The organism is Streptomyces luteolus (assembly GCF_029968015.1).
In the GTDB taxonomy this organism is placed as follows: Bacteria; Actinomycetota; Actinomycetes; order Streptomycetales; family Streptomycetaceae; genus Streptomyces; species Streptomyces luteolus.
In genome coordinates this window covers 1-115,343 of the sequence record NZ_JASCIS010000017.1, presented here as the reverse complement: position 1 = coordinate 115,343, position 115,343 = coordinate 1, and the positions used below count along the sequence as shown (strand labels likewise).

Sequence of the window (115,343 nt, the reverse complement as noted above, 5' to 3'; positions counted from 1 at the left end):
CGTACATCAACCCCACCGCCACCACGAGCACCACCGACCTCCCGTCCGGTGGGAGCATCAGGGCGGCCACTCCCGCCGCGCCCACGAAGGCCACGTTGAACAGCACGTCGTAGACGGAGAAGATCCGGCCACGGTAGGCGTCGGCCACCGCGGACTGGACCGCCGTGTCCGTGGCGATCTTCGCGCCCTGTGTGACCAGGCCGAGGACGAACGCGGCGATCAGCATCGGGACCGGGGCGAAGGGCAGGCCGAGGGCCGGTTCCAGGACGGCGGCCGCGCCCGCGCACACCGCGATCCAGCCCCGCGGCCCGAACCGCTCGGCGGCCAGCGGCGTCAGGACGGCCGCGGCGAAGAAGCCCGCGCCCGAGAAGCCGACGGCCAGGCCGAGCAGCGCGAGCCCGGCGGCCTCGTCCGAGGACCAGGCGTACCGGCACAGCATCAGGACCATCACGAGCAGCGCGCCGTAGCAGAACCGCATCAGGGTCATCGCCCCCAGTGCCCTTGCCGCAGGACGCCGTTCGGGGGCGGCGAGGTGCCGTACGCCGTCGATCAGTCCCCTGGCCGTGGAGGCGAGGGCCGCTCCGAGGCGCGGTTGGACCTCGTCCGGGTCGGGGCCGAGGAGGGTGCGCGGGATGCGCAGCGCGGCGAGGGCCGAGCAGAGGTAGAGCGCGGCGCCGAGGAGCACGACCAGGGCGTCCGATCCGGAGCCCGCCAGGCGTACGACGAAGGCGAGGCCGCCGCCGACGGTCGCGGCGAGCGTTCCGGCCGTGGGGGAAAGGGAGTTGGCGATGACGAGCCGCTCGGCGTCGACCACGCGGGGCAGCGCGGCGGAGAGTCCCGCGAGGACGAAGCGGTTGACGGCCGTGACGCAGAGGGCCGAGGCGTAGAACAGCCAGTCGGGGACGCCGCCCAGGATCAGCAGGGCGGTGGCGCAGGCCAGGACCGCACGCAGCAGATTGCCGTAGAGGAAGACCCGCTGCCGTGGCCAGCGGTCCAGGAGGACGCCGGCGAACGGGCCGACGACGGAGTACGGCAGGAGCAGCACGGCCATGGCGGAGGCGATGGCGGCGGGCGAGGCCTGCTTCTCCGGTGAGAAGACGACGTACGTGGCGAGCGCCACCTGGTAGACCCCGTCGGCTGCCTGGGACAGCAGGCGGACGGCGAGCAGGCGCCGGAAGTCCCGGAAGCGCACTAGTACGCGCAGATCACGTACGACGGCCATGGCGCCAAGCCTCACACAACGCGCAGGCCCCCGGGGGGATTTCCTGGGGGCCTGCGATCAAGGAACCTGAGCATCCGGGGCGTGGGCGGCCGTGGATGCGTAAGGCAGGAGAGGTCAGCGCTCGACCTCGCCGTTGATGAACTTCTCGACGTTCTCGCGGGCCTCGTCGTCGTAGTACTGGACCGGCGGGGACTTCATGAAGTAGCTCGACGCCGACAAGATCGGGCCGCCGATGCCGCGGTCCTTGGCGATCTTCGCGGCGCGCAGGGCGTCGATGATGACGCCGGCCGAGTTCGGGGAGTCCCAGACCTCGAGCTTGTACTCCAGGTTCAGCGGGACGTCGCCGAAGGCGCGGCCTTCGAGGCGGACGTACGCCCACTTGCGGTCGTCGAGCCAGGCGACGTAGTCGGACGGGCCGATGTGGACGTTGTCCTCGCCGAGCTCGCGGTCGCGGATCTGCGAGGTGACCGCCTGCGTCTTGGAGATCTTCTTGGACTCCAGGCGCTCGCGCTCGAGCATGTTCTTGAAGTCCATGTTGCCGCCGACGTTCAGCTGCATCGTGCGGTCCAGGATGACGCCCCTGTCCTCGAAGAGCTTCGCCATGACGCGGTGCGTGATGGTGGCGCCGACCTGCGACTTGATGTCGTCACCGACGATCGGGACGCCGGCCTCGGTGAACTTGTCCGCCCACTCCTTGGTGCCGGCGATGAAGACCGGGAGGGCGTTGACGAAGGCGACCTTGGCGTCGATGGCGCACTGGGCGTAGAACTTCGCCGCGTCCTCGGAGCCGACCGGCAGGTAGCAGACGAGCACGTCGACCTGCTTGTCCTTGAGGACCTGGACGACGTCGACGGGCGCCTCGGCGGACTCCTCGATGGTCTGGCGGTAGTACTTGCCCAGGCCGTCGTGGGTGTGGCCGCGCTGGACCTGGACGCCGCTGTTCGGGACGTCGCAGATCTTGATGGTGTTGTTCTCGCTGGCGCCGATCGCGTCCGAGAGGTCAAGGCCGACCTTCTTCGCGTCCACGTCGAAGGCGGCGACGAACTCGACGTCCTTGACGTGGTAGTCGCCGAACTGGACGTGCATCAGGCCCGGGACCTTCGACGCCGGGTCGGCGTCCTTGTAGTACTCGACGCCCTGCACCAGCGAGGCGGCGCAGTTGCCCACGCCGACGATGGCTACGCGAACCGAACCCATTCCGGTTGCTCCCTGTTCGTTCTCGATGAGGTCCCGCGGATCGCGGGGCTGCCTCACTTTTCGGTGTCGGCGGACGGATCCGGCCGGGAGCTGTCCCGGTTCCGGGGCAGGCCGCCCGCTTTTCCTGAGGTGTCCTGCTGTTTTCCTGCGGTGTCCTGCTGGTTGCCTGCGGGGTCCCGCTGGTTGCCTGCCGAATCCCGCCGGTTTCCCGCGGTGTCCCGCCGGTTTCCTGAGGTGTCCTGCTGAGCCGAGCCGCCGGGGGTCGACCGCTGCTGGTCGCGTCCCGCCCGCTCGCTCTCGATGAGCTCGTTCAGCCAGCGCACTTCGCGCTCCACGGACTCCATGCCGTGGCGCTGCAGCTCGAGCGTGTAGTCGTCAAGGCGCTCACGGGTCCTGGCGAGGGAGGCGCGCATCTTCTCGAGCCGCTCCTCGAGCCGGCTCCTGCGCCCTTCGAGCACCCGCATGCGTACGTCCCGTGACGTCTGCCCGAAGAAGGCGAAGCGCGCGGCGAAGTGCTCGTCCTCGTACGCGTCCGGGCCCGTCTGGGAGAGGAGCTCCTCGAAGTGTTCCTTGCCCTCCGCCGTGAGCCTGTAGACGATCTTGGCGCGGCGGCCGGCCAGGGGCGCGGCGAGGGGGTCCTCCGGGTGGTTGCCCGGCTCTTCGATCAGCCAGCCGCTCGCGACCAGCGCCTTGAGGCAGGGGTAGAGCGACCCGTAGCTGAAGGCCCGGAACACCCCGAGTGAGGTGTTGAGCCGCTTGCGCAGCTCGTATCCGTGCATCGGGGACTCACGCAGCAGGCCCAGGACGGCGAACTCGAGGATGCCGGAGCGCCTGCTCATCGTTCGCCTCCTCTCGCGACTCTTCGTGCCGCACGCGCTGTGCCGCACTGGTTGTGCCTCGTTGTGCCTCGTTGTGCCGGGACTCTTTATGCCGAGCTGATGTATCGACTCGATACATCACGACGATAGAACGGCCCTCCGAAGGCAGCAAGTGGGGTCACGGTGAACGGCGTCACATCACCGATTCGTGGGAAGCAAGTTGCCTGATTTGGGGTGAACTTCAGGGCTAGGAGGGTTTTGGTGGTGCGTAGTGTGTGCGCCATGCAGAGCACCGGGAACCGCGAGGCGCCAAACGGCGTCGTCGTCCTGGGTGCAGTGCGGACGCGAGCCTTCCGGGGCGCGTCCGTACTAGGGGGGAACCGGAAATCACCTGCCGCTTCCAGGCGCGCGACCTCGCGCCTGCCCGAGGAGTAGTCGTTCGATGAGCGAGCACCGTCGCAAACCGCCGCAGTCGCAGGGCGGCGGACGTGCCGCGGTCAGGCGCGGCGTCACCGGATCCCCCGGTCGGCGCGCAGCACCGCGTAGTGCCACAGGGTCTCCTTCCGGTTCGTACGAGTCGCAAGACTCGTCGTCCGCCGGACAGGAGCAGCCGTACGAGGGCCGGGCCGCGGCCCGGCGTGCAGCGCAGCGTTCCGGCGGAGGCCGCCGACGCGCGGCCGAGGGCGCCGCAGCCGGCGCCGGAGCGGGGCGCGGAGCCGTCGGGGGCGGCGGCGGCCGTCGCGGTGGCGGCGGTTCCGGTGGGCCGGGTGGTCCCGGCGCCGGTGGCCCGGGCCGCGGCCGAGGCCGGGGTGCCGTGCCTCCGGGCAAGCGGCGGATCATCGACTACCCGCGGGCCGGCAAGCTCGGCTGGCGCAGGTTCGTGCCGTCCTGGAAGCAGGTCACGGGCACGTTCGTCGCGTTCTGCGCGGCGATGATGGTCGCCGGCGGCATCGCGTACGCCCTGGTGGAGATCCCGGACGTGAAGAAGGCGGAGGCGCAGACCAACGTCTTCTACTGGGACGACGACACACAGATGGCGGCGACCGGTGGTACCCAGAACCGGCAGATCGTTCCGATCTACAAAATTCCCGAGCACATGCGCTATGCGGTCATCTCCGCCGAGAACGCCACGTTCTACAAGGACAGCGGTATCGACCCCATGGGTATCGGCCGCGCCGTGTTCAACATGGCGACCGGCGGCGAGACCCAGGGTGGCTCGACGATCACCCAGCAGTTCGTGAAGAACACCTACCTGGACCAGAGCCAGACCCTCACGCGTAAGGCGCGCGAGCTCTTCATCTCCATAAAGGTCGGCGCGGAGATGGAGAAGGACGACGTCCTCGCCGGCTACTTGAACGCCGCGTACTACGGCCGCAACGCCTACGGCATCCAGTCGGCGGCGCAGGCCTACTTCGACAAGGACGCCGAGGAGCTGTCCCTGAGCGAGAGCGCCTTCCTCGCAGCCGTCCTCAAGGGCCCGAACCTCTACAACCCCGACGGCGGCGTCGGTGCCAACGCGTCTCGCGAGGCCAACACCAAGCGGGCGCACGCGCGTTGGAAGTGGATCCTCGACCGGATGGTCGAGACCGGCAACCTGGAGAAGTCGAAGCGGGACCAGATCACCAAGTTCCCCGAGCTGGCGAAGCAGAAGTCCTCGCTGTCCGGCCAGACCGGCTATCTCGTCGACACGGCCAAGGACTATGTGACCACCAAGCTCGACATCTCCCCGGAGGAGCTGGAGCAGGGCGGCTACAAGATCTACACGACCTTCAACAAGACGAGGGTCAAGCAGATGGAGAAGGCCGTCGAGAAGACCAAGAAGGCCTTCCTCGATCCCGACAAACGGTCCAGAGACAAGTTCGTGCAGTTCGGCGCGGCGTCCGTGGATCCGAAGAGCGGAGCCATCGTCGCGCTGTACGGCGGCGAGGGCATGGACAAGGGGCACTACACCAACAACGCCAACACCCGTGGTGTGCCGGTCGGTTCGACCTGGAAGCCGTATGTGCTCGCCTCCGCCATGGAGGAGGGCACGGTCGAGAGCGGCGGGACGCCCCTGTCACCGGAGAGCCTCTACAACGGTGACGACCGGCTGATCATCAACGACCAGAACGGCAACCCGATCAAGGACGCCGAGGGCAATCCGTTCCGGCAGAAGAACGAGAGCGACCGGATGTGGGGCAAGGTCACGCTCCGCAAGGCGATGGAGCAGTCCATCAACACCCCGTTCGTGCAGCTCGGCATCGACGTGGGTCTCTCCAAGACCCGGGACCTCGCCGCACGCACCGGCATCCTTGAGGAGAGCTTCGACAAGGGGAACCTGAAGAACGCCTCGTTCTCCCTGGGTACGTCCACGCCCAGTGCGATCCGGATGGCCGACTCGTACGGCTCGTTCGCGGCCGAGGGCGCGCACTACGAGCCGTACTCCGTGTCCAAGGTGACGCTGACCAAGAACGGCAAGGAAGAGATCCTCCCCGGCTTCGAGAAGCCCAAGCGGAAGACGGCGATGGACTCCGCGGTCGCCAACAACGTCACCGACGTCCTGCAGGACGTGATCAAGACCGGTACCGGCAAGAAGATCGCCGACATCGGCTTCCCCGTGGCTGGCAAGACCGGTACCACCGACAAGAACAAGTCGGCCTGGTTCGTCGGCTACACCCGGGAGCTCTCGACCTCGGTCACGCTCTTCCGTACGGATCCCAAGGAAGGCAAGCTGCTGTCCATGAACGGCACCGGTGGTGTGCCGTCCATTCACGGTGGTGACATTCCGGCGCAGATCTGGAAGGACTACATGAAGGCCGCCATGAAGGAATTCATGCCGCCTGAGCCCTTCCCGGAGGCCGAGAAGATCGGCGAGATCGTCGGCAAGCCGACCGCACCGCCCTCCCCGACGGAGACGCCGGACCCGGAGGACAGCGCGACGGCGACCCCGACGGAACCGGACCCCTCCGGCTCGCCCAGCGGTGAGCCGAGCCCCGGCGAGTCCTGCGACCCGTTCGACTGGAAGTGCAACCAGAACGGCGGCACGACCGACGGCGGTACGGACACCGGCGGCACTGACGGCGGCGCCACCGGCGGCGAAACCACCACTCCGGAGCCGCCCACAGGCGGCGCGGACGGCGGAGACAGCGGCGGAGGCGGATGGTTCGGCGGCCCGGCCGGCCGACCGGAGGAGTAGCCCCGCGGCCGCTGAAAGGCCGACCCGGCGCGTGTTTCACGTGAAACGAGGGCCGTCGCACCCCAGGGTGCGGCGGCCCTCCGTATGTCCCCAGGCCCGTACGGCAGGATGACCCCATGACGAGCAGCACGAGCCCGAACCCGAGCGCGCCGCACTCGCAGCCCCAGGGGGACGGTGCGTCCGCCCTCGAATCCACCGGGCCCGTCCCGGTGGTCGCGCCCACCAGACAGGACGAAGTCGCCCGGGCGGGCAGCGAGTTGATCGGTGGGCCGCTGGGGCGCAGGGTGCTGTTCGGGGCGGGGTGGTGGACCCCGGTGCGGGTCATCGCGCTCGTCGCCCTCGGGATGTTCGCGCTCGGCATGGTGCAGAAGCTGCCCTGCTACAACGGTGCGTGGTTCTACGGCTCCGGCTCGCAGTACACGCACGCCTGCTACTCCGACATCCCGCACCTCTTCGCCGGACGCGGCTTCGCCGAAGGGCTCGTGCCGTACTTCGACAAGCTCTCCGGGGACATGGAGTACCTGGAGTACCCGGTCCTCACCGGGGTGTTCATGGAGGTCGCCTCCTGGGTCGTGCCCGACGGCGGCACGATTCAGCACCGTGAGCAGATCTACTGGCTGGTGAACGCCGGGATGCTGATGGTGTGCGCCGTCGTCATCGCGGTCTGCGTCACGCGCACCCACCGCCGCCGCCCCTGGGACGGCCTCCTCGTCGCGCTCGCCCCGGCCTTCGCGCTCACCGCGACCATCAACTGGGATCTGCTCGCCATCGCGCTCACGGCGGCGGCCATGCTGATGTGGTCGCGGGGGCGGGCGGTGGCCTTCGGTGTACTCCTCGGGCTCGCGACCGCCGCCAAGCTCTATCCCGTACTGCTGCTCGGCCCGCTGCTCGTGCTGTGCCTGCGGGCCGGGAAGTGGCGGGAGTTCCTGGCCGCGGCCGCCGGGACGGCAGGCTCCTGGCTGGTCGTCAACCTGCCGGTGATGCTGCTCGCGCCCGAGGGGTGGAAGAAGTTCTATACGTTCAGCCAGGAGCGCGGCGTCGACTTCGGCTCGTTCTGGCTGATCCTGCAGCAGCGCAGCGACAACGCGCTCGACACCGACACCGTCAACACCCTCGCGACGCTTCTGATGGCCCTGGCCTGCCTCGGTATCGCCGGGCTCACCCTGACCGCCCCGCGCAGGCCCCGCTTCGCCCAGCTCGCCCTGCTCGTCGTCGCCGCGTTCATCCTGACGAACAAGGTCTACTCACCGCAGTACGTGCTCTGGCTGATCCCGCTCGCCGCGCTCGCCCGGCCGCGCTGGCGGGACTTCCTGATCTGGCAGGCCGGCGAGGTCGTCTACTTCCTGGGGATCTGGCTCTACCTCGCCTACACGACCAGCGGTGACCAGCACCAAGGCCTCCCGCAGGAGGGCTACCAACTCGCGATCCTGGCGCACCTGCTGGGCACGCTGTACCTCTGCGCCGTGGTCGTACGCGACATCCTCATGCCCGAGCGGGACGTGGTCCGCCGCGACGGCTCCGACGACCCCTCGGGCGGCGCCCTGGACCGGGCGCCCGACGCGCTCGTCATGGGCAGAGCGGCCCACCCGCCCCGGCATGCCGCGGCGGCGGTGAGCGGCGGTACGTACGTCGCCTGGGGCGCCCGGCAGAGCGCAGCTGAGGACAGTTCGCCCTGAGCGAACGGTGCCGCCAGTAGAACGCGAAGGGCCGGCCGCGGAATCCGCGGCCGGCCCTTCGCCGTACTCGAATGATCAGCGGTCGACTCGTTGAACCCGAACGATCAGCGGTCGACCAGGCGGTCGAACTGCGTGGTGGTGTGCCGGAGATGGGCCACCAGCTCCTCGCCGACCTTCGGCTCCGGCGCGTCCGACGGCACGAACAGGATCGACACCTGCATGTGCGGCGGCTCCGCGAACCACCGCTGCTTGCCCGCCCAGACGAAGGGCGCCAGGTTCCGGTTGACCGTGGCGAGGCCGGCGCGGGCCACCCCCTTGGCGCGCGGCATCACACCGTGCAGCGCCTTCGGCGCCTCCAGGCCCACGCCGTGCGACGTACCGCCCGCGACGACGACCAGGTAGCCGTCCGAGGCGGTCTTCTGCTGGCGGTAGCCGAAGCGCTCGCCCTTGGAGACCCGGGTCACGTCGAGGACGGAGCCGCGGTACTCGGTCGCGTCGTGGTCGCCCAGCCAGAGCCGCGTACCGATCCGCACGCGGAAGCGGGTCTGCGGGAACTGCTGCTGCAGCCGGGCCAGTTCCTGCGCCGAGAGGTGGCTCACGAACATGGTGTGCAGCGGAAGACGGGCCGCGCGCAGCCGGTCCATCCACGCGATGACCTCCTCGACGGCGTCCGAGCCGTCGGTGCGGTCGAGCGGCAGATGGATGCCGAAGCCCTCCAGGCGCACGTCCTCGATGGCCGCGTGCAGCTGCCCGAGCTCCTGCTCGCTGACGCCGTGCCGCTTCATCGAGCTCATGACCTCGATGACGACCCGGGCGCCCACCAGACCGTGCACGCCCTCCACGGACGAGACCGAGCGGATCACGCGGTCCGGCAGCGGAACGGGCTCCTCGCCCCGGCGGAACGGTGTGAGGACGAGCAGGTCACCGCTGAACCAGTCCTTGATGCGGGCCGCTTCGTAGGTCGTGCCCACGGCGAGCATGTCGGAGCCGAAGCGGGTCGCCTCGTCCGCGAGCCGTTCGTGCCCGAAGCCGTAGCCGTTGCCTTTGCAGACGGGCACGAGGCCCGGGAACTGTTCGAGCACCTGCTTGTGGTGTGCCCGCCAGCGCGTGGTGTCGACGTAGAGCGTGAGCGCCATGGCCGGTCCCGGAACCTTTCTTGTGTGCCGTATGTGTCTGCGGTCTTTGCGGTCTTGGAGTGCGGGGGTAATTGTGCTCGGTCAGCGCTTCGACATGTAGATCTCGAGCGCCTTGTGCAGCACCTTGTTGAGCGGGAAGTCCCACTCGCCGATGTACTCGACGGCCTCGCCGCCGGTGCCGACCTTGAACTGGATCAGGCCGAAGAGGTGGTCCGACTCGTCCAGGGTGTCGGAGATGCCCCGCAGGTCGTAGACGCTCGCGCCGAGCGCGTACGAGTCCCGCAGCATCCGCCACTGCATCGCGTTGGACGGCCGCACCTCACGCTTGTGGTTCACGGAGGCGCCGTACGAGTACCAGACGTGGCTGCCGACGGTCAGCATCGTCGCCGCGGCCAGCGGCTCGCCCTCGTGCTTGGCGATGTAGAGCCGCATGCGGTTGGGGTCCTCGGCGTTGAGGGCCTTCCACTGCCGCTGGAAGTAGCTGAGCGGACGCGGCCGGAACCGGTCGCGCTCGGCTGTGATCTCGTACAGCTCCTGCCAGACCGGAAGGTCGTCGTAGCCGCCCTGGACGACCTCGACGCCGGCCTTGTCGGCCTTCTTGATGTTGCGGCGCCAGAGCTGGTTGAAGCTCTTCTGCACCTCGTCGAGCGAGCGGTTGGCGAGCGGCACCTGGAACACATAGCGCGGCTGTACGTCACCGAAGCCGGCACCGCCGTCCTCGCCCTGCTGCCAGCCCAGCTTCCGCAGCCGGTCGGAGACTTCAAAGGCACGCGGCTCGATCACATCGGCCTCGATGTCCCGCAGACGCTTCACGTCCGGGTCCTGGATGCCCTTCTTGATGGACGGCGCCTCCCAGCGGCGGATCACGACCGGCGGGCCCATCTTCACCGAGAACGCGCCCTGCTGCTTCAGATGCGCCAGCATCGGGTTGAGCCAGTCCTCGAGGTTCGGCGCATGCCAGTTGATGACCGGGCCCTCGGGGAGGTACGCGAGGTAGCGCTTGATCTTGGGCAGCTGGCGGTAGAGCACCAGGCCGACGCCGACCAGCTCACCGGCCTTGTCGAACCAGCCCAGGCACTCGGAGCGCCATTCGTTCTTCACATCAGCCCACGCCGGGACCTGGCAGTGGCTAGCCGACGGCAGGCTCTGGATGTATGCCAGATGCTGCTCTCGGCTGATGGTCCTCAGGGTCAGGCTCATGCGGGGCGCTCCTCGGCTGGTGTGTCCCCATGGGGCAGGGGCTTCCGGCTCACCGGCCGAAGCCTACTGCGCCCGGGGAGCGCCCCGACTGGCCGTATGGCCGTATACGCGGGCTCGGGCTGCCCGGGGAGTTCCCGGGCAGCCCGAGCAAGTTCCGTCAGGAGCCGTCAGGAGCCGTCAGGAGCCGTCAGGAGCCGTCAGGCCGTCAGCGCGTCAGCCGAACACTCCCCCGAACAGCCCGCCGTGCGCCATGCCCAGGAAGAAGCCGATGGCCGCAGCTCCGAGCCCGATCACCATCAGGAAGCGCTCGCGTGTGGTCTCGCTGATGTACTGCCCGTACCCGCCCGTGATGATCCCCACGAGTCCCGCCCAGGAGCTGAGCAGATGCAGGTGGTGGAACATCGCCGTGACGAACGCGACGAGCCCGAGGACCAGCGTCACGGCGAGGAGCGTGTCCTGGACGGGGTGTGGCTTCCCATCCGTGGCGAGGAGGGAGCTTGCCGTGTTCCTACGTACTGCCTGTGCCATGAGGCACCTCCTGGCAAGAGGCGGCGCATCGTAGCGCCATGGACACCCGATGTGTACAGATTGCGGCCCCTGACCTCTTGATTTCAACCGGAAGGCGACGTGCGGGTACTCTGTACCGTCTGCACCGGTGTCTGCCCAGGCCACAGCACGCGCCCCGTTCGCGGGAGCCGATTGTCAGTGGTGGCCGATACCGTTGCGTACGCATCACGACCCTCCTGCCACGGAACGACCGTGGCCGCTGAGTCCAAAGGAGGTGGGTTCTACATGCGTCACTACGAGGTGATGGTCATCCTCGACCCCGATCTCGAGGAGCGCGCTGTCTCCCCGCTGATCGAGAACTTCCTCTCCGTCGTCCGTGAGGGCAACGGAAAGGTCGAGAAGGTCGACACCTGGGGCCGTCGTCGTCTCTCGTACGAGATCAAGAAGAAGCCCGAGGGCATCTACTCGGTCATCGACCTGCAGGCCGAGCCTGCGGTCGTCAAGGAGCTCGACCGCCAGATGAACCTGAACGAGTCGGTCCTCCGGACCAAGGTCCTCCGTCCCGAGACCCACTGAGCTCACTAGCTCAGCGGAAACCGGGATTCGAGTAGCAGCAAGCAGCCAGCAGCAAACCCGCCGAGAGGTTCCCCCATGGCAGGCGAGACCGTCATCACGGTCGTCGGCAATCTTGTCGACGACCCCGAGCTGCGCTTCACCCCCTCCGGTGCGGCGGTCGCGAAGTTCCGTGTCGCGTCCACTCCCCGCACCTTCGACCGGCAGACCAATGAGTGGAAGGACGGCGAAAGCCTGTTCCTGACCTGCTCGGTCTGGCGTCAGGCGGCGGAGAACGTCGCGGAGTCGCTCCAGCGCGGCATGCGCGTCGTCGTGCAGGGCCGTCTGAAGCAGCGGTCGTACGAGGACCGCGAGGGCATCAAGCGCACGGTCTACGAGCTGGACGTCGACGAGGTCGGCGCCAGCCTGCGCAACGCCACGGCCAAGGTCACCAAGACCAGCGGTCGCGGTGGCCAGGGTGGTTACGGCGGCGGTGGCCAGCAGGGCGGCGGCGGTGGCGGCGGCTGGGGCGGTGGCCCCGGTGGCGGTCAGCAGCAGGGTGGCGGCGGTGCTCCCGCCGACGACCCCTGGGCGACCGGTGCGCCGGCCGGCGGCGGTCAGCAGGGCGGCGGCGGTGGCGGCTGGGGCGGAAGCTCCGGCGGCTCCGGCGGCGGCTACTCGGACGAGCCCCCCTTCTAGGGATCGCCCCCTTCTAGGGATCGCTCCCTTCCAGGGATCGCTCCCTTCCAGGGATCGCTCTCTCACGGGGCGTGGCTCGCACTCCACACTTCTTGATCACACAGGAGAAACACCATGGCTAAGCCGCCTGTGCGCAAGCCGAAGAAAAAGGTCTGCGCTTTCTGCAAGGACAAGGTCACGTACGTGGACTACAAGGACACGAACATGCTGCGGAAGTTCATTTCCGACCGCGGCAAGATCCGTGCCCGCCGCGTGACCGGCAACTGCACCCAGCACCAGCGTGACGTCGCCACGGCCGTGAAGAACAGCCGTGAGATGGCGCTGCTGCCCTACACGTCCACCGCGCGATAAGGGAAGGGTGACCGAAACATGAAGATCATCCTCACCCACGAGGTCTCCGGCCTCGGTGCCGCGGGCGACGTCGTCGACGTCAAGGACGGTTACGCTCGCAACTACCTGATCCCGCGGAAGTTCGCTATCCGCTGGACCAAGGGTGGCGAGCAGGACGTGGCGCAGATCCGCCGCGCTCGCAAGATCCACGAGATCCAGACCATCGAGCAGGCCAACCAGATCAAGGGCCAGCTTGAGGCCGTCAAGGTTCGCCTTGCCGTCCGCTCCGGCGAGGCCGGTCGCCTCTTCGGTTCCGTCACCCCGGCTGACGTCGCTTCGGCGATCGAGGCCTCCGGCGGTCCGAAGATCGACAAGCGTCGCGTCGAGCTGGGCTCGCCGATCAAGACGCTGGGCGCCCACGAGACGTCCGTGCGCCTGCACCCCGAGGTGGCCGCCAAGGTCAACATCGAGGTCGTCGCCGCGTAAGCGTCGCGCTCGGCATTGCTGAGTCGAAGAGTTGGGCCCGCACCTTTCGGGGTGCGGGCCCAACTCTTTTGTTCGTACGAGGGGTTGGAGGCGGGGCGTTCGGCCGGGTGTGGCGCTGTTTCACGTGAAACGGCGGGAGTTCGGCCGCGTGTGTGGCGCTGTTTCACGTGAAACGTCAGCGTGTGGCGCCCGTGACGATCCAGCGCCCCGAGCGGGCCCGCAGCCACAGGGTGATCATCCGTACCGCCATCATCAGCGCCATCGCTCCCCAGAGCGCGGTCAGTCCACCACCGAAGGACGGTACGAGCAGGGCGACCGGCGTGAAGACGGCCAGCGTGGCGAGCATCGCCCAGGCCAGATACGGGCCGTCGCCCGCGCCCATCAGCACCCCGTCGAGCACGAAGACGACACCGGAGACCGGCTGGGACACGGCCACCACGAGCAGGGCGATGAACGCGGCGTCCTGGACTGTGGTGTCGCTGGTGAACAGCGGCAGGAAGACCGGCCGCGCGGCGACCACAAGGAGCCCCAGCACGACGCCGGAGGCGACGCCCCACTGCACCATGCGGCGGCAGGCGTCGCGGGCGCCGTCGGTGTCGCCCGCGCCGAGATAGCGGCCGATGATCGCCTGCCCGGCGATGGCGATCGCGTCCAGGGCGAAGGCGAGCAGGCTCCACAGGGTCAGGATGATCTGGTGGGCGGCGATATCGGCGTCCCCGAGGCGCGCGGCGACCGCGGTGGCAATGATCATGATCGCCCGCAGCGAGAGCGTACGGACGAGGAGCGGGGCCCCGGCCTGGGCGCAGGCGCGGATTCCGGCGGCGTCCGGGCGCAGCGAGGCGTGGTGGCGCCGGGCCCCGCGGACCACGACGACGAGGTAAGCGACCGCCATGCCGACCTGCGCGATGGCCGTGCCCCAGGCGGATCCTGCGATGCCGAGCCCGGCGCCGTAGACGAGGCCGACGTTCAGGAGTGCGTTGGCGACGAAGCCGGCGATGGCGACGTAGAGCGGGGTCCTGGTGTCCTGGAGGCCGCGGAGGACGCCGGTGGCGGCGAGGACGACGAGCATCGCCGGGATGCCGATGGCGGAGATCCGCAGATAGGTGATCGCATGCGGGGCGGCGGTCGCGGAGGCACCGAAGAGGTCGATGACGGCCGGGGCGGTCGGCACGATGACAGCGACGACCGCGACGCCGATGAGCAGGGCGAGCCAGATGCCGTCCATGCCCTGGCGGATCGCGGACTGCATGTCACCGGCGCCGACCCTGCGGGCGACGGCGGCCGTGGTCGCGTAGGCGAGGAAGACGAAGATGCTGACGCCCGTCATCAGGAGGGCGGAGGCGACGCCGAGGCCGGCCAGCTGGGCCGTGCCGAGGTGGCCGACGATGGCGGTGTCGGCCATGACGAAGAGGGGCTCGGCGACCAGCGCTCCGAAGGCCGGCACGGCGAGCGCGATGATCTCGCGATCGTGCCGTCTGCGGACGGCCTTGGGTGTGGCCTCGGGGGTGGAAGGAGCCTGGGTCATGGGCTCCAATGTAATCTTCCACAGGTAATGGACGCAATGTGATTCTGACCCTTACTGCAGGGCTGGCCCGGGTCGTCGTGCGACGTCGGTCGCCCTGATCTTGCCCCGGTTCCGCAACTTTTTCCTATGCACAGCCGGGGGACAACAAAAGCCCAGGTCAGAACCTGTTCTTCGGAAGGTCTGAGGGCTTGTTCACAGCGCTGTCCACCGGGTCGTGCACAGGATTCGGCGAGTTCTCCACAGCATAGGGTCCTTCATCCACAGAGCCTGTGGATAACCAGATTGGCTGACGTTGCCCGCGGGCCTACCGTGGTCCGGCGCCCGCCCCGTTTTCCGCTCCAGGAAACCCCCACATAACCAACGCGACAGAAGCGGAGTTGGGTCTCTGGTTTGTCAGTGCCGTGCCGTAGAAAGAGTGGGCACGGCGAGGTCCGCTCGGCGGACGGGAGGAGGTGGCCCGGTGACGGTGTCCGAGCCCTTGGAAGGCCCCTGGACCGACAGCGGTCCCGGTGACCGGCTGCCCGTCACCCGCCAGCGCAGGGACGGCGGCCGCGGCCGCGACGACCAGGACAGAGGCGGGGACGGCCCGTGGGACGGCGGCTCGGCCTTCGAGCGCGTGCCCCCGCAGGACCTGGACGCCGAGCAGTCGGTGCTCGGCGGCATGCTCCTCTCCAAGGACGCCATCGCCGACGTCGTGGAGGTCCTCAAGGGCCACGACTTCTACCGCCCGGCGCACGAGACGATCTACCAGTCGATCCTCGACCTGTACGCGAAGGGGGAGCCCGCCGACCCGATCACCGTGGCGGCCGAGCTCACCAAGCGCGGCGAGATCACCAAGGTCGGCGGCGCCTCCTATCTGCACACCCTGGTCCAGACGGTCCCGACGGCGGCCAACGCCGAGTACTACGCGGAGATCGTCCACGAGCGCGCCGTGCTGCGCCGCCTGGTCGAGGCCGGCACACGCATCACGCAGATGGGATACGCGGCGGACGGCGACGTCGACGAGATCGTCAACAGCGCCCAGGCCGAGATCTACGCGGTCACCGAGCAGCGCACCACCGAGGACTATCTGCCGCTCGGCGACATCATGGAGGGCGCGCTCGACGAGATCGAGGCGATCGGCTCCCGGTCCGGGGAGATGACCGGTGTGCCGACGGGCTTCACCGACCTCGACCAGCTCACCAACGGCCTGCACCCGGGCCAGATGGTCATCATCGCCGCCCGTCCCGCGATGGGTAAGTCCACGCTGGCGCTCGACTTCGCGCGGGCCTGCTCCATCAAGCACAACATGCCGAGTGTGATCTTCTCGCTCGAAATGGGGCGCAACGAGATCGCGATGCGTCTGCTCTCAGCCGAGGCGCGGGTGGCGCTGCACCATATGCGCTCCGGCACGATGACCGACGAGGACTGGACCCGCCTCGCCCGCCGGATGCCCGACGTCTCGGCGGCCCCGCTCTACATCGACGACTCCCCGAACCTGTCGATGATGGAGATCCGCGCCAAGTGCCGCCGCCTGAAGCAGCGCAGCGACCTGAAGCTCGTCGTCATCGACTACCTCCAGCTGATGCAGTCCGGCGGCTCCAAGCGCGCCGAGAGCCGCCAGCAGGAGGTCTCGGACATGTCGCGAAACCTCAAGCTCCTTGCCAAGGAGCTGGAGCTCCCGGTGATCGCGCTGTCGCAGCTGAACCGTGGCCCCGAGCAGCGCACGGACAAGAAGCCGATGGTCTCCGACCTGCGTGAGTCCGGCTCCATCGAGCAGGACGCGGACATGGTCATCCTGCTGCACCGCGAGGATGCGTACGAGAAGGAGTCGCCGCGCGCGGGCGAGGCGGACATCATCGTGGGCAAGCACCGTAACGGCCCGACGGCCACGATCACGGTCGCCTTCCAGGGCCACTACTCGCGCTTCGTGGACATGGCGCAGACCTGACGGATCGGTTTGTAGGTTCTCAGATTCCGTGTCCTTTTCTCACCGGGGATGTCCACCGCGTGTCCAAAAGGACATGGAGGTGAGAATCATGCCTCTTGATCGAGTGATTCCCCTCTTCGTGTACAGGACTGTCCCGGTCGTCATCAGCGTGCGTGACTAGGGCAGGACCCCAGCGTTCGGCGGCCAACGGGGCCGCTTCGGAGTACACGGGGTCGGTCCGATGAGTACAGCGGTGGCCATGCCAGTACGGCTGAGCGTCCGGCGCAGTGACGAATCCACGGCAGAGGACCTGGAGTGGCAGTCGGTGCCGCTCGGATTACTGCGTGAGGCCCGCCCATGGCGGACGTTTCGCTGGTACAAGGGGCAGCAGCATTACTCAGGTACGTACTGGTCGGCGACTGTGGGCGACCATGTGATCTACGAGTCCCGGCTGGAGTTGGGTCGGCTGCTGTTCGCCGACTTCGCCCCTGAGGTGCGGCACATTGTCGCCCAGCCGTTCCTGCTCAAGGCTGACATCGACGGCAAGGTCCGTAAACACATCCCGGACTACCTGCTGTTGACTGATGCCGGCCCGCTGGTCGTGGACGTCAAGCCTCGCCACCGGCTGGAGAAGCCGGAGGTCGCCTTCACGTTCTCCTGGACGCGAGAGGCGGTCACTTCGCGGGGGTGGCGCTATGAGGTGTGGAGCGAGCCGGACCCAGCCGTGCTGGAGAACATCCGATTTCTTGCTGGCTACCGGCGCGACTGGCTGTTCGCCCCCGACATGGTCGGCGCCTTGATGGCCGAGGATCTGGACGGGATGTTGCTGGGCAACGCCTTTCGGCTACTGCCTGACTGTCCTCGCCCGCTGGTGAAGTCGGCGGTGCTGCACCTGCTGTGGTCCGGGCACGTCACGACTGCGTTGGACCGGCCGCTGAGTGCGGGGCACGTGCTGCGGAGAGCTGCATGAGCGGTGCGGGGACGAAGCTGGGGGTCGGGACGCATTTCCGCCTGGACGGTGAGACGGTCGAGGTTGTGGATTTTGCCATCCTGGCCACGGGCATGGAGGTCATCCTCAAGGACGGCCGCGGCCGACTGGCCCGGATGTCGGTGCGTGAGCTGCTGACCTCGGATCGCGCCGAACTGATCCACGACAGAACGGGCCCGTCTTCCACCGATGACGAAGACCTCGCGGCCGTGGTGCTGAGTCGGCTGACCAAGCACGAGAAGAAGGAAGTTCTGGAACGTGCCGAGCATGTCCGGGAGATGATGACGGGATACCGCTCCGGCAGTGAGCATCTTGCGCGCCCGGATGAGCCGCGCCCTCAGTACGCCCCGGCCTTGCCTCTGAAGGCCCGGTATGAGGCCAAAGCCGCAGAACTGGGGGTGACCGACCGGACGGTGCGCAGGTGGGCACGCGCGTTCCGTGAGCTGGGCGAGGCGGGACTGGTGCCGAAGACTGCGCAGGCGGACGACGGACTTGGCGGTGCCGATCCACGTTGGGTCGAAGCGGCGGTGGAGGTGCTGAAGGAGTACGAGGAAGAGTCGCGGCCCTCGGTGAGGGTAGTGCTGGAGGAGGTCGAGGCCCGCGTCAAGACGAAGTTCAAGCTGGTCAAGGTGCCGGTGCCATCGCAGGCGACGGGCTATCGATGGATGAAGGAGCTGGAACGGCGCTATCCGACCTTCCGGCTCAGTACCCAGCGCAACCGGGATATCGCTGACCGCCCGAAGGGCGTCTACGGGAAGCTGCGGCCCACGCGTCCGGGCGAGTACGTGCTGATGGACACCACGCGGCTGGACGTGTTCGCGCTCGATCCGGTGACGCTGCGATGGATGCAGGCGGAGCTGACCGTCGCCATGGACTGGTACACCCGCTGCATCATCGGTCTGCGGGTGACTCCGGTGTCGACGAAGGCCATCGACGCGGCGGCCGTGCTCTACCAGGCATACCGTCCCCAGCCGGTGCCGGAGAGCTGGCCGAGGGAAGCGGCCTGGCCCGAGCACGGCATTCCGCGCGGGGTGCTGGTGGAAGCCGAGGTCGTGCATGGGCCCGCCACCGGGGTCTGGGGGCCGAAGGTGGCCCCAGAGACGTTGATCGTCGACCACGGTAAGATCTACCTCTCGGCGCATCTGACCAGCGTCTGCCGCCGGATGGGGATCTCGGTGCAGCCGGCGAGGCTGCGCACGGGCCGGGACAAGGGTCCGGTCGAGCGGTTCTTCCGGACCCTGCGGGAAGACCTGCTACAGAGGCTGCCTGGCTACAAGGGACCCAACATCCACTCGCGTGGCTTGAACCCGGAGAAGGACGCCTTCTTCTTCCACCACGAGCTTGAGGCGATCATCCGGGAGTGGGTCGCGGTGGACTATCACCGCACGCCACATGAGGGATTGCTCGACCCCCACTTGCCGAAGGTGGAGCTGTCTCCGGCGAGGATGTTCGAGCACGGTCTTGCGCGGGCGGGCTACATCGAGGTGCCCCGCGACCCGCACCTGGCTTACGAGTTCCTCGACGTCACGATGCGCACGGTCCAGCACTACGGCGTCGAAATCAACGGACGCCGCTACAACGGCGGCTGCCTCGACGGGCTCCGGGACATGGGCGGCTCCGACATCGACCTGGACAAGCGGCGGCTGGAGTTCTTCGCTGATCCCGACGACGCCACCCGGATCTACTTCCGGGACCACGACCGCGTCTGGCACACCCTTGAGTGGGAACACGCGCCCAGCCTGGACATGCCGCTGAGCGAGGAAGCGCTGCAGTTCGCCCGACGCCTGGCGGCGAAGGAGTACACCTATCCCGACGAGCGGCTCGCCATCACCCTGCTGCTGAAGCGGTGGAACCTCGGCCTGGGTACTTCCCTGGTCGAACGGCGGATGGCCCTGCGGCTCTCCCGCGAACAGGCCGCCTTGGATCTTCCGGCGCCGCGAGCCGGCGCCGTCAGTTCGCTGCCGTCGGTCGCCCGCGTGCTGTCCCTGCCCGCACAGGCCGAGCCTCCGGCAGCCGAAGCCGCCCAAGTGGTGGAAGAGGGCGATGACGACGGGGACAGCCTCGAAGAACTGGACGAGGAAATCGACTTCTACGCAACCGCCTTGAAGGACATCGATGACTGACCGGAAGCGTTCCGAGGATGACCTCCAAGCCAAACTCGATCACCTCACGCTGTCCCGCAAAGAAGGCTTCCGGCGCCTGGTGGACGCTCCGTCGCGGTCCCGCCCCGAGCACCTCACCCGCCGTCAGTTGTCTCTTCTGGGGGAGGAAGGCCGTGCTGACTACGACCGGCGCCGCCGCAAATGGCACGCGAACCTCGGGCCCCTGCGCACCCCGCAGATGGAAGCCCTGCACGAGGACCTGTGGGACATCATCGACAGCAACGAGCAGGACAGCGACAAGGTCAAAGGCAGCATCGCCATTGACGCCTTCCCCGGCCTGGGCAAGACCACGGCCGCCCTCGCCTTCGCTAAACGGCTCCACCGGCGTGTGATCGAGGAGGAGGGCGAGTACACCGATCAGGGACATGAGCGGTGGCCGGTCTGTCGAGTGGGCCTGACCAGCAACACCAGCATGCGCGACTTCAACCGGGCGATCCTGGAGTTCTTCGCCCACCCCGGACGCTTCCGCGGCACCGCCACCGACTTCGGCTTCCGCGCACTCGACTGCGTCCTCTCCTGCGAAACAACGCTCCTGATCGTCGACGACCTGCACTTCCTGCGCTGGAGGAACCGGACCGGAATCGAGGTGAGCAACCACTTCAAGTACATCGCCAACGAGTTCCCCGTCACCCTGCTCATGATCGGCGTCGGACTGCAGGCGCGGGGCTTGTTCGACGAGGGCGACAGCTACGAAGACGCCGTACTTGCCCAGACGGGACGCCGCACCACCCGGCTGGGCATGAAGCCCTTCACCATCGACACTGAGGAAGGACGCACAGACTGGCGCAACACCCTCCTCGCCATCGAGGAACGGGTCGTCCTGGCGGACAAGTACCCCGGCATGATCGCGGACGATCTGTCCGACGAGCTCTTCGCCCGCAGCACCGGACACATCGGCTCCCTCATGACACTGGTCAACCGTGCCTGTCAGAGAGCCGTACGCACCGGGGCCGAACGGATCGACCTCGAACTGCTGTCGAAGGTCAAGAACGACGCCGCCTCCGAGAAAGGAGGCGAAGAACTTCGACAGGCCTTGGCCGCAGGGCGGCTGGTCAGCAAGCCCAAGAAGAAGGCAGCGTGAGCACACTCCGATCCCTGCCGATCACGGTCCCGCCGTTGCCCGGTGAAGCGCTGGACTCGTGGTTCGAGGTGATCGCACACCGCATGCGGACCCCCTTGAGCGACCTGCTGCCAGCACTTGGCCTGGCCCGACGGGTCGACGCCGGCGACTGCCACCGCGACATCCCAGCCCGCTGGGCGATCCTGCTCCGTGACAACGAAGCCGCCGGCATCTCTCACGCCACAGGCGTGAACCCCCAGGTTCTGCACGCGATGACGCTCGCACACTTCGACGGCCGAGCACTCAAGATCAAACGGGAAACGAGACAGGTCAGCCGATGGCACCACTGGGGACGCCAGGCCGGATCACGCTTCTGCCCGGACTGCCTGGCCGAGACGAAGGGCCGGTGGAAGCTGAGCTGGCGACTGGGCTGGATGTTCGCCTGCCTCGATCACAACCGCTTGCTCGCCGACGCGTGCTCCCAGTGCCATCAAATGCCCTGGAAACGGCTGCATCAGCAGCGCTATGTCCCGGAGCCGGGAACATGCGCCTTCCCAGGCCAACAGGGAGAACCCGGCAGGAGGCACCGACGCTGCGGCTACCGACTCTCCGAGGTCGCAAGCATCGAGCTTGGGCCCGGGCACACGCTGCTGACGGCACAGAAGCTGCTGACGGAGATCGCGGAGAGGGATTCGGCAGAGTTCGGCGTCTACGCGAGCACTCCACGGAGCTTCTCCGCATTGGAAGCGCTTGCTGATCTTCGCGCCCTCTCCTCCCGGCTCCTGGCCGACGCCACGGACAGTGGTCTGGTCAACGTCCTGCCGCACGACACGCACGAAATCTACGAGGGCGTGAAGGGGTTTCTTCCCGAGCTCGTGGGCGCCGTTCCTGCCCGGCGAAGCCTGACCGCACCCGTCCAGGCCATCGGGATCGCCGCCGCCCTCCGAGTCCTCGGGCAGTCCGATGTCCATGCAGCCGGCCGTGAGCTTCGGCACTTCGTCGCTGCCGAAGACCCCTCAGAAACGCTCAGGCGCCTGACGGGCTTCCACAGGATGTACGGCATCACTCCGCTGCTGAGCGCCGTCCAGCTGACAGCGCAGGAACCGATGCTGCGACCGAGTGATCAGCTCCGCTACCGGCTTCCGGCCTTCCTCCCCTCCAGACCGTTCCCGCGCGGAGGCGTGGCGGACCAACGGGTTCACAAGATTCCCTCGTGCTTCTGGCCCGGTTGGTCCGTCCTGCTGTCGCCGCCGCAAGGCGCATACACCCGGACATTCCGTCCTTGCCTGTCCGCTTCCCTGGCTTTGGTGGGCACACGGGACGACCTCAGAGTGATCACACGGCGTCTCGGCGGCGTGACCACCCGGCAGATGACCTCGAAAATCCTGCAGCTCTTGCATGCACAGGGGCTCTGGTCAGTCGTCAACACGGCACTGGTGCGCCTGGCGGACTACCTCGACGCACACGAAGTGCCCATCGATTACCAGCGCCGCCGCATGGTGGACTACACCGATCTCCTCCCTGAGGCCCGATGGCGCCAGATCTGCGACGATGCCGGCGTCCAACCCGGCCAGGGACGCCGTCTCACCGTCGCGCGAAGCACACTCTTCGAGCAGATGAGCGGACTCCCAGCCCACCTCGCCCCCGCCCACTTCGCGATCACCCGCGCGATGGACCGCCCGCACGTGAACTACTTCGCCGCGTTCCTGACACCTGAAATCAGAGACGGACTGCACCGCGCTGGAGCCGACTTCCTCGCACAGAAAGGCATCGAGGGCGAACCCTTGGCCTGGGAACCGCCGACGGTGATTGCCGACGGCTTGGAAACGGCAGGTCATGACCTGGAGAAGATCGACATCAGCCGTCTTCACCACATGATCCGTTCGCCGTCCATGACGACGAAGCAGGCTGCCCGCGAACTCGGCACGTCGCACGAAGCTGTCCGAGTCCTGCTGCACCGATTTCCCGCACCGGCCCAGCCGAGGCCACGAAGTCGTCGGCGGAACGACGGCGAGGCCATGCGAATCGCGAAACAGGCCTTCCCGCCGGACGAGTTCCGGCGGCTCTACTACACAGAACGTCTCGGCCTCCGCCAGATCGCGGACCTCGCTGGCGTCAGCCGCAACGTCACGAGGCGTCTCGCCGAGCAGTACGGCATCGAGGTCCGCGAGCCCAACGCAACAGGACCGCGCAAGGGCTACGTCGACGGAGCATGGCTCCGCGAGCAGTACTTGGTCCGCGGCCGACCCCTGGCAGAGCTCGGCCGCGAGAAAGGCCTCAGCCCCACGACCATGACCCGATGGGCCAAGCTGCACGGAATCCCCGTGACCAAGGTGAACGGGCACACCCGCCCCGAACTCGCGCAGCTGGCAGCTCAGGCCAGCAAGGCACCGGAGATCCTCCGTCCTGCCTTCACGGGGCCAGGCGCATGGGACCGCCTCCGCGAGTTCGCTGCCCTGTCGCGCTACCGCACACTCAAGGAAGCCGCCGAAGCACTCGGAACCCATCACACGGCCCTGATCACGAGAGTCGGAAGACTGCGTCGCGAGATCGGACACCCACTCCTCACCCGTGCAACCACGGCGTCACCAATGAAATTGACCCCGATCGGCGAAGCCGTAGTCGCAGCGATCCATGCGGCGGCAGAACCAGGACTTGTCCCGCCGATCATGTGACCAGTCCGTGTCGGGACGCCGCGCACGGGACAGCGGATCGGGACCCAACAGCCCTTCTGCCACCAACTCAGCCCAATGCGCAGCGATCGAGTGCAGCACGAACCCGGTTGAGTCCCTCCACTCTCCAGTGGCCCCGGTCAGGCATTTGGTCGCCTCGGCGCCAGCGCCAGGCCGAGAACATCGCCCAGTTCAGGGCGCGGCACCGCTCAATCAGGCCGTGGTCAGCCCCCGCATAGTGCTCTCCCACTTCCTCGGGGGCATGGGCGAGGTCGAACTCGATCGGCCCACGGCAGCACGTGGCGAGGTCTACGAAAAGCGGCCCTCTTCTGGTGTTGAGGAGGTTGCCCGGATGCGGCTCGCCGTGCAACAGCTGATCGCCGGTCTCGTCACTGCTGATCGCGGTGCTCAGCCCACTGAGTGTGTCGCTGAGGAGTTCCCGGTCAGAATCAGGTAGCTCGGGGGACTGCTCCCGGTCGTTCACCTCTTTCAGTGCTGCAGCCACTCGATCGGTGAAATGCGGTGCGTCCAGATCGATCCGGCGCAGGGCGGCATGATGCCGCATGAGCACGTCTGCGTAGTCGGCCGGCGCGATCTCTGATCCCACAGGTTCGTAGTAGGTCCAGAGCGAGATGGCGAAGGCGTCACGCACATGGACTCGGGGCTCGACCCGAGGATCGAGCTCAGCCACAGGTGCGTTGGCGTCCGCGAGACGGTGAGCAACCTCCACTTCGAACTCGGAACCGGCCAGATGCCCCGAAGGCGCGACCCGAGCGAGAACATCGCAAGGGACCAGGCGCAGCGCGACGCGGTCCGAGTTGTGGATGACGATGGCATCGTCGGCCTGAAGGCCCAGCTCCGAAGCGGTTGCCCGTCCTGCCGCAACTGCTCGGCGGAGTTCTAATGGCTCCATACCGTTCTCCCTCATCGTTGAGTACGCATACAGGTCTGGGGACAACAGCGACGCCCCCGATGTCTTCGTGAACATCATTCGGCGCCCGGGCCCGGACCCGGCGATAAGCATCGCAAAGCAGGACCTTCACGGGCCGTGGGATTTATTCGGCCGATCATGTGACGAGTCCGCGTCCGGGGCGTCGGCTCACCAACATGAGGTCGGTGCCTGCACACAGACGCCTCCGGGCCTGCGCGCCGAGGAAAATGACACGCACCATGGAAACCCGGCACTGACACGATGCTGGAACGGTGCGCAAAGCCGCAGGTCACAAGAGCTGACGCTGAATCAGGTAATGGGAACCTACATCGGTTCAGCGCTCGCTGCCGGAGGGCCGGAGCCCGTCCGACTCGGCCGCCTTGCACGCCCGTTGAGCGAACACGGCCTCGCGTCGCTCCTCCATCTGCCGCAGCGCCTCCTTCCGGTCGCGCCGGGAGAGGCGGTCCAGGTACGTGCTGCCGAGCAGGTGGTCGGTCTCGTGCTGCAGACAGCGGGCGAAGTAGCCGGTGCCCTCGACGACGAGAGGCCTGCCGTCCTGGTCGACCCCACGGACGACGGCACGGTCCGTGCGCGGTACGGGCAGGCCGGCGCCGGGCACGGACAGGCAGCCCTCCAGGTCCTCGACCAGCCGGCGCTCACCCGGCCCGGGCAGTTCGAGTACGGGGTTGAGGATATGGCCGACGTGCCGGACGCCGTCGTCGTCCGGGCAGTCGTAGACGAACAGCCGTAGATCCACGCCGACCTGGTTCGCGGCGAGGCCCGCGCCGTCGGCCACGTACATCGTCAGGAACATGTCGTCGATCAGGGCCGAGAGTTCGGGGGAGCCGAAGGCGGTGACCTCCCGGCAGGGGCGGGCCAGCACGTCCTCGCCGATCTCGGTGATGCGGCGTACCGAGCCTCGCTCCGTGCGGTCGGGCATCTCGGACTCCCCTTCTGTCCTGGCTGCTGCTCCTTGCGCAGCGCTTTGCAAAGTAGCAGAGTTTGCAAAGTCAGCGGGACGGCCTGAAGGGGAAGAAGTGACCGAGGACGACATCGCGTCGAACGAGGAGCTGCGGGAGCACGAGGTGCGTACGGCACTGCTCGAACTCCTTGCCGAGGTCGGTGTCGTCACGGCGACCGAGGCGGCCTCCCGGCTCGGGTACAGCTCGGGGCTCTGCTCGTTCCACCTGCGGCAGCTCGCGCGGTACGGGCAGATCGAGGAAGCGCCCCACGGCGGTGGCCGCGCACGGCCCTGGCGGCTGCGGAGCCGGAGCGCCGCCCCCGCCGACGAGGCCTTGACGCAGCAGCAATTCGGCGATCTGGCCCGGGGGTTGGAGGACGAGAGCTGGCAGCGGTGGCTCAGCCGGAGGGACGAGGCACCGGAGGACTGGCGCCGCGACGAGGCCTTCAGCGCCGTCGCCTTTCTGACGCCGGACGAGATGAGCCGGGTGGCCGACGCGATCCGGCAGGCGCTCGCGCCCTATCAGGACCGTGAGCAGCGCCCACTGGCCCGGCCGGACGGAGCGCGACCAGTCGCGCTCATCAGCCGGCTGTTCCCCTTGCTGCCCGCGCAGGGCGACGTGCTGCCGGCGCAGGACGACGTGCTGCCCGGGGGCGGCGGCGAGTTGCCGGAGGGCGGCGGCGTGCTGCCCGGGGGCGGCGGCGAGTTGCCGGAGGGCGGCGGCGTGCTGCCCGGGGGCGGCGGCGAGTTGCCCGAGGACTGCGGCGTGCTGCCCGGGGGCGGCGGCGAGTTGCCCGGGGACGGCGGCGTGCTGTCCGAGGGCGGCGGCGTGCTGACCGGGGGCAGCGGCGTGCTGCCCGGGGGCGGCGGCGAGTTGCCCGAGGACGGCGGCGTGCTGCCCGAGCCGGGCGACGGGGGCAGCAGGTGTAATCCGCTCGACTGAACCCCGAACCAGCCGGTGAACTGGGGGCATGACTTTCGACGACCACGCATCCGCGGAGCTGCTTCCCTCCACGCGCCGCGCCCTGTTCCACCGGACCGCCAAGGCGCAGTCGGAAGGCCGGGCGCCCTCGCTCGTCGCCGCCGTCGTGCGGGACGGTGAGATCGTCTGGCGCGGGGGGCGGGGTTCCGTGGCGGGGCAGGTGCCGGACGCCGACACCCAGTACCGCATCGGATCGATCACCAAGACCTTCACCGCTGTCCTGGTGCTGCGGCTGCGCGACGAGGGCCTGCTCGACCTCAACGACCCCCTGGCCAAGCACCTGCCGAGCGCGGGACTCCACGCGGGCGTCGACGAGGTGACCGTAGGCCAACTGCTCGCCCACACCGGCGGACTGGCCGCCGAGGCGCCCTCGCCCTGGTGGGAGCGGACGCCCGGAACCGTGCGCCCCGCGCTCGCGGACGTACTCGGTGAGGAGCCGCTCCGGCACCCGACAGGGCGGCGGCACCACTACTCCAATCCCGGTTACACCCTGCTCGGTTCACTCGTGGAGGAGCTGCGCGGTGCGCCCTGGGAGGAGGTGCTGCGTACGGAGGTGCTCGAACCGCTCGGGCTGCACCGCACGAGTGCGCAGCCGAAGGCGCCGTACGCGCAGGGGCTTGCCGTGCATCCCTGGGCCGATGTGCTCCTCGCCGAGCCGGTGGAGGACCTCGGACTGATGGCGCCCGCAGGTCAACTGTGGTCGACCACCGATGACCTGGCGCGCTTCGCGGTGTTCCTGGCGCGGGGCGACGAGCGGGTGCTGAGCGCGGAGTCCGTACGGGAGATGCGCACACCGGCCGCGCCGCCCGAGGCGGGGGACCGGTACCTGGACTACGGCCTCGGCGTGCAGCTGCTGAACCTGGAGGAGCGGACGCTGGCCGGGCACATGGGCTCGCTGCCGGGGTTCCTCGCGGGGCTGATGTTCAGCGAGGAGGAGGGTGTCGCGGCCGTCGCCCTCGCCAACTGCACCTCGGGTCCGCTGCTCGGCACTCTGGCGGCCGAGCTCGTCCAGACGGTCATCGAGGCGGAACCGCGTATCCCGGAGACCTGGCGGCCTGCGGCCGAAGTCGACCAGGGCGTACTGGAGTTGGCGGGGCCCTGGTACTGGGGGACGCACGCCTTCGGGCTGCGGCTGCGCGGGGACGACGGGCTCGAACTCGGCCCGCTCTCGGGGACCGGCCGCGCGGCCTCGTTCCGTGCGGAGGCCGACGGCACCTGGACCGGCCTCAACGGGTACTACGCGGGGGAGACGCTGCGCGCGGTGCGGCGGGAGGACGGCTCGGTGAGCCATCTCGACCTCGGCTCCTTCGTCTTCACGCGTGAGCCGTACGAGGCGGGGGCGCCGGTGCCGGGCGGGGTGGACGCGCGGGGCTGGTTCGGCGTGGGATGAGCGTTTCATGTGACGTGGTGGTGGGGCGGGACGCGGTGGGGGAGCTCCTGTTTCACGTGAAACACGAGCCCGACGCGGAGAAGCCGCCCCACACCTCCGCACGACACCGCTGCCCTCACCGCCGCCCGCACCCCCCGCCGTCCACCCCCCCGCCTCAGTCGAGCAGCAGCTTGAACCCCAGGTGGGACGCCTCGAAGCCGAGGCGCTCGTAGAAGCGGTGGGCGTCGATGCGGGTGGCGTCGGAGGTCAGCTGGACCAACTGGCATTCCTGGCGCCGGGATTCACCGACCGCCCACTCGATCAGGAGCGTGCCGAGACCGCTGCCGCGTTCCTCGGAGTGGATGCGTACCCCCTCGATGATCGAGCGGGTGGCGCCTTGCCGGGACAGCCCGGGGATGACCGTGAGCTGGAGTGTGCCGACGACCCGGTCCTCGCGTACGGCGACCACCAGGTGCTGGTTGGGGTCTCCGGCCAGGCGCTCGAAGGCCTGCTCGTACGGGGAGAGGTCGTCCGGGGACTCGCGCTGGGCGCCCAGGGGGTCGTCGGCGAGCATGGCCACGATCTCCGGCAGGTCGTCGGCGGTGGCGGGGCGGATCGTGAGGTCTCCCATGGGGCGGCAGCCTACGCGCGGGCGGGGGCGCGCCCCAGGGGCAGGGGCGGGCAGCGGACTCAGGCCGCCGTCGCCGGGGCGTTCAGGGACTCGACTGCCTTGACCAGCGGGGCCAGTTCGGAGTTCTCGGCCGCTTCGTCGAGGGCCTCGCGCAGGGCGGTGTCGTTGGTCGGGCGGGCCTCGGAGAGGAGTTGGGAACCGGCCTCGCTGACGTCGGTGTAGATGCCGCGGCGGTCGGTCGGGCAGAGGTAGCGGGAGAGCAGGCCGCGGTCCTCGAGGCGGGTGACGAGGCGGGTGGTGGCGCTCTGGCTGAGCACGACCGCGTCGGCGACCTGCTTCATCTGGAGGTGGCCGCCCGGGCCGTCGTGCTGGCGGCTGAGGACGTCCAGGAGTGAGTACTCGCGGACGCTCAGCTGGTGCTTCGACTGGAGTGCCCGCTCGATGTGCGCGTCGATCCTGCCGTGGAGCAAGGAGAGGGCGCACCAGCCCTGTGAGAGAGCGGTCAGTGCGGGGTCCGTCGCTGTCATGGCTCCTGCCTCCCTGCCTGTGGGCCGCCGTCCCGGTGCGGCTGAGGCCCAGGATAGACCAAGTGTGAAATAGCCTGCGCTTGCAATTAAAGGGCGTCTGCAATTATTGTGGACGCTCGTAAGGCGCAGGCGCATCCTGTGCTCCTGAGGCCGCTCAGGCCGCCCGGGCAGCCCAGGCAGCCCTGACCGCCTCTGGCACCTCTGGCACTCCTCACACCGGCGCACCCTCTGGAAAGGTGAAACCCCCATGCCTCTCGCACTCCTCGCCCTGGCGATCGGGGCCTTCGGTATCGGCACCACCGAGTTCGTGATCATGGGGCTCCTCCCCCAGGTGGCGGCCGACTTCGACGTCTCCATTCCGCTCGCCGGGTATCTGGTGACGGGCTATGCGCTCGGCGTCGTCCTGGGCGCTCCGCTGATGACGGCGCTCGGCACGAAGATCTCGCGCAAGCGGATGCTGATGCTCCTGATGGGCCTGTTCATCGTCGGCAACATCCTCTCCGCGCTCGCCCCCGCCTTCGGCGTGATGCTGGCCGGCCGCGTGGTCGCCTCACTCGCGCACGGCGCGTTCTTCGGTATCGGTTCGGTCGTCGCCGCCGATCTGGTCGCGCCCGAGAAGAAGGCCGGTGCCATCGCGATGATGTTCACCGGCCTGACCGTCGCCAACGTCGTGGGCGTCCCGCTCGGCACGTTCGTCGGACAGAGCATGGGCTGGCGCGTGACCTTCGGCATCGTGGCCCTGCTCGGCGTGATCGGGCTGCTCGGTGTGGCCAAGCTGGTCCCGGACATGCCCAAGCCCGAGGGCGTACGGCTGCGCCATGAGCTGGCCGCGTTCCGCAATGCGCAGGTACTGCTCGCCATGGCGATGACCGTGCTCGGCTTCGGCGGGGTCTTCGCCGCGATCACCTACATCACACCGATGATGACCGAGGTCGCGGGCTTCGCCGACGGCTCCGTCATCTGGCTGCTCGTCCTGTTCGGCGTGGGGATGGTCGCGGGCAACCTCGTCGGCGGCAAGTTCGCGGACCGCGCCCTGATGCCGCTCCTCTACATCTCGCTCGGTGCGCTGGCCGTCGTGCTCGCCCTGTTCACGCTCACCGCGCACAACAAGATCGCCGCAGCCGTGACCATCATGCTGATCGGCGCCCTGGGCTTCGCGACCGTGCCCCCGCTCCAGAAGCGCGTCCTCGACCAGGCCTCGGGCGCTCCCACTCTGGCCTCGGCCGTGAACATCGGCGCCTTCAACCTGGGCAACGCCCTGTCCGCCTGGCTCGGCGGCCTGGTCATCGCGGCCGGTTTCGGCTTCACCTCGCCGAACTGGGTGGGCGCAGTGCTCGCCGCATCCGCCCTCCTCCTGGCCGTGCTCTCCGCCGTACTGGAGCGCCGCGCGTCCGGCACCACCCGGGTCGTGGCCTCCGGGACCCCGGTCGGGCAGGACGCACTCGTCGGCTGAGGCGAGGCGAGGCGTTCGGCCGAAGCGGTAGTGGGCCGACACGTCAGCGGGCGGACGCGGCAGTCGGCCGACACGTCAGTGGGCCGACACGGCAGCAGCCGACTCGGCGAGCGGTCGGTCGGCGCGGCGGTCGAACCGCCGGTTGAGCCCGCTCAGCCGGCGGCGACCGTCAGCGGCGCGAAGCGTCGCGTCCAGTCGCCGGGCAGGTCGGGGATGCCGTACACCATCACAGAGTTGAAGCCCCAGGACTCCAGGCCCTGGGGCTTCAGCCATGCCAGGAGCTGCTCGTGGCGTACGTCGATATCGGTCCGCAGCGGCCGGTCGGTGTGTGCGGCCAGGTCGGCTACGAGGGCCTTGGCCGTCTCCGTGTCCCGCGCGATCAGCGGGCCGACGACATGCGTGTCCATGCTCGGCCAGGCCGCCGCGTACCCGATGATCTCGCCGCCGTCCTCGGCGACCCGCAACTGGTCGGCGAAGGCGGGGAGTCGGGTGATCATCGCGGTCCGGTCGGTTCCGAAGACCTCGCCGTCCAGGCGCAGGAGCGCCTGCAGATCCTCGGCGGTCGCGGGCCGGGTGGGCACGGTGGGCGCCGGGCCCGAGGGGCGGAAGTGGCCGCGCAGCATCTCGGCGCGGCCGGTTGTCTTGAAGCCGAACTCTTCGTACAGCGGCCGCCCGTACTCGGTCGCGTGCAGCGTGAGCGGGGTCGAGCCAGCGGCGTCGATCACATGCCGCATCAGTCGGCGGCCGACACCTTGGCGTGCGTGACGTTCGGCGACAAGCACCATGCCGATGGCCGCCAACTCCGGCCGCTCATAAGGGCCGTACGACGTGACGACGCAGGCGCTGACCAGACCGCCCTCGGGGTCGTCGATGCCATGGCCGGTGCCGGCGGAGAGCAGCAGGCCCCACTTGTGTTCCTCGCGGGGCCAGCCGCGATTCTCGGAGAGGTCCGCGCACGCGGTCAGATCGCGCGGGGTGAGTCGGCGGACGGGCAGCGTGGAGAGCGAAGGTGTCGACACGCGGGTCAGGCTGTCTGACGTACGCCCCTGCCGTCCACCGCATTACGTGATGTGGGCCGGTGCTTTCGGCCACGCTTCGTCAGGCCCCAGGGCTTCAGCACGGAGATCACCGTCATGAAGAGGTACGCGGACAGGGAGACGATGGGGCCGGCCACCAGATCAGAGAGGTCGACCAGCGGAGAACCCGAGGCGATCGTCTCCGCGGCGCTCGTGACGCCCGGACGCAGCGCGAAGACCGACGCGGCGGTGGTGGCGAGGGTCAGCCAGAACTTCGTATAGACCCAACGGTGCCGTGCGAGTCCCCAGGGCGTGCCCAGGGACAGAACGAGGCCGCTGAGCAGGGTGAGCAGAGCGAGCGGGATGACCAGCCAGTCCGCGAAGAGCTTCATGGAGCGGACGGTGGCCTCGGTCATCGCCGGGGAGTCGGTGGTGATCGCCGTGATCGCGAGAGCCAGCAGACCGAGCGTCAGCCCGAGCCAGCCGGCGGCGGCGACTACATGGACAGCGAGGGTGGCCCGTCGTGCGGGGCGGTCGAGTTTCACGTGAAACACGGTCCCGCTGCGGCGCGGGTCCGCGCGTCTGACGTGGGGAGTAAGCACGGTTACTCACGGGGGCGTACCGCCTGTGCTGCTGCGCACTGCGTGGGGCGTGCCTGGTGGCGGAGGTGTACCGAGGGCGTCTTGTGAAATGACGTGCGCAGACAGGCAATTGAGAAATTACGTGGATCGGCCCGAGGAATTCCGAACGTGGGGTGAGGGGCTTGTGCGCTCTGCTACTGCCGGTATGGTCGACTCCGGTTGAACAGGGGGCGCGAGGGCGCGGGTACGCAGCAGAAGGGTATTGAGGCCAGGAAAAACACGGGCGGCAGCCTGCGGGGGCTGGGTTGCGGGCAATATCACATTCTTACCTACTCGTCCGTAATGGGCTGTACGTCAAGGTTCAATGTGGCCCAGGGCCCAAATTCTTCGAGTGCAGAGCGGGGAAAGACCAGCGCTTTCCCTACGGAAGTGCACAGACCGACCGAAAGATGTTCGAGGCGAGGCACAGAATGGACGCTCCGACCACCAAGTCGGCCGACAACGGCTCTTCTGGCGATGACGGGGGCGGCTGGTTCACCCCGCGCAAGAAGAATCCGGCGGCACCGGCGGAGCAGCCCTCGCAGACGCAGTACGTGCAGGAGCAGCCGGGGCCGGAGCGGTCCGCGCCGGAGCCGCCCCCCGCGTACGAGGGCCCATGGCGGGACGGGCGGATACCTGAGCGGCGCCCGGCAGAGGACCGGATACCGGAGAGCGGCCGAGGTCCCGAGAGCGGCCGAGCTCCCGAGAGTCGCCGAGGTCCCGAGGCTGGCCGAGCTCCTGAGAGTGGCCGAGCTCCTGAGAGTCGCCGAGGTCCCGAGGCTGGCCGAGCTCCTGAGAGTGGCCGGATGCCCGAAGGCGGTCCCGGCCGGGTTCCTGAGGCGAGGCGGCCGGCCGAGGAGATGAGCCCGCAGCCGAGTACGTCCGTGGCCGGCGCAGCCCCTGCCCCCGCCTCGTCGTTCTTCTCCAGGCCCGCAGGGACCGCGCTCGCCCAGCCGCCCGCCGCTGCCCGCACCGCCCCGGCCGCCGACTCCGGTCCGCGCACCGCCCCGGCCGCCGACCCCGGTCCGCGCACCACCCCGGCCGCTGAGCCCGCCGCCGGACCGGGCGTCGCCGCCGGACCGTCCGCCGCGACCTCACCGGCCGCAGCCGCCGCGCCCACCGCGAGGGTTTCCGAGCAGCCCTCCCCGGACGCACTCCTCATCCAGCGCACGATGGCCGAAGTCGGCCCCGTCGCGGACAAGGTCACTTCGTACTTCTACGCGCTGCTGTTCCTGCGCCACCCCGATCTGCGGATGCTGTTCCCGGCCTCGATGGACACCCAGCGCGACCGGCTCCTGAAGGCGCTGCTCACCGCCGCCGAGAACCTCGACAACACCGAGGTCCTGGTCTCGTACCTGAAGAACCTCGGGCGCGGACACCGGAAATACGGCACCGAGCCCGAGCACTACCCGGCGGTCGGCGAGGCGCTGATCGGTTCGCTCAGCCGCTACGCGAGCAGCATCTGGGACGAGGAGACCGAGGCCGCCTGGGTGCGGACGTACACGACGATCTCGCAGATCATGATCGACGCGGCCTCCGAGGACGAACAGCGCGCGCCCGCCTGGTGGTTCGGGGAGGTCGTCGCGCACGATCTGCGGACCCCGGAGATCGCCGTGATCACCGTACGGCCCGACCAGCCGTACCCGTTCCTCGCCGGGCAGTACGCCAGCCTGGAGACCCCGTGGTGGCCGCGGGTGTGGCGGCACTACTCCTTCGCCTCCGCGCCCCGCGCCGACGGGCTGCTCACCTTCCACGTCAAGGCCGTCCCCGCGGGCTGGGTCTCCAACGCCCTGGTGCATCGCGCCCGCCCCGGCGACACCGTCCGCCTCGGCCCGCCCGCCGGCAACATGACCGTCGACCACGGCAGGGACAGCGGCCTGCTGTGTCTGGGCGGCGGTACCGGCATCGCGCCGATCAAGGCACTCGTCGAGGATGTCGCGGAGCACGGCCACCGCCGCCCGGTCGAGGTCTTCTACGGCGCCCGCAGCGACCACGATCTGTACGACATCGACACGATGCTGCAGCTCCAGCAGACGCATCCGTGGCTCTCGGTCCGCCCCGTGATCGACCGACTCGACCAGCACGGCCAGCTCCCGGACGCGGTACGGGAGTTCGGCCCGTGGGACGCGTACGACGCCTACCTCTCGGGCCCGCCCGGAATGATCCGCAACGGCGTGCAGGTCCTGAGAGGCGCGGGCATTCCGGCGAACCGCATCCGGCACGACTCGCTCGAGGAACTCGTCGCAGCAGGCGGCTGAGAAAGCGACCGGGCGCGACGGAACCGACAGGCGCTAGCCGAGGTCCGGCGCGTGCATCGCGCGTACGCCCTCGATGTTGCCGTCGAGGTAGTGGCGCAGCGACAGCGGGACCAGGTGGACCGAGGCGATGCCGACGCGCGTGAACGGGATCCGTACGATCTCGTACTCGCCCGCGGGGTCCTCGACCTCGGGGCCGTGCCGCTGCGAGGCGTCCATGGACTCCAGGCGGCAGACGAAGAAGTGCTGCACCTTCACGCCGGTGGCGCCGCCGTCCGCGCCGATGTGCTCCACGGTGTCGACGAAGCAGGGCACCACATCGGTGATCTTCGCGCCGAGCTCCTCGTGCACCTCGCGGTGCAGGGCGTCGACCACGGTGGTGTCCTCGGGCTCGACTCCCCCGCCGGGCGTGACCCAGTACGGATCCACTCCCGGCTTGGTGCGCTTGATGAGGATCAGGTCGTGGCCGTCGAGGAGGACGGCTCGGGCAGTGCGCTTGACCACGGGTCGGACGGTCATGGAAGAAATGTGGCCCGTCATGTTCCACGTGAAACACGGCGGGGGCAGGTTCCCCGGGAATCCGGTGCGATCCGGTTCCACGTGAGCACGGTGCGATCCGGTTCCACGTGAGCACGGTCCGCGCCTGCTGCACGTGAGCACGGTCCGCGCCTGCTGCACGTGAGCACGGTCCGCGCCTGCTGCACCTGAGCACGGTCCGCCTGTTCCTCGAAGGCACGGTCCGGTCTGTTCCACGTAGGCACGGTCCCGTCTGTTCCACGTGAAACATCGACCAGCGCCTCGGGCTGCGCGCCCGTCGGCCCGGTCCGAGTGTCAGCACCAATCCGCGGCCGCGCGCAGCAGCCACTCGTGCGCTCGCGCGATGTGTGGCATGGCCAGCGTGCCGGTGCGTACCACCAGGAAATACGTGCGCAGCGGAGGCACGTCGGGGTCGAGCAGCGCCACCACGTCCCCACGCTCCAGAGCCTCACCGCAGAGATAGCGCGGCAGTACGGCGAGCCCCGCGCCGGCCGTGACACAGGCGAGGGCGGCTCGCAGATCAGGTGCGACGACCGCGCCGGACGCGGCGGGCCGGGAGTCGAGTACCGCGGCCCAGTACCGCGTGACGAGCGGCAGCGACTCGTGCACCTCGACCACCGGCAGGGCCCCGAGAGCGGGCGCGCCCCAGGAGCCGAGCTCCGCCGGACCGAGCCGCTTGGCCAGCTCCGGGGAGGCGACCAGGACGTGCTCCTCGTCGCAGAGCGCAGTCGCGGTGAGGAGGGAGCCACGCGGACGGGCGGTCGAGATGGCCAGATCGTGATGACCGGCGGCGAGCCCTTCGAGCACTTCCTCGGCCGTGCCGAACGAGGCGCGCAGCGCGTAGCCCTGGCCGTCCTCGCCGGTGAGGGCGGTGAGCGCGGGCAGGGCGCGTTCCGCGGTGAACTCGGGTGGGCCCGCGAGGTGCAGGGTGCGGGCCGGTGACTCCTCGTCCGGCCCGCTCTCCGCGATCTCCACCAGGGCGTCCAGATGCGGAGCGGCCTTGTGCGCGAGCTCGTCGCCGATCGTCGTGGGGGTCACACCGCGCGCCTGGCGGAGGAAGAGGGGGCGGCCCAACTGCCGTTCCAGCGTGCGTATCTGGGAGGTGACGGCCGGTTGGGAGAGGCCGAGGAGCGCGGCGGCTCGGGTGAAGGAGCCGGCCCGGTGCACCGTCACGAACGTGCGCAACAAGGCCAGGTCCATGCGATGCCCACTCCCCTCAAGCCCCCGCAGGCACCCAACTATAAATAAGTCGATAGGTCTCTGTCGCTACCGTGATTGGACACTGACACAGAGTCAACTAGCCTTGTACGGACGGTTCTTCGCATACGGAACCGAGACGGTCCGAGCCACGAGGGGGGAGGCTCGGACCGTCTGTTACACGTTTCAGTGCCTAGCCCGCGGACGTGTCAGCGGACGTGTCAGCGGACTGGTCAGCGGTGTCGTCAGCGGTCTCGTCCAGGGCCCGCAGCACATCGGCCACCAGATCCTCCGGATCCTCGGCGCCCGCGGAGAAGCGGATGAAGCCCTCCGGTACGGCGTCCCCGCCCCAGCGTGCCCGCCGCTCAGCGGTGGACCGTACGCCACCGAAACTCGTGGCGTCCTCGACGAGATGGAGCGCGGCCAGGAAGCGCTCGGCGCGCTCGCGCGAGGGCAGCGTGAAGGAGACGACGCTGCCGAACCGCCGCATCTGCTGGGCGGCGATCTTGTGCGAGGGATCGTCCGGCAGCCCCGGGTAGCGCAGCCCGCTCACCTCGTCGCGGCTGCGCAGCGCCTCCGCGACGGCAAGGGCGTTCTCCACCTGACGGTCGATACGCAACTGCAGCGTCGCCAGGGAACGGTGGGCGAGCCAGGCCTCCATCGGGCCCGGGATCGCGCCGACGATCTTCCGCCAGCGGCGCACCCCGGCCATCGCCTCGGCGTCCCGGCCGGTGACGTATCCGAGGAGGACATCGCCGTGGCCGGTGAGGCCCTTGGTGCCGCTGGCCACCGAGAAGTCTGCGCCCAGCTCCAGCGGACGCTGCCCGAGCGGAGTGGCCAGGGTGTTGTCGACAGCCACCTTGGCGCCCTGCTCATGTGCGGCGGCCACCAGGCGGCGAAGGTCGCAGACGTCGAGCCCCGGGTTGGACGGCGTCTCGATCCACAGCAGCTTCGCGCCCTCCAGGACGTCGAGCTGGGCGTCATCGCCCGTGGGCGCGGTGCGCACCTCCACGCCGTACGCCCGCAGTTGCTCATGCACGAGCGGCAGTGCCTGGTAGCCGTCGTCGGGCATGACCACGATGTCGCCGGCGCGCAGCTGCGAGAAGAGCACGGCGGAGATCGCGGCCATCCCGGAGGCGAAGGCGAGCGTCTCCACCTCGGTGCCGGGTGCTTCGAGTTCGCCGATGGCACGCTCCAGGAGCGTCCAGGTCGGGTTCTCGTCGCGGCCGTACGTATAGGGCCCGGTCGGCTCGCCGGACAGGTGGAAGTGGGCGGCGAACACCGGTCCCGGAAGCGTCGGTTCGTGCTTCACCGGCTCCGGGAGCCCGGCCCGCACGGCCCGGGTGCCGTCCCCCGCCGAGCCCGCAGCCGAGCCTTGAGCCGAGCCGGGCCCCGAGCCGGGCCCCGAGCCCTGAATCGAGTGTTCCGTCTGTTCCGTCATGCCGCACCCCTCTCCATGAGCGCCTCCTGAACCGCGGCGAGCAGTCCGGGGGACGCGGCCTCGACCAGTTCGAGGCACTCTTCAAAACCGTCCGTGCCGCCGTAATAAGGATCCGGAACGTCGAGATCCACGGCGGCGGGATCGTACGAGCGCAGCAGCCGCACCTTGGTTGCGTCGGCCGGAGTGGGTGCCAGGCGGCGCAGTTCGCGCAGGTGTCCGTCGTCGAGGGCGATCACCAGGTCGAGCCGGGCGAACCAGTCGGCGCTGAACTGCCGTGCCGCATGGGTGCTTTCGTAGCCGTTCGTGAGCAGCACGGAGACCGTGCGCGGGTCCGCTCCGTCGCCCACGTGCCAGCCGCCGGTGCCGGCGCTGTCCACCTCGACGAGGCCGTCAAGGCCGGCCTCGTCGACGCGTGCGCGGAACACGGCCTCGGCCATGGGGGACCGGCAGATGTTGCCGGTGCAGACGAAGCAGATGCGGAAGGGGTCGTTCATGGTCGTGCGTTCAGTCCTTCGTCAGTCCTTCGTCGGTCCTTCGTCGGTCCTTCGTCAGTCCTTGTTGTCGGGCAGGACCACGTTCATCGCCCAGGAGACGACGCTGATGATCAAGCCGCCGAGTACGGCCGTCCAGAAGCCGTCGACGCGGAAGCTCAGGGAGAGCTGCTCGGCGAGCCACGAGGTGAGAAGAAGCATCAAGGCGTTGACCACGAGGGTGATCAGGCCGAGCGTCAGCACGAACAGCGGGAAGGTCAGCAGCTTCACGAGCGGCTTGACCAGCACGTTCACGACGCCGAAGACCAGGGCGACGAGGACCAGCGTGATCACCTTTTTGGGAGTGCTGTGCCCGGTGAGCGTGATCTTGTCCAGAAGCCAGATGGCGACGGCGAGGGCCGCCGTGTTGGCGACCGTCTTGACTACGAAATTCTTCATGTGTCTGATCGTGGCAGACGTGATCGGCGCCGGACACCGGCGTGCGGCGGTAGTGAGGGCGGGCAGCGTGATGAAGGCATTCCGGTTGGATGAGCTCGAGGTCGAGCGGGCCGAGAATCAGGGGGCCTACCTGCAGTTTCTGCGGGAGCGGAACATGTCCGTCGGCCTGTACGCGCTGGACGCGGGGGAGACCGACCCGCAGCAGCCGCACCACCAGGACGAGGTCTACTTCGTTGCCAGTGGCCGGGCCGCGATCACGGTGGGGACGGAGACCACGACCGTCAGCCGGGGCAGTGTCGTCTATGTGCCCGCCGGAGTCCCGCACCGCTTCCATCACATCAGCGAGGACCTGCGTGTCCTCGTCGTCTTCTCCCCGCCCGAGGGCTGAGACCCCTAGGGGACAGCTCAGGGAAGGACAAGGGGTCAGCGGGCCCCGGTGGCCTGATCCCCCGCCTAGCATTGAATGCAGCAGAGCGCAGACTGCTACGCGAACTCAGCTCGCGAACTCAGCAGTGCGAACTCAGCAGCAGCGCGAAGACAGCAACTCGGGGGAACCGGAAGGAGAAGGAGATGGCCGTGCGGGAGATTTTCGAGGGACTGCCCTGGTGGGTGAAGTGGGTCGCGGTGCCGGCCATCGCCCTGGTCGTGTTCGGCGGGCTGATCCTCTCGGTGCTCGGTTTCGTCATAGGCATCCTCTTCAAGGTGCTGCTCTTCGCCGCGCTCGTCGGCGGACTTATCTATGTCGTACGGAAGTTCATGTCCTCGTCGTCCTCGCGCAGCGACTGGTAGTCCGGCCACAGCACGCAGCGACTGGTAGTCCGGCCACAGCACAGGGGCCCCGGTCCGGGCGCGCATGGCGCAGTTTCGCTCGGCAGGGGGAATCTTTCGGCCATCAGGGCCGCCGAGGCGCAGTCGGCGTTAGAGTCCGGAACAGCGATGCGGGGTGCGTCCGCTCCGGGCAACCCTGCTTCCCCCCCTCGGGGACTCCCCCCACGCGCCTCGGGAGTGGACCTTGGCCACGGCAGTCAGCAGCCCCGCACCTACCCTCATCGGCTCCGTGCAGCGGGCGATGCGCCTCCTCGAGGCCGTCGCCGCCCATGCGGACGGAGCGCCCGCCAAGCAGCTGGCCAGAGAGGCCGGACTGCCCCTGCCCACCGCGTACCACTTGCTGCGCACCCTCACGCACGAGGGCTATCTCCGCCGGGACCGGGGCGTGTTCGTCTTCGGGCCCGCCGCCGAGCGGTTGACCAGCAGCGGGGCGGAGCAGAATCGTCGCAGCAAGATCGGCGATGTGCTCGCGCACTGGCGCGACGCGATCGGAGTGCCGGTGTACTTCGCGGTGTACCGCGACGGCGAGGTCGAAGTCGTGGACATCGCCGACAAACCGGGAAACCCCGCGGTCGAGGAGTGGGCGGACTTCCGGCAGACCGCGCACGCGCACGCGATCGGCCAGTGCCTGCTCTCCCAGCTGGACGAGGAGGACCGGCGCGAGCACCTCGACCGCCACCCCGCCCAGTCGATCACGCCGTACACGGTCCGGGACAGCGGGACGCTGATGCGGCGCCTGGAGCGGACCGGGCGGATGCAACCCGTCGTGGAGCAGCAGGAGTACGCACTGGGGACGGTCTGCGCCGCCGTGCCGATCACCGTCGGCACCACGGCGGCGACGCTCGCCATCTCGCTGCCGCTGCACCAGCGCGGCCGACTCCTTCCGGCGGTGCGTGAGCTGCAGAGTGAGGTCGGCCGGAAGCTCGCCACGCTGGCGTTCTCTATCAGTATCTGAAAACTCACTCCTTGTGGTCTGTTCAGTACGTTGAGCAAGATGCCATCAGGGTCGAGAAGATGAGGACGACCCAACTCAACGGCACAGCAACGGGGTAGGCGATGCGCGAGTCCGTCCAGGCAGAGGTCATGATGAGCTTTCTCGTGTCCGAGGAGCTCTCGTTCCGTATCCCGGTGGAGTTGCGATACGAGACACGCGACCCCTTCGCCGTGCGGCTGACCTTCCACTTGCCCGGCGACGCTCCGGTGACCTGGGCCTTCAGCCGTGAACTCCTGGTCGACGGAGTGGGTGGCCCGTGCGGTGACGGCGACGTCCACATCGCACCCGAGGGACCCGAGCCGCTCACCGACGCCCTGATCCGCCTTCAGGTCGGCGGTGACCAGGCGCTGTTCCGCGCGGGCATCGCACCCCTGATCGCTTTTCTCGACCGTACGGACAAGCTGGTTCCGCTCGGCCAGGAGCGGACGCTCGCCGACCTCGAGGCCAACCTCGACGAGGCACTCGGCCGGATCCTGGCGGAGGAGCCCAGCACGGGCTGAGCCCCTCCCCGACTCCGACCGGCCGCGCTGAAACGCTTCGGCGCGGCCGGTTGCCGCTGTCGTACGGGCTCAGCGCTTGCGGCGCCGGCCGCGACCGCCACGTACCCCGCCGCGCCCCGCCGCGGACGAACTCGGCTGCGCCACCCCCGGCTTGTCGGCCGAGACCAGCAGGGCCGCGAGCGCCGTCGTCACCGGGACCGAGGCGACCAGGCCGATCGAACCGATCAGCGTGCGCACGATCTCCTCGGCCACCAGCTCACTGTTGGCCACCGTGCCCACGCTGCTCTGCGCGATCGAGAACAGGAGCAGCAGCGGCAGCGCGGCACCGGCGTACGCGAGCACCAAGGTGTTGACCACCGAGGCGATGTGGTCGCGGCCGATCCGGATACCCGCGCGGTACAGCTGCCGGGCGGTCATCGTCGGGTCGGCGTGGTGCAGCTCCCAGACGGCCGAGGTCTGCGTCACCGTCACGTCGTCGAGCACACCGAGGGAACCGATGATGACGCCCGCGAGCAGCAGGCCGCTCATGTCGATGTCCGGGTAGAGGCCGTGGATCAGGCCGGTGTTGTCGTCGGTGTTGCCGGTCAGGTGCGCCCAGCCGATGAAGAGCGAGCCGAGCAGCCCGATGAGCAGCAGCGAGATCAGCGTGCCCAGGGCCGCCACCGAGGTTCTCGCGGTGAGGCCGTGGCACATGTACAGCGCGATCAGCATGATGGCGCTCGCCCCGACCACCGCGACGACCAGCGGATTCGAGCCCTGCAGGATCGCCGGCAGGATGAACAGGGTCAGCAGCGCGAAGCTCACGGTGAGCGCGACCAGGGCCATGAAGCCGCGCATCCGCCCCACCGCGACCACGGCGAGCGCGAAGACCGCCGCGAGGATCCACATCGGAACGCTGCGGTCCACATCGGTCACCGAGTACTGCAGTTCCTTCGGCGCACCGGGCGCGTACGCCACGACCACCTCCTGGCCCTGCGTCAACTGCCGCGGCGCGTCCGGCTGGACGACTTCGACGAAGGTGCGGCCCTTGTCCTTGCCGCTGGTCACCTCGACCGTGGCCTTGGCGCACATGCCGGTCTGGGAGCGCTGCGCCTCCTGGCCCTCCGGCGTCGAGGGGTCGCCGGTGGGCGGGACCTGCGAGGCGTTGACGTCCTTGCAGTCGACCCGGTCGACCTGGACCACGCGGGCCGACTGCGTCTCGCGGTCGAAGCCGACGCCGCTGCGCTCGTGCGGCGGGGCGCCGCCCGGCCAGAGCACCGCGAGGCCGACGAGCACCGCGGTGGCGAAGGGGATCAGGATCGCGGCGATGACCTTGCGCAGATGCTTCGAGACCGGTTCGGCCGGACCGTGGCTGTGCGAGTGGCCGTGAGCGTGGCCTTGCCCGCCACCACTGTGCCCGTGATCGTGGGGCGGTCCGGAGGGCGGCTGAGGTGGCTGCTGCGAGGTGGTCACCGACCGATCATCGCAAGAACGGCAGGGGCCCTCTGTTCAGCGTGGCCGTACGGGCGCTAGCGTAGGGGGCACCTTTGCAATCGCGGGAGCTCGGAGCACCGGGCTGAGAGGGCGCTTACCTCCGTACGGGATGTATGGAAGCCGCTGCGTCGACCGCCGAACCTGTTACCGGGTAATGCCGGCGTAGGGAGTAGGTCTCATGACCACATCGGACGCACGCACGCCTGCCTCCAGCCCGCCCGAGGGCACGGAGGCCGGGAAGTCCATCGGCTGGCACAAGGCGTATGTCGAGGGTTCGCGCCCCGACCTGCGCGTGCCGGTCCGCCAGGTGCACCTCACCAACGGCAAGGCCGTGACCCTGTACGACACCTCAGGTCCGTACACCGATCCGACAGCCGATACCGACGTCCGCCGCGGCCTCGCGCCGCTGCGGGAGAACTGGATCGTCGCCCGCGGCGACACCGAGGAGTACGTGGGCCGTCCGCCCCGCCCCGAGGACGACGGAATCAAGCACACGTCGCCGCGCGGGGGACTGAAGAACCTCGACGCGGTCTTCCCCGGCCGCCCCCGGCAGCCGCGCCGCGGCCGGGACGGACAGGCGGTGACGCAGCTCGCGTACGCCCGTCGCGGAGAGATCACGCCCGAGATGGAGTTCATCGGGATCCGCGAGAACCTCGATCCCGAGGTCGTACGGGAAGAGGTCGCCGCGGGCCGCGCGGTGATCCCGGCCAACGTCAACCACCCCGAGATCGAGCCGATGATCATCGGCAAGCGGTTCCTGGTGAAGGTCAACGCCAACATCGGGAACTCCGCGGTCACCTCCTCCATCGAGGAGGAGGTGGACAAGATGACCTGGGCCACCAAGTGGGGCGCCGACACGGTCATGGACCTCTCCACCGGCCGCAACATCCACACCACCCGCGAGTGGGTGCTTCGCAACTCCCCCGTGCCGATCGGCACCGTGCCGCTCTACCAGGCCCTGGAGAAGGTCGACGGCAAGGCCGAGGAGCTGACCTGGGAGATCTACAAGGACACGGTCATCGAGCAGGCCGAGCAGGGCGTGGACTACATGACGGTCCACGCCGGCGTCCGGCTCCCGTTCGTGCCGCTGACCGCCAACCGCAAGACCGGCATCGTCTCGCGCGGCGGCTCGATCATGGCCGCGTGGTGCCTCGCGCACCACAAGGAGAGCTTCCTGTACGAGAACTTCGCGGAGCTCTGCGAGATCCTCGCCGCGTACGACGTGACGTACTCGCTCGGCGACGGGCTGCGCCCCGGTTCGATCGCGGACGCCAACGACCGTGCGCAGTTCGCGGAGTTGGAGACCCTGGGCGAGCTGAACAAGATCGCCAAGGCGCATGACGTGCAGACCATGATCGAGGGCCCGGGCCATGTCCCGATGCACAAGATCAAGGAGAACATCGACCTTCAGCAGGAGATCTGCGAGGAGGCGCCGTTCTACACGCTCGGCCCGCTGACCACCGACATCGCTCCCGCCTACGACCACATCACGTCGGGCATCGGCGCCGCGATGATCGGCTGGTGGGGCACGGCGATGCTCTGCTACGTCACGCCCAAGGAGCACCTGGGCCTGCCGAACAAGGACGACGTGAAGACCGGCGTGATCACGTACAAGATCGCGGCGCATGCGGCGGACCTGGCGAAGGGCCACCCGGGCGCCCAGGACTGGGACGACGCGCTCTCGGACGCCCGTTTCGAGTTCCGCTGGGAGGACCAGTTCAACCTGGCCCTCGACCCGGACACGGCGCGGGAGTTCCACGACGAGACGCTGCCGGCGGAGCCCGCCAAGACGGCGCACTTCTGCTCCATGTGCGGCCCCAAGTTCTGCTCGATGAAGATCAGCAGGAGCATCACCGAGCAGTTCGGCGGTGAGGAGGGCGCGTCCCAGGAGGAGATCGAAGCGGGCATGCTCGAGAAGTCGAGGGAGTTCGCGGCTGCGGGCAACAGGGTCTATCTGCCGCTCGCCGACTGATCGTTGAGCGTGGGCCCCGGCGAGTCTTCAGTTCCAGGGCGAATTCCAGTGGCCGGGGCCCACGCGGCCAGCCGTACGGGAGGTCTGTGCGGCGCATGTCGATCAGCGCGCGGAGAGTGTCCCGTCCACCGCGATGTGCACGCGCCCCTGCGGATCACCCGGCGCACATCCGCGGCCGTTGGGATACGTGGGCTTCGGGACCACGGCGATCCGCTCGTCGACCACCGTCGCTCCGGCCGCGTCCTTGAGAACGACCGTCACGCGCACCGCTGTCTTCCCGTCCTTCGGCAGATCGGGTACGACGGCGAAGCCGGGCCAGGGAGAACGCGGCCCCGACGAGCCGTGGTCTCCCTCCTCCCGCAAGCGCAGGTCGCCCTCGCGGCATCTGCCGTCCCAGCAGGCGGTGAGGCCCGCGTCGGCGACCTTGTCCGCCAGCTTCGGGGCCACCGCCACCCGGATGCCGGAGAGCGAGCCCCGCAGGGTGCAGATGCGCTCGTCCGTGCCGCAGGCGGTGAGCAGCAACAAGGCGAATAGAGGAGCGGCGGCTCGTACGACGTCTCCATGTTTCACGTGAAACCGCCCCGCCGCCGAGCCTCTCCGCCGGGCCCCGCCGCCGAGCGCGCCGCCGGGCCCCGCCGCCGAGCCCTTCCGCCGCCCCGACCCACTAGTCCGGCCGATGATCCGGCCCACCGAAGTCCGGGCTGGAGAAGTCCGGGCTGGAATAGCGGGGCCGCGAGCTCGATGTGTCCGGGGCGCTCGACGGTCCCGTCTCCGTACTGCCCTCGGGGCTGCTGAACCCCGGCCTGTTGTAGCCGAGCGAGGGCATTCTCGTACCGGACGGGGCCGGTCCGTGGTCGGTGGTGCCGCGCGGCTGGGCCAGGGCCTCGCGCAGGAACGGCACCACGCCACGCTCCAGGAGCGCGTCCCGCCAGACCTCCCGGGCACGCGACACCTCCTCGTTGAACTCTTCGGGTGGGCCCGCCGCCTGAGCCGTGGAGCCGTTGCGCAGCGCCGTGAGGAGCAGGCCCGCCGCAGCGACGAGAATGCCGGCCGCCGTGAGCGCGCCGAAGATCCAGCCGGCGGTCAACAGCGTGTCCGCGAGGGCGGGTTCGGGGCTGACCATCTTCAGGATGTACCCGACGAGCAGGAAGATCGCCGCCGCCGTGCCCGCGAGCACCGGGGCGAGGACGGCGAGCACGGCCACCAGACCCGCGCCCGCGGTCTCGGTGACCTCACCCATGGTGGTGGCCAGGCCGACGGAACCGCCGGTGGGTTCGTCGGTGTTCGGCTCACCGGTCTCCCGTACGGACGCGGTGGACCGGGCGGGGTCGCGCAGTTCCTCGCGGACCTTGACGTAGTGCTGGTACTCCGTCGCCGCGGCGGCGGTGATCAGGGCGGTGGCGTTCAACGCCATCGTGCGCAGTTGCTCGGGATTCAGCCGCTGGCCCACAGCGGCGAGTTCCGGACGGTGTGGTGCGGTGCGCAGCGCCTCATCGAGGATCCGCTCGTAGTCCTTGCGGTCCTCATTCAGCAGGTGCGGAGCGCTGTTCATGTGCATCCCCCGATGCTCCGTAGGGCCCGGACACCCGTGTGCTCACGGGCGGTTGGGCGGAAACGGAGGAGAGCCTGCTACGGATAAGCAGATGGTAGAGCGGTTACGGCGGGCCGTGACAGGGGGTTTGAAGAATTCGGCCCCTGGTCAGGGCCGTCCCCCGCGATCTGCGCCTTCCCGGCCAACCGTCATTTATCCAGGGGGAGTTGGCACACAAGGAGTTTTCCGGCCATGGTCACGCCGCCGTCCATGGCGATGGCCAGGCCCTCCGCGTACACATGCGGTCCCTCGACCTGCGGCGCGCTGTCCTCGCCGTCCTCGGACCCGACTTCGCCGAGGAGATACGGGATCGGGCTGTGGCCGTGCACGATGCGCCGGCCGCCGTAGGTGCCCAGGAGCTGCTGGACGGCCTGCGAGCCGTCGTCGCGGAAGGCGAAGCGCTTGGTGAACTTGCGGAACAGGTCCCAGCACTCGTCGGCGTCGTTACGGGTGAGCGCCTCGCGGATGGTGTCGTTGACGGCCTCGATGGAGTCGCCGTACTCCAGATACGTGAGCGCGTCCGAGTGCACAAGAAGGTGGTCGTCCTCCAGCTCGATCGCGTCGAGCCGGGACATCCACTGCAGATGCACGTCCTGCAGCCGGTCCATGTCCGACTTCTGGCCGCCGTTGAGCAGCCACGCCGCCTGGAACGTGGCGGTGCCCGCGCCGGAGTTGACCGGGGTGTCGCCGAAGCGCTTGGCGCCGAGCAGCAGCAGCTCGTGGTTGCCCATCAGCGCCTTGCAGTACCCGCCCGCCGCCGCGGCCTGTGCGGAGAGCCGCATCACCAGGTCGATCACGCCGATGCCGTCGGGACCGCGGTCCGTGAAGTCGCCGAGGAACCAGAGCCGGGCGTTGCCCGCGGCCCAGTCCCCCTCCTCGTCGATCAGGCCCTTCTCGAGCAGCGCGGCGATCAGCTCGTCGAGGTAGCCGTGCACGTCGCCCACGACATAGAGCGGGCCGAGGCCGTTCGCCGTGCCGGTGGGCTCACCCGCGGGCGTGACGTGCACCTGAACCGTGTCACCGCGGTTGATGACCGGCAGATCGCGCTGCGTCGGTGTGTACCCCTCGGGCAGCTCGCCCTGCGCGGCGTCCTGGCCGGGGTCCGCAGCGGGCTCCTGGCCGGCCTGGTGCACATAAGCGGGTACGCGGAAGTCGCGCACCGTGTCCGTACGCACCGCGGGTACCTGACCGGCCCCCTGAGTCATCGACCCCTCCACCACCGTCGCGCCGCTTTTCTCCACCGGGTTCGGACGGCCTGGTCGCAGCGGTCCGCGGTGTCGTGCGCCCATCATAGGAATGCGGCTCGCACTGTGTGATGCACCAGGGGTGTTCAATGTGGCCGGAACCCAGGGTTGACCGGCGATTTCTCCCGAATTGGGGGTAACTCTGCCCGGCGGCCGTGAACCGCGACCGCCCGCGGGCGTCCCGAACGCGCGCCCGCAGGCGTCCCCGAAAGCGGGTCGGCGGGTTTCCGGAAGGCGCGCCGGGGGGCGTTCCGGAAGGCGCGCTTCCCTCCCCCGAAAGGCGCGCGCCCCCCCCGAAGGGAGCGCTGTCCCCGCCCCCGAGGGAGCGCTACCCCTGCCCAGAGGGGCGCGGTGGGCTGACCGTCGTACGGGGTGGCCGCCGCTGCGACGAGGTCCGCACGATCAGCTCCGTCGGTATCACCTGCTCGATGGGTCCGGTCGTATCGACGCTCTCGATGGCGTCGATGAGCAGGTGGACGACGGCCGTGCCGATCCGCCTCGGTTTGAGCGAGAGCGTGGTGATGGGCGGTTCGGTGGAGGCGTAGACCGTGGATTCGCTGCAGCAGACGAGCAGCAGATCGTCCGGTACGCGCAGTCCGTACCGGCGGGCGGCGGCGAGCAGATCGGTGCCGTTGGGGTCGAAGAGTCCGTAGACGGCGTCGGGGCGGTCCGGGCGGGCGAGCAGCCGGTCGGCGGCGATCGCCCCCGCGCAGGGGTCGTGCGCGGGATAGGCCTCGTAGACCGGGTCCTGGCCGATGCGGCGGCACCAGCGCAGATAGGCGGTGGTGGAGAGTCGGGTGTACGTGTCCGTGGTGGTGCCGGTGAGCAGACCGATGCGGCGGGCACCAGCGGCTGCGAGGTGGTCGAGGATGCCGAGCACGGCGGCCTCGTGGTCGTTGTCCACCCAGGCGGTGACCGGCAGCGAACCGGCCGGGCGTCCGTCGGAGACCACGGGCACGCCCTGCCGGACGAGTTCGCTGACGACCGGATCCTTGTCGGAGGGGTCGATGACGACGGTGCCGTCGAGCGCGACGTTCGACCAGACGTCGTGGCGGGAGGTCGCGGGCAGGATGACCAGGGCGTATCCCCGGTCGAGTGCGGCGGACGTGGCGGCTCTGGCCATCTCCGCGAAGTACGCGAACTCGGTGAAGGTGAAAGGTTCATCCCCGTACGTCGTCACGGTCAGGCCGATGAGTCCCGACTTGCCGGTACGGAGGGTTCGGGCCGCGGCGGACGGGCGGTAGCCCAGCCGGTCGGCGACCTCGCGGACGTGTTGGCGGGTGGCGTCGGGGAGCCGGCCCTTGCCGTTGAGCGCGTCGGAGACGGTCGTGATGGAGACGCCGGCAGCGGCGGCCACGTCCCGGATGCCCGCCCGGCCCTGCCGGTTGCCCCGAGTCTGTGCCCGGCTCACCTGGTGCTTCCCTGCTGCTGTCATGGCGAGCCGATAGTAGGGCTCATGAGGGTGGTCGTCGGGAGTGCATATTCACGCGTTGACAGGCACGTTTCTGCATGGTGAAACTCCCTCAAAACCCTTTGAATGCAAGGGAGTTGAGGGAGTTCAGGCTAGCCCGTGGCGTGTCGGCGCCCGCATGCCTGGCGTGGGGCGGAGGTCTCGAAGAGGTCTCAACTCACCTTCACGGGGGATGCGCGCCACGGCGCGAGCCACCGGCGCACGGCTGGGCAGGGGGCGCGCCCCCCTCCTGGCACGCCGAGTGCGGTGGGCCGCTCCGGTCGTCCGCGGCGCGGTTGTCCACAGGCACGGCGGTCCGTCGCCGCGGTTGTCCACAGGGCATTCGCACAGCGGCCGAATCCTCATAGGGTGAGCAGTATTCGAACCAGGGCGGTACGAGGAGGAGCTGCAGTGAGCGAGAAGACCCCGAGGCTGCGTGCCGAGCTGGACGGCATCCCGACGTACAAGCCGGGCAAGCCCGCCTCGGCCGGCGGCCCGGTGGCGTACAAGCTGTCCTCGAACGAGAACCCCTACCCGCCGCTCCCCGGAGTGATGGAGCAGGTGACGGCCGCCGCCGACAGCTTCAACCGGTACCCGGACATGGGGTGCACGGGCCTGATGAACGAGCTGGCGGACCGCTTCGGCGTCCCGCTCGCGCATCTGGCCACGGGCACGGGCTCGGTCGGCGTCGCGCAGCAGCTGCTGCAGGCCACGAGCGGCCCCGGTGACGAGGTGATCTACGCCTGGCGCTCTTTCGAGGCGTACCCGATCATCACGCAGATCAGCGGGGCCACCTCGGTGCGTGTACCGCTGACGCCGGGGGAGGTGCACGACCTCGACGCGATGGCGGACGCGATCACGGACCGCACGCGCCTGATCTTCGTCTGCAACCCCAACAACCCGACGGGCACGGTGGTGCGCAGGGCCGAGCTCGAGCGGTTCCTGGACCGGGTGCCGAGCGATGTGCTGGTGGTGCTCGACGAGGCGTACCGCGAGTTCATCCGCGATGCGGAGGTCCCGGACGGCATCGAGCTCTACCGCGACCGCCCCAATGTCTGCGTGCTGCGTACCTTCTCCAAGGCGTACGGGCTTGCGGGGCTGCGCGTGGGCTTCGCGGTCGCCCATGAGCCGGTGGCGGCCGCGCTGCGCAAGACGGCGGTGCCGTTCGGCGTGAGCCAGCTCGCGCAGGACGCCGCCGTCGCCTCGCTGCGCGCGGAGGACGAACTCCTGGGCCGCGTGGGCTCGTTGATCGGTGAGCGCACGCGCGTGGTCGAGGGGCTGCGGAAGCAGGGCTGGACGGTCCCCGAGACCCAGGCCAACTTCGTCTGGCTGCGCCTGGGGGACCGTACGGGCGACTTCGCGGCGGCCTGCGAGAAGGCCGGTGTGGTCGTGCGGCCGTTCGCGGGCGAGGGAATGCGGGCCACGATCGGCGAGCCCGAGGCGAATGACATCTTCCTGCACACGGCGGAGGCCTTCCACAAGGAGCTGTAGCGGCCCGGCGGGCTCGCGGCCCCTCGGGCGTGCGGGCTCGTGGCCCCTCGGCCCTGCGGGCTCGCAACGCCACGGCCCCTCGACCCCATGACCCCTCGGCCCTGCGGGCCCACGGGGGCGCCGTCTCGCGCCCCCGTGGTTCGATGCCTGCCGGGCCGGTTTCGTCAGCCGCTCCGTCAGTCGGCGACCAGTTCCACCCGGATCGGGTCGCCGCTGCGGACGGTGGCGAGCTTGCGCGGGTCGTCGTCGAGCGTGCCGAGCAGATTGCAGGGGCTGGCGAGGCGGCACTCGTCGCCGCGGGATATCGGGGTCGGGCCGTACGGCAGGGCGAGCGCGTCGCCGTCGGTCCAGAAGGCGACGGTGCCGGGCTCGACGACCTGCTGGGCGTCGGGCTCGCGATCGACGCTGATCCCGGTGTCGAAGTAGACCTCCTCACCCCAGGTGTTGGCGGTGGCGGAGAGCGGCAGGGCCTTGTGGAGCGCCTGGGTGGTCGGGGTGTCCTCGAGCGTCGCGGTCAGGTGCCCGGCGGGCCAGGAGATTCGGATCTGCATGCCGCGGATTCAACAATATGTTGAAGTTCTTGGGAAGGGGTCCCGTGGCCCGGCTCCTCGCGTCCGGCGGTGCGGCGGGCCGCGACCGCCGCTAAGGGACCCCCCGGGGAAGGTGCCGAAACCAGTACGACATAATGCTTGTGAATGTGAACGCGTTCACAAGCCCGCCCTGTTGATCCCGTGATGGACGGGTTTGAAAGGGGCAGACTGCCGCTGTCACCACGGCGACGTAAGGAGAGTGACGACGTGGACCTGGCTTTGGCGCCGGAAACCATGGCGCGATGGCAGTTCGGTATCACCACCGTCTACCACTTTCTCTTCGTTCCGCTCACGATCTCGCTGGCCGCGCTCGTCGCCGGCCTGCAGACCGCCTGGGTGCGGACCGAGAAGGAGAAGTACCTCAGGGCCACCAAGTTCTGGGGCAAGCTCTTCCTGATCAACATCGCGATGGGTGTCGTGACCGGCATCCTGCAGGAGTTCCAGTTCGGCATGAACTGGTCCGACTACTCGCGGTTCGTCGGTGACATCTTCGGGGCCCCGCTCGCCTTCGAAGCGCTCATCGCCTTCTTCTTCGAGTCGACCTTCATCGGTCTGTGGATCTTCGGCTGGGACAAGCTCCCGAAGCGGCTGCATCTGGCGACCATCTGGATGGTCTCGATCGGCACGATCCTCTCCGCGTACTTCATCCTGGCGGCCAACTCCTGGATGCAGCACCCGGTGGGCTACCGCATCAACGAGGAGCGCGGCCGGGCCGAACTGACCGACTTCTGGGCCGTGTTGACGCAGAACACCGCCCTGGCGCAGATGTTCCACACGCTCACCGCGGCCTTCCTGGTCGGCGGCGCGTTCATGGCCGGCATCGCCGCGTACCACCTGGCGCGCAAGAAGCATGTGCCGGTGATGAAGTCCTCGCTGCGGCTCGGGCTCGTCACGATCACCATCAGCGGGCTGCTCACCGCGGTCAGCGGCGATGTGCTCGGCAAGATCATGTTCGAGCAGCAGCCGATGAAGATGGCAGCCGCCGAGGCGCTGTGGGACGGCGAGGACTCCGCACCGTTCTCGATCTTCGCGTACGGCGATGTCGCGCAGGGCCACAACAAGGTCGCCGTCGAGATCCCCGGTCTGCTGTCGTTCCTGGCGCACAACAACTTCGACGAGCACGTCCCCGGCATCAACGACCTCAACAAGGAGATGCAGGAGAAGTACGGGCCCGGTGACTACCGCCCGAACATCCCGGTCGCCTACTGGGGCTTCCGCTGGATGATCGGCTTCGGCATGGCCTCGCTCGGCCTCGGTGTGCTCGGGCTCTGGCTGACGCGGAAGAAGTTCATGCTGCCGCAGTCGATGCGGGTGGGTGAGGACGAAGTGCCGCATCTGGTGCTCTTCAAGAAGGCGTTGAGCCCGAAGTTCACCCGGTGGTACTGGGTCGTGGCCCTGTGGACGATGCTCTTCCCGCTGATCGCCAACTCCTGGGGCTGGATCTTCACCGAGATGGGCCGTCAGCCATGGGTGGTCTTCGGCGTCCTCAAGACCTCCGCCGCCGTCTCGCCCAACGTGTCCCAGGCCGAGGTCATCACCTCGCTCGCCGTCTACACGCTGCTCTACGCGGCACTCGCCGTCATCGAGGTCAAGCTGATGGTCAAGTACGCCAAGGCCGGCCCGCCCGAGCTCACGGAGGCCGACCTCAACCCGCCCACCAGGATCGGCGGCGACGACCGTGACGCCGACCGGCCCATGGCCTTCTCGTACTGAGCCTGAGGAGCTGCTGAGGCATGGAACTTCACGACGTCTGGTTCGTACTGATCGCGGTCCTGTGGATCGGCTACTTCTTCCTGGAGGGCTTCGACTTCGGGGTCGGGATCCTGACCAAACTGCTCGCGCGCGACCGCAAGGAGCGGCGGGTTCTCATCAACACCATCGGTCCCGTCTGGGACGGCAACGAGGTGTGGCTGCTCACCGCGGGCGGCGCCACCTTCGCGGCCTTCCCGGAGTGGTACGCGACGCTGTTCTCCGGCTTCTATCTGCCACTGCTGCTGATCCTGATCTGCCTGATCATCCGCGGCGTGGCCTTCGAGTACCGCCACAAGCGGTCCGAGGACCGATGGCAGACCAACTGGGAGCACGCGATCTTCTGGACCTCGCTGCTGCCGGCGTTCCTGTGGGGTGTGGCCTTCGCCAACATCGCGCGCGGCGTGAAGATCGACCGCGAGATGGAGTACGTGGGGACGTTCTGGGATCTCCTCAACCCGTACGCGATCCTGGGCGGCCTGGTCACGCTCTCGCTGTTCACGTTCCACGGCACGGTGTTCACGGCGCTCAAGACCGTGGGTGAGATCCGGACGCGGGCGCGGAAGCTGGCGCTCGGGCTCGGTCTCGTCACGGCGGCCCTCGCGCTCGGCTTCCTGATCTGGACCCAGGTCGCCAAGGGCGACGGCACGAGCCTCGTCGCGATGCTCGTGGCGGTGCTCGCGCTCGTCGGGGCCGTCGGGGCCGTGAAGGCGGGGCGCGAGGGCTGGTCCTTCGCGCTCTCCGGGGTCACGATCGCCGCGGCGGTTGCGATGCTGTTCCTGACGCTCTTCCCGAACGTCATGCCGTCGACGCTCGACCCGTCCTGGAGCCTCACGGTCTCCAACGCCTCGTCGAGTCCGTACACCCTGAAGATCATGACCTGGCTCGCGGGCATCGCCACTCCCTTGGTGCTGCTCTACCAGGGCTGGACCTACTGGGTGTTCCGCAAGCGGATCGGTACGCAGCACATCGCCGATGCGCACTAGCCGGTAGTAGTCGGAACTAGTCGGTACTAGTCGGTACTAGGGGTTGTTTCACGTGAAACCGATCGACCCGCGCCTGCTCCGGTACGCCCGGGCCACTCGCTTTTTCCTGATCGCGGTGGTGGTCCTCGGGCTCGCCGGGGCGGGCCTGGTCGTCGCCCAGGCGATGCTCATCGCCGAAGTGGTGGTGGGGGGATTCCAACAGGGGCTCGACGCAGGCGCGTTGCGTACCCCGCTGCTGCTGCTCGTGGCCGTCGCGCTCGGCCGGGGCCTCGTCGGCTGGCTCACCGAACTGGCCGCGCACCGGGCGAGCGCGGCGGTGAAGTCGGAGCTGCGCGGGCGGCTCCTCGAACGGGCCGGGGCGCTCGGGCCGGGCTGGCTGAGCGGGCAGCGGACCGGCTCCCTCGTCGCGCTCGCGACGCGCGGGGTGGACGCGCTCGACGACTACTTCGCGCGCTACCTCCCGCAGTTGGGCCTCGCGGTCGTCGTGCCGGTGGCGGTGCTCGCGCGGATCGTCACCGAGGACTGGGTCTCGGCCGCGATCATCGTGGTGACGCTGCCCCTCATCCCGATCTTCATGATCCTGATCGGCTGGGCCACCCAGGCGCGGATGGACCGTCAGTGGCGGCTGCTCTCCCGGCTCTCCGGGCACTTCCTCGATGTAGTCGCCGGGCTGCCGACGCTGAAGGTCTTCGGCCGTGCCAAGGCGCAGGCCGAGTCGATCCGGCGGATCACCGGCGAGTACCGGCAGGCGACGATGCGCACGCTGCGGATCGCCTTCCTCTCCTCGTTCGCCCTGGAGCTGCTCGCCACGCTCTCGGTGGCGCTGGTCGCCGTGACGATCGGCATGCGGCTCGTGCACGGCGACATGGATCTGTACATCGGGCTCGTGGTGCTCGTCCTCGCGCCCGAGGCGTATCTCCCGCTGCGGCAGGTCGGCGCGCAGTACCACGCCGCCGCCGAGGGGCTCGCCGCGGCGGAGGAGATCTTCGACGTGCTGGAGACCGAGGTTCCGGCCTCGGGTGACGGGCCCGCGCCGAGCGGAGCGGTGCGCTTCGAGGGGGTCACGGTCCGGTACCCCGGGCGGGCTGGTGCCGCCGTCGAGGGTGCGATGTTTCACGTGGAACCAGGCGAGACCGTCGCGCTCGTCGGCCCCAGCGGGGCCGGCAAGTCCACGCTTCTGCATGTGCTGTTGGGCTTCGTACGACCCGACGAGGGGCGGGTCACCGTCGACGGCACCGACCTCGCCACCGTCTCCCTCGACGCCTGGCGCGAGCGCATCGCCTGGGTCCCGCAGCACCCGCACCTCTACGCCGGCACGATCGCGGAGAACGTACGGCTCGCCCGGCCGGAGGCGAGCGACGAGGCGGTGCGGGAGGCGCTGCGGGACGCGGGGGCCCTGGGTTTCGTGGACGCCCTGCCCGCGGGGGTGCGGACCGAGCTGGGTGAGGACGGGGCCGGGCTCTCGGCTGGCCAGCGGCAACGGCTCGCGCTGGCACGGGCGTTCCTCGCCGACCGGCCCGTACTGCTTCTCGACGAGCCCACCGCGGCGCTCGACGGCGAGACCGAGGCGGACGTGGTGGACGCGGTGCGCCGCCTCGCCGGCGGCCGGACCGTGCTGCTCGTGGTGCACCGGCCGGCCTTGCTGGCCGTCGCGGACCGGGTGGTGCGGGTCGAGGAGCCGGAGCCGGTTGCTTCGGGCACCTCGGCCGCGTCGACGTCGCCGCAGCCGGCCGCGTCGCCGTCGCCGCAGCCGGCCGCCACGGGATCCGACGCGGCCGACGCTGATGTGGTCGTCGGCTCGGCGCCGGGCGACGAGTACGCGCCCGCCGCCCACGCCTTCGGCATCGGAGCGTCGCGCCCCGGGGGCCGGGTGCTCGCGCGCGTACGGGCGATGGCGCACGAACGGCATGGGCGGCTGCTGCTCGGACTGTTCCTCGGCAGCCTCGCGCTCGGCAGTGCCGTCGGCCTGATGGCGACCTCCGGGTGGCTGATCTCGCGCGCCTCCGAACAGCCGCCGGTGCTCTATCTGATGGTGGCCGTCACCGCGACGCGCGCCTTCGGCCTCGGCCGGGCGGTCTTCCGGTACGCGGAGCGCCTGGTCACGCACGACGCCGTGCTGCGGATGCTGGCCGACACCCGCGTCGCCGTCTACCGCCGCCTGGAGCGGCTCGCGCCCGCAGGGCTCCGGCAGTCCCGGCGCGGCGATCTCCTCGCCCGACTCGTCGGCGACGTGGACGCGCTGCAGGACTACTGGCTGCGGTGGCTGCTGCCCGTCGGCACGGCCGTCGTCGTCTCCGCGGGCGCGGTCGGCTTCACCGCTTGGCTGCTCCCGGAGGCGGGCGCGCTGCTCGCCGTCGGACTGCTCGTCGCCGGGGCGGGGGTGCCGCTGCTGAGTGGCGCGCTGGCCCGCCGGGCGGAGCGCCGGCTCGCCCCGGCGCGCGGAGTGCTCGCCACGCGTGTGGCCGATCTGCTCACCGGTACCGCGGAGTTGACCGTCGCCGGTGCGCTGGGTGCCCGTACGGCAGTGGCGCGGGACGCCGACAAGGAGCTGACCGGCATCGCCTCCCGGGGGGCCACCGCCACCGCGCTCGGTGCCGGACTCTCGGCGCTGGCCTGCGGACTGACCGTCGCGGCCACCGCGCTCGTCGGCCTCGGCGGCGTCCGCGACGGGCGGCTCGACGGGGTCGCCCTCGCGGTCGTCGTCCTCACCCCGCTCGCCGCGTTCGAGGCGGTGACCGGGCTGCCGCTCGCCGTGCAGTTCCGGCAGCGCGTGAAGAAGAGCGCGGAGCGGGTCTACGAGGTTCTCGACGCGCCGGAGCCGGTGCGGGAGCGGACGACGACCGGCGCGGAGGTGCCCGCCGCCCCCTTCCCCCTTCAGGTGACCGGGCTGCGTGCCCGCCACCCGGGTCAGGCTCGGGAGGCGCTCGTCGACGTGGATCTGACCCTGCGACGGGGCCGCCGCGTCGCCGTCGTCGGGCCCTCGGGCTCGGGCAAGACGACGCTCGCGCAGGTGCTGCTGCGCTTCCTGGACGCCGAATCGGGGACGTACCGCCTCGGCGGGACGGACGCGGAGGCGCTCGACGGGGACGCGGTGCGCCGGGTCGTCGGGCTGTGCGCGCAGGACGCCCACCTCTTCGACAGCTCGATCCGCGAGAACCTCAAGCTGGCCAGGACCGACGCCGACGAGGACGCGCTGCGCGGAGCGCTGGCCGAGGCGCGGCTCCTGGAATGGGCCGACTCCCTGCCGCAGGGCCTGGACACGCTGGTCGGCGAGCACGGCGCCCGGCTCTCCGGTGGCCAGCGGCAGCGGCTCGCCCTGGCGCGGGCGCTGCTCGCCGACTTCCCCGTCCTCGTACTGGACGAGCCCGCCGAGCATCTCGACCTGGAGACCGCGGACGCCCTCACCGCTGACCTCCTCGACGCGACCGAGGGGCGGACGACGTTGCTCATCACGCACCGGCTCGCCGGGCTCGACGCGGTGGACGAGGTGATCGTTCTGGACGAGGGCCGGGTCGTGCAGCGCGGCACGTACGCGGAGCTCGCGGGGCGCGCGGGTCCGCTGGCGCGGATGTTGGAGCGGGAGCGGGAAGCGGGCTTGTTGCTCACGTGAACCGGCGTCGGGGTTGCCGACACGGGGCTTCGCCCCGGGCTCCGTCCTCGGGGCTTCGCCCCGGACCCCGCTTCGTCGTTCGGCTGCGGCGCCGTCGTGGTTGCTCGCGCCCCGCGGCGGAGCCGCTGATGTCACAGCCCCGCGCCCCTTACGGGGCCCGACCCGTACCCGACTTTCCTCGGCAAATAGGACTTACTACTCTCAAGGGCATGTCAGCCCCCGCAGTACCCGAAGACCCGCCTCCCTTCCCCGAGCGGGCGGACACCGGTTCGGTGGCCGCCGAGCTGGCGGCGCGGAGCCTGCAGGCGCTGCCCGAGGAGCTGGCGGCGCGGTTGCCGCAGCTGCTCGAGGCGATGGTGTCGGTGGGCAGCGGGCTGCGGCTGCACTCCACGCTCGACCGGATCGCGGAGACCGCCGCGAGCCTCACCGGCGCCAGATACGCGGCGATCGGCGTGATCAACGACCAGGGCGACGGGCTCGCCGACTTCGTCACGTACGGCGTCACGCAGGAGGAGCGCGAGCTGATCGGGGAGCTGCCGGACGGGCGCAGCGGCGTCCTCGGCGCCCTGATCCAGGACCCGGTCTCGCTGCGCCTCGACGATCTCACCGCCGACCCGCGCTCGGTCGGCTTCCCGCCGAACCATCCGCCGATGCGGACGTTCCTCGGCGTCCCGATCCGGGTCGGCGACGAGGTGTTCGGCAACCTCTACCTGACCGAGAAACAGGGCGGCGACGGCACGTTCAGCGTCTATGACCTGCACATGGTGAAGGTCCTCGCGACCGAGGCCGGCATCCAGATCGGCAACGCCCGGCTCTACGAGGCGACCCGGCAGCGCGAGCGCTGGATCGACGGCTCGGTGGCCGTCACCACAGCCCTGCTCTCCGGGGCGGACGCGGACGAGGCACTCACCGTGGTCGCCGAACAGGCCCGCAAGCTCGCCGACTCGGAGGCGGGGCTCGTCCTGCTGCCCGCCGCCGAGGGCGGCCTGGAGATCGTCGCCGTCTCCACCGACCGGCCGCTGCGCCCCCTCGGCGTGGTGATCCCGCCGGAGTCGCCCGCGGTGGACCATCTGCTCGCCGGGGAGCCGGTGTTCATAGACGACGCGGCCGCCGACCCGCGCATGATCACCGACCTGGCCAAGGCGTACGGGCCCAGCATGCTGCTGCCGCTGCACAGCGGCGGCCGGGTGCTCGGCGCCCTGGCCACGCCGCGCTCGCCCGGCGCGGCACCGTTCACAGAGGCCGAGAAGGTCCTCGCCGGGCAGTTCGCCGCACAGGCCGCGCTCGCCCTGATGATGGCCGAGGCGCAGCGCGACCGGGAGCGGCTCGCGGTCTTCGAGGACCGCGACCGGATCGCCCGTGACCTGCACGATCTCGTGATCCAGCGGCTGTTCGCGACGGGCATGATGCTGGAGAGCGCACAGCGCCGCTCGGTGGTGCCCGAGGTACAGGTCGGCGTGGGCAGGGCCGTCGACGAGCTGGACGTGACGATCCAGGAGATCCGGACGGCGATCTTCGCACTCCAGCAGGGTCCGACGGAGGCGCCCTCCGGCCTGCGCACCCGGGTCCTCCGGGAGATCAACATGGCCGCCGTGCCGCTCGGCTTCAAGCCCGCGCACCGTTTCGTCGGCCCGGTCGACTCGGTGGTCGGCGAGCTCACCGGCAAGAACCTCATCGCGGCCCTGCGCGAGGCGCTGTCCAACGCCTTCCGGCATGCGCGGGCCTCCCGGATCGAGGTCGTGGTCGACGCGGAGGTGACGCTTCCGGACGGCACTCCGGGCGTACGGCTCACGGTGGCCGACGACGGCGTCGGCATCCCCGAGGGCGGCCGCCGCAGCGGCCTCAAGAACCTCAAGCGCCGCGCGGAGTCCCTGGGCGGCGACAGCTGGTACGGGCCGGGGCTCGGGACGGATGCGTACGAGGATGCGTTCGGGGCCGACGATGCGTTCGGGGCCGATGGGTACGGGGGCGGCGCGCCGGGTGCGGAACGTGGCGGCGCGCCCGGTGCCGACGGTGGCGGTGGGTCCGGTGTCGACGGTGGTGGTGGGTCCGGTGTCGATGGTGGCGGCGCGCCGGGTGTCGACGGTGGTGGCGGACCGGCGGGCGGGAAGCGGGTCCGGGGCGGCACGACGGTGGTGTGGCAGGCGCCGCACTGACGCACGCGGGTAACGAGAACGAGCGGGGCGCGGGCGGGTGGGGGGCCTGTGCCCCGTCCGGCAGAGTCCGCTTGGCCTGTACGGGGCACAGGCCGACCCGTGCGCACCCCTCACCCGCGCGTCAAGGGTGGTGACGGGTGACGATCCGGGCATGCGCTCTTGTTCACGCCGAACGCCGCACGTGCCGGGGTTGCGCCTGCCGGGGTTCCGCCTGCCGGTGGCGCTGTCCGCGATCCTCGGGCTTCTCGCGATCCTCGCGCTCCTGATGGCGGGCACCCCGGCCGCCACCGCCTCGGACGGGCCGAGCGCCGGTGCGGACGTGGCGCGGCTCTTCGAGGAGGCCGCGAAGGCCACCGAACGCTACGAGGCGGGCCGCCGGGCAGCCGATGAACAACGCGCCGAGGCCAGAAGGCTGGAGCGGCTCGTGGACCGCGAACGGCGTCATCTCCAGCTGCTGAGGGAGGACTTGGGGCGAATCGCGCGGAAGCAGTACCGCACGGGTGGCGACATCTCGTACACCGCGCAGCTCCTTCTCGCCGAAGACCCGGACGCGCTGATGCGGGGTCAGCGGGCCTCGTGGCAGGCGGATCTGGCGATGAACAACGCGATCAGCAAGACCCAGCGGACCGCCCGCGCCCTGGACAGTGGGGAGCAGCGGGCGCAGGCCGCCTGGCGCGGGCTCGACGCGCGCAAGGCGGAGCTGGCGAAGCTGAAACGCGGCATCGAGCGGAAGTTGGAGCAGGCGCAGTGGACGCTGCAGAACGAGGCCGACGAACAAGTCACAGCGGGCCGCTGCCGGGGCGCCGTACGCCTGGACGAGCGGGAGCCGGACACGGAGCGGCCGTGGGTGGCGCCGGTGGAGGAGTACGAACTCTCCGCCGGATTCGGGGGTTCCGGCGAACGCTGGGCGAGCCGGCACACAGGGCAGGACTTCGCCGTCGGCATCGGTGCGCCAGTGCGGGCGGCCGGCGCGGGTGAGGTCGTGCGGGTCACATGCGGTCAGGGCTTCGGCATCGAGGTCGTGGTGCGGCACAAGGGCGGCTACTACACGCAGTACGCGCATCTCGCGTCCGTCACCGTCGACCAGGGCGAGCGGGTCCGTACGGGCCAGTGGCTCGGGCAGGCGGGCACGACTGGCAACTCCACCGGCCCCCATCTGCACTTCGAGGTGCGGCTCACTCCCCACTTCGGCTCCGGCGTGAACCCGCGGAGGTGGCTGGCCGAGCGGGGGGTCGAGTTGTGAGCGGTGCTCATGGGTGGGAGCGGTGCTCACGGGGTGGAGCGGTGCTCACGGGTCGGAGCAGTGCTCACTTGATGGAGTGGTGTTCGCTGGTGTGAGTAGTGCTCGCGAGCGAGGGCAGTGCTCGTGAGCGAGGACAGTGCTCACAGGGCGGAGCGGTGCTCACCGGATGGAGCGGTGTTCGCGAGCGAGAGCAGCGCTCTCGGCGCGGCCCGGCTTGCGCCGTGGCCGCGGAAGGCAACCCGGGTGCGCTGCCCGCCCCGCGACGAACGCGACGCCCAGGGCCAGCTGCCGAGGGCCCCCGCGCGGGCGCTGCGGTGAGCAGCGCTCTCGGCGCGGCCCGGCTCGGGTGAGCAGTGCTCTCGGGTGCGCGTGCCAGTCACAGTGAGCGGTGCTCACCAGGTGGAGCAGTGCCCACAGACAAGAGCAGCGCTCTCCCGCGCACGAGAGCAGCGCTCTCCCGCGCGCGCAGGCAACCGTGAGCACTGCTCTCCGAAGGCTTCACGCCCCGGTGCGCTGCGCCAGGATCCGCTCGATGATCACGGCGACGCCGTCCTCGTTGTTGGCGACGGTACGGCCGGATGCGGCGGTGATGACGTCCGGGTGGGCGTTCCCCATCGCGTATGACGTGCCCGCCCAGGACAGCATCTCGACGTCGTTCGGCATGTCACCGAAGGCCACGACCTCGTGCGGGGCGATGCCGCGCTCGGCGCAGCACAGGGCGAGGGTGCTGGCCTTGGAGACGCCGGCCGCGCTGATCTCCAGGAGTGCGGTGGGGCTGGAGCGGGTGACGTTGGCGGTGTCGCCGACGGCCGTACGGGCCAGGGCGAGGAACGCGTCGGGGGACAGCTCGCCGTGGTGGGCGAGGATCTTCAGGACCGGCTGGTCGGCCTGGCCGGAGTCCTCGGCGAGCAGCTTCTCGACGGGGGCGATGGTGACCGCCGGGTCGAGGTGCAGTGGTGGGTAGGCCAGCTCGTGGCCGATGCCGCCGGTGCGTTCCACGGCGAACGAGGTGCCGGGCGCGGCCGCGCGCAGCAGGGCGACGACCTCGAGGGCGTTGGTCCGCTCGATGGCGCGGATCTTGACGAAGCTGTGCGTGCCCGCGCCGCCGTGCAGGTCGACGACGGCGGCGCCGTTTCCGCAGATCGCGAGGCCGTGGCCGTGTACGTGGTCGCTGACGACGTCCATCCAGCGGGCCGGGCGGCCGGTGACGAAGAAGACCTCGATCCCGGCTTCCTCGGCGGCCCCGAGCGCGGCGACGGTCCGCGCCGACACCGACTTGTCGTCGCGGAGCAGGGTGCCGTCCAGGTCCGTGGCGATCAGCCGGGTGCGCTGAGCGGGCGCGGGCGCGGAGGCGGAGGCAGGGGCGGGGTCAGGGCCGAGGTCGTCCGGTCGCGTCGAGGTCACTCCCGCATTCTTCCGCATATGCCGCACGGCCGGGCGGTTGGGTGCACATCTGAGTACGGGGCAGCGCAAACGCGGAGTGCGGGTGCCGGGTCCTCCGGAAGAGAAGAAACGCCGTGGACCTGCACCGTACGCTGGCCGCATGACCTCTCCGCTGCGCCTGAGCACCGTGATCCTGCCCATCCACCGCTGGCACGACGGCGGCAGAGCGCGCTGGCAGCGGGCCGAGGAGCTGGGGCTGCACGCGGCGTACACGTACGACCACCTGGCCTGGCGGAGCTTCCGTGACGGGCCGTGGTTCGGGGCCGTGCCCACGCTGACCGCCGCCGCGACCGCCACGTCGCGGCTGCGCCTCGGCACGCTCGTGACCTCGCCGAACTTCCGCCACCCGGTGACCCTCGCCAAGGAGCTGATCACCCTCGACGACGTCTCCCAGGGCCGGATCACCCTCGGCATCGGCGCAGGCGGCACCGGGTTCGACGCCACCACCCTGCGCACCCCGGACGCCGAGCCGTGGACCCCGCGGGAGCGGGCCGACCGCTTCGGCGAGTTCGTCACGCTGCTCGACCGCCTCCTGCGCGAGCCCGCCGACGTGACGTTCGCCGGTGACTTCTACGCCGCGACCGAGGCCCGCAACCTGCCGGGCTGTGTGCAGCGGGGGCGGCTCCCGTTCGCCGTCGCCGCGACCGGCCCGCGCGGACTGCGCCTCGCCGCCCGCCACGGCCAGGCCTGGGTGACGACGGGCAACCCGAAGCTGTACGAGGAGGGCACCCCCGAGGAGTCGTACGCGGCCCTGCGCGGGCAGCTCGACGCGCTCTCCAAGGCGTGCGCGGACTCGGGCCGGGACGTGGCGGAGCTCGACAAGGTCCTGCTCACCGGGTTCACGCCGGACTTCCACCCGGTGCACCGGCGCGGTCGGCGGCCGATCGACTCGTTCGACGCGTTCGTGGACTTCGCGGGGCGGCACGCGGAGCTCGGCTTCACGGAGATCGTCGTGCACTGGCCGATCCCGGACTCGGACTTCGCGGCGGACGAGCAGCTCTTCGAGCGGATCGCCACCGAGGCACTGGGCCGCCTCTGAGTTCCCAGTGCGGCCGCGGGGGTCAGTTCGCCAGCCGCAGGTAGCGCGGCGGCACCGCCCGGGTGAGCCAGACGCCGTTGGCGCTGCGGCGGAAGGTGTGGCCGTCCGCGTGCATCGCCCCCGCGTCCACGCTGAGCACGATCGGGCGGCCTCGGCGGGCGCCGACGCGGGTCGCGGTCTCGCGGTCGGGCGAGAGATGGACGTCGTGCCGGTTCATGGGCCGCAGGCCCTCGCGACGGATCGCCGCCAGGTGCGCGGCGACGGTGCCGTGGAAGAGGTACGCGGGCGGCGTGGCCGTGGGAAGGGCCAGGTCCACGGCCACCGAGTGGCCCTGGTTGGCGCGGATCCGCTCGCCGTCGATCGCGAACCGCTGCTTGTCGTTGGTGGTGACGACCTTGTCCAGCTCGTCGCGGCCGATCGGGAAGCCGTGTGCGGCGGCGGCTTCGAGGAGCGCGCCGATCTCCGTCCAGCCGGCCGCGTCGAGCGTCAGCCCGATCCGCTCAGGCTCGTGACGGAGGTGTCTGGAGAGATACTTCGAGACCTTCAGGAGGCGTCGGTCATTCATGTGGCAAGGGTGCCTGGGACCCGGATAAGTTCTCCAACTCTTTACCGTCGGAATGCATGATCCACAGCCAACCCCAGTTATCCACAGGGTAGTTGCTGCTTCTGTGGACAACGGGCTGTGCAACTAAGGCAGTTCGTCAAATTCCGTGCCATAAGTCTGGGTTGTGGCCAGTTCATCCAACTTGCGTGTATGCACCTCTCGTTCGGCCGCCGCCGACACGAACGCGGCGACGTTCTCCGTACCAACAAGCTGTTGTACGGCCTGAATTGTCGTGGCGGGCAGTGCGACCGGGGACTCCTCGGCGAGGGAGGTGGGCGAAGGCGTGCCGCCGAGGTGTTCTCTGAGGTGGCGCGTGGCGAACATGCGCATGGCGCGGGCCAGTTCGGCGTCCACCGTCTGCTGCGCGAGCGGCCGCAGGCGCCGTACGAGATCGGCTGCTGCCGCCGCTTCGTCGTCCGTCGGCGGCAGGTGCCCGCCGATGTAGCGCGCGAAGACATGCTCGGTCGTGAAGTCGAGGAATCTGGACGCGATGTACTCGACGTGGATGCGCAATTCCCTCAGATGACCGGAGATCGCGATCAGCGGCACGCCCGCCGCGTGCAACTCCACGGCGACAGCGAGCTCTTGAGGGCTCGGAACCAGGAACTCGTCGTCCCTGCCCGGGATTCGCTCCAGTACGCCGAGCTCCACGGCGTCCTCCACCGCCGCGTCGTCGGGGGCGCCGCCGAAGCGTTCGTCGAGCTCGGCGCGCGTGACGCGGCCGACCTTCTCGTCCGTCCACGGGCCGTCGACCTCCGCCACGAGGCCCAGGACACCGCCGAGCCCACGGCCCGCGTCCCAGGCCTCCAGGAGTTCCTTTATCGAGGCCAGGGTGAAGCCCCGCTCCAGGAGGTCGGCGATCTGGCGCAGCCGGGCCAGGTGTGCGTCGGTGTACACATTGGCGCGGCCGCGCCGCTCCGGGCGGGGCAGCAGGCCACGGTCCTGGTACGCGCGGATCGTGCGCACCGTGGCTCCGCTGTGGTGCGCCAGGTCCTCGATCCGGTACTCGACTGCAGGCCGCACTGTCCCGGCCACCTTCCCTGCCACCTTCCCTGTCACCTCGGCTTCTCGTGCGTACGCCGCTCTCCTCGGCTCCCCGCTCACACCGGGGGCTGCAACCGGGCTATCGCCCGCAGGGCCTTCGGCGCGAAGCGCGACAGGGCGTGGGCGCCGCGTGCCTCCGGGGTCACCGGGACGACCGCCTGATTTCTGACCACCGCGTCGAGCACCGCGCCCGCGACCTTCTCCGGCGGGTAGTTCCGCAGGCCGTACAGCCGCGAGCTGCGCTTCTGGCGGCGCTTCTCCTCCTCCGCGTCGACGCCGGCGAACCGCGCCGTGGCCGTGATGTTGGTGTTGACCAGGCCGGGGCAGATCGCCGAGACCCCGATCCCCTGCCCGGCCAGTTCGGCGCGCAGGCACTCGCTGAGCATGAGCACCGCGGCCTTCGACGTGCTGTACGCGGGCAGTGCCTTGGAGGGCTGGAAGGCCGCGGCCGACGCGGTGTTGACGATGTGGCCGCCCTGGCCGCGGTCGGCCATCTGCTTGCCGAAGATCCGGCAGCCGTGGATCACGCCCCACAGATTGACGTCGAGAACCTTCTTCCAGTCGTCCACCGTCGTGTCGAAGAACGAGCCGGAGAGGCCTATCCCGGCGTTGTTCACCAGGACGTCCACCACGCCGTACTCCCTGGCAACCTTCTCGGCGAGCTTCTCCATGGACTGCTCGTCCGAGACGTCGACGGTCTCGCCCCAGGCCGCCGGGGCACCGATCAGGCCCGCCAGCTCGGCCGTGCGCGCCACGCCCTCCGCGTCCCGGTCCACGGCGACGACGCGGGCCCCGGCCTCCGCGAAGGCGAAGGCGGTGGCGCGGCCGATGCCGCTGGCCGCGCCGGTGACCAGGACGAGCTGTCCGGCGAACCGGTCCGCGTACCGGCCGGACGCGGTCGTGCCGCGGGGCGCGACGGCGGCCCCCTGCGCACCCCGCTCCCCGAGATCCTCGGTGGTGGTCACGAAGTCCGTGATCCAGGCGGCCAGTTGGTCCGGCCGGGTTCGCGGCACCCAGTGCTTGGCGGGCAGCGTACGACGGGTCAACCGCGGGGCCCACAGCTCCAGTTCGTCGTAGAGGCGCGGGGAGAGGAACATGTCGCCCTGCGGCGTGATCAGCTGGACGGGCGCGTGGGCGTACGCGTCCGCGCGCGGCCTGCTGAGGCGGGCGCGGACGTTGTCGCGGTAGAGCCAGGCGCCGTGGGCCGCGTCCGAGGGCAGCGACGACGTCGGGTACCCGTCCTGCGGGACGTTCTCCATGCGCTGCAGGATCTTCGGCCAGCGGGCGCCGAGCGGACCGCGCCAGGCGAGCTCGGGAAGGACGGGGGTGTGCAGCATGTACACGTACCAGGACTTGGCGCCCTGGCCGAGGAGCTGGCCGACCCGGCGCGGGGTCGGGCGGGCCATGCGCTTCTTGATCCAGTGGCCGAAGTGGTCGAGGGACGGGCCCGACATCGAGGTGAAGGAGGCGATCCGCCCTTCGGTGCGCTTGACCGTCACGAACTCCCAGGACTGCACCGAGCCCCAGTCGTGCCCGACGACGTGCACCGGGTGGTCCGGGCTGACCGCGTCGACCACCGCCAGGAAATCGTCCGTCAGCTTCTCCAGGGTGAAGCCGCCGCGCAGCGGCACCGGGGCCGTCGAACGGCCGTGGCCCCGGACGTCGTACAGGACCACGTGGAAGCGGTCCGCGAGGCGGGTCGCGACCTCGGACCACACCTCCTTGGAGTCCGGGTATCCGTGCACCAGCAGGACCGTCGGCTGCGTGGCGTCGCCGAGCTCGGCCACGCAGAGCTCCACCCCTCCCGTACGGACCCAGCGCTCGCGCGCGTCCTTCAACAGTCCACCACTCATTCGGAGTTCGCCCTTTCGGTCCCGCTCGCCGTGATCCGTGGCCATGCCCTGATCCGTACTCATGTCGTGATCCGTGCCCGTGACCTGATCCGTACTCATGCAGTGATCCGTGCCTGTGCCGTGATCCGTGCCCATGTGCTGCCCGCCCTTGCCCAGCCGGTCCTCGTGGACCTCCGGCTCGTCCCGGCCGGTCACAGTGACCTCGCCTCCGCCCAGCGCCGTACGTGCGGAAGGTCGTCGTCCAGCCAGAACGCGCTCTCCCGCGGGTCCTTGGAGTCCGTGACCACCAGGATCTCCTCGAACTTCGCGCCCGTCCCCCGGAACCCGAGGTGCGGCTCGACCGCCCACAGGCCGGGCTGTGGCGGGTGGTCGGAGAACTTGTACGGACTCCACAGCGGGGACCAGCCGTCCCGGTGGCCGTGCAGCGCGTCGCTCGCCAGGCCCTTGAGCGACTGCGTGCCGAAGCCGAAGACGTTGGGCGAGAAGCGGCGCTGCTTCACCCGGTCGACCTTGTGCGCGATCACGCCGAAGGGATAGGCGCGGTGGCGGTTGGCGTACCCCTGGCGGTTCATGAGGCGCTCCACGTCCTCGTAGATCTCGCGCAGCGAACGGCGCTCGCGCACCTCGCGCAGGATCAGCTCGCGGTGCTCCTCCAGATCGGCCATCAGCCGGTCCTGCACCGGGTTCGGGCCGAGGCTGCCCGAGTACCCGATGTCCGCCGTGAAGCCGTTGAACACCGGGGCCATGTCGAGGATGAAGGGCATCCCCGGCTCCAGCCTCCGGTTGGTCGGGAAGAACTGCAGCGGGATCTTGAAGCCGGCGAACGCCGTGCGGTCCCCGAACCAGGCGAAGGGCAGATGGAACCAGTCACGCACCCCGCGCTCGCGCAGCCACTCCCGCTGCATCCGCGCCGCCTCGCGCTCGGTCACGCCCGGCACGAGCCGCGCCGCGACCGCTTCCGCGCAGGCGTACGCCAGGGACTGCACTTCCCTGAACCCCTGGAGTTCCGCGCCGAGTTCCGTGTCCACCGCTGAGGTCATGCCACCGTCCGTCCCGTGAAGTCCGTGCAGTTCGTTAAGTCTCTGAAGTCCTTGAAGTCCTTGAAGTCCCTGAAGTCCCGCCGGTTCCCCGCCTTGCTGCGCTACGCGTTCGTAACGTGACACTGATGAATGTGACAATGACTGACGGCTACGTCAATAGGTGTGCACAGACCCTGTGGACAACGCCGCGCAAGGCCTTCGGGATGTACCTCAGCCCTATAGCCCCTACGGGTCCGTACGCCTGGAGTCGGACAGTTATCCAGTCGTCTGGGCTGACGCCCGCTGTGGTGCGCGCCACTACCGTCGAAGCGTGACTGTGATCGCGACCGAAAGCCTCAGCAAGCGGTTCCCCCGGGTGACCGCTCTCGACCGGCTCTCCGTGGACATCGGCCCGGGTGTGACCGGGCTCGTGGGGGCCAACGGAGCCGGCAAGTCCACCCTGATCAAGATCCTGCTCGGACTCTCCCCCGCCACCGAGGGCCGCGCCCAGGTGCTCGGCCTCGACGTCGCCACCCACGGCGGCGACATCCGCGAGCGGGTCGGATACATGCCGGAGCACGACTGCCTGCCGCCCGACGTGTCCGCCACCGAGTTCGTGGTGCACATGGCCCGGATGTCCGGCCTGCCGCCCACCGCCGCCCGCGAGCGCACCGCCGACACCCTGCGCCACGTAGGGCTCTACGAGGAGCGCTACCGGCCCATCGGCGGCTACTCGACCGGCATGAAGCAGCGGGTCAAACTGGCCCAAGCCCTCGTCCACGACCCGCAGTTGGTCTTCCTGGACGAGCCGACCAACGGCCTTGACCCGGTCGGCCGGGACGAGATGCTCGGCCTGATCCGGCGCGTCCACACCGACTTCGGCATCTCCGTCCTGGTGACCTCGCACCTGCTCGGCGAGCTGGAGCGCACCTGCGACCACGTCGTCGTCATCGACGGCGGGCAGCTGCTCCGCTCCAGCTCCACCAGCGACTTCACCCAGACCATGGCGACGCTCGCCGTCGAGGTCACCGACAGCGACGAGCACCCCGACGGCACCGCCGTCCTGCGCACCCGACTCACCGAACGCGGAATCAAGCTGCACGCGCGCGTGGAGGAGGGCCTGCCGGGCGCGGGACACGTGCTCCTCGTAGAGGCGACCGGCGAGGAGACGTACGACATCGTGCGTGACACCGTCGCCGAACTCGGCCTCGGCCTGGTCCGGATGGAACAGCGCAGGCACCACATCGCCGAGGTGTTCCGCGCCGACGACCAGCAGCGACCCGTACCCCAACAGGTGGACGCCCAGGCCCCGTTTGCGTCTGCGGCACAGCGAGGAGGCGGCAGCCGTGACGGCAGCTGACACCCGGCGCCCGGACGGGGCGCAGACCCGGATCCACAACATCGGATACCGGTCGTACGACGGCTCCCGGCTCGGCCGCGCCTACGCCCGCCGCAGCCTCTACTCGCAGTCCCTGCGCGGCACATACGGTCTCGGCCGCAGCGCCAAGTCCAAGGTGCTGCCGATGATCCTGTTCGCCGTGATGTGCGTGCCGGCGGCGATCGTCGTGGCCGTCGCCGTCCAGACGAAGATGACCGACCTGCCGCTCGACTACACGCGGTACGCGATCACCACCCAGGCCGTCATCGGCCTGTTCCTCGCGGCCCAGGCCCCGCAGTCGGTCTCCCGCGACCTGCGCTTCCGGACCGTGCCGCTGTACTTCTCGCGCCCGATCGAGCGCGGCGACTACGTGACGGCGAAGTACGCGGCGATGGCCTCGGCCCTGTTCATCCTCACCGCGTCACCGCTGGTCGTGCTCTACCTCGGCTCCCTGCTCGCCAAGATGGACTTCGCGGACCAGACCGCCGGGTTCGCACAGGGGTTGGTCTCCGTGGCACTGCTCTCGCTGCTCTTCGCCGGACTCGGCCTGGTCATGGCCGCGTTGACGCCGCGCCGCGGCTTCGGTGTCGCCGCCGTCATCGCCGTACTGACCATCTCGTACGGGGCGGTCTCCACCGTGCAGGCCATCGCCGACGTGCAGGGCTCGACGGGCGCGGTCCCGTGGCTCGGACTGTTCTCGCCGATCACACTGATCGACGGCGTGCAGACGGCGTTCCTCGGGGCGACCTCCGCGTTCCCCGGCGGCCACGGTCCCGGTACAGGTACCGGCGCTATCTATCTCCTGGTCGTCCTCGCGCTGATCGCGGGCTCGTACGCAGCCCTGATGCGCCGCTACCGAAAGGTCGGGCTGTGACAGTCATCAACATCGACCACGTGTCCAGGTGGTTCGGGAACGTCGTCGCGGTCAACGACATCACCATGAGCATCGGCCCCGGCGTGACCGGCCTGCTCGGCCCCAACGGTGCCGGAAAGTCCACTCTCATCAACATGATGGGCGGCTTCCTCGCCCCCTCCACGGGCACCGTCACCCTCGACGACCGGCCGATCTGGCGCAACGAGGGGATCTACAAGGAGATCGGCATCGTCCCCGAGCGGGAGGCGATGTACGACTTCCTCACGGGCAAGGAATTCGTCGTCGCCAACGCCGAGTTGCACGGCCTCGGCGACAAGGCGGCAGGGCGGGCCCTCGCCACGGTCGAGATGGAGTACGCGCAGGACCGCAAGATCTCCACGTACTCCAAGGGCATGCGCCAGCGCGTGAAAATGGCCTCCGCTCTTGTGCACGATCCGTCGGTGCTGCTGCTCGACGAGCCCTTCAACGGCATGGACCCGCGCCAGCGCATGCACCTCATGGACCTGCTGCGGCGCATGGGCGCGGACGGCAGGACCGTGCTGTTCTCCTCGCACATCCTGGAGGAGGTCGAGCAGCTCGCCTCGCACATCGAGGTGATCGTCGCCGGCCGGCACGCCGCGAGCGGTGACTTCCGGCGCATCCGCCGCCTGATGACGGACCGCCCGCACCGCTATCTGGTGCGCTCCGACGACGACCGGGCGCTCGCCGCCGCGCTGATCGCCGACCCGTCGACGGCGGGCATCGAAGTCGACCGCGCGGAGGGCGCGTTGCTGATCCAGGCCGTCGACTTCGGGCGGTTCACGCAGCTCCTGCCGAAGGTCGCCAAGGAGCACGGCATCCGCCTCCTGACGGTCTCGCCCTCGGACGAGTCTCTCGAGTCGGTCTTCTCGTACCTCGTCGCGGCCTGAAGGGAGCCCCCGACATGTATGACCCCACCGTCGCCCGGCTCACCTACCGGGCCCTGCTCGGCCGCCGCCGCGCTCTCATCCTCTTCTCACTTCCGGTCCTGCTGATCGTCATCGCCTCTCTGGTACGTGGTTTCACCGGCGTCGACGACCAGGTCGCCGCGGACGTCCTCGGCGGCTTCGCGCTCGCCACGATGGTCCCGCTGATCGGTGTCATCGCGGGCACCGGCGCCATCGGCCCGGAGATCGACGACGGCTCGGTCGTCTATCTGCTCTCCAAGCCCATCAAGCGCCCCACGATCATCGTCACCAAGCTGATCGTGGCCATCGCCGTGACCATGGCGTTCTCGGCGATCCCCACGTTCGTCGCGGGGCTGATCCTGAACGGCAACGGCCAGCAGGTGGCGATCGCGTACACCATCGCGGCCCTCGTCGCCTCCGTCGCGTACGCGGCGCTGTTCCTGCTGCTCGGCACGGTCAGCAAGCACGCCGTGGTGTTCGGCCTGGTCTACGCCCTGGTCTGGGAGACGCTGTTCGGCTCCCTGGTCGCGGGCGCGCGGACGCTCAGCGTGCAGCAGTGGTCCCTCGCCGTGGCGGAACGCGTCGCGCGCGGCGACCTGGTCAGCTCCGATGTCGGACTGCCGGTCGCCGTCGTCCTGCTGACCGGTGTGACGGTCCTCGCGACCTGGTACGCGGGCCAGAAGCTGCGCTCGCTCACGCTGGCCGGGGAGGAGTAACTCCCTTTGTAGTGCGGGTTTTCGGCCCGCCACCGCAGTACCTGTTTTCGGTACGCACGAAAACGGCCACCACGCGCGCGTAGTGGCCGTTTTCGCCGTTACGGAGGGACGTCAGACCGTACGGTCCCGAGCCGCGAGCAGTCCGACGGCCAGCGCCGCCGCGCACACCCCGAGGACGAGGCAGATCGGCACGGTCCAGCCGCCCGTCGCCTGGTGCACGGCACCGGCCGCCAACGGGCCCGCCGCGGCGAGGAGATAGCCCACCGTCTGCGCCATCCCGGAGAGCCGGGCCGCCGTCATCGCGTCGCCGGAGCGGAGCACGATCAGCGTCAGGGCGAGCCCCACCGCACCGCCCTGCCCGACACCCAGCACGGCCGACCACAGCCAGGCACCCGACACCGGCGCGACCATCAGCCCGGCGTACCCGGCCGCGACCAGCGCCGTCACCAGGGCGACCAGCGGCCGCTGGCTGCGCATCCGGCCGGCGAGCAGCGGAACGCCGAACGCGCCCGCGACCTGGACGAGGTTGTTGAACGCGAAGATCACGCCGGCCGTGGCGCGGCTCATCCCGTGGTCCGTGAAGATCGTCGGCATCCAGGCGATCAGGACGTACGACCAGAGCGACTGCAGGCCCATGAAGAGCGTGACCTGCCAGGCGAGCGGGGAGCGCCACACGCTGCGCGCGGGCCGCGCGGCGGGGGAGGTGCGCACCTCGTGCCCGGTGCGGCCGCGCGCGATCAGGACCTGCGGCAGCCACGCGACGGCGGCGACCGCGGCGAGCAGCGACCAGAACGCGAGCGAGGCCTCCCAGCTGTCGCCAAAGGCCTTCTCCAGGGGCACGGAAGCGGCGGCCACGACCGTGGCTCCGGCGATCATCGCGCCGGTGTAGACGGACGTCATGGACGCGGCGCGGTCCGGGAAGTCCCGCTTGATCAGGCCCGGCATCAACACGTTGAGCAGGGCTATCGCGGTGCCGACCAGGACACCGCCGCCGTACAGCGCGCCCACGGCGGGCACGACCCGTACGAGAATCCCCACGCCGAGCAGCAACAGGGCGCAGAACAGCACCACTTCGGTGCCGAAGCGGCGGGCGAGCCAGGGCGCCACGAGCGCGCCGACGCCGAGGAAGAGCACCGGCACCGAGGTCACGAGGCTGGTCGCCGTCGAGGAGAGCCCGAAGGCCTCGCTGATCTCGCCCACCAGCGGCGAGACGCTCGCGAGCGCGGCCCGCATGTTGAGCGAGGCGAGCACGATCCCGATGAGCAGCACCACGGGGTGCGCCAGCAACTCCCGCCGCGCGGCGAGCCCTCGGGGCGAGGGGCGGACGTCGGCCTCGGCGTCCAGGAGGAACGGTTCGGCGTCGGCGGGCGCGGTATCGGGGCGTGACAAAAGAGGGCACCTTTCTCGGGCGTACGGCTGTACGGCCCGTACATGTGTGGGGGTCGCGTGGAGCGGCGCGCGCGGGTCAGCGCGCGCCGAGCTGCCGGAGCGCGTCGATGGGCACCTTCAGGAGCGTGCGCACGGCGGCGTCGGCCGCGGCCGGGTCCCCGGCCTCGACGGCGTCGACGAGGGCTTCGTGCTCGGCGATGTCCACGGGCGGCATGTCCCGGTCGCCGAGGGCGTGCACGAGCACCTCGTGCACCCGTACCGAGAAGAAGCGGTAGACCTCGATGAACGCGGTGTTGTGCGTGGCCTCGACGACCGCCAGGTGGAAGGCCATGTCGGCGTCCGCGTCCCGGTCGCCCTCCTCGTGCAGCGTGGCGAGCGCGGCGCGCAGCCGCAGCAGGTCGTGGGTGTCACGGCGCTCGGCGGCGAGCCGGGCGGCCTCCGCCTCCAGGGCGACACGGACCTCGGTGACCTCCAGGGCGCCAGCGTGCCGCATTCCGCGCAGTACGGCGGAGGGGTCGGCGGCGGAGCGTACGAACGTGCCGTTGCCCTGGCGCGACTCGAGCAGCCCCGCGTGCACCAGGACGCGGACGGCCTCCCGGACCGTGTTGCGGCCGACGCCGAGCTGCTCGGCGAGGGTGTGCTCGGTCGGGATGCGGTCGCCGACGGGCCACGCGCCGCTGGTGAGCTGCGTGCGGAGCTGGTCGACGACCGTGTCCACGAGGGACTGCCGTCCTGCGGTCTGCAGCGCCATGGTGCTCCTCCTGGAGGTTGCCCTGTTGCCCAGTCATCCTACAACTAGCGCTGGGGTGCAGCGGGTGCTGTCGTTCGGCTGCCGCGCCGTCGTGGCTGGTCGCGCAGTTCCCCGCGCCCCTGAAAACCAGCCCCTCCGGCGATTGAGGAGCGGGGGTCCGGGGGCGGAGCCCCCGAAGGCCTACCTCAGCCGCTCCGCCAGCACCCCCACATGGCTCCGCTCAAGATCCTTGACCGCCGACAGCAACGTGACCGTGCCCTTCGCCGCCAGCCCCCGAACCTCGGCGAGCGCCGCCCGCGCCGCATCCCCGTCAAGCTCCGCCTCGTAGCGGGAACGGAACTCCTCGAACTCGCCCTGTCCGGGCCCGTGGAACCACCGGCGCAGCTCCGTCGACGGAGTGAGGTCCTTCGGCCAGACGTCGATCCGCGCGTCCGCCTTGCTCAGGCCGCGCGGCCAGAGGCGGTCGACGAGGACGCGCGTACCGTCCTCGTCCTTCGGTGTCTCGTAGACCCGGCGGAGTCGGACGGTACGCGCAGCGGTCATGATCCAGGTCCTCCGAAAGATCCCCGGTCGGCGAGCAGCCGTTCCAGGACGAGCGCGATCCCGTCGTCCTCGTTGGACGCCGTCACCTCGTCCGCCACGGCCTTGAGTTCATCGTGTGCGTTGGCCATCGCCACGCTGTGCGCGGCCCAGCCGAACATCGGGACGTCGTTGGGCATGTCGCCGAACGCGATCGTGTCCTTGGCCTTCGCGCCAAGGCGCCGCGCGGCGAGCGACAGACCGGTCGCCTTGGAGAGGCCGAGCGGCAGCAGTTCCACTATGCCGGGGCCCGCCATGGTCACGCCGACCAGATCACCGGCGATCCGCCGCGCCACCTCGGCGAGCGCGTCGTCGGAGAGGCCGGGGTGCTGGACGTACAGCTTGTTCAGCGGGGCCGACCACAGGTCCGCCGAGTCCGTGAACTCCACGACCGGAAGCGGGCCTTCCTGCACTCGGTAGCCGGGGCCGACGAGCACCTCGCCGTCCACGCCGTCCCGGCTCGCGGCGAGCGCGAGCGGCCCGATCTCGGCCTCCAGCTTCGCCAGGGCGAGCCCGGCGAGCTGGCGGTCGAGGGTCACGGAGGTGAGCAGCCGGTGCTCGCCCGCGTGGTAGACCTGCGCGCCCTGGCCGCACACCGCGATGCCCTCGTACCCGAGGTCGTCGAGGATGTGCCGGGTCCAGGGCACGGCACGGCCGGTGACCACGATGTGCGCCGCGCCGAGCCCGCAGGCGGTTTCGAGCGCGGCGCGCGTACGCGGCGAGATCGTCTCGTCGGACCGCAGCAGCGTGCCGTCGAGATCCGTCGCGATCAGCTTGTACGGGAAGGTGCCCGGCTCGGCCGCGGCCGCCAGGGCGTCCCGCTGGGCGGCGGCCTGCGCGGCGGCGCCGGCCTTCATCGAGCCGACGGTGACGACGCGCGCGGTGTCCGCGTCCCTCGCGGTGGCCGCGTCCCACGAGGTGGCCGCCGCACCCGCCGGACCCGCCGGACCCACGGGACCCACGGGACCCGCCGCACCCGCCGGACCCACCGAGCCCTCCGGACCAGGAAGTGCACTCACTTGGCGACCGGCTCCAGTACCTCACGCCCGCCGAGGTAGGGGCGCAGCACCTCGGGCACGCGCACCGAACCGTCGGCCTGCTGGTGGTTCTCCAGGATCGCCACGATCGTGCGCGGCACCGCGCACAGCGTGCCGTTCAGCGTCGCGAGCGGGCGGATCTTCTTCTCGTCGCGCATCCGGATGGAGAGGCGGCGCGACTGGAACTCGGTGCAGTCGGACGTCGAGGTCAGCTCGCGGAACTTGCCCTGCGTGGGGATCCAGGCCTCGCAGTCGTACTTGCGGGCGGCCGAGGAGCCGAGGTCACCGGTGGCGACGTCGATCACGCGGAACGGCAGCTCAAGGGAGGTCAGCCACTGCTTCTCCCACTCCAGGAGCCGCTTGTGCTCGGCCTCGGAGTCCGCCGGGTCGACGTACGAGAACATCTCGACCTTGTCGAACTGGTGGACCCGGAAGATGCCCCGGGTGTCCTTGCCGTGCGAGCCGGCCTCGCGGCGGAAGCAGGGCGAGAACCCGGCGTAGCGCAGCGGCAGCTTGTCCGCGTCGATGATCTCGTCCATGTGGTACGCCGCGAGCGGGACCTCGGACGTGCCGACCAGGTACAGGTCGTCCTTGTCCAGGTGGTAGACGTCGGCGGCGGCCTGGCCGAGGAAGCCCGTGCCGGCCATCGACTGCGGGCGGACCAGGGCCGGGGTGAGCATCGGCGTGAACCCGGCGGCCGTGGCCTGCGCCAACGCGGCGTTCACCAGGGCGAGTTCGAGCAGGGCGCCGACGCCGGTGAGGAAGTAGAAGCGCGAGCCGGAGACTTTGGCGCCGCGCTCGACGTCGATCGCGCCGAGCAGCGTGCCCAGCTCCAGGTGGTCCTTGGGCTCGAAGCCCTCGGCCCCGAAGTCGCGGATCGTGCCGTGCGTCTCCAGCTCGACGAAGTCCTCCTCGCCGCCGACCGGGACGTCCGGGTGTACGAGGTTGCCCAGCTGCAGCAGGAGGCGGTCGGTCTCGGCCTTCGCCTCGTCCTGCTCGGCGTCGGCCGCCTTGACGTCGCTCTTCAGCTGCTCGGCGCGTCCCAGGAGCTCGGCCCGCTCTTCCGGCGAGGCCTTGGGGATCAGCTTGCCGAGCTGCTTCTGCTCGGCGCGCAGCTCGTCGAAGCGGACGCCGGACGACCTGCGGCGCTCGTCGGCGGAGAGCAGAGAGTCGACGAGCGTGACGTCCTCTCCACGGGCGCGCTGGGAAGCGCGGACACGGTCGGGGTCCTCACGGAGCAGGCGAAGGTCAATCACGCGCCCCAGGCTACCGGTGCGGGCTTCGGGCCCTCGACCGGTATTCCCCTCCCAGAAGTCAATGAATAACCGGAGAATCCCTGTATCGGGGCAGTTGGTGCGTCGCGTCTTGACCACAACTCCTTGTGCGGAGCGGCCCTTGGGCCCGCTTGTCCACAGGAATCGGGGCCCGGGAAGAGTTATCCACAGGCTGTGCGAAAGGTCTGTGGATACCGGAAGTGATCATTTCCCAAGCGCACCGCGGACCGAAGGATTCTCGGCATAAACCCCTCGCGCGCCCACTTTCGAGTGGTATTGGCTCGCTCCAAAGAGTTGATCGCAGGAATTGAGTGGACGAGGGGTGACGTGCCCAGCTGTGGACGGTCGTGAGGTGCGAGGGGCGATTTGTCGACCCTGTTGCGGATTGATGTCGACTTGTCCCCAGGTCGAGAAGCCAACCTGTGGATAACCCTGTGGACAGAGAAAATCCGCAGGTAGGACAAGGTGTCATGGCGTGGCTGAGCCCGCGAAACCACGCCGCGGTACGACGTACGCAGGGGAACGGGACGGCTTACGCAGGGGAACGGGACGGCTTACGCCCGGCCGTCCTGGACCCGGGCCAGCCAGTCCGCCGCCGACGTGAACTCGGCGTCCGTCGTGCCCGCGCGCAGCGTCCGCACCTCGGCGGGCGTCACACCGGCCCGCGGGTACGAGCCGAGGAAGCGCACCTTCGGCGCGATCCGCTTCAGGCCCATCAGGGCCTCGCCGACCCGGCGCTCCGCGATATGCCCCTCGGCGTCCACGCAGAAGCAGTAGTTGCCGATGCCCGCGCCCGTGGGCCGGGACTGGATCAGCATCAGGTTGACCCCGCGCACCGAGAACTCCTGGAGGAATTCGAGCAGCGCGCCGGGGTGGTCGTCGTCGAGCCAGATGACGACGGAGGTCTTGTCGGCACCGGTCGGCGCCGCGGGCCGGGCCGGGCGGCCCACGAGCACGAAGCGGGTCTCGGCGTTCTCCGCGTCGTGGATCTCGGTGACCAGCGGTTCGAGCCCGTACGTCGCGGCCGCGAACTCACCCGCGAACGCGGCGTCGTAGCGCCCCTCCTGCACCAGGCGCGCACCGTCCGCGTTCGAGGCCGCGGACTCCCACAGCGCGTCCGGCAGATGGGCCGCGAGCCAGTTGCGGACCTGCGGCTGGGCGACCGGGTGGCCGGTGACCGTCTTGATGTCGGACAGCTTCGTGCCGGGCCTGGCCAGGAGCGCGAAGGCGATCGGGAGCAGCACCTCGCGGTAGATCATCAGCGGCTCACCGGTGGCGAGCTCGTCGAGGGTCGCGGTGACGCCGCCCTCCACGGAGTTCTCGATCGGCACCAGCGCCGCCGCCGCCTCGCCGCCGCGCACGGCGTCGAGCGCGGCGGGCACGGACACCATGGGCACGAGCTCACGGGTCGCCGCTTCCGGCAGGGTGCGCAGGGCGGCTTCGGTGAAGGTGCCCTCGGGTCCGAGATACGTGTAGCGCGTGGCCGACATACCGTCACCTTAATGCGCCGGATGAGACGGCGGCGCCGTGGCTCGGGGGTCGGCGTCAGGACTCGAGCAGCCGCTGCCCCACGTATTCACCGGAACGTGCACCTCCGGGCACCGCGAACAGGCCGCTCGACTCGTGCCGGATGAACGCAGACAGCGCATCGCCCCGGTCGAGTTTGCGCTGCACCGGTACGAAGCCACGCATCGGGTCGGCCTGCCAGCAGATGAACAGCAGGCCCGCGTCCGGCACACCGTCCTCGTCGTACCCGTCGTGGAAGGAGAACGGTCGGCGCAGCATCGCGGCGCCGCCGTTCTGGTCCGGGCGGGAGATCCGGGCGTGCGCGTCCGCGGCGATCAGCGGCTTGCCGTCGGGGCCGGTCTTGTCAAGGGCGGGCTCCGTCGTCTCCGAGCCGCCGGTCAGCGGGGCGCCGTCGGACTTCTTGCGCCCGATCACCTGCTCCTGGTCGCGCAGCGAGAGCTTCTCCCAGTCGTCGAGGAGCATCCGGATCCGGCGTACGACCGCGTAGGAGCCGCCCGCCATCCAGGCCGGGTCGGCCGAGCCGTCGGCGGGACTCGCGGGCACGAAGATTCGCTTCTGGAAGTCGGGGTCCGACTCCTTCGGGTTGTTGGTGCCGTCGACCTGGCCCATCAGATTGCGCGTCGTCATGGGCTTCGCCGTCGCCCCGGGCGTGCGGTTGAAGCCGTTCATCTGCCAGCGCACCCGCGCCGCGTCGCCCGCCTCCCGCTGCAGGGTGCGCAGCGCGTCGAAGGCGACCAGGGCGTCGTCGGCGCCGATCTGCACCCACAGGTCGCCCTCGCCGCGCTTGGCGTCCAACTGGTCCGACGAGAACGCGGGCAGCGGGTCGAGCGCGAACGGCCGCTGCTTCTCCAGGCCCGTACGGCCGAAGAAGCTGCGCCCGAAGCCGAACGTCACCGTCAGCGAGGACGGTCCCGCGTCGAACGCGACCGCGGAGTCGTCCGCCGCCGTGCGCCCCGCCATCAGCCTGCGGGCCGTCGACGACCAGCGGCGCAGCAGCGCGGCGGCCTCCTTGCGGCCCGCGCCCGGCGCCAGGTCGAAGGCGACCAGGTGGCCGCGGGCCTGCATCGGCGTGGTGATGCCCGGCTGGTGCGTCCCGTTGAACGGCACCGACGTCCGGCCCACCGAGTCCAGGTCCGCCGCGGGCTCGGACTGCGCCGCCGCGTGCCCGGCCACACCGCCGACCGCGCCGAGCGCGATCCCGCCGACCCCGGCCGCGCCCACGGTTCCGAGCAGCCGCCGCCGGGACAGCTCGACGGTGGACCCCCGGTCCGACTGCTCAGGGGCGGTACGGGAGGGAGTCTCTTCGCGGTCGTCAACAGTCATGGCGTCAGCCGATCTTCACGTTCTTGTGGACGGTCACTTGGTCGATGTCCGAGGTGCGCACGGTCACCGAGAGCTGCCAGTTGCCCGGCATCGGCACCTGCACGCCCGCCGAGCTCCAGTGGCCGGTGGAGATCCGGTCCGGCTCGACCGGGAGCGGCCCGATGTCCTTGGCCTTCAGGGTGAGGGCGACCTTCAGCTCGGGTACGTCGAAGGCCTTGCCGTTCGGGCGCTCGGCGTAGACATGCAGTGTGTTGCTGCCCGTACGGCCCGGGTCGAGGTCGATGCGGACGGTACCCCTGCCGTCCTGGCCGCCGGTGTCGAAGGGCAGCGTGATGTTCACGGGGCGGTTCGGCACGGCGCTGCCGGTGGCCGCGCTCGCCCGGTCCACCTGCTCCTGGGTGCGGCCCGGCTCGGTGGTGGTCAGGGCCGTGGTGACGGCGAGCAGGACGACGGCGACGGCCGCCTCCGCGAGCACCGAACGCCTGAGGCCCGCACGGTCGGGGTCGGCGTCCCTGATCCGCTTCTTGCGCGCGGTGTCCACGGCGGCGCGCTGCCGGGCGAGTTGAGCGGCACGCTCGGGGTCGGGGTCGGGGTCGGGGTCGTGGTCCGGGTCGGGTGCGGGGTCAGGGTCGGGTTCGGGGCCGGGTTCGGGTTCGGGGCCGGGTCCGGAGCCGCGCTCGGGTCCGGAGTCGCGCTCGGGCTTGGGTTGGGAGTCGGGCTCGGGTTCGGGTCGGGAGTCGGGCTCGGGTTCGGGTCGGGAGCCGCGCTCGGGTTCGGGTCCGGAGCCGCGCTCGGGTCCGGAGTCGCGTTCGGGTTCGGGTCCGGAGTCGGGCTCGGGGGCGGCGGCCGGGGCGGCGTCAGCGTCGCCGTCCGTTTCGGCCTCGGGTGCGGTGCCGGTGGCCGGAGACGTGCGTACGGACACGGGCTCGTCCGCATGCCGCCCCGCCCGCTGCTCGACGACGCGTGCCGCCTGGCCTGCCAGGCCTGCCTCGCGTTCCGTGCCGCCTTCCGCGCCTTCCGCGCCTTCCGCGACCTCCGTGCCTTCCGGGACGCCCTCCGCCGCCTCCGGCTCAGCGCCCCGCACGATCCGTGCCGTCCAGCGCCGCGAGATCGACGCGACCCCGACGAGCAGCACCACGAGCCCGACCTTCACGAGCAGCAACTGCCCGTACGCCGTGGACACCAGCGCGTTCCACGAACCGACCTGGCGCCACGACTGGTAGAGGCCCGTCGCCACCAGGACGAGCACGGAGCCGAACGCGATCCGGGAGAACCGCAGCACCGCGCCCCGCCCCACCGGTTGATCCGCCGGGGCGCGGTAGAGGGCGGCGAGCAGCGCCGTCAGACCGCCGAGCCAGGCGGCCACGGCCAGCAGATGGACCACATCGACGGGCATGGCGATCGCCGTCTGGATCCCCGTCGAGGCATGCTCGGCCAGCGCCCACGTCGAGGCGAGCCCTGCCGCCACCACCCCGCCGCCGACGGCGAGGCCGAACGTCAGGTCCCGCTTCTCGGCCGGGTCCTCGCGTCTCGCGTACGCCCCGAACAGCACCACGACGAACAGCGCGGCCGCGCCGAGCAGCAGCAGCCGGGAGACCAGCGCGGCACCGGTCTTGGTCTCGAGCACCGCGCCGAGCCCACCGAGGTTGAGGACGTCCGCGAGCTTCCCCGAGTCGGTGTACGGCCCGCGCAGCACAAGCAGCGCCAGCGTCCCCCCGGTCAGTCCGACCCAGCTGTACGCGACCAGCCGCTGCATCGCCCGTACGCCCACGCCCTGCCGCCAGCAGGCGAGCAGGAACGCGGCGGCACCGACGAGCAGAGTGAAACCGGCGTACGAGACATAGCGCGCGATGTTGTACAGCATGCCGACCGGACCGCCGCCCGCCGCCTGCTCCGGCAGCGCCACGCTCGTCTTCGACGGGGCGCCGATGGAGAAGCTGAACGCGCCGGAGACGGGGTGGCTGTCCGCGGAGACCGCCTTCCAGGCGACCGTGAACGTGCCCTCGGGCAGCCCGCTGTGCAGCGGGACGCCGTACTTGACGACGCTTCCGCTGCACAGGTCCTGCAGTTCGCCGGTGTCGACCCGCTTGCCCTTCGGGTCGAGCACCCGGATCGAGTCGTCCGACATGGCGACCTGCTCGGAGAACTGCAGGGTCACCTCTTTCGGAGCCTGCTGCACCACCGCGCCCTGCTTCGGGTCGCTCCCGGTCAGCGCGGCGTGCGCGGACGCGGGTGCGGCACCCGCGAGCAGGACGCCGACGGTGGCCGCGAGCAGCAGCACGAGGTGCAGCAGCGGACCGGCGCGGCCGAGGCGGGGAGCGGTGGACAGCATCAACTCGTCTTCCCTCAGTGGCTGTTCGGGTTGTGGGTCGGATCCATCACCTCGAGCTCGGCCTTGACCGGCGCGGACTTCTCGAAGTGCAGCTCGACGGCGATCTTGTCGCCCTTCTTCGGCATCTTCTTCAGCTCGAGGAACATGATGTGGTTGCCGCCGCGCTCCAGCTTCAGCGTGCCGTTCGCGGGGATGTCGAAGGACTTCGCCTTCTTCATCTTCTGGCCGACGGTTTCGTGGATCTCCGCCGACTTCGACACGTCACTGGTGACCGACGTGAGCTTGTCGGCGCCGCCCTTGTTGGTGACGGTGAGGAAGCCGCCGGCCATGTCCTTCGTGACGGGCTCGGGCATGTAGCCGCCGGTCACGTCGAGTCGGGGCTTCGCGTCCGCCGCGACCTGCTCCTTCGACGAACCGGCCTTCTCGGAGCCGCCGGAGGAACCGCAGCCCGCCAGCGCCAGAGCCGAGGCGACGGCTATGGCGGCGACGAGGGTGGTGCGGGTGGTGCGGGTGGTGCGGGTGCCGCGTGTGGTGCGGGGGGTGGCGGGGGTGGTGCGGGGTGTCACGGGTTCTCTCCCTTGATGATCTTCGGCAGGTCCTTCACGTAGTCGTCGGCGGTCGCTTCGTCGCCGTTGTAGAGGACGTAGCCCGCGTCGCTCTTCGGGGAGAACGCGATGACCTGCTTGCCGTGCATGGACGTGATCGAGCCGTCCTTCTCCTTCTTCGGCGCATCGATGCTGATGCCGAGGGTCCGGGCGCTCGCCTGGATGGTCGGGAAGTCACCCGTCAGACCGATGAACGAAGGGTCCTGCGCCTTCAGCCACTTGCCGAGCTCCGCCGGAGTGTCCCGCTCCGGGTCGGTGGTGACGAAGACGACCTGGAGGGCGGCCAGTTCGTCCTTGGGGAGCTTCCGCGCGAGGCGCCGCTTGGCGTCCGCGATGTTGCTCATGGTGAGCGGGCAGACGTCCGGGCAGTGCGTGTACCCGAAGTACATCAGCACCGGCTTCCCCTTGGTCCGCTCGCGCAGGTCGAACTCCTTGCCCTTGGTGTCCTTCAGGACCAGGTCCGGCTTCTCGAAGGGCCGGTCGAGCACGGTCGCGGCCTTGTCCTGCGCCTGCGCGGACACGTCCGCGACGGGCTGGTCGGAGTCCGCGCCACCGGTGCCGCACGCCGACAGCGTCAGCGTGGCGGCGGCGAACAGGGCGGTGACGGCGAGAGCGGTCTTCTTGCGCATACGGGTGTTCCCATGGGTGTCTCGTGATGGCCCGGTGAACGGCGGGGGCGTACGGATGCGCCCCCGCGCGGCACCGGCTGTCTCAGCTCGCGGACTCGCCGCGGCGGCGCCCGGCCAGGACGCCGAAGGCCACACCGGCGGCGCCGACGAGGATGCCGGCGACGCCGAGGCCGCGGGCCAGGCCGTCGCTGCTGTCGCTCGCGGCCTGCTCGGTGGCGCCCTCACCGGACTTGGCGTCGTCCGAGGCCTTGTCGGCCTTGTCGGCCGCGGCGTCGTGGCCGTGACCGTCGGCCGCCTCGGTGAGCTTCAGGACGGGCGCGGGCGACTCGGGCTCCGGCGCGCCCTCCTGCGGCTCCTCGATCCAGCGGACGACCTCCTTGTTGGAGTACGTCTGCAGGGCCTTGAAGACCACCTGGTCGGCGTCCTCGGGCAGCGCGCCGACCGAGACCGGGAACTGCTGGAACGTGCCGGGCTCGATGCCCTTGTCGTCCGCGGTCCAGGTCACCTTGGAGACGGCCTCGTCGATCTTCTCGCCGTGCATCTCGATCGGCTTGTCCAGCTTGGACTTGGTGACCTTCACGTCCCAGCCGTCCACCGGCTGGGGCATGACGGAGGCGAGCGGGTGGTCGGTCGGGAAGCTCACCTCGAGCTTGGTCGTCGAGGCGTTGTCCCGCTCGTTCGGCACCTTGAAGTTGACCGTGGCGTAGCCGCCCTTCGCGGCCTCACCCTGCGGCTGCACGCTGACGTGCGCGAAGGCGGGGGCGGACAGGACGAGTACGGCGGAGGCGGCGACGGCACCGGCGGCGGCCACACGCTTGAGCTGACGGTTCATGACAGACATGGCAGACAAACTCCACTTTCGGCAGTGGGAACGGTGAAGGGCGCGCGGCCCACCCGCCGGCCGGCGGGGCACGGGCACACGACGCGGAAGCACGCGGCTGGCGCCCAGGGGACACGGGGCCACGCGCGCGTGGCGCGGCTTCCTCCGTACTACCGAAGGGCCGCGTCAGGCAGCGAGCGTGAACGCCTCTGCGGGCGGGCCGCGCCTGATCACCGTGTCATCGAGAACCGCCGTACGCGGCTGCCACGGCACCTGGCGTGCCGTACGCACCGCGCACGGCAGGCAGCCGAGCAGCGTCCGCAGCCCGGCCCGCAGCAGCAGCGCCAGCGCGAGCGCCGCCCGCAGCGGACGCACGAGCGCGCCCTCCTCGATCCCGTACGCCGCGTACGCGGACAGCTCGAAGAGCCGCACCAGGGCGAGGTCGCCGCGGCGCAGCAACCAGCCCGCGGCGATCCCGGCGAGCAGGTGCCCGAGCAGCATGGGCACATCGGGCGCGAGCCCCGCACCCATACCGGACGCCGCCCCCTGCGTGGCCGCGGCCTCGCCGTGCTGGTGCGCGGCGACCGCGGAGTCCGGGTCGATGCCCGAGGTGCTCAGGATCCGGCGGGCCTCCGTGGGGCTGATCGCGGCGGCACCCGCACCGCACACCAGCCGGGCGGCCTGCGCGATCAGCGCACTGTCCGCCGAACTCTGGGCGACGTGCGAGCCCTGCTGCCCGATCCCGAACAGCGCGTGCAGCCCGAGCTGCCCCAGCGTCAGCGAGACGGCGATGCCGGGCGTCGAACGCGGACGTCCGGCGAGCGGCAGCGCCACCGCGAGCACGAGCAGGAACCCGATGCCGAGCGACCACAGCGGGACCGTGGCACAGGAGGCGAGAGCGTGGCCGCCCGCGGACAGCGCGACGCAGACCGTGGCGAACACCGCGGCCCGAAGCGCCCGAAGGCTCACTCCGGGGCGGGTCTCGCGCGTCTCACGCGCCGCGCGCAGGGTGCGCGGAAGGGGGGCAGCCATGACCGGGTCATCATCGCACTGGCCCCGGTCGCTCCATACGGCAGGTCCGCAAGGTCCGAAAGGTCGGCTCCGGTCCTGTGGGAGGGATGATCGCTCCCGTACCTCGCGTCGCGCCTCCGCGCATCCGCCGTATGGGCGGCATCACGTCAACTCTGCGCTTATATGCGGTTGGTCGCGGCAATAGGTATCGGTATGTCGAGCCGCAGCCAGGAGGCTTCAGCATGAGCATCTGGTGGTCCCTCCACTTGCGGCGCGAGGCTGCGAGCGTTCCGCTCGCCCGGCGCCATCTGCTCGGCACGATGGAGACGGCCGGCGTCGATCCGGACATTTCCTACGACCTCTCGGTCGCCCTCAGTGAGGCCTGCGCCAACGCCGTCGAGCACGGCGGCCGCGACGACCGGATGTCCGACGGCACGGCCCCGCACGTCGGCTCCCCCGGCGGTTTCAGGGTCACGGCCTATCTCGACGGCGACATGTGCCGCATCGAGGTGGTCGACTCCGGCCCCGGCTTCCCGCCCGCCGGCCACGGCGGCCGCCCGGTCAGGACGCCCGGCGCGGACGCGGAGCACGGCCGCGGCCTCTTTCTGATCCGGGAGATCGCCGACCACGCCTCGTTCGACAACAAGCCGGGCCGCAGCGGCGCCGTGGTCCGCTTCGACAAGATCCTCAAGTGGCGTGCGAACGCTCCGCTGGTGAGCGTCTGACCGCCCTCAGAGGGTCTCTTCCCGGACCTCCCCGAGGGGCCCGGACATGAGGAATCCGGACATGGGGAATCCGGACATGAGGAATCCGGATATGAGGCCGAGCCAGTCCCCGGGGCGTTCCGCGAAGGGCAGATGGCCCGAGTCGAGTTCGGCGAAGCCCGCACCCGGCAGCAGCGCCGCCACCTCGCGATGGTGCTCGGGCCGGACCAGCAGGTCGGCCGTGGTCGAGACGACCAGGGAGGGGATGCCTCGCCGGGCCACCGTGCCGAGGTCGTCCCGTACATCCACGCGCGTGATCAGGTCCGTGTGCTCGGCGGTCCCGGCGGGCAGGGTCTCGCGCGCCCCCGTGAGCGCCGCCGCCAGTTCCTCAGGGGTGAGGGCCGCGAGGGCCGCCGGGCTGAGGGCCTTCGGGAGCATGAACTTCGCCAGCGACTCGTGCTGCCCCGCCGCGTACAGGTCCCGCCAGAGCTCGGCGTCGAGCCGCAACCGGGCGTCCGGCCGGGCGAACGCCGCCGTCAGGACGAGCCCCGTCACCCGCCCCGGATGCCGGGCAGCGGCACGCACGGCCACGGCGCCGCCCAGTGAGTACCCCGCGATCGCGAACCGTTCGAGCCCTTCCGCGTCCGCGGCACCGACCAGCTCGTCCGCCAACTCGTCGAGGGAGAGCGGGTGTTCGGTGCGCGGCGTGGCCCCCGTGCCCGGATAGTCCACGCCGACGACGGTGCGATGCGCGGCCAGGCCGTCGAGCAGCGGGCCGAAGTTGGCCTCGACGCCGCCTCCCGCGCCGTGCGCGAGCAGCAACCCGGGACCGGAGCCCCGCACGGTCCGGGCGTACGGGGCGGCGCTGGGCGCAGGAACCCGCGCAGGCGTGGGTGCGGCCATGGGCTTGGGCATGTGCGTGGCCATGGGCGTGGACATAGGGCTCCCCCTCGTTCGGCGTTCGCATTCCGTATCGACCCCTACAGAAAGACCGTAGCACGCTTTCTGTATCGACCACTAGGGAAAAACTCCCGCTACGGAAAATCCCGCTCGGCGAACGACAAAGGCCGGTCGCCCCCGACGGGGGCGACCGGCCATGAGTCGGAAGGGTCGGCTCAGCCCTTCAGCTCGGCCATCCACTGCTCCACATCCTCCGACCGGCGCGGCAGCGCGGCCGAGAGGTTCCTGTTGCCGTCCTCGGTGACGAGGATGTCGTCCTCGATGCGGACGCCGATGCCGCGGTACTCCTCCGGCACCGTCATGTCGTCCGCCTGGAAGTACAGACCCGGCTCGACCGTCAGGCACATGCCGGGCTCCAGCGTGCCCGCGACGTACGCCTCGGTGCGGGCGACCGCGCAGTCGTGGACGTCCATGCCGAGCATGTGACCCGTGCCGTGCAGGGTCCAGCGGCGCTGCAGACCCAGCTCAAGGACCCGCTCCACGGGGCCCTCGACGAGCCCCCACTCGACCAGCTTCTCGGCGAGCACGCGCTGCGCGGCGTCGTGGAAGTCGCGGAACTTGGCGCCCGGCTTGACCGCCGCGATGCCGGCCTCCTGGGCCTCGTACACCGCGTCGTAGATCTTCCTCTGCAGCTCGGTGTAGCGGCCGTTGATCGGCAGGGTGCGGGTCACATCGGCGGTGTAGAGCTCGTTCGTCTCCACGCCCGCGTCCAGGAGCAGCAGGTCGCCGGAGCGGACCTGGCCGTTGTTGCGGACCCAGTGCAGGGTGGTGGCGTGCGGGCCGGCGGCGCAGATCGAGCCGTAGCCGACGTCGTTGCCCTCCACACGGGCGCGCAGGAAGAACGTGCCCTCGATGTAACGCTCGCTGGTGGCCTCGGCCTTGTCCAGGACGCGTACGACGTCCTCGAAGCCGCGGGCCGTGGACGTGCAGGCCTGCTCGAGCTGGGCGACCTCGAAGGCGTCCTTCACCAGGCGCGCCTCGGAGAGGAAGACCCGCAGCTCCTCGTCGCGCTCGGCGGTGACCTTGTCGGTCAGGGCCTTCTCGATGCCGGCGTCGTGACCGCGTACGACACGCGTCGGGCCGGTCGACTCGGCGAGCGCGGCGGGCAGCTCGCGCACGTCGGAGGCGGGGATGCCGTAGAGCTTCTCGGCCTCGGTGAGGGAGTTGCGGCGGCCGACCCAGAGCTCGCCCTGGCCGTCCAGCCAGAACTCGCCGTTCTCACGGTTGGAGCGCGGCAGCAGGTAGATCGTCGCCTCGTGGCCGTCGTCCTTCGGCTCCAGGACGAGGACGCCGTCCTCCGTCTGGTTGCCGGTGAGGTACGCGTACTCGGTGGACGCGCGGAAGCTGTACTCGGTGTCGTTGGAGCGGGTCCGCAGGTTGCCCGCGGGGATCACCAGGCGCTCGCCGGGGAAGTGCGCGGACAGCGCCGCGCGGCGGCGGGCGGTGTGCTCGGCCTGGGGGACGGGCTGCAGGTCGTGCAGCTCGGTGTCGGCCCAGCCGGACTGCATGTTCGCGGCCAGCTCGTCGGACACGCCCGGGTACAGGCCGTTCTTGCGCTGCTTGATCGGCTGCTCTTCAGACTCGTCCGGGGTCTCCGGGGTGAGCTGTTCGGCCACGGTCTGCCTCCTCAGTACGACACTGGACCGCTCTCCATCGTATGTCCGTACGGAAGACGTCCCAGAGCCTTTAGACCTATGGCCAACGTCACCTAGGGCGCACGATTCGAAAACCGTCTCTCTAAGAGGCGTCCAGCAGACCCGTCACTCGAAGCGGGCCGCCAGCATCACCACGTCCTCACGGCTGTCCGCCGCGTCGAGGCCGTCCGGCAGTACCGTGCGCAGCACATGGTCGACGATCGCACCCGGGTCGTGCCGGATCGAGCGGGGTACTCCGGCCGCCGCCGAGTGGAGCCGGGCGAAGGCGCGGTCCATGGCGTCGCCGGTGCGGTGCAGCAGGCCGTCCGTATAGAAGAGAACGGTTTCGCCAGGTGCGGGGGACAGGTCGACGCTCGGCGCCTCCCAGCAGGCCAGCATCCCGAGCGGAGCGGAGAGCGAGGTCTCCACGAACGCGGTGCGCCGCTCGCCGACGATCAGTGGAGGCGTGTGTCCGGCGCCCGCGAGGACGATCTTGCGCTGGTGCGGCTCGCAGTAGGCGAAGAGAGCGGTCGCGCTGCGCGCCGGTTCGGTCAGCCGAAGGAGAAGTTCCAGATCGGACAGGACCGCGACCGGGTCCTCGCCCTCCATCACGGCGTACGCGCGCAGCGAGGCGCGCAGCCGCCCCATCGCCGCCACCGCGCTCGGCCCCGATCCGGTGACCGAGCCGACCGCGAGACCGAGCGCGCCCTCGGGCAGCGGCAGCGCGTCGTACCAGTCGCCGCCGCCGCGCGGTCCCGTGCGGTGCCGGGCGGCGAGCTGGACCCCGGCGACCCGCGGCAGCCGGCTGGGCAGCAGCTCCTCGGCGACGGTCGCAAGGGTGGTCCGCGCCCGCTCCAGTTCGAGCAGGCGGGCCAGGTGCTCGGTCGCGTACCGCGTGTAGAGGCCGACCAGATGGCGCTGGTGCTCGACCGGTTCGGCGGGCTCGTCGTACAGCCAGACTGCGGCGCCGAGCCTGCCCGCGGCATCGGTGGCGAGGGGGACGGCGTAGCTCGCGGCGTAGCCGAGGCGGGCGGCGACCTCGCGGTGGCGGGGGTCGAGGCCGTCATCGGAGAGCAGATCGGGGCTGGCGATCTCGGTCTCGCCCTCCGGCAGCCCGTCGAGAATGCGGCCGTACGAGGTGGCGCTGCGCGGCACGGTCTCGATGTGCCCGAGGTCCGCGTGGGCGAGGCCGAGACCGATCGTGGTGTCGGGGCCCTGCCCGTCGGCGGGTTCGAGGACGACGAGGCCGCGGCGGGCGCCGACCAGGGCCGAGCCCGCGCGCAGCAGTTCCTGGAGCGCTTCGTCGAGGGAGGCGGTGCGGGTCAGCCGCTCGGTGAGCTCGTGCAGCGTGGTGAGGTCCGAGACCCAGCCGGCGAGACGGTCCTGGAGCACGGCACCGGCGGGCGGCGGGGGCGGACTCGCCGAGGTGGAGCCGGGAGAATTCTGGACGGACGCGGCAGTCTGCGCAGGAGAAGGAACCGTTGAGTCGATTCCAGCCACATTCGGAAGGTGCGGGGCGTTCATGGCGTCCGGCTTTCGGGCCGGTGCGTATTGCTCAATAGCATCGCAAACCCCCTGTCATTCTGCGCCGTCAGCAGTGCCTCCACATGTACACGGCCCGGTGATGGGATGTCCAGCATTGTCCGGATGGGAATGCTGGTGTCCATGGGGTTTCAGAGGTCTGGCGGAGTGTGTGAGGCTGCTTGTGAAGCGAAATACAAGTTGGCTGAAAACTGACAGCAGTAAGGGCATATTGCGGTCGACTGGCCTCGTTCAACACGGCGTCACAGCGGTCGTGATGGGTACGTAATCGGTGTAGGGCAGGGGCAGTTGGGCCGTCCCGGAACCTGGCACCGGACCTCCGCGTCTTAACCGGCGGCGGCCGCTCCCCACTCGTTCGAGGGTGGAAACGGCGGGACTGCGAGCACAGCGAGCAAACGCACACGGCATACGCAACGGCACACAAACGCCATGCACGCGCCACCCTCCGCCAGGCTTTAATGGAGCACAGCCAACGCTCGACCCAATTGGGGTTCCCCATGCTTGAGCTGGGGTGTGAAGCGCCGACTTGTACGCACGGTGAACAGATGCACGCATGGTGTGATGTGGCCCTCGGCGTTCAACGGAAAGGAACGAGCGCTCATGCGCGAGATCCTCGGAAGGCGACGCAAGCTCCTGTCGAACCTGTCGAACCTGTCGAAGCGGACCAAGGGCAGGCCTGAGCAGATCAGCGCGGCACTGACCTTTGCCACGGCGTGGCAGTGGCCGGTGCTTCCCGGAGTCGGACCCAAGCAGACCGGCTCGCCCGGCTGCGCCTGCCCGGACGCCGACTGCGCCCAGCCCGGTGCGCACCCCTTCGACCCCGGCCTCCTCGCCGCGTCCACCGATGAACGCCTGGTCCGCTGGTGGTGGACCAACCGCCCCACCGCTCCGATCGTCCTGGCCACCGGCGCCCCCGGCCCCTGCGCGGTCAGCCTGCCCGCCCTCGCGGCGGCCCGCGCCCTCGGCGAGCTCGACCGCGCCGACCTCCGCCTCGGCCCGGTCGTCGCCACCCCCGAGCGCTGGTATCTGCTCGTCGCGCCCTACTCCCTCGCCCGGCTCGGCGAGTTGCTCTACGCCAAGGACGAGGTGCCCGGCTCGCTCCGCTTCCACGGCGAGGGCGGCTATGTGGTGCTGCCGCCGTCCGAGACCGGCCGCGGCCAGGTCCGCTGGGAGCGCGCCCCGCTGCCCGGCTCGGCCCGGCCCTGGGTGCCCGACGTCGAGGCGGTCGTGGACGTCCTCGTCGAGACCCTCACTCGTACGGGTGTGAGCGCGCCCGAGATGTAGCGGAAACGGGCGCGGGTCGCTCCGCCGCCCTGTGCTCCGCCGATATCTTCGGGCCCATCCCTTCCCCCGTAGCAGTCGAGCAGGTGGGTCCCATGCAGCGCGCTCGCTTGGCGGTGCTCGTCGCCGCCGTGGCACTCACCGCCTCTCTTCCTTTGGCCGGGGCCCTCGCCGGACCGGTGAGCAACGCCACCTCCGAGGCCGTACGGCAGGAAACGGACGTACGGCGGGAAGCAGGCGTACGGCGGGAAGCAGGCGTACGACAGGGATCAGGCGCACGGAACGAAGCAGGTGTGCGGCGGGAGGCCGCCGAGCCGAGCGGGGCCGCCGAGCCGAGCCGGGCCGGCGGGCAGGCGGAGGAAGGCGCGCAGGTCGAGGGCGGCGCGCAGCAGGGCAAGAACCGTGGGCCGAAGGGTGCGGAGGCGCCCGGCGACGGGCTGCTCTCCGGGCTCGGCCTCACCAGCGCCGCGCAGTGCGGACCCGAACTTGTCTCCCCCGAGGGTGTGGAGGCCCAGACCTGTGTGCTGGCGCAGAGTGGCGACATCTGGGCGCGGACGTACTACCGCAATGCGACCGGTGAGCAGCTGCGCACCGTGCTGACGCTGATGGGGCCCGGCGGGCGGAACGTGCAGATGCACTGTGCCGTCGGGGCCGACGACGAGCCCGGTGTCTGTGAGACCCCGCGCGAGCCCGGGCAGGGGGAGCCCTCGGCCTATACGGCGATCGCGGAGTTCGCGGCCCCGGAGAGGGCTGAGGGGGATGAGCGGGCTGAGCGGGAGGTCGCGGAGCGGCCGCTGCTGTTGCGCTCCGGGAGCAACTCGCCCCACACGCCCAGGAGTTGAGCCGGGAGCAGGCGCCGGGCCTGGCGGGGAGCTGAACGCGGGATTCCGCGGAGAAGACAAGCGCCCGGTTGCTGGCGACGGGGGATGCACCAGCAACCGGGCTACCTGAACGGTAACAAGAGATCGGCGGTTCGCAAATTCGATCTCTGCTATTCGGACACGGATTTACCTGTGCTTACCGGGAGTTGTGACGCGAGTCATATGTTCCCGGCTGCTTCAGGGCCGTTCCGGACGTGTCCGACGGGTCAGTTCAAGGTGACCTGGCGGTTGGTGAGGCCGCCGCGGGCCCGGCGCTCCTCGGTGGTCAGCGGGGCGTCCGTGGCGAGCGCGGCCGCGAGGCGCTCGGCGAACTCGGCGGCGGGCTTCTCCACGTCAGCCGCCTGCACCGTGCTCGGCAGGTCCCAGACCGGCACCATCAGGCCGTGCGCACGGAAGGAGCCGACCAGGCGCGTGCCCTCGCCGAGGCCGGAGGTGCCCGCGGCGTGCAGCCGGGCCAGGGCGTCGAGCAGCTTCTCCTCGGGGTGCTGCATGACCCAGCGCAGGTGGTTCTTCTCCGGGGTCTCGCACCAGTACGCCGCGTCCACACCGGCCAGCTTGACGGTGGGGATCGCCGCGGCGTTGGCGCGCTCCAGGGAGGCGGTGACGTCCGGCGTGGCGTTCTCCGAGTCCGGGATCCAGAACTCGAAGCCCGTGTGCACCACCGGCTCGAAGGGCGCGGCCGGGTCGAGAAGGTCCTGCAGACGCGGGCCGTCGGCGGGGGCGCGGCGGCCGCTCACCGGCTTGCCCGGCTCCGTCTCCAGGGCCTGCAGCAGGGTGTCGGCCAGGTCACGGCTGAGGTCGCCGGAGGCCATGTCGTTCTGCAGGCCGATCAGCACCGAGCCGTCCTCGCGGCGCAGGCCCGGCCAGGCCATCGGAAGCACCGTGGCGAGCGTGACCGACGGGACGCCCTCCGGCAGCCCGTCCTTGAGGGTGAGCTCGGCGGTCGCGGCGGGCACGAGCTCGCGCAGCGCCACCCAGTCCCCCTCGCCGGACAGGCCCTCGAAGGGGCGGTGCACCAGCTCGGTCACGGCGTGCGCGGCGGCGCGGCCGTGACAGGCCTTGTACCGGCGGCCGGAACCGCAGGGGCAGGGCTCACGGGCACCGACGACCGGGATCTCTCCATCGGTGAGCTGTGCCTTCTTGCCCTTGGGCTGGCCCTTGGTCTGGGGGCGCTTCTTGGCCATCGTGGGTGTCTCCCGGTGACGTCTTCCTGCGTACGGCGCGAGCCTAGCCGTTCGTACGCGGAGACCGGGTTGCCTGTGGATAACCCGGCCGGGGAACGAGCCGGGCCGCGCTCACCCCGCCGGGACCGCCGAGCGAGGGCCGGGCTACGACCGGGCGACGGCCGGGCGATGGCCGGGCTACGACGGGGCGACGGCCGGGCGATGGCCGGGTGCTCAGGCCAAGTCCTCGAAGGGGTCCGCGAATTCGAGCCCGGCGACGGCCGCCGGGGCAGCGACGCGCGTAGCGAAATCCGTACGGCACGTGACGTCCTTCAGGACGACCCACACGGTGACTTCGCCCGTCGCGCCGTCCCTGACGCCCCAGTCCTCCGCCAGCGACGTGATGATGTTCAGCCCGCGGCCGCCATGAGCGGTGACCGAGGGCGTGGCCGGAACCGGTCGGGTGGGACCACCGCCGTCCGTCACTTCCACCGTCAGACGCCCCGCGGGTTCCACCCGCCACGCGGCCCGCACGTCTCCGTCTCCGACCATCGAACCCCGGCCCAGCGGCCGGCCGTGCCGGCACGCGTTGCTGAGCAACTCCGACAGGATCAGGACGGCATCGTCAATGACCGAATCCGACACCCCGCTGATGCGCAGCTGATCCCGCATCCGGTGTCGTGCCTCGCCCACGCCCGCAGGGCCATGGGGTACGGCCATGCTTGACGACGCGGGCACCTCCTGTGCCACCACCAACGCCACCCCCGAGACCTCCTTTGCCCCACGCCACGGTGTGAATGCCCCACTGGACTGAACCGGAAACCGGCCAATCCACCTCCGGTGACGCACTCGTGACGATCGCGTACCGACTGAACGCGCCGGTGCACTCTGCGTGAGTGACGGGAGAGGCGCCTGAGCGTTGCCCGACCGGCCTTCCGGGGCGCGGGATGCGGCACGCGCGCGTAGTGAGGGATGCGGCGTACGGGGCCTCAGGTGCGGCCGAGTTGGCTGAGCACAGCGCGCGGGCGGTTGGTGATGATGGCGTCGACGCCCAGGCTCACGCAGAGTTCGACGTCCTCGGGTTCGTTCACCGTCCACACATGCACACGGTTTCCGGCGCGCTTGAGCCTCTCGATGTACGCCGGGTTGTTGCGGACGATGCGGATGCCGGGGCCGGCGATGCCGACACCGCGCGGGAGCCGTCCGTCGCGGTGCCGGGGCGAGACGAACTGCATGAGGTAGACGGTCGGGACGGCCGGGGCCGCGGCGCGCACGCGGTGCAGCGAACGCGCCGAGAAGCTCATGACCCGTACCGGCGAAGGGCCTTCGGGCGGCGGCGCGTCCAGGCCGAAGCGCTTCAGGAGGAGCAGTAGCCGCTCCTCGACCTGGCCGGCCCAGCGCGTGGGGTGCTTGGTCTCGATGGCGAGCTCGACCGGGCGGCCCGCGTCGGCGACCAGCTCCAGGAGCCGTTCCAGGGTCAGGACGGAGGTGTCGGCGCGGTCGGGGTGCTCGGTCCAGTCCGGTGACTCGGCGGGCTCCTCGGCGTCGGCGCGGAGCTTCCAGGAGCCGAAGTCGAGGGCGGCCAGATCGGCGAGCTCCAGCGTCGAGACCGCGCCGCGACCGTTTGACGTACGGTTGACGCGACGGTCGTGCACGCACACGAGGTGGCCGTCGGCGGTGAGGCGGACGTCGCATTCGAGGGCGTCGGCGCCGTCATCGATGGCCTTCTTGTAGGCGGCGAGGGTGTGTTCAGGGGCCTCGTCCGAAGCGCCCCTGTGCGCGACGACCTGAGGGACCCCGGCGGAGGGTCGGATCGGGCCCGCGGGAGGTGTCTGTGGTGCGGAAGTCACCGCGTCATGGTGTCACTCGTGGAGCGTCCCCCGTGCGGCCCCTCGGGGGGCGGGTGCGCCCGTTTGGTCCGACATAAAGGTTGAGGGCAGGACGCACAGGTGCGGCTTATGGTCCCCTGACGTCCCATGGGAAAAGCTGAAACCACACAGTGGGAAAAGCTGAACTGCAACGGGACAACCGCACAGCCGGGTCAGGACGACCCGGCGCCGTGGATCGAGGAGAGAGAGCTGTGAGCACCGAGAACGAGGGCAACGAGGTCAACCCCGCCCCGTCCGCACCTTCCGTGCCTGTGCCTCCGGCGGCCGCTCCCGACGCGACGTCCGGCACGGAGTCGGCACCGACCGAGCAGCAGCGGACGGTCTCGGCGGACCAGCAGCGACCGGTTTCGGCCGAACCCGGGAACCCGGATCAGCAGCACACCGCGCCGCTCCCGCCCGTGCCGCCGACTCCGCCGGGGCCCGCCCCGGGGCCCGCCCCGGGGCCGCACGCCGAGGGTGCAGGTGCAGCGGGTGCGGGTGCAGGTGCAGGTGCAGGTGTCGGTGCCGGTGCGGGTGCAGGTGCAGGCGCCGGTGGGCCCACGCCGCCCACTCCGCCCGCCGTGCCCGCGTACGCGTACGGGGGCGGTGGCAACGGGTGGGGCGCGAGCTATCAGCCGCCCCCGCCTGTGCCCGGCCGTCGCAAGGGTGGGCTCGTCGCCGGAGTTCTGGCCGCCGCGCTGCTCGCCGGTGGCATCGGCGGCGGGGTCGGGTACTGGGCGGCGGAGCGCAACGACTCGGCCGTGGACTCGACCACGGTCTCCGCCTCGGACACCCCCGCCGACCTGAAGCGTGATCCGGGCACCGTCGCGAACATCGCGGCGAAGGCGCTCCCCAGCGTCGTCACCATCGACGCACAGGGCGGCGGCGCGCAGGGCGAGGGCGGCACGGGCACCGGCTTCGTGTACGACAAGCAGGGCCACATCCTCACCAACAACCACGTGGTGGCGTCCGCCGCGGACGGCGGCCGGATCCAGGTCACGTTCTCGGACGGCAAGAAGTACGAGGCGCAGGTCGTCGGCCTGGCGCAGGGGTACGACGTGGCGGTTCTGAAGCTCAAGAACGCCTCGGGGCTCAAGCCGCTGCCCCTCGGCAACTCCGAGGGCGTGGCCGTGGGCGACTCGACCATCGCGATCGGCGCGCCCTTCGGCCTGTCCAACACCGTGACGACGGGCATCGTCAGCGCCAAGAACCGCCCGGTGGCCTCCGGCGACGGCACGGGTGCGAAGAACTCGTACATGAGCGCGTTGCAGACGGACGCGTCGATCAACCCGGGCAACTCGGGTGGACCGCTGCTCGACGCGCGCGGTGCGGTGATCGGCATCAACTCCGCGATCAAGCCCGCGGAGACCGGTGGCGGGCTCGGCGGCGGTCAGGGCGGTTCGATCGGCCTCGGTTTCGCCATCCCGATCAACCAGGCGAAGAACGTCGCCGACCAGCTGATCAAGACCGGCAAGGCGGTGTACCCGATGATCGGCGCCTCGGTCTCCCTGGACCAGTCGACGGGTGACGGTGCGCGGATCTCCGACGAGGGCGTGGGCGGTTCGGCTCCGGTCACCAAGGGCGGGCCCGCGGACAAGGCGGGGCTCAGGGCGGGCGACGTGATCACCCGGCTCGACGACCGCCCGATCGACAGCGGCCCCACGCTGATCAGCGAGATCTGGACCCACAAGCCGGGCGACACGGTGGAGTTGACGTTCAAGCGCGGCGGCGAGGAGCGCACCGTGGACGTCGTCCTCGGCAGCAAGGGCGAGGACTGAGCGAACGCGCGGCCGTGGGCCCGGTTTCCGGATCACGCGATCCGGCTCCGGGCCGAACGCCCACGGCAGCCCCGGAGGCCGGTAGGCTGTAGCCCGCTCCGCAGCAGGTGAGGCGGGGCGAGGGTGGGTTGCCCGAGCGGCCTAAGGGAACGGTCTTGAAAACCGTCGTGGCGCAAGTCACCGTGGGTTCAAATCCCACACCCACCGCGGGTGTTGAGGGCCCTGACCGGCAGGATCGGTCAGGGCCCTCGTCATGGCCGAAGGTCAGCCGTGGCTGTCACGTGGGGCGGGCGGGCGTCACTCGGAGTGCTGTGCCTGGGAGGGCCACTGCCCGTCGGCGAACTGCGGGCCCCAGTAGTACGGGTTCACTTCCGCGAGCGTCCGCGCCTCCCACCGGGTGGGATCGCCCTCCTGTGGGACGCCGACCTCGACGGACGGGCCCCACAGGGCGAGACGCTCCTGGCAGATGCCGCAGGGCGGCAGGATCAGCACCCTGTCCCGCTCCGGGTCGCGGCAGACGCAGACGGAGGCGGTGACGGCGCGGTTCTGCGTGTAGGCCTGGATGAACGCGCCGGCCTCCTGGCAGAGCGTGACCGAGCCGTGCATGTTGTCGAGGCCGACGCTGGTCAGGATGCCCCCGTCGGCGAGCCGTACGGCGGCCGCGCCGCCGGGTTCGTCCGAAGGCCAGCGCCGGTCCATGAGCTCCATGGCCGCGTCCACGAGCGCCTGGTCGAGTTTCATGGGCGGGAGTCTGACATGGCGGGCCCGCTTCGAGCTTCTTCGAGCAGCAACCGGAGGGCGGTGGGGGTCAGTTGAGGCCGGGCCGTACGGGGTGGGCGGGCGCCGAGGGGTTCCGGTGACCGTAGACCGCCGGGCCCGTACCGTGCGCGCCGACGAGTTCCGGTGACCGCAACCACCGGTCGCGCCGGGCAGGTGACCGCCGACCGCAAGCACCGGACGGCACCGGTCAGCTGATCGCCGACCGAACCCGGTGACCGCCGACCACCGGACGCGCCCTCCAGCTGACCGCCGACCGAACCCGGTGACCGCCGACCACCGAGCCGCCCGGGGCAGCTGACCGCCGACGGATCCGGTGACCGCCGACCGAAACCGGCGACCGCAGACCACCGGAACGCGCCACCCAGCTGCCCGCCGACGAACCCGGCAACCGCCGCCCGATCCTGCGACCGTCGACGAATCCCGGCGATCGAGGCCCCGCCCCGGCAACGGGATCCGGCGACCGCCGACGAACCCGGCAACCGAGGCCCCGCCCCGGCAACGGGATCCGGCGACCGCCGACGAACCCGGCAATCGAGCCCCCGCCCCGGCAACCGCCACCCCGCCCCGGCAACCGCCACCCCGACCCAACAACCGCCGACCAGATCCGGCCTGACCCGAAACGCCTACTCCACCCCCGCTCACCCCCAGCCCCACCCGAAGGGCCCCCACCCCCACTCACCCGAACCCCCGCCCACCCGAAGGGCACGCCCCCTCACCCGAACCCCCGCTCGCCCACCACCCGAGCCGCCGAAGCGATCGTCGCTCGTGCTTCGTGGGGTGCCAGGCCTGTTTGGGTGGCCGCCGTGGTGAGGCGGGGGGCCAGGGCTTCGCCGATGCCGGATTCGTACGCGCGGCAGGCGGCCCAGAAGAGGCGGGTGTTGCGCTGGCCCGTGCGCGCGCCGAGGACGAACTGGATCAGGCCCTCGCCCTGCGCGGCGCCCGCCGGGCCACCCGTCGCGGAAGCGGAACGCGTGCGGGGGCGCGGTGGCGGCGTGAGGAGGCGGAGGAGGGAGCGGGGGCAGGGGGCGGGCGCGAGGTGGGCTGTGCCGGGAGCCGTGGCGTACACCCCGTGTTCGGTGCGGGAGCCGGGGCCGACGAGATAGCCGCCCGCACCCCGGACGTCGATTCCGGGGGCGAGCCGGCTCGCGGAGTTGGGGACGACGACGTCGGGCGGTCCGGAGAGCCAGAGGTGGCGGCCGCCGCTCGGGGTGAGGACGACCACCGTGTCCGGGATCGTGAAGAGGTGCCGCAGGGCCAGCTCGCGCAGCGTCGCCGAGCAGTCCGGGCCGTCGGGCCCCGGCTTGTCGTCCAGGTCGATGCCGATGAGGTGGTGCGGGGGCAGGCCGCACGCGATGCCGTACCCCGTGGCCCAGGGGGCGGCCGCGAACAGCTCGCGGATGCGGGCCGGGTCGGTCGTAGCGTCGTAGACCCCGTGGCCCGGGCGGCCGCATTCGCCGTGGCAGGGGGTGGACGGGTGTGGCTCGGCGCGGTGCGGGGAGCGCAGGGCCGGGAGCTTGGTGCGGGAGAGCGGGATGACGGAGAGCCCACGCTCCGCGGCGGACAGGGCGTGGGCGAGGGCCAGGGTGGTGGCGTGCCGGTCGGTGGTGGCCATGACTTCATTTTCGTACGTACGTTCGAAGAAGGGAAGGGGGATTTCGGCTGCGCGCCCTTCTCGTACGGGTGAATCGCACAGAGGGGCGGCCGCTGTGTGGGGGGTGCGAGGCCGGTCGGCGGGGCTGGGCGGGGATCGAGGGCGCGCGGGGGGTTTATCTACTTGTCATCACGCTTGCGGGGGAAGGTCGGGGTGGGGGTGGTTCGGCGGGGGTGCCGTGGGCACCTCTGCTCTCGCGACGTCGTGAACATCGCAGGGGTGGTCGGCCAACTGCCCCCGCACCAGGCGCACTTACCGGCCCGAACAGCTCGGCCGGGCTCTTTGGAGGAATCACATGGCACGTATCCGGAACGCTCGCGTCCTCGCCGCCGCCGCCGCACTGCCGCTCGCCGCGGCACTCTTCACGGGTGTGGCCCAGGCCGACAACGGAGGGTTCGCGAGCGACGGATCGAACGCGAGCGTCGCGACCGTCACGGGCAGCGGCGTCGGCGGCGAGAACGAGGGCAACTCCGCCACCAACCAGCAGGTGGCGACCGGTTCCGGCGCCTCCAACCAGAACAACAACGCCCAGGTGAACGGCTCCGCCTTCACGGCCGTCGACCAGTCGAACGAGACGTACGCCGTCAACTTCACCGAGCTCTGGTAAGCCACCGGACCGCGTCGGGCCGCGCCCTCCTGAGGGGGGAGGGCGGGGCTCGCGCGGCGGGGGTACTCGCACCGCGCGGCGGCACGAACTGTGCCGCCGCGCCGGTGCGTCGGGGGCGACCCGGGAGTGTCCGTGATCTCGGCGGCGAGACCTTGACAGCGGGCTCGTTTCTGACGGACAGTCAGAAACTCGACCAGTCAGAAACTCGACAGTCAGAAATCGACGGTCCGGAAACTCAAGAAGCCTGATCCCCAAGGTTCGTACGAGCTCCCAGGAGGGACGCCGTGCATCTCGCCCCCACCGAGCGCCAGGAGCAGCTGCGCGCCGAACTGCGCGCCTACTTCCGGCAGTTGGCGGCCTCCCGCGACGCCCGCGACGCCCGCGGGCCCGGAGACGACGAGCCGGACGAGGAGGACCAGCGCGCGGTCCTGCGCCGGATCGGGTCCGACGGGAAGCTCGGGCTCGGCTGGCCTGTCGAGTACGGCGGCCAGGGGCGGGGCGCGGACGAGCAGTTCGTGTTCTTCGACGAGGCGTACCGCGCGGGTGCGCCGGTCTCGATGGTGACCCTGAATACCGTCGGGCCGACCCTGATGAAGTACGGGACGCGGGAGCAGAAGGACTACTTTCTGCCGCGCATCCTCAGCGGCGAGCTGGTCTTCGCGATCGGCTACAGCGAGCCGTCCGCCGGTACGGACCTCGCGGCCCTGCGCACCCGGGCCGTGCGGGACGGCGGGGACTGGGTGATCGACGGGCAGAAGATCTTCACGTCCAACGCCCAGCAGGCGGACTGGATCTGGCTGGCCTGCCGTACCGACCCCGAGGCGCCCAAGCACCGGGGGATCTCGATCATCCTGGTGCCGACGGACGCGCCCGGGTTCTCCTGGACGCCGATCGAGACGGTGGGCGGGCTGACGACGACCGCCACGTACTACGACGCGATCCGGGTGCCGGGCTCGAACCTGGTCGGCGAGGAGAACGGCGGCTGGGGCCTGATCACCAACCAGCTCAACCACGAGCGCGTCGCCCTCGCCGCCATCGGCATGCAGGCCGAGGACTGCTACGCGAGCGCCCTCGCCTTCGCCCGCACCTCCGACCCCGTCACCGGCCGGCGCCCGGCGGACGTGCCCTGGGTGCGCTCCCGCCTCGCCGAGGTGCACGCGCGGCTCGCCGCGACCCGCCTCCTCAACTGGCGCCTGGTCGGTGACGTCGGCGCCGGGCGGCTCGCGCCGGGGGACGCGAGCGGGGTGAAGTTCGCCGGGACCGAGTCGGCGGTCGAGGTGTACCGCCTGTGCCAGGAGATCGTCGGGGACGCCGGTCTCGTACGGGCCGGATCACCCGGTGCGTACGGGATCGGGCGCGACGGCGACGGCGAGCTGGAGCGGATGAACCGGGCGGCGCAGATCAACACCTTCGGCGGCGGGGTGAGCGAGGTGCAGCGGGAGATCGTCGCGACGATGCGGCTCGGCATGAGGAAGGTGCGGCGGTGAGCGGGACGCGCGCGAGGCAGGAGGGCGGCGTGCGGGGCTCGGCGGGCGCCCCCGGAAGCACCCATGCCACGGAACCCACCGACGGCGCGGAACTCGCCGCCTTCCTCCGGGAGTTGAAGACGTACGAGGGCAGGCCCGCCGCCGAGGCCGGGGTGGGCAAGGACCCGGTGAACGAGCCGATGATCCGGCACTGGTGCGAGGCGATGGGCGACGAGAACCCGGCGTACGCAGGACCGGACGCGGTCGCTCCGCCGACGATGCTGCAGGCCTGGACGATGGGAGGGCTGAATGGGCACAAGGGCGACGCGGGACGCTCGGCGGCGTACGACGCGCTGTTCGGGCTGCTCGACGGTGCCGGGTTCACCTCGGTCGTGGCCACCGACTGCGAGCAGGAGTACCTGCGGCCGCTGCGGCCGGGGGACGTGATCACCTTTGACGCGGTGATCGAGTCCGTCTCGGCGCAGAAGACGACCAAACTGGGTACGGGGCACTTCGTGACGACGCGGATGGACGTCCAAGCGAACGGCGAACCGGCCGGGACGCACCGGTTCCGGATCCTCAAGTACGCCCCGGCGCACAGCAAACCGCGCGCCGAACCGCACAGCAAACCGCGCGGCAAACAGCCCCCGGCACGGCCGCGCCCAGTGATCAATCGGGACAACTCCGGCTTCTGGGCGGGAGTCGAGCGCCAGCAACTCCTCGTCCAGCGCTGCACGGACTGCGCGGCGCTGCGCTTCCCCTGGCTGCCGGGGTGCAACGGCTGCGGCTCCCCGCGCTGGGACACGGTGGAGGCGAGCGGCGAGGGCACGGTCTACTCGTACGTGGTCATGCACCATCCGCCCTTCCCGGCCTTCAATCCGCCCTACGCCGTCGGACTCGTCGAACTCGCCGAAGGGGTACGGATGATCAGCAATGTCGTCGGGGTGCCGGCGGACGAGGTGCGGATCGGGATGCCGGTCCGGGTCGAGTTCCGGCAGGTGGAGAAGGACCTGGTCCTCCCGGTGTTCCGGGCCGTCCCGGGGAGCGCCGACTGATGGACTTCACGCCCACCGAGGAGCAGTCCGCCGCCCTGGACCTGGCGGCGCGGATCTTCACGGACCTGTCGACGCCGGAGCGGCTCGGCGCCCTCGGCACGGACAGCGACCGGGAGCTGTGGAAGGAGCTGTGCGCGGCGGGCCTCGGCGGCGCCGTGCGCGAGACGGGGCTGCTCGGCCTCGTCCTCCTCCTGGAGGAGCAGGGCCGGCGAACGGCCCAGGTGCCGTTCGCCGCGTCCGGCGCGTACGGCCTGCTCGCCGTCGCCTCGCACGGCACCGCGGCCCAGCGCGAGCGGCTCCTTCCCGCCCTGGAGGACGGTACGGAGGTGGCGACGGGCGCGTTCCCGGCGCAGCCGGGCGTACGAGCGCTGCCCGCGCAGCCGGGCGTACGAGCGCTCCCCGCGCGGCCGGGCGCGCGCGCCGACGCGGACGGCCGGCTCACCGGCACCGTCGCCTGGGTGCCCTGGCTGCGCGACGCCACGTACGTCCTGGTGGCCGCGGCCGACCACGGGCTGTGGCTGGTGCGCACCGAGGACGCCGAGGTGCGGCCGGTCGAGCTGACCGCGCCCTGGTCCGCGGGGCACCTCGTCCTCGACGGGACCCCGGGCGAGCGGCTCGGCGGCGCGGGGGCGTACGACGACGTGCTCGCGACGGCGCGCACCGCGTTCGCCGGGTTGCAGGCCGGGGTGTGCGCCGGTTCGCTCGCCCGTGCCGTCGAACACACTTCGACGCGCGAGCAGTTCGGCAAGCCGCTGGCCGCCAAGCAGGCGGTGCTGTTGCGGGCGGCCGACGCGTACATGGACATCGAGGCGATCCGGGTCACCGCGTACGAGGCGGCCTGGCGCAGGGACGAAGGGCTCGACCACCGGGCCGCGTCCCTGACCACCGCCTGGTGGGCCTCGGAGGGCGGGCGCCGGGTCGTGCACGCGGGCCAGCATCTGCACGGCGGCGCGGGCGCGGACCTGGACCACCCGGTGCACCGGCACTTCCTGTGGGGGCGGCAGCTGGACGCGTATCTGGGCGGCGGGGCCGAAGTCCTCGCGGATCTCGGGGAGTTGCTCGCGCACGGGGACGACGCGATCGAGGAGGGGGAGCGCTCGTGAGCCACATACGCGGCCTTCGGGTCGGGGAGGAACTGCCGCCCCTGGAGATCCCGGTGACCCGCACCCTGATCGTCGCCGGGGCGCTCGCCTCGCGCGACTACCAGGACGTGCACCACGACACGGAGCTCGCGAAAGAGAAGGGCTCCCCCGACATCTTCATGAACATCCTGACGACGAACGGCCTGGTGGGGCGGTACGTCACCGACTGCTTCGGCCACGCCGCCGTACTGCGGAAGGTGGCGATCCGGCTCGGCGCGCCCAACTACCCGGGAGACACGATGGTGTTGAGGGGAACGGTCGCGGAGGTGGACGGCGCGACGGCCCGCGTGGACGTGGTCGGCGCGAACGGCATCGGCAAGCACGTCACGGGTACAGTGACCGTAGAGCTCTCCGAGGGAGACCTGAGCCTTCCCGAGGGAGACCTGAGCCTTCCCGAGGGGGAGGACGCATGAGCGTACGGAACCGGGACACCCTCGGCGGAAAGGCCGCCGTCGCGGGCATCGGCGCCACCGAGTTCTCCAAGGACTCGGGGCGCAGCGAACTGGCGCTCGCCGTCGAGGCGGTGCACGCCGCCCTCGACGACGCGGGCCTCTCCCCCGCCGACGTGGACGGCATGGTCACGTTCACCATGGACACCAGCCCGGAGATCACCGTCGCCCAGGCGGCCGGGATCGGTGAGCTGTCGTTCTTCTCGCGCATCCACTACGGCGGCGGCGCGGCCTGCGCGACCGTCCAGCAGGCGGCCCTCGCGGTGGCGAGCGGAGTCGCCGAAGTCGTCGTCTGCTACCGGGCGTTCAACGAGCGCTCGGGCCGCCGCTTCGGCTCCGGCGTCAAGGAGCGCGAGCCCTCCGCCGAGGGCGCGGCGCTCGGCTGGGCCCTGCCGTTCGGCCTTCTCACCCCGGCGTCCTGGGTCGCGATGGCCGCCCAGCGCTACCTGCACACGTACGGGCTCGGCCCCGAGGCCTTCGGCCAGGTCGCGGTCACCGACCGGAAGTACGCGGCGACGAACCCGGCGGCGTACTTCCACGGCAAGCCGATCACGCTCGCCGACCACGCCGCGTCGCGCTGGATCGTGGAGCCGCTGCGGCTGCTCGACTGCTGCCAGGAGACCGACGGCGGCCAGGCGATCGTGGTGACGAGCCCCGAGCGGGCCCGGCACCTGCGGCAGGCCCCGGTGCTCGTCGCGGCGGCGGCGCAGGGCGCGGGCCGGGCGCAGGAGCAGATGACCAGCTTCTACCGCGACGACCTCACCGGACTGCCCGAAACCTCCGTCGTGGCACGGCAGTTGTGGCGCGGCTCGGGACTGACCCCGGCCGAGATCGACGTCGGCATCCTCTACGACCACTTCACCCCGTTCGTCCTCATGCAGCTGGAGGAGTTCGGCTTCTGCAAGCCGGGCGAGGCCGCCGGGTTCGTGGCCGAGGAGGCGCTTCCGCTGAACACCCACGGCGGTCAGCTCGGCGAGGCGTACCTGCACGGCATGAACGGCATCGCGGAGGGCGTACGACAGGTGCGCGGCACCGCCGTCAACCAGGTCGCGGGCGCCTCCCGCGTCCTCGTCACGGCCGGTACGGGCGTGCCCACTTCGGGGCTCGTGCTCGCAGCGGACGGCTGAAGTCCGGCCCGCCGTGCGCGTGTCCCGGGCGTGTGCGGCAGCAGGGCACCTTGACTCACCGTATGGACCATATCGACCGTTTGGGCCTTAAAAAGCCGATCGTTGGACTTGTTCTCGCCGTGCTCTGCCTGCTCCCGCTCGCCGTGCCATCGGCCGCCGCCCCCGGGACGGCGGCCACGTCGGCCCGGCCGAAGCCCGAGGTGTTCAAGGGTCGGGCCTTCGACACCTGCAGAGCCCCGTCCCTCGCCACCATGACCGCCTGGCGCCGCCACTCCGACTACCGCGCCGTCGGCGTCTACTTCGGCGGCCGCGGCCGACACTGCCAGAGCCAGCCGCATCTCGACCGCGCCTGGCTGCGCGACGTCCATGACCTGGGCTGGGGGGTTTTGCCCCTCTATGTCGGATCGCAGTCGCCGTGCGTGCTCGCCGAGAACAAGCAGGACGTGCGCATCGGCGGCGACCCGGTCGCCCAGGGCCGTTCGGAGGGCCGGGACGCGGTCCGCCGGGCCCGCGCGTACGGACTCGACGAGGGCAGCCCGCTCTACCTCGACGTCGAGGCGTACGACCTGGGCGACAAGAAGTGCCTGGACACGACGTTGTCCTTCGTCCGCGCCTGGAACCGCGAGGTGCGGGGCGAGGGGTACGTCACCGGCTTCTACAGCAGCGCCGACTCCGGGGTGAAGCACATGGAGGCCGAGCGCAGGAAGGGCGTGAAGGACCTGCCCGAGGTGATCTGGTTCGCGCGCTGGAGCGGCAAGCCGAACCTCAACCGCGAGCCGGTCTTCCTGCCGGGCGCCTGGTACCCGCACAAGCGCATCCACCAGTACAAGGGCAACTCGAAGGAGCGGTACGGCGGCCACACCCTGCACGTCGACCGGAACCTGGTGGACGCGCCGGTGGCCCGGATCGGCTGAGGGCGGCGACTCCTTCTCCGTACGGAGACTCCTTCTCCTTGCGGCGGGCCCGGGTTCACCCCTCGGGGGCGGGCCCGGGCCCCTCCACCCTCAGGAGGTGGGACGGGCGCCGCGCGTACAACCTGAGGGGGACGAGGGTTCGGGACCTGGGGCCGATCCGCTGAGCTGGGGCCGCTCCTAGCGTGGAGCCATGACCGTTATTGAGGGGCCCGTCCGCAGTGTTGCGTCGAAGGCCGCTACGGGGGCGGCCACCGCGGCCACGACGGCCACCACCACGACCATGACCATGACCGCGCACTCCCGGTACCCGTCCTTCTCCTCGTACATGCGCGCCCGCCGACCCGTGCTGCTGCGCACCGCGCGCTCGCTGACCGCCAACCCCAACGACGCGGAGGACCTGCTGCAGACCGCGCTCACCAAGACGTACGTCGCCTGGGAGCGGATCGAGGACCACCGGGCCCTGGACGGCTATGTGCGCCGGGCCCTGCTCAACACCCGGACCTCGCAGTGGCGCAAGCGCAAGATCGACGAGTTCGCCTGCGAGGAGCTTCCCGAGCCGGACCCGATACCGCTCGCGGACCCGGCCGAGCAGCAGGTGCTCAAGGACGCCATGTGGCGCGCGATCATGAAACTGCCCGCCCGCCAGCGCGCGATGGTCGTCCTGCGCTACTACGAGGACCTGAGCGAGGCCCAGACCGCCGAGGTGCTCGGAGTCTCCATCGGCACCGTGAAGAGCGCCGTCTCCCGGGCGCTCGGCAAGCTGCGCCAGGACCCGGAGCTGACGCCGGTGCGCTGAGCGGGCCGCTCCGACGGTGGGCTGGATCACGCGTCCGTTCGGCATCCATCCGCGCCGCAGTAGTGACATACCACGTGGTATGTGGTGAGAATCGGCGGAACCCTACTGCTCCGTAGCGCCCACCGGGAGGACGCCGTGCTGAGCACCATGCAGGACGTACCGCTGACCGTGACCCGACTCCTTCAGCACGGGTCGACCGTCCACGGCACATCGCAGATCACCACGTGGACCGGGGAGGACGAGCCGCACCGCCGCTCCTTCGCCGAGATCGGTGAGCGTTCGGCCCAGCTGGCGCACGCCCTGCGCGAGGACCTGGGCGTCGAGGGCGACCAGCGGGTCGCCACGCTCATGTGGAACAACGCCGAGCATGTCGAGGCGTACTTCGCGGTCCCCGCCATGGGTGCCGTCCTCCACACCCTCAACCTGCGGCTGCCCGCCGAGCAGTTGGTGTGGATCGTCCAGCACGCCGCCGACCGCGTCATCATCGTCAACGGCTCGCTGCTCCCGCTGCTCGCACCGCTCCTGCCGCAGCTCACCCCGGTCGAGCACGTCGTCGTCTCCGGCCCCGGCGACCGCTCGCTGCTCGCCGACACGAACGTTCAGGTGCACGAGTACGAGGAGCTCCTCGCCGGTAAGCCCACCGCGTACGACTGGCCCGAGCTCGACGAACGCCGGGCCGCGGCCATGTGCTACACCTCCGGCACCACCGGCGACCCCAAGGGCGTCGTCTACTCGCACCGCTCCATCTATCTGCACTCGATGCAGGTCAACATGACCCAGTCGATGGGCCTCACCGACCAGGACACCGGCCTCATCGTGGTCCCGCAGTTCCATGTGAACGCCTGGGGCCTGCCGCACGCCGTCTTCATGACCGGCGTCAACCTGCTGATGCCGGACCGCTTCCTGCAGCCCGCCCCGCTCGCCGAGATGATCGAGCGCGAGCGCCCCACGTACGCCGCCGCCGTGCCCACCATCTGGCAGGGCCTGCTCGCCGAGCTCACCGCCAACCCGCGGAACATCGAGACCCTCGACCAGGTCACCATCGGCGGCGCCGCCTGCCCGCCCTCGCTGATGGAGGCGTACGACAAGCTCGGCGTCCGCGTCTGCCACGCCTGGGGCATGACCGAGACCTCCCCGCTCGGCACGGTCGCCCGACCGCCCGCGGGCGTGAGCGAGGCCGACGAGATGGGCTACCGCCTCACCCAGGGCCGCTTCCCGGCCGGCGTCGAGGCCCGGCTCACCGGCCCCGGCGGCGAGCAGCTGCCCTGGGACGGCACCTCAGCCGGTGAGCTGGAGGTCCGCGGCCCCTGGATCGCGGGCGCGTACTACGGCGGCGCCGGCGGCGACCCGTTCCGGCCCGCCGACAAGTTCAGCGAGGACGGCTGGCTCAAGACCGGGGACGTCGGCATCATCAGCCCCGACGGCTATCTGACCCTGACCGACCGCGCCAAGGACGTCATCAAGTCCGGCGGCGAGTGGATCTCCTCGGTCGAGCTGGAGAACGCGCTGATGGCGCACCCGGAGGTCGCCGAGGCCGCGGTCGTCGCCGTACCGGATGAGAAGTGGGGCGAACGCCCGCTCGCCACCGTGGTGTTGAAGGAGGGCGCGACCGCCGACTTCGAGACGCTCCGCGCCTTCCTCGGCGAGCACATCGCCCGCTGGCAGCTGCCCGAGCGCTGGTCGATCATCCCGGCGGTCCCGAAGACCAGCGTCGGCAAGTTCGACAAGAAGGTGATCCGCAAGCAGTACGCGGACGGGGAGTTGGACATCAAGAAGTTCTGAGGTCCTGGGACACGGGATGAGGGGCGCTGTTTCACGTGAAACAGCGCCCCTCATCCGCGTGCGCAACGGCCCTTGAGGGACGGTCAGTTGGTGCCGATCTTCGCGAGGAGGTCGACGATCCGGCCCTGCACCTCGGGGCTCGTGGACCGCTCCGCGAGGAACAGCACGGTCTCGCCGGAGGCCAGCTTCGGCAGGTCCGACTGTTCGGCGGCCGCCGTGTAGACGACCAGCGGGGTGCGGTTCAACTGCCCGTTGGCACGCAGCCAGTCGACGATTCCGGCGCGCCGGCGGCGTACCTGCAGCAGATCCATCACGACCAGGTTCGGCCGCATCTGCGTCGCGAGCGTCACCGCGTCCGTGTCGGCGGTGGCCCGCGCGACCTGCATACCGCGCCGCTCCAGGGTGGCGGTGAGCGCCCGCGCGATCTCGTCGTGCTCCTCGATGAGCAGGACGCGCGACGGGTGCTGCTCGCTGTCCCGCGGCGCGAGCGCCTTCAGGAGTACGGCGGGGTCGGCGCCGTAGGCCGCCTCGCGCGAGGCCTGGCCCAGGCCGGCGGTCACCAGGACGGGCACCTCGGCCGCGACCGCCGCCTGCCGCAGCGACTGCAGCGCGGTCCGCGTGATCGGCCCGGTCAGCGGGTCCACGAAGAGCGCGGCCGGGAACGCCGCGATCTGGGCGTCCACCTCGTCGCGGGAGTTCACGATCACCGGGCGGTAGCCGCGGTCGCTCAGCGCCTGCTGCGTGGAGACGTCGGGCGCGGGCCAGACGAGCAGTCGGCGTGGGTTGTCGAGCGGCTCGGGCGGCAGCTCGTCGTCCATCGGCTGGGGCTGCGGACTGTTCGCGACCTCGACCGCGCCACCGGGACCGTCGAGCGGTTCGGGCCCCTCGGCACCCTCGTCCGGGGCACCGATCGCGTAGGACCGGCCCTCGGTGCGCTGCCCCTCACCGCCGGGCAGCGGCCCACTCCCGGCGAGCGAACCGGAACCGGGGAGGGGACCGGAGCCGGGGAGCGAACCGGAGCCGGGGAGGGGACCGGAGCCGGGAAGCGAACCAGATCCGGGAAGTGACCCGGAGCCGGGGAGGGGGCCCGTGCCGGGCAGGGAACCGGCCGGGGGCAGCGGTCCTGGACCTGCCTGCGGGGGCGTCGGGTTCGGCGAGGGCTTCTGAGCGGCCTGGGCCTGGGGAGCCTGAGTCCCGGCAGCCGCGTTCTCGGCCCCCTTCTCCGCAGTCGGCGCCCTCTCCGCCGTCGCCGCCTTCTCCGCCGTCTCCGCCTTCTTCTCCTGCGGGGTGCCCAGCTTGCGGCGGCGACCTGAACCGCCGGTCGACTGACCGCCGGCCGTGTTCAGGCTGCCCGTCTGGGACTTGGTCGAGTTCGACGGCTGCCCCGGCGCCCGGGCCGGAAGCGGTGCGGGGCGCTGCTGCTCGGCGATGTGCTGGGCGAACGGGACGCCCTGGCCGAGCGTGCGCACGCTGATCGCCCGGCCCTGCGTCGAGGTGCTCGACCCGCCTGCCGGAGCGTCCTCCTCCGCAGGCAGGGGCTGCGCGAGCCGACTGCGCTGCGGCGTGGTCTCGGGCTGCGACTGTGCTTCCGGCTGCGACTGAGGCTGCGGCAGCGCCTTGTCCGCCTCGTCGGCCTCCGCCTCCGGGGTCTCCGGTGCGGCTGCTGCTGCCTCTTCCGGCGCGGGCTCGCTCTCCTGCGGAGCTGCGGCGGAGGGCGCCGCGGGCGCCGTGGGTGCCACGGGTGCCTGCTCGGGCGGGAGTGCGGCGGGCACGCCGGGCGCGGGCTCGGGCGCAGGCGCGGGCTCCGGTGCGGGCTCGGGTGCGGGCTCGGGCGCCGGGCGGGCGCGGCGGCGTCCGGTGGGTGCCGGAACGGGGTGCGGCTGCGGCGGGGTGTGGTCGGCCGACGGCCCGTCGGGCGCGTTGTAGCCGTGGTCGCCATCGACATCCGCCGGGGACGCCAACTCAACGTCGGCATCCGGGACTTCAGCCACTTCGGCGGGTGCGGTCACCTGCGCGGGGGCGGGCGCGGCTACGGTCTCGGGCGCGACCGGCGCGACCGGCGTGCCAGGTACGCCAGACGTACCCGGCGCCTCCGGCGTGCGGTCGGCCTCGGCGGGTGGCAGCGCGAAGGCGGTACGCGGACCGCGCTCGGCGGCAGCGGCACGTTCCTGCGCGGCGGCCAGCGCACGTCGCGCCCGCCGCCCCCTGGGCCGCACCTCGACCTCGGCACCCTCCGCAGCCGGTTCCGAACCGGGCTCCGGAGTCGTCGGCTCCGCAGCCGCGGCGGGCAGCGCGGCCAGTGCCTGCGGCGCCCTGCGCCCGGCCGGCGCGACCCCGGCGGACTCGGCCGGTACGGGCACGCCCTGCGGCGGCACCGTGTCACCGAGTCGCTGGCCCGAACCGGAACGCGAACCGGAACCGCCCGCGGCATGCTCGGCGGCGGTCACCACGGACCCCTGGGCCGGCTGACCCTGGCCCTCGGCGGCCGCCGGACGACGGCGCCTGCGACCCGTACCCGCGGAGGCGGGGGGCGTCGTGGTCCCCGCACCGTCCGTCGACGGCTGCTCGGCGCTCTGCGCGGGCACGAGCTCGGCACCCTGCACCGACTCCGCGGCCGGAGCAGCGGCCCGCCGCCGACGCCGGCCGCGCGGCTCCGCCACGCCGGACGAACTCTCCCCGGACGAACTCTCCCCGGACTCGGCCTCGTTGCCCCCGGCAGAGCTGTCGTCGAGGAACGCGTCCACCGAAGGGCCACGCCTGGCCCGCCGGCGCCCACGGCCCTCGGTCTGGTCCTGAGCGGGTACGGGCACGGCCTCACCGGAGGCGGAAACGGAACCGGAACCGGAACCGCCCCGCCCCGCAGCGGAGGCCAATTCGAGGGCCGAACCGACCACCGGAGCCGAACCCGCCCCCGTACCAGCCGCAGCCACGGCACCGGCACCGGCACCGGCACCGGGACCGGGACCGGCACCGGGACCGGCACTGGCATCGGCACCGGGGGCCTGAGCGCCCAACGGCACCTCAAGGACGTACGCGCTGCCGCTCATCCCGGGCACCTCGTGCGTCTGCAGGACACCGCCGTGCGCCCGCACGATGCCGCGCACGATCGGTCCGTGCACCGGATCGCCGCCCGCGTACGGACCGCGCACCTCGATGCGGACGACCTCGCCGCGCTGAGCGGCCGCGACCACGATCGTCGAGTCCACCTGGCCGGCAGCGGCCGGACCCGCGGATACGCGCGTATTGCCGGTCGCGTCGATGCCGGCGACGTCCGCGATCAGATGCGCGAGCGCGGTGGCGAGGCGCGGCCCGTCCACCTCGGCCTCCAACGGCGGCGCGTGCACCGCGAACTGCGCCCGGCCAGGCCCGATCAGCTCGACGGCACCCTCGACGCCCGCGGCCACCACGCCGTCGACCAGGACGCGCTGCTTGTGCAGCTCGGCGGCGTTGGTGTCGAGGTGCTGGTACGCCAGGACGTTGTCGACGAGCGTCGTCATGCGCGCGTACCCGGCGGAGAGGTGGTGCAGCACCTGGTTCGCCTCGGGCCACAGCTGGCCCGCCGGGTCCGCGGCGAGCGTGCCCAGCTCGCGGCGGAGCTCCTCGAGCGGCCCGCGCAGCGACTCACCGAGCACGGCGATCAGCTGGGCGTGCCGCGCGGAAAGCGCCTCGTACCGCTCGTTCTCCCGCTCGACCAGGGCTTCGTACCGGTCCTTCTCGCGCTCGGCGAGCGCCGCGTACCGCTCCTGCTCCCGGGACTCCAGCTCCGCGTACCGCTCCTGCTCCCGCGCTTCGAGCTCCGCGTACCGCTGCTGTTCGCCCTCGGCCAGTTCCGCGTACTTCTGCTCGGCCTGGGCGGTCTCCTGCGCGTGCTGCTCCACGAGTTCGTCGTACGCCCGGCGGTCGGTGAACGCCAGGACGGCGCCGACCAGCTGGTCCCCGTCCCGCACCGGCGCGGTCGTCAAGTCGACCTTGACCTGGCTGCCGTCCTTCGCCCACAGCACCTGCCCGCGCACCCGGTGCTTGCGCCCGGAGCGCAGCGTGTCCGCGAGCGGGCTCTCCTCGTACGGGAACGGCTCGCCGTCCGGCCGCGAGTGCTGCACCAGCGGGTGCAGCTCCTTGCCGCCGAGATCGCTCGCGCGGTAGCCGAGGAGCTGCGCGGCGGCCGGGTTCACGAGGACGACGCGGCCCTCGGTGTCGGTACCCACGACGCCCTCGGCGGCGGCTCGCAGGATCATCTCGGTCTGCCGCTGCGAACGCGCCAGCTCCGCCTCGGTGTCCACGGTGCCCGAAAGATCCCGTACGACGAGCATCAGCAGCTCGTCGCCGGAATATCCGTAGGTGCCGTGCGACTCGTACGCGTCCCGGGAGTCCTCCAGATTCGCACTGGTGACTTCGACCGGGAACTCGCTTCCGTCCGTGCGCCGTGCTGTCATCCGCCGCGGCTTGGTGCGCCCGTGGCTGTCCGCGTCCACCGTGTCGGGGCGCCGCATGGAGCCGGGGATCAGCCGGGAGTCGAACTCCGGCAGCAGATCGAGCAGACCGCGTCCGACCAGCGACCAGCCGGAGGTCTCGAAGGTCTCCAGCGCGATGCTGTTGGCGTTGACGACCGTGCCGTTGGCGTTGACGAGCAACAGCGCGTCCGGAAGGGCGTCGAGTATGGCTGCGAGGCGAGCAGCGCCTCGGGATGGCCTGCTGCTCACGACGACGGATCCTCCCTGTTACTGCCCTTTTGCCGACCTCTGGGACCCCCGGTCCCTCGGCCCTTGGCGTGTCACGGGAAGGAGTCTACGGGCACCCGTTGCGCACGCGATGCCGGATGAGAGGGAGGTCGCACGGAGGAGGTGTGTGCGCCTCGCGCGCACGCTGTGACGGGAGCGCGTGCCTCCCGCCGCACGCCGCACACGAGGCGCACACAACGGAGGTGCCGCGTCGGCGGGTTGAGCGCGACGAGCTTCCGGCGACGCCTTCACCAGCGCGCCCGACCGGGGCCCGACCGGTGTGCCCGACCGATGTGGCCGACCGATGTGGCAGCGGCGGCCTGCGCAGGCCTGCGCCGGTCTCAGCGCAAGCCGACCGGAGCGCCCGCTCCGCCGCCCGTGACCTCGGGCAGCACCGGCACCATCGTGTTCCACCGCCCGATCTCGCACCCGCCACTGCGGTCGTACGTCGCGTTCACCGGCCGGCCCTGCCAGACACCGACGACATGGGCGGTGCCCGGGCCGCCGTGCTGCATCGTGCAGAACGAGTCCGCGGGCACGGGCGCGAACGGGTCCGCGCCCTCCTGCGCGAGCTGCCCGAGCCGGTCGCACGCCTCCGCGGCGTGCCGGTGCGTACCGCCGTAGCTCCCGTCGCTTCCGCACTCCAGCTGGTACGTGCCGTCCTCGGCGGTGCCGGTGCCCGAGACGGTCACGGTCAGCTGGTCCTGCTCGGTCAGCGGTAACCGCGGCGCGGGCGAGGCCTCCTGCGCGACGGCGGGGGCGGCGGACAGCGCGGCGAGGGACGCGACGGCGGTGCAGGCGATACGGCGCAGCAGCACGGGGACTCCAGGGAGGGTGAGGTGGCGAGTGGTGAGGGTGACCGGAGGGGGCGACCCGGGGCGACCCGAGAGGAAACGCCTCACCGCTACTAACGCCCGTCGCGCCCCGACGTTGCGCCCCTCGCGCCCCCGCTCGCATCGCCGCAGGCCGCGCCCGTCGTAACGCTTTGCCCTGCCGCCCGCCCGCCTAGTACCGTGGGTGGCGATTGGTGACATCCCGCTGGGCTGTGTCATCATCTGCAACGCACCACGCGCAAGCGCGGTGTGCTGGAGGCGTCGCCTAGTCCGGTCTATGGCGCCGCACTGCTAATGCGGTTTGGGTCTTAAAGCCCATCGAGGGTTCAAATCCCTCCGCCTCCGCAGCAAGATCCGAAGCCCCGGTCCTGAAGGACCGGGGCTTCGGCGCGTCCGGGACCCGAGCGCGCCCAAGGGCCACGCCAGGATCACTCTCAGGAGCGTTTTCGCAGGTCACAAGGGGTGAGCTAAACGGATTTCACATGACGACGGCAGTCATGTAATGTTCTTCCTGTCGCCGCGAGCGGGCCGAAAGGCCGGGAAGCGAAGACGAAAACAGAACAAGCACTCGTAGCTTAACGGATAGAGCATCTGACTACGGATCAGAAGGTTGCAGGTTCGAATCCTGCCGAGTGCACACAGGTCAAAGGCCCCGTCGGTTCGTCCGGCGGGGCCTTTGACATCAGCGGGTGACATCAGTGCCGCTGGAAACCTGCCGTCAGTCGCCCGAGGCTTCCCCTTCCGACTCCTCCTCGGAGTCATCCAGGTTGAGCGCGTCATCCATGTGCTCCGCCGCCGCCCGCAGCGTCGTGTCCATCACGTGCGCGTAGGTGTCGAGCGTCATCGTGATCGTGCTGTGGCCGAGCGTCTCCATGATCGTGCGGGCGTCGACGCCCTGGGCGAGCAGGAGTGAGGCGCAGGTGTGGCGGAGGTCGTGGACGCGCACGCGCCGCACCTTCGCGTCCCGACACAGGATGGTGAGCATCCGGTTCAGGCTCCGGGGGTCGGTGACCCTGCCTTTGGCCGTCGTGAAGACCAGGCCGTCCGGCTGGCCGGGGGCAGGCTTCCACTTGTCACCTGCGACCTTGCGTTCCCTCTCCTGCTGCTCGCGGTGTTGGGTGAGTGCCCGCACGAGGTGTCGGGGCAGTGGCACCGTGCGGATGGACCGTGTGGTCTTGGGCGTCCCGAAGAGCAGTTCCCGGCGGATGCGCTGCACGTTCCGGCGCACCCGGAGCTGTCCATTCGTGAGGTCGATGTCGGACCACGTGAGCCCCAGAGCCTCACCCCGGCGCAGGCCGGTGGATACGAGGAGAAGCCACAGGGCGTACAGCCGGTGCGGGCGGGCGGTCTTGAGGAGCAGCCGTACTTCCGCAGCGTCCAAGGGGCGCACCTCCTTGGCCGTGACGGTGGGCGTTTCCACGATGCGCGCGACGTTCCGCGCGATCAGTTCCTCGCGCATCGCCTGCTGTAGGGCAGACCGCAGTACGGCGTGCACGTACTGCACGGTCCGGGCGGACGCGGAGCGCTTGCAGCACTTGCCCACGGCGCAGCAATTGCGCTTGCCCTCGGGTCGTTCGTGGTCGGCGCCGCGCAGGCAGCACAGGCAAGCGTTCTTGAACTCGGTGAGGAAGCGCCGAATGTCCGCCGGGGACAGCCGGTTGAGCCGTTTCTTGCCGAGTGCCGGCCGGATGTAGAGGCGGGTCAGGCCCTCGTAGCTGTTCAGGGTCGCGGGCTTGAGGCGCTCGGGGGCGACGGTGGCGAGCCAGTACGTCAGGTAGTCGCCGAAGGCCATCGCGGAGGACGCGGCGGGGATGCCCTGACGGGTCTTCGCCAGCAACTCCGTGAGCTTGTCGGCCACTTCCTCGCGGGTCTTGCCGTAGACGAACTTTCGCATTCGTGTTCCATCCGGACGGTAGACGTAGGCGGCGGCTGAGAAGCGTCCGTCCTTGCGCTTCGTGATGGTGCCTTCGCCATTGGCGCGTCGTTTGGCCATCAGGCG

The 115,343-nt window shown here is 70.6% G+C and carries 94 protein-coding genes, 3 tRNA genes and 2 pseudogenes (1 of these 99 running past the window's edge); 47 read left to right on the top strand and 52 right to left on the bottom strand.

Annotated features, from left to right (window positions below; genetic code table 11):
• The 3 genes from QIT00_RS18660 to QIT00_RS18650 form a co-directional block, all read right to left on the bottom strand.
• On the bottom strand, positions 1 to 1,222 hold the 5' portion of the coding sequence (locus tag QIT00_RS18660) for an MFS transporter (RefSeq protein WP_282536422.1). It extends 41 nt beyond the left edge of the window; the window shows 1,222 of its 1,263 coding nt (coding positions 1-1,222); its start codon is at positions 1,220 to 1,222; the stop codon falls past the left edge of the window.
• Between the two features lie 114 nt (positions 1,223 to 1,336).
• Complete coding sequence (locus QIT00_RS18655; RefSeq protein WP_282536421.1) at positions 1,337 to 2,419, bottom strand: inositol-3-phosphate synthase; 1,083 nt, start codon at positions 2,417 to 2,419, stop codon at positions 1,337 to 1,339.
• Positions 2,420 to 2,472: 53 nt separating this feature from the next.
• Entirely contained in the window at positions 2,473 to 3,258 is a 786-nt protein-coding gene (locus tag QIT00_RS18650; RefSeq protein WP_282536420.1) for a PadR family transcriptional regulator, read from the bottom strand.
• A gap of 421 nt (positions 3,259 to 3,679) precedes the next feature.
• Here QIT00_RS18650 and QIT00_RS18645 point away from each other — a divergent pair, with 421 nt between their 5' ends.
• Both QIT00_RS18645 and QIT00_RS18640 read left to right on the top strand, forming a co-directional pair.
• Positions 3,680 to 6,412 (top strand): transglycosylase domain-containing protein, encoded by a 2,733-nt coding sequence (locus QIT00_RS18645; RefSeq protein WP_282536419.1) that lies wholly within the window; start codon positions 3,680 to 3,682, stop codon positions 6,410 to 6,412.
• A gap of 116 nt (positions 6,413 to 6,528) precedes the next feature.
• Entirely contained in the window at positions 6,529 to 8,088 is a 1,560-nt protein-coding gene (locus QIT00_RS18640) for a glycosyltransferase family 87 protein (RefSeq protein WP_282536418.1), read from the top strand.
• 104 nt (positions 8,089 to 8,192) lie between these two features.
• Here the strand turns inward: QIT00_RS18640 and QIT00_RS18635 are convergent, their stop codons facing one another.
• The 3 genes from QIT00_RS18635 to QIT00_RS18625 all read right to left on the bottom strand — a co-directional run bounded on the left by QIT00_RS18635 (position 8,193) and on the right by QIT00_RS18625 (position 10,952).
• A complete protein-coding gene (locus QIT00_RS18635; protein ID WP_282536417.1) occupies positions 8,193 to 9,224 on the bottom strand; it encodes an alanine racemase in 1,032 nt (343 codons plus the stop codon).
• Between the two features lie 81 nt (positions 9,225 to 9,305).
• Positions 9,306 to 10,424 carry a lipid II:glycine glycyltransferase FemX gene (locus QIT00_RS18630; RefSeq protein ID WP_282536416.1) on the bottom strand — a complete coding sequence of 373 codons (1,119 nt, stop codon included), beginning with the start codon at positions 10,422 to 10,424 and terminating at the stop codon, positions 9,306 to 9,308.
• A 213-nt stretch (positions 10,425 to 10,637) separates the two neighbouring features.
• Positions 10,638 to 10,952, bottom strand: a complete 315-nt coding sequence (locus QIT00_RS18625) for a hypothetical protein (RefSeq protein ID WP_282536415.1) — start codon at positions 10,950 to 10,952, stop codon at positions 10,638 to 10,640.
• Between the two features lie 264 nt (positions 10,953 to 11,216).
• On the opposite strand from QIT00_RS18625, the gene rpsF reads away from it, so the two are divergent.
• From rpsF to rplI, 4 genes are all read left to right on the top strand, one after another.
• On the top strand, positions 11,217 to 11,507 hold the full coding sequence (rpsF, locus tag QIT00_RS18620) for a 30S ribosomal protein S6 (RefSeq protein ID WP_006604399.1): 291 nt from the start codon (positions 11,217 to 11,219) through the stop codon (positions 11,505 to 11,507).
• 75 nt (positions 11,508 to 11,582) lie between these two features.
• A complete protein-coding gene (locus tag QIT00_RS18615) occupies positions 11,583 to 12,182 on the top strand; it encodes a single-stranded DNA-binding protein (RefSeq protein WP_282536414.1) in 600 nt (199 codons plus the stop codon).
• Between the two features lie 114 nt (positions 12,183 to 12,296).
• Positions 12,297 to 12,533, top strand: coding sequence for a 30S ribosomal protein S18 (gene rpsR / locus QIT00_RS18610; protein WP_003949403.1), 237 nt, complete (start codon positions 12,297 to 12,299; stop codon positions 12,531 to 12,533).
• An 18-nt stretch (positions 12,534 to 12,551) separates the two neighbouring features.
• Entirely contained in the window at positions 12,552 to 12,998 is a 447-nt protein-coding gene (gene rplI / locus QIT00_RS18605) for a 50S ribosomal protein L9 (RefSeq protein WP_282536413.1), read from the top strand.
• Between the two features lie 175 nt (positions 12,999 to 13,173).
• Here rplI and QIT00_RS18600 read toward each other — a convergent pair whose 3' ends face one another.
• Complete coding sequence (locus tag QIT00_RS18600; protein ID WP_282536412.1) at positions 13,174 to 14,523, bottom strand: MATE family efflux transporter; 1,350 nt, start codon at positions 14,521 to 14,523, stop codon at positions 13,174 to 13,176.
• Between the two features lie 460 nt (positions 14,524 to 14,983).
• On the opposite strand from QIT00_RS18600, the gene dnaB reads away from it, so the two are divergent.
• The 5 genes from dnaB to QIT00_RS18575 all read left to right on the top strand — a co-directional run bounded on the left by dnaB (position 14,984) and on the right by QIT00_RS18575 (position 23,317).
• Positions 14,984 to 16,453, top strand: a complete 1,470-nt coding sequence (gene dnaB, locus QIT00_RS18595) for a replicative DNA helicase (protein ID WP_282536411.1) — start codon at positions 14,984 to 14,986, stop codon at positions 16,451 to 16,453.
• Positions 16,454 to 16,691: 238 nt separating this feature from the next.
• On the top strand, positions 16,692 to 17,402 hold the full coding sequence (locus tag QIT00_RS18590; RefSeq protein ID WP_282536475.1) for a TnsA-like heteromeric transposase endonuclease subunit: 711 nt from the start codon (positions 16,692 to 16,694) through the stop codon (positions 17,400 to 17,402).
• Positions 17,399 to 19,543 carry a helix-turn-helix domain-containing protein gene (locus QIT00_RS18585; RefSeq protein ID WP_282536410.1) on the top strand — a complete coding sequence of 715 codons (2,145 nt, stop codon included), beginning with the start codon at positions 17,399 to 17,401 and terminating at the stop codon, positions 19,541 to 19,543. The genes QIT00_RS18590 and QIT00_RS18585 overlap by 4 nt, the downstream gene beginning before the upstream one ends.
• The gene (locus tag QIT00_RS18580; RefSeq protein WP_282536409.1) at positions 19,536 to 20,663 is read left to right on the top strand and encodes an ATP-binding protein; all 1,128 of its coding nucleotides are present in this window, start codon (positions 19,536 to 19,538) and stop codon (positions 20,661 to 20,663) included. The genes QIT00_RS18585 and QIT00_RS18580 overlap by 8 nt, the downstream gene beginning before the upstream one ends.
• A complete protein-coding gene (locus QIT00_RS18575; protein WP_282536408.1) occupies positions 20,660 to 23,317 on the top strand; it encodes a TniQ family protein in 2,658 nt (885 codons plus the stop codon). The genes QIT00_RS18580 and QIT00_RS18575 overlap by 4 nt, the downstream gene beginning before the upstream one ends.
• 67 nt (positions 23,318 to 23,384) lie before the next feature.
• Here the strand turns inward: QIT00_RS18575 and QIT00_RS18570 are convergent, their stop codons facing one another.
• Both QIT00_RS18570 and def read right to left on the bottom strand, forming a co-directional pair.
• Entirely contained in the window at positions 23,385 to 24,227 is an 843-nt protein-coding gene (locus QIT00_RS18570) for a phosphotransferase (RefSeq protein WP_282536407.1), read from the bottom strand.
• A gap of 352 nt (positions 24,228 to 24,579) precedes the next feature.
• Positions 24,580 to 25,185 (bottom strand): peptide deformylase, encoded by a 606-nt coding sequence (gene def, locus QIT00_RS18565; protein WP_282536406.1) that lies wholly within the window; start codon positions 25,183 to 25,185, stop codon positions 24,580 to 24,582.
• A gap of 97 nt (positions 25,186 to 25,282) precedes the next feature.
• Between def and QIT00_RS18560 the strand changes: the two are divergent.
• Positions 25,283 to 25,813: pseudogene (locus QIT00_RS18560) on the top strand (ArsR family transcriptional regulator); the annotation flags it as partial.
• A gap of 364 nt (positions 25,814 to 26,177) precedes the next feature.
• Complete coding sequence (locus tag QIT00_RS18555; RefSeq protein WP_282536405.1) at positions 26,178 to 27,578, top strand: serine hydrolase domain-containing protein; 1,401 nt, start codon at positions 26,178 to 26,180, stop codon at positions 27,576 to 27,578.
• A gap of 154 nt (positions 27,579 to 27,732) precedes the next feature.
• Here the strand turns inward: QIT00_RS18555 and QIT00_RS18550 are convergent, their stop codons facing one another.
• Entirely contained in the window at positions 27,733 to 28,188 is a 456-nt protein-coding gene (locus tag QIT00_RS18550; RefSeq protein ID WP_282536404.1) for a GNAT family N-acetyltransferase, read from the bottom strand.
• Positions 28,189 to 28,247: 59 nt separating this feature from the next.
• Positions 28,248 to 28,715 (bottom strand): MarR family winged helix-turn-helix transcriptional regulator, encoded by a 468-nt coding sequence (locus QIT00_RS18545; RefSeq protein ID WP_282536403.1) that lies wholly within the window; start codon positions 28,713 to 28,715, stop codon positions 28,248 to 28,250.
• A 247-nt stretch (positions 28,716 to 28,962) separates the two neighbouring features.
• Here QIT00_RS18545 and QIT00_RS18540 point away from each other — a divergent pair, with 247 nt between their 5' ends.
• Positions 28,963 to 30,168 (top strand): MFS transporter, encoded by a 1,206-nt coding sequence (locus QIT00_RS18540; RefSeq protein WP_282536402.1) that lies wholly within the window; start codon positions 28,963 to 28,965, stop codon positions 30,166 to 30,168.
• A gap of 152 nt (positions 30,169 to 30,320) precedes the next feature.
• Here the strand turns inward: QIT00_RS18540 and QIT00_RS18535 are convergent, their stop codons facing one another.
• Positions 30,321 to 31,187, bottom strand: a complete 867-nt coding sequence (locus tag QIT00_RS18535) for a GNAT family N-acetyltransferase (RefSeq protein ID WP_282536401.1) — start codon at positions 31,185 to 31,187, stop codon at positions 30,321 to 30,323.
• Between the two features lie 5 nt (positions 31,188 to 31,192).
• Positions 31,193 to 31,729, bottom strand: coding sequence for a DUF2269 domain-containing protein (locus tag QIT00_RS18530; protein WP_282536400.1), 537 nt, complete (start codon positions 31,727 to 31,729; stop codon positions 31,193 to 31,195).
• A gap of 485 nt (positions 31,730 to 32,214) precedes the next feature.
• Between QIT00_RS18530 and QIT00_RS18525 the strand changes: the two genes are divergently transcribed.
• Positions 32,215 to 34,062, top strand: coding sequence for a globin domain-containing protein (locus QIT00_RS18525; RefSeq protein WP_408909797.1), 1,848 nt, complete (start codon positions 32,215 to 32,217; stop codon positions 34,060 to 34,062).
• 33 nt (positions 34,063 to 34,095) lie between these two features.
• Here QIT00_RS18525 and QIT00_RS18520 read toward each other — a convergent pair whose 3' ends face one another.
• The 5 genes from QIT00_RS18520 to QIT00_RS18500 all read right to left on the bottom strand — a co-directional run bounded on the left by QIT00_RS18520 (position 34,096) and on the right by QIT00_RS18500 (position 38,163).
• Positions 34,096 to 34,578, bottom strand: a complete 483-nt coding sequence (locus tag QIT00_RS18520) for an NUDIX domain-containing protein (RefSeq protein ID WP_282536398.1) — start codon at positions 34,576 to 34,578, stop codon at positions 34,096 to 34,098.
• Positions 34,579 to 34,890: 312 nt separating this feature from the next.
• Complete coding sequence (locus QIT00_RS18515) at positions 34,891 to 35,796, bottom strand: LysR family transcriptional regulator (protein ID WP_282536397.1); 906 nt, start codon at positions 35,794 to 35,796, stop codon at positions 34,891 to 34,893.
• Positions 35,797 to 35,986: 190 nt separating this feature from the next.
• Positions 35,987 to 37,234: a cystathionine gamma-lyase gene (locus tag QIT00_RS18510; RefSeq protein WP_282536396.1), complete on the bottom strand. Its 1,248-nt coding sequence runs from the start codon at positions 37,232 to 37,234 to the stop codon at positions 35,987 to 35,989.
• Positions 37,231 to 37,728: a low molecular weight protein-tyrosine-phosphatase gene (locus QIT00_RS18505; protein WP_282536395.1), complete on the bottom strand. Its 498-nt coding sequence runs from the start codon at positions 37,726 to 37,728 to the stop codon at positions 37,231 to 37,233. The genes QIT00_RS18510 and QIT00_RS18505 overlap by 4 nt, the downstream gene beginning before the upstream one ends.
• Positions 37,729 to 37,782: 54 nt before the next feature.
• Positions 37,783 to 38,163 (bottom strand): phage holin family protein, encoded by a 381-nt coding sequence (locus tag QIT00_RS18500; RefSeq protein ID WP_282536394.1) that lies wholly within the window; start codon positions 38,161 to 38,163, stop codon positions 37,783 to 37,785.
• 70 nt (positions 38,164 to 38,233) lie between these two features.
• On the opposite strand from QIT00_RS18500, the gene QIT00_RS18495 reads away from it, so the two are divergent.
• From QIT00_RS18495 to QIT00_RS18480, 4 genes are all read left to right on the top strand, one after another.
• Positions 38,234 to 38,551, top strand: a complete 318-nt coding sequence (locus QIT00_RS18495; protein WP_282536474.1) for a cupin domain-containing protein — start codon at positions 38,234 to 38,236, stop codon at positions 38,549 to 38,551.
• A gap of 188 nt (positions 38,552 to 38,739) precedes the next feature.
• Entirely contained in the window at positions 38,740 to 38,952 is a 213-nt protein-coding gene (locus QIT00_RS18490) for a DUF5326 family protein (RefSeq protein ID WP_282536473.1), read from the top strand.
• A 280-nt stretch (positions 38,953 to 39,232) separates the two neighbouring features.
• The gene (locus QIT00_RS18485) at positions 39,233 to 39,946 is read left to right on the top strand and encodes an IclR family transcriptional regulator (RefSeq protein WP_408909801.1); all 714 of its coding nucleotides are present in this window, start codon (positions 39,233 to 39,235) and stop codon (positions 39,944 to 39,946) included.
• A gap of 101 nt (positions 39,947 to 40,047) precedes the next feature.
• The gene (locus tag QIT00_RS18480; protein ID WP_282536392.1) at positions 40,048 to 40,485 is read left to right on the top strand and encodes an SsgA family sporulation/cell division regulator; all 438 of its coding nucleotides are present in this window, start codon (positions 40,048 to 40,050) and stop codon (positions 40,483 to 40,485) included.
• A gap of 69 nt (positions 40,486 to 40,554) precedes the next feature.
• On the opposite strand, the gene QIT00_RS18475 is transcribed toward QIT00_RS18480, so the two are convergent.
• A complete protein-coding gene (locus tag QIT00_RS18475; protein WP_282536391.1) occupies positions 40,555 to 41,937 on the bottom strand; it encodes a YibE/F family protein in 1,383 nt (460 codons plus the stop codon).
• Positions 41,938 to 42,136: 199 nt separating this feature from the next.
• On the opposite strand from QIT00_RS18475, the gene thiC reads away from it, so the two are divergent.
• On the top strand, positions 42,137 to 43,930 hold the full coding sequence (gene thiC / locus QIT00_RS18470; RefSeq protein ID WP_282536390.1) for a phosphomethylpyrimidine synthase ThiC: 1,794 nt from the start codon (positions 42,137 to 42,139) through the stop codon (positions 43,928 to 43,930).
• 102 nt (positions 43,931 to 44,032) lie between these two features.
• Here the strand turns inward: thiC and QIT00_RS18465 are convergent, their stop codons facing one another.
• From QIT00_RS18465 to QIT00_RS18450, 4 genes are all read right to left on the bottom strand, one after another.
• Positions 44,033 to 44,500, bottom strand: a complete 468-nt coding sequence (locus QIT00_RS18465; RefSeq protein WP_282536389.1) for a hypothetical protein — start codon at positions 44,498 to 44,500, stop codon at positions 44,033 to 44,035.
• Between the two features lie 94 nt (positions 44,501 to 44,594).
• Positions 44,595 to 45,488: a hypothetical protein gene (locus tag QIT00_RS18460; protein WP_282536388.1), complete on the bottom strand. Its 894-nt coding sequence runs from the start codon at positions 45,486 to 45,488 to the stop codon at positions 44,595 to 44,597.
• 182 nt (positions 45,489 to 45,670) lie between these two features.
• The gene (locus QIT00_RS18455) at positions 45,671 to 46,741 is read right to left on the bottom strand and encodes a metallophosphoesterase family protein (RefSeq protein WP_408909800.1); all 1,071 of its coding nucleotides are present in this window, start codon (positions 46,739 to 46,741) and stop codon (positions 45,671 to 45,673) included.
• Between the two features lie 352 nt (positions 46,742 to 47,093).
• On the bottom strand, positions 47,094 to 48,200 hold the full coding sequence (locus tag QIT00_RS18450; RefSeq protein WP_282536386.1) for a LacI family DNA-binding transcriptional regulator: 1,107 nt from the start codon (positions 48,198 to 48,200) through the stop codon (positions 47,094 to 47,096).
• A gap of 426 nt (positions 48,201 to 48,626) precedes the next feature.
• Between QIT00_RS18450 and hisC the strand changes: the two genes are divergently transcribed.
• A complete protein-coding gene (gene hisC, locus QIT00_RS18445; RefSeq protein WP_282536385.1) occupies positions 48,627 to 49,706 on the top strand; it encodes a histidinol-phosphate transaminase in 1,080 nt (359 codons plus the stop codon).
• A 176-nt stretch (positions 49,707 to 49,882) separates the two neighbouring features.
• Here hisC and QIT00_RS18440 read toward each other — a convergent pair whose 3' ends face one another.
• Positions 49,883 to 50,257: a cyclophilin-like fold protein gene (locus tag QIT00_RS18440; RefSeq protein WP_282536384.1), complete on the bottom strand. Its 375-nt coding sequence runs from the start codon at positions 50,255 to 50,257 to the stop codon at positions 49,883 to 49,885.
• Positions 50,258 to 50,503: 246 nt separating this feature from the next.
• Between QIT00_RS18440 and QIT00_RS18435 the strand changes: the two genes are divergently transcribed.
• From QIT00_RS18435 to QIT00_RS18415, 5 genes and pseudogenes are all read left to right on the top strand, one after another.
• Positions 50,504 to 52,009 carry a cytochrome ubiquinol oxidase subunit I gene (locus tag QIT00_RS18435; protein ID WP_282536383.1) on the top strand — a complete coding sequence of 502 codons (1,506 nt, stop codon included), beginning with the start codon at positions 50,504 to 50,506 and terminating at the stop codon, positions 52,007 to 52,009.
• A gap of 20 nt (positions 52,010 to 52,029) precedes the next feature.
• Positions 52,030 to 53,031, top strand: a complete 1,002-nt coding sequence (gene cydB / locus QIT00_RS18430; protein WP_282536382.1) for a cytochrome d ubiquinol oxidase subunit II — start codon at positions 52,030 to 52,032, stop codon at positions 53,029 to 53,031.
• A 52-nt stretch (positions 53,032 to 53,083) separates the two neighbouring features.
• Positions 53,084 to 56,641 carry a thiol reductant ABC exporter subunit CydD gene (gene cydD / locus QIT00_RS18425; RefSeq protein ID WP_282536381.1) on the top strand — a complete coding sequence of 1,186 codons (3,558 nt, stop codon included), beginning with the start codon at positions 53,084 to 53,086 and terminating at the stop codon, positions 56,639 to 56,641.
• Between the two features lie 209 nt (positions 56,642 to 56,850).
• Positions 56,851 to 58,548: pseudogene (locus tag QIT00_RS18420) on the top strand (GAF domain-containing sensor histidine kinase); the annotation flags it as partial.
• 400 nt (positions 58,549 to 58,948) lie between these two features.
• The gene (locus QIT00_RS18415; protein ID WP_408909796.1) at positions 58,949 to 60,040 is read left to right on the top strand and encodes a M23 family metallopeptidase; all 1,092 of its coding nucleotides are present in this window, start codon (positions 58,949 to 58,951) and stop codon (positions 60,038 to 60,040) included.
• A gap of 498 nt (positions 60,041 to 60,538) precedes the next feature.
• Here QIT00_RS18415 and QIT00_RS18410 read toward each other — a convergent pair whose 3' ends face one another.
• A complete protein-coding gene (locus QIT00_RS18410; RefSeq protein ID WP_282536379.1) occupies positions 60,539 to 61,462 on the bottom strand; it encodes an HAD-IIB family hydrolase in 924 nt (307 codons plus the stop codon).
• Between the two features lie 121 nt (positions 61,463 to 61,583).
• Between QIT00_RS18410 and QIT00_RS18405 the strand changes: the two genes are divergently transcribed.
• Positions 61,584 to 62,522 carry an LLM class flavin-dependent oxidoreductase gene (locus QIT00_RS18405; RefSeq protein WP_282536378.1) on the top strand — a complete coding sequence of 313 codons (939 nt, stop codon included), beginning with the start codon at positions 61,584 to 61,586 and terminating at the stop codon, positions 62,520 to 62,522.
• 22 nt (positions 62,523 to 62,544) lie between these two features.
• Here QIT00_RS18405 and QIT00_RS18400 read toward each other — a convergent pair whose 3' ends face one another.
• The 4 genes from QIT00_RS18400 to QIT00_RS18385 form a co-directional block, all read right to left on the bottom strand.
• Entirely contained in the window at positions 62,545 to 63,087 is a 543-nt protein-coding gene (locus tag QIT00_RS18400; protein ID WP_282536377.1) for an RNA 2'-phosphotransferase, read from the bottom strand.
• Between the two features lie 123 nt (positions 63,088 to 63,210).
• On the bottom strand, positions 63,211 to 64,173 hold the full coding sequence (locus tag QIT00_RS18395) for a MerR family transcriptional regulator (RefSeq protein ID WP_408909795.1): 963 nt from the start codon (positions 64,171 to 64,173) through the stop codon (positions 63,211 to 63,213).
• A gap of 53 nt (positions 64,174 to 64,226) precedes the next feature.
• Positions 64,227 to 66,023: an SDR family oxidoreductase gene (locus tag QIT00_RS18390; protein ID WP_282536471.1), complete on the bottom strand. Its 1,797-nt coding sequence runs from the start codon at positions 66,021 to 66,023 to the stop codon at positions 64,227 to 64,229.
• Positions 66,024 to 66,214: 191 nt separating this feature from the next.
• A complete protein-coding gene (locus QIT00_RS18385; RefSeq protein WP_282536375.1) occupies positions 66,215 to 67,063 on the bottom strand; it encodes a M24 family metallopeptidase in 849 nt (282 codons plus the stop codon).
• A 316-nt stretch (positions 67,064 to 67,379) separates the two neighbouring features.
• On the opposite strand from QIT00_RS18385, the gene QIT00_RS18380 reads away from it, so the two are divergent.
• The 4 genes from QIT00_RS18380 to QIT00_RS18365 are packed head-to-tail and all read left to right on the top strand — an operon-like array spanning position 67,380 to position 70,936.
• Positions 67,380 to 68,402, top strand: a complete 1,023-nt coding sequence (locus tag QIT00_RS18380; RefSeq protein ID WP_282536470.1) for an ABC transporter ATP-binding protein — start codon at positions 67,380 to 67,382, stop codon at positions 68,400 to 68,402.
• Positions 68,389 to 69,294, top strand: coding sequence for an ABC transporter permease subunit (locus QIT00_RS18375; protein ID WP_282536374.1), 906 nt, complete (start codon positions 68,389 to 68,391; stop codon positions 69,292 to 69,294). Before QIT00_RS18380 ends, QIT00_RS18375 begins: the two co-directional genes overlap by 14 nt.
• Positions 69,291 to 70,202: an ABC transporter ATP-binding protein gene (locus tag QIT00_RS18370; RefSeq protein WP_282536373.1), complete on the top strand. Its 912-nt coding sequence runs from the start codon at positions 69,291 to 69,293 to the stop codon at positions 70,200 to 70,202. Before QIT00_RS18375 ends, QIT00_RS18370 begins: the two co-directional genes overlap by 4 nt.
• A gap of 14 nt (positions 70,203 to 70,216) precedes the next feature.
• On the top strand, positions 70,217 to 70,936 hold the full coding sequence (locus tag QIT00_RS18365) for an ABC transporter permease (RefSeq protein WP_282536372.1): 720 nt from the start codon (positions 70,217 to 70,219) through the stop codon (positions 70,934 to 70,936).
• Positions 70,937 to 71,047: 111 nt separating this feature from the next.
• Here QIT00_RS18365 and QIT00_RS18360 read toward each other — a convergent pair whose 3' ends face one another.
• The 12 genes from QIT00_RS18360 to QIT00_RS18305 form a co-directional block, all read right to left on the bottom strand.
• A complete protein-coding gene (locus QIT00_RS18360) occupies positions 71,048 to 72,325 on the bottom strand; it encodes a CynX/NimT family MFS transporter (protein WP_282536371.1) in 1,278 nt (425 codons plus the stop codon).
• Positions 72,326 to 72,401: 76 nt separating this feature from the next.
• Positions 72,402 to 73,076 carry a FadR/GntR family transcriptional regulator gene (locus QIT00_RS18355; RefSeq protein ID WP_282536370.1) on the bottom strand — a complete coding sequence of 225 codons (675 nt, stop codon included), beginning with the start codon at positions 73,074 to 73,076 and terminating at the stop codon, positions 72,402 to 72,404.
• 180 nt (positions 73,077 to 73,256) lie between these two features.
• Positions 73,257 to 73,619 (bottom strand): DUF488 domain-containing protein, encoded by a 363-nt coding sequence (locus QIT00_RS18350; RefSeq protein WP_282536369.1) that lies wholly within the window; start codon positions 73,617 to 73,619, stop codon positions 73,257 to 73,259.
• A complete protein-coding gene (locus QIT00_RS18345) occupies positions 73,616 to 74,608 on the bottom strand; it encodes an HAD family hydrolase (protein ID WP_282536368.1) in 993 nt (330 codons plus the stop codon). The genes QIT00_RS18350 and QIT00_RS18345 overlap by 4 nt, the downstream gene beginning before the upstream one ends.
• A 62-nt stretch (positions 74,609 to 74,670) precedes the next feature.
• Positions 74,671 to 75,948, bottom strand: coding sequence for a serine--tRNA ligase (gene serS, locus QIT00_RS18340; RefSeq protein WP_282536367.1), 1,278 nt, complete (start codon positions 75,946 to 75,948; stop codon positions 74,671 to 74,673).
• 572 nt (positions 75,949 to 76,520) lie between these two features.
• Positions 76,521 to 77,456: a prephenate dehydratase gene (pheA, locus tag QIT00_RS18335; RefSeq protein ID WP_282536366.1), complete on the bottom strand. Its 936-nt coding sequence runs from the start codon at positions 77,454 to 77,456 to the stop codon at positions 76,521 to 76,523.
• 55 nt (positions 77,457 to 77,511) lie between these two features.
• Positions 77,512 to 78,816 (bottom strand): iron uptake transporter deferrochelatase/peroxidase subunit, encoded by a 1,305-nt coding sequence (gene efeB / locus QIT00_RS18330; RefSeq protein ID WP_282536365.1) that lies wholly within the window; start codon positions 78,814 to 78,816, stop codon positions 77,512 to 77,514.
• 4 nt (positions 78,817 to 78,820) lie between these two features.
• Positions 78,821 to 81,148: a copper resistance protein CopC gene (locus QIT00_RS18325; RefSeq protein WP_282536364.1), complete on the bottom strand. Its 2,328-nt coding sequence runs from the start codon at positions 81,146 to 81,148 to the stop codon at positions 78,821 to 78,823.
• A gap of 14 nt (positions 81,149 to 81,162) precedes the next feature.
• A complete protein-coding gene (locus QIT00_RS18320; RefSeq protein WP_282536363.1) occupies positions 81,163 to 81,714 on the bottom strand; it encodes a copper chaperone PCu(A)C in 552 nt (183 codons plus the stop codon).
• The gene (locus tag QIT00_RS18315; protein WP_282536362.1) at positions 81,711 to 82,382 is read right to left on the bottom strand and encodes an SCO family protein; all 672 of its coding nucleotides are present in this window, start codon (positions 82,380 to 82,382) and stop codon (positions 81,711 to 81,713) included. Before QIT00_RS18315 ends, QIT00_RS18320 begins: the two co-directional genes overlap by 4 nt.
• Before the next feature lie 82 nt (positions 82,383 to 82,464).
• Positions 82,465 to 83,214 (bottom strand): YcnI family copper-binding membrane protein, encoded by a 750-nt coding sequence (locus tag QIT00_RS18310; protein ID WP_282536361.1) that lies wholly within the window; start codon positions 83,212 to 83,214, stop codon positions 82,465 to 82,467.
• A gap of 174 nt (positions 83,215 to 83,388) precedes the next feature.
• Positions 83,389 to 84,234 (bottom strand): hypothetical protein, encoded by an 846-nt coding sequence (locus tag QIT00_RS18305; RefSeq protein ID WP_282536360.1) that lies wholly within the window; start codon positions 84,232 to 84,234, stop codon positions 83,389 to 83,391.
• Positions 84,235 to 84,455: 221 nt separating this feature from the next.
• On the opposite strand from QIT00_RS18305, the gene QIT00_RS18300 reads away from it, so the two are divergent.
• Positions 84,456 to 84,938: an ATP-binding protein gene (locus tag QIT00_RS18300; RefSeq protein WP_282536359.1), complete on the top strand. Its 483-nt coding sequence runs from the start codon at positions 84,456 to 84,458 to the stop codon at positions 84,936 to 84,938.
• 6 nt (positions 84,939 to 84,944) lie between these two features.
• Here the strand turns inward: QIT00_RS18300 and QIT00_RS18295 are convergent, their stop codons facing one another.
• From QIT00_RS18295 to QIT00_RS18285, 3 genes are all read right to left on the bottom strand, one after another.
• The gene (locus QIT00_RS18295; RefSeq protein WP_282536469.1) at positions 84,945 to 85,820 is read right to left on the bottom strand and encodes an alpha/beta fold hydrolase; all 876 of its coding nucleotides are present in this window, start codon (positions 85,818 to 85,820) and stop codon (positions 84,945 to 84,947) included.
• 212 nt (positions 85,821 to 86,032) lie between these two features.
• Complete coding sequence (locus tag QIT00_RS18290; protein ID WP_282536358.1) at positions 86,033 to 87,493, bottom strand: aminopeptidase P family protein; 1,461 nt, start codon at positions 87,491 to 87,493, stop codon at positions 86,033 to 86,035.
• A 144-nt stretch (positions 87,494 to 87,637) separates the two neighbouring features.
• On the bottom strand, positions 87,638 to 88,903 hold the full coding sequence (locus tag QIT00_RS18285; RefSeq protein WP_282536357.1) for a PP2C family protein-serine/threonine phosphatase: 1,266 nt from the start codon (positions 88,901 to 88,903) through the stop codon (positions 87,638 to 87,640).
• Between the two features lie 750 nt (positions 88,904 to 89,653).
• On the opposite strand from QIT00_RS18285, the gene QIT00_RS18280 reads away from it, so the two are divergent.
• On the top strand, positions 89,654 to 90,337 hold the full coding sequence (locus QIT00_RS18280; protein WP_282536356.1) for a bifunctional DNA primase/polymerase: 684 nt from the start codon (positions 89,654 to 89,656) through the stop codon (positions 90,335 to 90,337).
• 92 nt (positions 90,338 to 90,429) lie between these two features.
• Positions 90,430 to 91,176 (top strand): hypothetical protein, encoded by a 747-nt coding sequence (locus QIT00_RS18275; protein WP_282536355.1) that lies wholly within the window; start codon positions 90,430 to 90,432, stop codon positions 91,174 to 91,176.
• A 245-nt stretch (positions 91,177 to 91,421) separates the two neighbouring features.
• On the opposite strand, the gene QIT00_RS18270 is transcribed toward QIT00_RS18275, so the two are convergent.
• The 3 genes from QIT00_RS18270 to QIT00_RS18260 form a co-directional block, all read right to left on the bottom strand.
• Complete coding sequence (locus QIT00_RS18270; RefSeq protein ID WP_282536354.1) at positions 91,422 to 92,399, bottom strand: DUF5926 family protein; 978 nt, start codon at positions 92,397 to 92,399, stop codon at positions 91,422 to 91,424.
• Positions 92,400 to 92,612: 213 nt separating this feature from the next.
• Positions 92,613 to 93,227, bottom strand: a complete 615-nt coding sequence (locus tag QIT00_RS18265) for an ATP-binding protein (protein WP_282536353.1) — start codon at positions 93,225 to 93,227, stop codon at positions 92,613 to 92,615.
• A 140-nt stretch (positions 93,228 to 93,367) separates the two neighbouring features.
• Positions 93,368 to 94,192, bottom strand: a complete 825-nt coding sequence (locus QIT00_RS18260) for a glycerophosphodiester phosphodiesterase (protein ID WP_282536468.1) — start codon at positions 94,190 to 94,192, stop codon at positions 93,368 to 93,370.
• A 266-nt stretch (positions 94,193 to 94,458) separates the two neighbouring features.
• Between QIT00_RS18260 and QIT00_RS18255 the strand changes: the two genes are divergently transcribed.
• Complete coding sequence (locus tag QIT00_RS18255) at positions 94,459 to 96,024, top strand: S1C family serine protease (protein WP_282536352.1); 1,566 nt, start codon at positions 94,459 to 94,461, stop codon at positions 96,022 to 96,024.
• A gap of 122 nt (positions 96,025 to 96,146) precedes the next feature.
• Positions 96,147 to 96,231: transfer RNA gene (locus QIT00_RS18250), tRNA-Ser, on the top strand.
• 90 nt (positions 96,232 to 96,321) lie between these two features.
• Here the strand turns inward: QIT00_RS18250 and QIT00_RS18245 are convergent.
• The gene (locus tag QIT00_RS18245) at positions 96,322 to 96,765 is read right to left on the bottom strand and encodes a cytidine deaminase (protein WP_282536351.1); all 444 of its coding nucleotides are present in this window, start codon (positions 96,763 to 96,765) and stop codon (positions 96,322 to 96,324) included.
• 751 nt (positions 96,766 to 97,516) lie between these two features.
• Entirely contained in the window at positions 97,517 to 98,416 is a 900-nt protein-coding gene (locus QIT00_RS18240; RefSeq protein WP_282536350.1) for a bifunctional DNA primase/polymerase, read from the bottom strand.
• Between the two features lie 334 nt (positions 98,417 to 98,750).
• On the opposite strand from QIT00_RS18240, the gene QIT00_RS18235 reads away from it, so the two are divergent.
• The 9 genes from QIT00_RS18235 (at position 98,751) to QIT00_RS18195 (ending at position 107,793) form a co-directional block, all read left to right on the top strand.
• The gene (locus tag QIT00_RS18235; RefSeq protein ID WP_282536349.1) at positions 98,751 to 99,062 is read left to right on the top strand and encodes a hypothetical protein; all 312 of its coding nucleotides are present in this window, start codon (positions 98,751 to 98,753) and stop codon (positions 99,060 to 99,062) included.
• 284 nt (positions 99,063 to 99,346) lie between these two features.
• Positions 99,347 to 100,549 carry an acyl-CoA dehydrogenase family protein gene (locus QIT00_RS18230; RefSeq protein ID WP_282536348.1) on the top strand — a complete coding sequence of 401 codons (1,203 nt, stop codon included), beginning with the start codon at positions 99,347 to 99,349 and terminating at the stop codon, positions 100,547 to 100,549.
• A gap of 113 nt (positions 100,550 to 100,662) precedes the next feature.
• Positions 100,663 to 101,583 carry a bifunctional MaoC family dehydratase N-terminal/OB-fold nucleic acid binding domain-containing protein gene (locus QIT00_RS18225; protein WP_282536467.1) on the top strand — a complete coding sequence of 307 codons (921 nt, stop codon included), beginning with the start codon at positions 100,663 to 100,665 and terminating at the stop codon, positions 101,581 to 101,583.
• Positions 101,583 to 102,686: an acyl-CoA dehydrogenase family protein gene (locus tag QIT00_RS18220; protein ID WP_282536347.1), complete on the top strand. Its 1,104-nt coding sequence runs from the start codon at positions 101,583 to 101,585 to the stop codon at positions 102,684 to 102,686. The genes QIT00_RS18225 and QIT00_RS18220 overlap by 1 nt, the downstream gene beginning before the upstream one ends.
• Complete coding sequence (locus tag QIT00_RS18215; protein ID WP_282536346.1) at positions 102,683 to 103,138, top strand: MaoC family dehydratase; 456 nt, start codon at positions 102,683 to 102,685, stop codon at positions 103,136 to 103,138. Before QIT00_RS18220 ends, QIT00_RS18215 begins: the two co-directional genes overlap by 4 nt.
• Positions 103,135 to 104,301 carry a lipid-transfer protein gene (locus QIT00_RS18210; protein ID WP_282536345.1) on the top strand — a complete coding sequence of 389 codons (1,167 nt, stop codon included), beginning with the start codon at positions 103,135 to 103,137 and terminating at the stop codon, positions 104,299 to 104,301. The genes QIT00_RS18215 and QIT00_RS18210 overlap by 4 nt, the downstream gene beginning before the upstream one ends.
• A 62-nt stretch (positions 104,302 to 104,363) precedes the next feature.
• On the top strand, positions 104,364 to 105,215 hold the full coding sequence (locus QIT00_RS18205; protein WP_282536344.1) for a glycoside hydrolase domain-containing protein: 852 nt from the start codon (positions 104,364 to 104,366) through the stop codon (positions 105,213 to 105,215).
• 280 nt (positions 105,216 to 105,495) lie between these two features.
• A complete protein-coding gene (locus QIT00_RS18200; RefSeq protein WP_282536466.1) occupies positions 105,496 to 106,011 on the top strand; it encodes a SigE family RNA polymerase sigma factor in 516 nt (171 codons plus the stop codon).
• 135 nt (positions 106,012 to 106,146) lie between these two features.
• Positions 106,147 to 107,793: a long-chain fatty acid--CoA ligase gene (locus tag QIT00_RS18195; RefSeq protein ID WP_282536343.1), complete on the top strand. Its 1,647-nt coding sequence runs from the start codon at positions 106,147 to 106,149 to the stop codon at positions 107,791 to 107,793.
• Between the two features lie 83 nt (positions 107,794 to 107,876).
• Here QIT00_RS18195 and QIT00_RS18190 read toward each other — a convergent pair whose 3' ends face one another.
• A complete protein-coding gene (locus QIT00_RS18190) occupies positions 107,877 to 112,493 on the bottom strand; it encodes a PAS domain-containing protein (RefSeq protein ID WP_282536342.1) in 4,617 nt (1,538 codons plus the stop codon).
• A 359-nt stretch (positions 112,494 to 112,852) separates the two neighbouring features.
• Positions 112,853 to 113,326 (bottom strand): SSI family serine proteinase inhibitor, encoded by a 474-nt coding sequence (locus QIT00_RS18185; RefSeq protein WP_282536465.1) that lies wholly within the window; start codon positions 113,324 to 113,326, stop codon positions 112,853 to 112,855.
• Between the two features lie 272 nt (positions 113,327 to 113,598).
• On the opposite strand from QIT00_RS18185, the gene QIT00_RS18180 reads away from it, so the two are divergent.
• Positions 113,599 to 113,689 (top strand) — tRNA-Ser (locus tag QIT00_RS18180).
• Between the two features lie 219 nt (positions 113,690 to 113,908).
• Positions 113,909 to 113,981 (top strand) — tRNA-Arg (locus tag QIT00_RS18175).
• 81 nt (positions 113,982 to 114,062) lie between these two features.
• Here the strand turns inward: QIT00_RS18175 and QIT00_RS18170 are convergent.
• Entirely contained in the window at positions 114,063 to 115,337 is a 1,275-nt protein-coding gene (locus QIT00_RS18170) for a tyrosine-type recombinase/integrase (RefSeq protein ID WP_456316489.1), read from the bottom strand.
• Between the last annotated feature and the right edge of the window lie 6 nt (positions 115,338 to 115,343).

Bases quoted from the DNA above. Each gene is read 5' to 3' on its own strand.
- QIT00_RS18655 (WP_282536421.1), bottom strand. From the start codon at position 2,419: ATGGGTTCGGTTCGCGTAGCCATCGTCGGCGTGGGCAACTGCGCCGCC.
- QIT00_RS18650 (WP_282536420.1), bottom strand. From the start codon at position 3,258: ATGAGCAGGCGCTCCGGCATCCTCGAGTTCGCCGTCCTGGGCCTGCTG.
- QIT00_RS18645 (WP_282536419.1), top strand. From the start codon at position 3,680: ATGAGCGAGCACCGTCGCAAACCGCCGCAGTCGCAGGGCGGCGGACGT.
- QIT00_RS18640 (WP_282536418.1), top strand. From the start codon at position 6,529: ATGACGAGCAGCACGAGCCCGAACCCGAGCGCGCCGCACTCGCAGCCC.
- QIT00_RS18635 (WP_282536417.1), bottom strand. From the start codon at position 9,224: ATGGCGCTCACGCTCTACGTCGACACCACGCGCTGGCGGGCACACCAC.
- QIT00_RS18630 (WP_282536416.1), bottom strand. From the start codon at position 10,424: ATGAGCCTGACCCTGAGGACCATCAGCCGAGAGCAGCATCTGGCATAC.
- QIT00_RS18625 (WP_282536415.1), bottom strand. From the start codon at position 10,952: ATGGCACAGGCAGTACGTAGGAACACGGCAAGCTCCCTCCTCGCCACG.
- rpsF (WP_006604399.1), top strand. From the start codon at position 11,217: ATGCGTCACTACGAGGTGATGGTCATCCTCGACCCCGATCTCGAGGAG.
- QIT00_RS18615 (WP_282536414.1), top strand. From the start codon at position 11,583: ATGGCAGGCGAGACCGTCATCACGGTCGTCGGCAATCTTGTCGACGAC.
- rpsR (WP_003949403.1), top strand. From the start codon at position 12,297: ATGGCTAAGCCGCCTGTGCGCAAGCCGAAGAAAAAGGTCTGCGCTTTC.
- rplI (WP_282536413.1), top strand. From the start codon at position 12,552: ATGAAGATCATCCTCACCCACGAGGTCTCCGGCCTCGGTGCCGCGGGC.
- QIT00_RS18600 (WP_282536412.1), bottom strand. From the start codon at position 14,523: ATGACCCAGGCTCCTTCCACCCCCGAGGCCACACCCAAGGCCGTCCGC.
- QIT00_RS18590 (WP_282536475.1), top strand. From the start codon at position 16,692: ATGCCAGTACGGCTGAGCGTCCGGCGCAGTGACGAATCCACGGCAGAG.
- QIT00_RS18585 (WP_282536410.1), top strand. From the start codon at position 17,399: ATGAGCGGTGCGGGGACGAAGCTGGGGGTCGGGACGCATTTCCGCCTG.
- QIT00_RS18580 (WP_282536409.1), top strand. From the start codon at position 19,536: ATGACTGACCGGAAGCGTTCCGAGGATGACCTCCAAGCCAAACTCGAT.
- QIT00_RS18570 (WP_282536407.1), bottom strand. From the start codon at position 24,227: ATGGAGCCATTAGAACTCCGCCGAGCAGTTGCGGCAGGACGGGCAACC.
- def (WP_282536406.1), bottom strand. From the start codon at position 25,185: ATGCCCGACCGCACGGAGCGAGGCTCGGTACGCCGCATCACCGAGATC.
- QIT00_RS18555 (WP_282536405.1), top strand. From the start codon at position 26,178: ATGACTTTCGACGACCACGCATCCGCGGAGCTGCTTCCCTCCACGCGC.
- QIT00_RS18550 (WP_282536404.1), bottom strand. From the start codon at position 28,188: ATGGGAGACCTCACGATCCGCCCCGCCACCGCCGACGACCTGCCGGAG.
- QIT00_RS18545 (WP_282536403.1), bottom strand. From the start codon at position 28,715: ATGACAGCGACGGACCCCGCACTGACCGCTCTCTCACAGGGCTGGTGC.
- QIT00_RS18540 (WP_282536402.1), top strand. From the start codon at position 28,963: ATGCCTCTCGCACTCCTCGCCCTGGCGATCGGGGCCTTCGGTATCGGC.
- QIT00_RS18525 (WP_408909797.1), top strand. From the start codon at position 32,215: ATGTTCGAGGCGAGGCACAGAATGGACGCTCCGACCACCAAGTCGGCC.
- QIT00_RS18520 (WP_282536398.1), bottom strand. From the start codon at position 34,578: ATGACCGTCCGACCCGTGGTCAAGCGCACTGCCCGAGCCGTCCTCCTC.
- QIT00_RS18515 (WP_282536397.1), bottom strand. From the start codon at position 35,796: ATGGACCTGGCCTTGTTGCGCACGTTCGTGACGGTGCACCGGGCCGGC.
- QIT00_RS18510 (WP_282536396.1), bottom strand. From the start codon at position 37,234: ATGACGGAACAGACGGAACACTCGATTCAGGGCTCGGGGCCCGGCTCG.
- QIT00_RS18505 (WP_282536395.1), bottom strand. From the start codon at position 37,728: ATGAACGACCCCTTCCGCATCTGCTTCGTCTGCACCGGCAACATCTGC.
- QIT00_RS18500 (WP_282536394.1), bottom strand. From the start codon at position 38,163: ATGAAGAATTTCGTAGTCAAGACGGTCGCCAACACGGCGGCCCTCGCC.
- QIT00_RS18495 (WP_282536474.1), top strand. From the start codon at position 38,234: ATGAAGGCATTCCGGTTGGATGAGCTCGAGGTCGAGCGGGCCGAGAAT.
- QIT00_RS18485 (WP_408909801.1), top strand. From the start codon at position 39,233: ATGCGCCTCCTCGAGGCCGTCGCCGCCCATGCGGACGGAGCGCCCGCC.
- QIT00_RS18480 (WP_282536392.1), top strand. From the start codon at position 40,048: ATGCGCGAGTCCGTCCAGGCAGAGGTCATGATGAGCTTTCTCGTGTCC.
- thiC (WP_282536390.1), top strand. From the start codon at position 42,137: ATGACCACATCGGACGCACGCACGCCTGCCTCCAGCCCGCCCGAGGGC.
- QIT00_RS18460 (WP_282536388.1), bottom strand. From the start codon at position 45,488: ATGCACATGAACAGCGCTCCGCACCTGCTGAATGAGGACCGCAAGGAC.
- QIT00_RS18450 (WP_282536386.1), bottom strand. From the start codon at position 48,200: ATGACAGCAGCAGGGAAGCACCAGGTGAGCCGGGCACAGACTCGGGGC.
- QIT00_RS18440 (WP_282536384.1), bottom strand. From the start codon at position 50,257: ATGCAGATCCGAATCTCCTGGCCCGCCGGGCACCTGACCGCGACGCTC.
- cydB (WP_282536382.1), top strand. From the start codon at position 52,030: ATGGAACTTCACGACGTCTGGTTCGTACTGATCGCGGTCCTGTGGATC.
- QIT00_RS18415 (WP_408909796.1), top strand. From the start codon at position 58,949: ATGCGCTCTTGTTCACGCCGAACGCCGCACGTGCCGGGGTTGCGCCTG.
- QIT00_RS18410 (WP_282536379.1), bottom strand. From the start codon at position 61,462: ATGCGGAAGAATGCGGGAGTGACCTCGACGCGACCGGACGACCTCGGC.
- QIT00_RS18405 (WP_282536378.1), top strand. From the start codon at position 61,584: ATGACCTCTCCGCTGCGCCTGAGCACCGTGATCCTGCCCATCCACCGC.
- QIT00_RS18400 (WP_282536377.1), bottom strand. From the start codon at position 63,087: ATGAATGACCGACGCCTCCTGAAGGTCTCGAAGTATCTCTCCAGACAC.
- QIT00_RS18390 (WP_282536471.1), bottom strand. From the start codon at position 66,023: ATGAGTGGTGGACTGTTGAAGGACGCGCGCGAGCGCTGGGTCCGTACG.
- QIT00_RS18385 (WP_282536375.1), bottom strand. From the start codon at position 67,063: ATGACCTCAGCGGTGGACACGGAACTCGGCGCGGAACTCCAGGGGTTC.
- QIT00_RS18365 (WP_282536372.1), top strand. From the start codon at position 70,217: ATGTATGACCCCACCGTCGCCCGGCTCACCTACCGGGCCCTGCTCGGC.
- QIT00_RS18355 (WP_282536370.1), bottom strand. From the start codon at position 73,076: ATGGCGCTGCAGACCGCAGGACGGCAGTCCCTCGTGGACACGGTCGTC.
- QIT00_RS18350 (WP_282536369.1), bottom strand. From the start codon at position 73,619: ATGACCGCTGCGCGTACCGTCCGACTCCGCCGGGTCTACGAGACACCG.
- pheA (WP_282536366.1), bottom strand. From the start codon at position 77,456: ATGTCGGCCACGCGCTACACGTATCTCGGACCCGAGGGCACCTTCACC.
- efeB (WP_282536365.1), bottom strand. From the start codon at position 78,816: ATGACTGTTGACGACCGCGAAGAGACTCCCTCCCGTACCGCCCCTGAG.
- QIT00_RS18325 (WP_282536364.1), bottom strand. From the start codon at position 81,148: ATGCTGTCCACCGCTCCCCGCCTCGGCCGCGCCGGTCCGCTGCTGCAC.
- QIT00_RS18315 (WP_282536362.1), bottom strand. From the start codon at position 82,382: ATGCGCAAGAAGACCGCTCTCGCCGTCACCGCCCTGTTCGCCGCCGCC.
- QIT00_RS18310 (WP_282536361.1), bottom strand. From the start codon at position 83,214: ATGAACCGTCAGCTCAAGCGTGTGGCCGCCGCCGGTGCCGTCGCCGCC.
- QIT00_RS18305 (WP_282536360.1), bottom strand. From the start codon at position 84,234: ATGGCTGCCCCCCTTCCGCGCACCCTGCGCGCGGCGCGTGAGACGCGC.
- QIT00_RS18300 (WP_282536359.1), top strand. From the start codon at position 84,456: ATGAGCATCTGGTGGTCCCTCCACTTGCGGCGCGAGGCTGCGAGCGTT.
- QIT00_RS18295 (WP_282536469.1), bottom strand. From the start codon at position 85,820: ATGGCCGCACCCACGCCTGCGCGGGTTCCTGCGCCCAGCGCCGCCCCG.
- QIT00_RS18280 (WP_282536356.1), top strand. From the start codon at position 89,654: ATGCGCGAGATCCTCGGAAGGCGACGCAAGCTCCTGTCGAACCTGTCG.
- QIT00_RS18275 (WP_282536355.1), top strand. From the start codon at position 90,430: ATGCAGCGCGCTCGCTTGGCGGTGCTCGTCGCCGCCGTGGCACTCACC.
- QIT00_RS18270 (WP_282536354.1), bottom strand. From the start codon at position 92,399: ATGGCCAAGAAGCGCCCCCAGACCAAGGGCCAGCCCAAGGGCAAGAAG.
- QIT00_RS18245 (WP_282536351.1), bottom strand. From the start codon at position 96,765: ATGAAACTCGACCAGGCGCTCGTGGACGCGGCCATGGAGCTCATGGAC.
- QIT00_RS18240 (WP_282536350.1), bottom strand. From the start codon at position 98,416: ATGGCCACCACCGACCGGCACGCCACCACCCTGGCCCTCGCCCACGCC.
- QIT00_RS18235 (WP_282536349.1), top strand. From the start codon at position 98,751: ATGGCACGTATCCGGAACGCTCGCGTCCTCGCCGCCGCCGCCGCACTG.
- QIT00_RS18220 (WP_282536347.1), top strand. From the start codon at position 101,583: ATGGACTTCACGCCCACCGAGGAGCAGTCCGCCGCCCTGGACCTGGCG.
- QIT00_RS18210 (WP_282536345.1), top strand. From the start codon at position 103,135: ATGAGCGTACGGAACCGGGACACCCTCGGCGGAAAGGCCGCCGTCGCG.
- QIT00_RS18205 (WP_282536344.1), top strand. From the start codon at position 104,364: ATGGACCATATCGACCGTTTGGGCCTTAAAAAGCCGATCGTTGGACTT.
- QIT00_RS18200 (WP_282536466.1), top strand. From the start codon at position 105,496: ATGACCATGACCGCGCACTCCCGGTACCCGTCCTTCTCCTCGTACATG.
- QIT00_RS18170 (WP_456316489.1), bottom strand. From the start codon at position 115,337: ATGGCCAAACGACGCGCCAATGGCGAAGGCACCATCACGAAGCGCAAG.